A 91,652-nucleotide genomic window follows, 5' to 3' on the forward strand; every position below is an offset into this window, starting at 1 on the left:
TTATGCAGAGCGCGAGGTCGGCTGTGCATGGTCCATGCGAGCGAATGGGGGCGGGCAATCAAGCTATTCAACGCTGCCATGGGCTGTCGGCAGCTATCGGCACAGCGGCATAAGCTATTCGGCGCCCTTGCAGGAACCTGACTAGCCTATGTGCGGCCAAGGGTCCGGGCCCGACAGTTCGAAAAGATATTCTGCGCGGTACGGCTATCCTATGTCGAGATCATCGGGGGAACGGATATGCGCGCCAGCCTGCGGGCCATGCTCCTGGGAGCCTGCCTGACCGCGATCAGCGTCGGCGGAACCGCCGTCGCGAGCGCCGAGCCGGCGGCCGCGAGCGCCGCGCGCGCGCCGGTCGTGGCCGTGACCAAGCACGCCGGGACCTTCAACGGCCAGAAGGTCGCCTACAAGGCCATCGTCGCCGAGACCATCCTGACCGACGCGGCCGGCGCGCCGACCGGATCGCTGGTCACCACCGCCTATGTGCGCGAGGGCGTCGCGCCCGCCGAACGGCCGGTGCTGTTCCTGTTCAACGGCGGGCCGGGGGCCTCGACCACGCCGCTGCACTTCGGGGCGTTCGGGCCCAAGAAGCGGACCGAGGACGGTCCGAACCAGCTGATGGTCGACAACCCCGACAGCATCCTCGACGCGGTCGACCTGGTGTTCATCGATCCGATCGGCACCGGCTACAGCCGACCGCTGCCCGGCGTCGACGGCAAGCAGTTCTGGAGCCGCGACGGCGACGCCGCCTCGGTCAAGACGGTGATGGCCCAGTGGCTGAAGGCCAACGGCCGCGAGGCCTCGCCGCGCTACATGCTCGGCCAGAGCTATGGCACCACGCGGGCGGCGCTGGTCGCAGGCATCGGGGCCGACCTGAAGCTCGACGGGGTGCTGCTGTTCGCGCTGGTCGGCTATCCGCCCGGGCGCGAGATGCCGTTCGTGACCACCCTGCCGACCTTCGCGACCACGGCCTGGTATCACCAGAAGGTCGACCGGGCCGGGCGCAGCGTGCAGCAGGTGCACGACGAGGCGGTCGAGTTCGCCCGCACGACCTATGTCACCGCCCTGATCAAGGGCGCGAGCCTGCCGGCCGCCGAGAAGCGGGCGGTCGCCGAGAAGATGTCGGCGCTGATCGGGCTCCCGGCCGAATTCATCCTCGCCAAGGACCTGCGGCTGAGCCGCGAGGACTTCATGTTCAACCTGCTCAAGGACCAGGGCCTGCGCACCGGCCAGCTGGACGGCCGGGCGACCGCGCGGCTGGACGCCCCGGCCAAGCGGCCGCCCTATGACGATCCGGGCATGAACTACGCCGCGCCGCGGCCGCCGGGCCCGGCGCCGACCGGGGCGCTGAAGGTCGCCAAGGGCATGACCGCGCTGGAGTCCTACTACAAGGACACCCTGAAGTTCCGCACGAGCGAGACCTACAACTCGCTGAACCTCGACGTGAATTCGGCCTGGGACCACCAGGGCATGGCCGACGTCAACGGCCTGCTCGGCAAGGCCATGCAGGCCAGCCCGAAGATGCGGCTGTTCTGGGCGGCGGGCTACTTCGACGTCACCACGCCGCCGTACGGCGCGCGCTACGCCCTCGACCAGGCCGGTGTGCCGGGCGAGCGGTTGACCGCGGCCTATTTCGACGGCGGCCACTCGGTGTTCACCGACCCCGGCAACCACGCGGCGCTGAGCGCGGCGGTGCGCAAGTTCGTCGCGCCGTGACGACCGCAGCGTTCGACCGCGCGGCCTAGACCCCTCATCCGTCAGGCTTCGCCTGCCACCTTCTCCCGCAAGGGGAGAAGGACGAATTCAAGGACAGTTCAGTTGATGTCTTCAGCTCGCGTCTCGTTTCTCGCCCTGGCGCTGGCCGCCGGTCTCGCCGGCCCGGCCGCTGCGCAGGTGCAGAACTTCGTGGTCATCGCCAACGGCGAGAAGGTCGGCCACCTGACCGCCGACGTGCAGGGCCGCAAGGTCAGCGTCGACTATGCGGTCAGCAACAACGGCCGCGGCCCCAAGGCCAAGGAGGCGATCGAGCTGGACGCTTCGGGCGTGCCGGTGAGTTGGTCGATCGACGGCTCGTCGCTGTTCGGCAGCCCGGTGCAGGAGCGCTTCGCCTGGACGCCGGGCAAGGCCGAATGGACCAGCCAGGCCGATAAGGGCCAGGTCGCCGCCGCCAAGCCGATCCTCTACGCCGCCAACGACGCCAGCCCGTGGATGCTGGGCGTCTATGTGAAGGCGCTGCTGAAGGCGCCGAACAACACCCTGCCGCTGGCGCCGTCGGGCGAGATGCGGCTGAAGGAAGTGCGCAAGCTGACCCTCGGCGAGGGCAAGGCGGCGGTTCCGGTCACGGTCTACGAGCTGTCGGGCATCGACCTGTCGCCGAGCTATGTGCTGATCGACAAGAAGGGCGAGCTGTTCGGGACGCTGGACGGCGGGCTGATCCGCGAGGGCGCGGAGGCGAACATTCCGCAGCTGCAGAAGGTGAGCCGCGAGGTCGACCTGCAGGAAGCGGTCGAGGCGCAGGCCAAGCTGGCCCACCGATTCGACACGCCGGTGCGGATCCGCAACGTCAAGGTGTTCGATCCCAAGACCATGACCGTCGGCGGCCTGTCGACCGTCACGATCTACAAGGACCAGATCACCAGCGTCGAGCCGGAGGACGCCGGCCGTCCGGTCCCCAAGGGCGAGACGGTGATCGACGGGCAGGGCGGCACGCTGGTGCCCGGCCTGCACGACATGCACTCGCACACCACGCTGCAGTCGAACCTGTTCAACCTGGCGGCCGGGGTCACGGCGGTGCGCGACCAGGGCAACTACAACGAAGAACTGCTGGGCTGGATCGACGGGCTGGAGACCGGCAAGCTGGCCGGGCCGCGCATCGTCCGCAACGGCTTCCTCGAAGGGCGCAGCCCCTATTCGGCCCGCCACGGCTTCATCGCCGACAGCCTGGAAGGGGCGCTGAAGGACGTGCGCTGGTACGCTGACCACGGCTACTGGCAGATCAAGATCTACAACTCGATGAACCCCGACTGGGTGGCGCCGATCGCCGCCGAGGCGCACCGCCTGGGCATGGGCGTGACCGGCCACGTGCCGGCGTTCTCGAGCCCCGACCGGGTGATCAAGGACGGCTACAACGACATCGCCCACATCAACCAGCTGATGCTGGGCTGGATTCTCGATCCCAAGGAAGACACCCGCACGCCGCTGCGGCTGACCGGCATGGCGCGGGCCAAGGACCTGGACCTGAACGCGCCGAACGTGCAGGCGACGATCGCCCTGATGAAGGAGAAGGGCGTGGCGCTGGACACCACGGCGATGATCCTCGAGCGGCTGATGCTGTCGCGGTCGGGCCAGGTGCAGGCGGGCGACGCGCCCTATATCGACCATGTGCCGGTCGGCTATCAGCGCTACCGCAAGCGCAACTTCGTGACCATCGCCAGCCCGCAGCAGGACGCCGACTACCACGCCGGCTACGCCAAGGTGCTGGAGACCCTGAAGCTGCTCGACGACCGCGGCATCCAGCTGCTGCCGGGCACCGACGACGGCACCGGCTTCTCGCTGCTGCGCGAGCTGGAGATCTACGTGCAGGCCGGCATCTCGCCGGGCAAGACGCTGCGGCTGGCGACGCTGGATAGCGAAAAGTACTTCGGGCGCGACCACCAGCTGGGCTCGATCGAGCGCGGCAAGCTGGCCGACTTCTTCCTGATCGAAGGCGACCCGACCGCCGACATCAGCAACGTGCGCAAGATCCGCATGACCATGCGCGGCGGCGTCGCCTACTACCCGGCCGAGATCTACGAGCACCTGAACGTCAAGCCGTTCAGCGCCCCGCCGCCGGTCAGCGTGGCGAAGTAGGGCTGCGAGATGCTCCCCCAGAGGGGGAGCATCTGGACGGGCGCGCCTGAGCCGCCCAGCTGGGACCGCTAGCGGACCTCCTCCGTCTCCTTCGGCGCGGACACCTTGCGGGTCTTGGCCTGGGCTTTCGGCTTGGGGAGCAGGCGGAAGCGGGTCTGGCACCAGGCGTAGTCGACGCCGACGTCGAGCAGGGCGTCGGAGCGGCCGCAGGGGCAGGCGAACTCCATCACCCCGAGCACGCGGTAGGTCTCGCCCGCCTGGAGCGGCACGGGGCGTCCGGTGACATGGTTGGGGGCGGCGTTGACGCAGAGAACGAGATCGCCAGGGCCGACAGCGTCACTCATGGCTTCTTTTCCTAGGCTGACGGCAAGTCTAGACCCGCAGCCACGAGGCGCAAAGACGCGTTTCCCTGCGACATGAGCGAGGGCGAGCCGTGGCGATCCATAAGAGCACCGAGGGCTATACGGGCGGGGCCAAGGACTATGTGGCCGGGCGGCCGGGCTATCCGCCGGAAGCGGCCGCGTGGCTGGTCGAGGTTCTGAAGGTCGGGCCGGGGCGCCGGGCGCTGGAGGTGGGCGCGGGCACGGGGAAGTTCCTGCCGCTGCTGGCCAGCTGCGGCGGCGAGATCGTGGCGCTGGAGCCGGTGGCGGCGATGCGCGAGCAGCTGACGGCGGCGTTTCCGCACGTCGAGGCGCTGGCCGGGACGGCCGAGGCGATCCCGCTGCCGGACGGCGCGGTCGATGCGGTGGTCTGCGCCCAGGCTTTCCATTGGTTCGCGACGCCGGCGGCGGTGGCGGAGATGCGCCGGGTGCTGAAGCCGGGCGGCGTGCTGGGGCTGATCTGGAACGTCCGCGACGAAAGCGTTCCCTGGGTCGCCGAGCTCACGACGATCACCGACCCGTGGGAGGGCGACACGCCGCGATACCGCACTGGCGCCTGGCGCGAGGTCTTTCCGGCGCCGGGCTTCGAGTTCGTCGGCGAGCGGCACGCGCGCAACGACCACGTGGGAGCCGCCGAGCAGGTGGTGGTCAAGCGGACCCTGTCGGTCAGCTTCATCGCCGCCCTGCCGCCGGCGCAGCGCGAAGCGGTGGAGCAGCAGGTCCGCGACCTGATCGCCCGCACGCCGGAGCTGGCGGGCGAGCGGGCGGCGTTTCCGTACGAGACGGCGATGTTCGCCTATCGGAAGGTTTAGCCCCCCGCCGCCTGGACCAGGCGGCGGACGCCCGGGGTGACCATGATCAGCAGGTCGGCGGGCGGGCGCTTGCCGAAGAACGAGAAGATCGGCCGGGCCGAGGCGGCCTCGAAGCCGTCGGCGCGGTCGAGGACGGCCTTGGCGCGGGCGGCGACGTCGGGGGCCAGCGGCCTGCCGGCTTCCAGGGCGTCGAGGGCCGCGGTTCCGACGGCGGCCATCTCGGCGATGTCGGCCGAGATCGGGACGGCCTCGCGGACGGCGGGGTGATCTGCGGCGACGGCGACGAGGCGTCCGTGGTTGGCGCTCCAGACCGCGAAGTCGGCGCGCACGGCGGCGCGGGCCGCAGCATCGCCGGCGGCGGCGCGCTCGGCCCGGGCGACGAAGGCGCGGGCGACGAGGCTGTCAACGGGGGCCGCGTCGGCCATGGCGGTCAGGTGCTGGACGATCTTCTTGCCGGCGATGGCGGCGGGGACGCGCTTGTCGTGGGCCATGTGCCGAACCGGGCCGACCAGGTCGAGGAAGACCATCAGCGGTTCCGACGCGCCGGACGCCAGGCGCGAGGCCATGCGGGCGCGGGCGGCCTGGTCCTGCAGGCCGGTGCGGCGCAGGCGGTCCTGCTGGACGGCGAGGCGGGCGTACATGTCCGGGACGTCGCGCGCCTCGCGCGGGGACCAGAAGCGCTCGGCCAGCACGGCGGCGCGCGGCCAGAGGCGGTTGTCGAGCATCTCGTCGCTGATCAGCTCGGCCCAGATCGGGGCTTCGCCGCCGATCACCAGGGCTTCCTGCTGCGGCGTCAGCGGGGCCATCGGCTGGACGATGACGCCGTCGGTGACGAAGCGTCCGACCAGCGGGTGCAGCTTGCGGGCGGCCTCGGCGTCGGCCGGGCTCATGCCGGCGGCGGACGTGTCGAGCGGGTCGAAGCCGTAGTGGAACTCACCGGTGTTCAGGAGGTCGAGATAGTAGCCGGCCGAGACGATGGTCCTGTGTCCAAGGGCGGTGGCGCGGCTGGTGGCGTTTGAGGTGCGCCAGGCCTGGACGACGATGTCGCGCGGCAGGGTCCCGGTATCGATGATCTCCTCCCAGCCGACGACGATCTTGCCGCGGCGGGTCAGGGCCTGGTGGATGCGGCGGTGGAAATGAGCCTCGACCTCGGCTTTGGTCTTGAGCCCCTCGGCGGTCTTCAGCGCCTCGACGCCAGGATCGCCGCCCCAGGCCTCGTCCGGAACCTCGTCGCCGCCGATGTGGAAGTAGGCGTCGGGGAAGAGGCCGGCCATCTCGTCGAACAGCCGCTCGACGAAGCGGTAGGTCTCCGGCTTGGCCGGGTTCAGCACCTGGAGACCGGCGGCGGGCGCGCCGGCCGGATTGGAGGCGAGTTCGGGATAGGCCAGCGTCATGGCCCGCGCGTGGCCGGGCACGTCGAACTCGGGCACCACGCGCACGCCGCGGTCGGCGGCGTAGGCGATCAGGTCGCGGATCTCAGCCTGGGTGTAGAACTGGCCGTGGCCGGCGACCTCGTGCAAGCGCGGATAGCGGCGGCTCTCGACGCGGAAAGCCTCGTTGTCGCTGAGGTGCAGGTGCAGGACGTTGAGCTTGACCTGCTCCATGGCGTCGATCTGGCGCTTGATCGTCTCGACGCTCATGAAGTGGCGGGCGGTGTCGATCATCACCCCGCGCCAGGCGAATCGCGGCTTGTCGTCGATGGCGACCAGGGGCAGGGAGGCCGCGCCGTCGGCGTCGGTCTCGAGCAGCTGGCGCAGGGTGGCCAGACCCCGCAGCACGCCGACCGGACCGTCGGCCTGCAACGCCACGCCGCGCGGCGCGACCTGCAGGCGGTAGCCTTCGCGGGCCTGCAGGGTGAGGGCGCCGGGATCGGACGCGGCGCAGCTGATCTCGAGGGCGGGGCCGGCGGCGGCGAAGGTCTCGACGCCGGTGAGGCGGCCGAGGTCGCGCTGGAAGCGCTCGACGGCGCGTTCGAGCATCGGCTCGCGGCAGCCGGTCCAGGTGACGGCGAAGCGGCCGGCGACCGGCAGGGCGCCTTCGTGTTCGGTCACCGACTGCGGCAGCGGGGTCAGCGAGACGGCGGCGGCGGGCCCGGCGGCCAGCAGGGCGAGCCCGCAGGCGGCGGCGAGGGCGGCGGGACGGATCGGCATGGCGGCCTCCGATGAAAGCATCCTGGCGGCGGCGCAGGGAGCAGCCGCCGCCAGGCGGTCCGGGACAGATCCGGACCAAGGACGACGAGGCGGGGGGAAGCCCGCCGCGCCGCGTTCTGGGACTTTTGAGTGGAGCGCATTCCGATCGCAAAACCGGATCCACTTTTGCGGAACGCGCCCTAGTAGTTGGCGGTGAAGCGGACCCCGAAGTAGCGGGTGTTGTCGCGGCTGATGCCGGTGCGGGTGCGGATCACCGTGCCGGCCGGCGGCAGGAAGATCCCCAGCGTGGTGCCGTAGGTCTCGGCGCTTTCCTCGAAGATGTTGTTGGCCAGCAGGTCGAGCTTGTAGGTCCCGTTGGTGAAGCTGACCCCGGCGTCGACGAAGGTGGTGGCGGCGAGGTTCTTGGCCGGGTCGCCCAGCAGGTCGGTGTTGGACTTGCTCTGGGCGCGGACCGTGCCGTTCAGCACGATGTCGTAGTCGCCGAGCACCTCGCGGAACGTGTACGAGCCGCTGACCGTGCCTCGCCATTCCGGGGCGCTGGCCAGCTGGCTGCCGGCCAGGTCGCGCTGGACCGGACGCGCCACGGTCTCGCCCGGCACCACGATGGTTTCGCAGCCCTGGGCGGCGGTCTGGTTCGTGTAGCAGGGGGCGTAGGGGAAGGATTCGATCTTGGCGTCCGTGTAGGAGACCGCCGCGTTGAGGCGGAAGTCGTCGGTGACGACGGCGGCGGCCGAGAGCTCGACCCCGTGGGTGCGGACCTCGCCCACCGAGGCGAGCTTGAGCACCGGGATCGTGTTGGCCTGGGTGGCGTCGTAGAGGATCGTCTGCAGCTGGTAGTTCTCGTAGCGGCTGTCGAAGTAGTTGACGTTCAGCGTCATGCGCCGGTCGAACCACTCGGTCTTCAGGCCCGCCTCGACCGCCTTCACCTTTTCCGGATCGAGGGTCTTGAGCGTGCCGACCATGGCCACGGTGTTGTCCTCGGCGTCGTAGACCGGGCCCTGCGAGGCCTTGCCGTAGGTGATGTAGGCCATGACGTTGTCGGTCAGGTGATACTGGACCGAGGCGTCGTAGTTCACGTAGTCGCCGCTGTCGTCGCCCTTGGAGACGACCAGGTCGTTGATCTTCGGGAACGGGATGGTGATGCCGTTCTCCAGCCGCCGGCTGGTCGCCTCGATCGGGTTGAACACCCAGGTGTAGTCGACCTTGTCCTTCTCGTAGCGCAGGCCGCCCATGACGGTGAGCTTGTCGGTGATGTCGTAGGAGGCGTGGCCGAACACCGCGAAGGCCTCCTGGCCGAACACCCGATGCCAGTCCACCGGCAGCAGGAAGCGGGTGTAGTCGTAGGTGTTCTCGGTGTTCGAGTAGAACGCGCCGGCCACGTACTGCAGCGGGCCCTCGCCGCTGGAGGTCAGGCGCACCTCCTGGGTCACGTACTTGGTCTTGTTGTAGATGTGCGCGAAGCCGTCGAAGTCAGGCCGCATGGCCATGTTGACCAGGGTCGAGGCGGTCAGGTCGGTGGTGGCCGGATTGGTCTCGCGCAGGAACGAGGTGATCGAGGTCAGGGTCGCGGGGCCGAGGTCGTAGTCGAGGCGCAGCACGCCGCCGTCGTCCATGGTGCGGCTCTTGGAGTCGCGCGGCGAGACGAAGCCGTCGAGGTCGAAGGAGAGCGGGGCGGGGCGCAGCTCCGAGTAGGGCCGCTTGGGGAAGTTGAAGTCGTAGGGCGTGAAGATCTGCGAGGTCGGGACCGACGCGTAGCCGAGGATCAGCGCGCCCAGGCCCTGTTCCACCGCGTTGCGCTGCTGGTGAAAGCCGGTGATCGTGACGGTGAGGTCCTCGGTCGGGGTCAGCTCCAGCTTGCCGCGGAGGCCGTTCACTTCCGAATAGGTGTCGGTGCCGGTGGTGAGGTTGGTCAGCACGCCCTTGGTGTGGCGCGAATAGGCCGAGAGGCTGAAGGCCGCCCAGTCGTTGATCGGCCCGGAGACGAAGGCGCCGAACTGGCGCTCGCCGTCGTCGGTGACCATGGCCGTGCCGAAGCCGGTCCAGGTGCTGGACGGGGAGCGGGTGACCAGGTTGATCAGGCCGCCGGTCGCGTTGCGCCCCGACAGCGTGCCCTGCGGGCCGGGCAGCACCTCGACCCGCTCGATGTCGATAAGGTTGTTGGCCAGGGTGGCGCGCGAGGGCTGGGGCACGTCGTCGAGGGTGACGCCGACCTTGTTCTCGGCCCCGATGTTGGAGGCCGAGGTGGCGACGCCGCGGATCGACAGGCCGGTGCCGGAGATCGAGGGGACCAGCTTCTTGAGGTCGGCGATCTCGGTGACGTTGTTCTGGGCCAGCTCGCCGGCGCCGACCACCTGGACCGGCTTGGGGATGTCCTGGACGTTCTCGGCCCGCTTCTGGGCGGTGACGACGAGTTCGGCCAGCAGGCCGTCGTTGGATTGCGCCGCGGCCGGCGAGGCCATCAGGGCGAGCGCAGAGGACGCCATCAGGGCGCGGCGTGCAGTGATGAACATGTTTTCTCCCCGTATTCGTTCTTGTCGGCGGCCGAGCCGGCCGTCCGGTGTTCTTCTGTAATCGTTATCATCGCTGGCCGAACGCAGGCGCGCAGGGACGGCGACGACGTCGCTGTACTGGGACGTGCGGCCGCGCAGGCGGCGCTGTCTTGGAAAACCCGACCCGATGCCCCGGAGCCGGCGCAAACCTAAGCTGCGAACTTACATCCGGTCAATACTGCATGTAAGTGAGCCCCGAAGCCTTGCCGAGGGAGGGGCCGTGCGCGGATAGTGCGGCCGAGCCTCCCAGAATCACGAGACCCGATGAGCGAACGTCCACGCCGCATGACCCAGGCCGAGCGCACCGCGCGGACGCGGAGCAAGGTGCTGGCGACGGCGGTCGACTGCCTGCACACCGTCGGCTACGCGGCGACCACGACCTCGCTGGTGGCCCAGCGGTCGGGCAGCCGCGGGGCGATGCTGCACCAGTTCCCGACCCGCGCCGACCTGATGCTGGCGGTGGTGGAGGCGGCGTTCGAGGAGGAGATGGACCTCTACGACGCCCGGTTCGGGGCCATCGCCGACCCGAAGGAGCGGGTGCTGGCCATCCCCGAAGCGGTCTGGGAGACGCTGAGCCGGCCGGCCGGGGTGGCGGTGCTGGAGATCCTGCAGGGCTCGCGCAGCGATCCGGCGATGAGCGCCCGTCTGGCGCCGGTGCTGGCGCGGATCTCCAAGGAGTCGCGGCGGCGGCTGATCAAGTGGTTCGACGCCGACTACCTGGCCCCGCCGGCGGAGATGCGCCTGATCGTCTGGGCGGTGCGCGGGCTGTCGATCTCGCAGGTGCTGGAGCCCGACGTCGGCGACGTGCGCGAGTCGATCCTGCTGCTGCGGCGGCTGATGGAAACGCTGCATGGGGGGAAGTCATGAGAGGCCTGATCGTCGCGCTCGGCCTGCTGGCCGCCGGGGCCGCGCAGGCCGCGCCGGTCGGCATGGTCGCCGATCCGTGCCCGCCGCCGGCCGCGCCCGACGCGCTGGGCAAGGAGATGTCCGAGGCGCTGGTCGCCGACGCGCCGTTCCCGCCGGCGCTGCTGGCCAAGCTGATGGACCCGGCCCGCGGGGCGGCGTCCGAGAAGGCCAAGGCCGAGCAGGCGGCCCGCGACTGGGCCGACCTCTGCCGCTATCGGGCCGACAACGCGGCGGCCGGGAAGGGCGTCGAGGCGGTGTTCATGGGCGACTCGATCACCGAACTCTGGATGGTCGCCGATCCGGGCTTCTTCAGCGCCGCGCGGCTGGACCGCGGGATCAGCGGCCAGACCAGCGCCCAGATGCTGCTGCGGTTCAACGCCGACGTCGTCGCGCTGAAGCCCAAGGTCGTGCACATCCTGGCCGGCACCAACGACGTGGCGGGCAATCTGGGGCCCAATCGTCCCGAGGATTTCAAGAACAATATCAGAGCGATGGCCGACATTGCTGATGCGAACGGCATCGCCGTGGTCATCGGCGCGATCCCGCCAGCCGACCGCTTCCTGTGGCGCGGCGAGCTGAAGCCGGCGGCGCAGATCGCCGAGCTGAACGGTTGGCTGAAGGCGTTCGCGGCGGAGCGCGGCTACGCGTTCGCCGACTACCACGCCGCGATGGCGACCGAGACGGGGGCGATGCGCCCAGCCTTCAGCAAGGACTTCGTGCACCCCAACCGCGCCGGCTACGGCGTGATGGCCCCGATCGCGCAGGCGGCGCTGGACGAGGCGCGGCGGCGCGGTCCAAGAAAGACCGGGCTGGGAGGACGCTAGCCATGAAGATAAGGTTCGCGGCGCTGACCGCGCTGGCCGCGCTGTCGGTGGGGACAGCCTGCGGAGCGCAATTGTTGCCCAAGGACACCGAAGTCTGGACGCCTGTACCGCCGGTGGTCGCGCCGGGCGCGCAACCGGGCGCGGCGCCGGCCGACGCGCTGGTGCTGTTCGACGGCAAGGACCTGTCGCACTGGGTGGCGACCAAGGACAAGTCGCCGGCCGGCTGGACGGTGGAAGGCGGCGTGCTGACCGTGAACAAGGCGGCCGGCAACATCGAGACCAAGCAGAGCTTCGGCGACTATCAGCTGCATATCGAGTGGCGGGTCCCGGCGAATATCACCGGCGAGGGCCAGGCGCGCGGCAACGGCGGCCTCTTCCTGGCGTCCACCGGCGGCGGCGACGCCGGCTACGAGATACAGATTCTCGATTCCTACCAGAACCCGACCTACGTCAACGGCCAGGCCGGCAGCATCTACAAACAGCGTCCGCCGCTGGCCAACGCCATGCGCAAGCCGGGCGAGTGGCAGACCTACGACGTCATCTGGCGCGCGCCGGTGTTCGGCGCCGACGGGGCGCTGGTGAAGCCGGCGCGGGTCACGCTGCTGCACAACGGCGTGCTGGTGCAGGACAATGTCGAGCTGACCGGCGAGACGGTGTTCATCGGCCAGCCCAAGTACAAGGCCCACGGCAAGTCGCCGATCAAGCTGCAGGCCCACCGCGATCCCAGCGAGCCGATCAGCTTCCGCAACATCTGGGTGCGGGAACTGGCGCCCGCGGGGTGAAGATCGCCGCCGCCCAGACGCCGGAGTTCATCGACGATGTCCCGGCGGCGTTCGCCTATCTGCTGGAGGTCGTGGAGCAGGCGCGCGCCCAGGGGGCGGCGCTGCTGTGTTTCCCGGAGGGCTTTCTCCAGGGCTACCTGACCGATCCCGACGGGGCCCGGCGGGCGGCGTTGGACCTGACCGGGCCGCGGTTCGCGCAGCTGCTGGCGGCGCTGCCGGAGGAGGGGCCGATGATCGTCGTCGGCCTGATCGAGGCCGAGGGCGAGGACCTCTACAACACCGCGGCCGTGATCCATCGCCGGGCGCTGGTCGGGCGCTATCGCAAGCGCCACCTGCTGGGGCGCGAGCGCTGCTTCCGACCCGGCGAGGGCGCCGCGACCTTCGAGGTCGAGGGCCTGCGCTTCGGGATCAACATCTGCTTCGACACCAACTTCGCGCAGGCGGCGGCGGACGTGGCGGCCCAGGGCGCCGCGCTGCTGCTGTGCCCGGCCAACAACATGCTGCCGAGGCCGGCGGCGGTCGAATGGCGCGACAGGCACAATGCGGTGCGCGGCGAGCGCTGCCGGGAGACCGGCCTGTGGCTCATGTCGGCCGACGTGACCGGCGAGCGGGACGGGCGCGTCGGCTGGGGCCCGACCGCGGTGCTGGGGCCGGACGGCGAGGCGGCCGCGCAGCTGCCGCTGGACGCGCCGGGGCTGCTGGTCTTCGACCTGCCGACGACGCCGGGAGGGAGAGGGGCATGAGAAGCTGGCTGATCATCGCAGCGTTCGCCTTGGCCGGGCCGGCCTTGGCGGTTCCGCCGATACCGCCGTCGCTGGAGGCGCTGAAGGTCAGCAAGGCGTTCATCCAGGCGACGGCGGACAACGACCTGGCCGCCTATGGCGCGTTGCTGGCGGCGGACGCGCAGATCGTGACTGGTGCGGGCGTGGTCCTCGACAAGCCGCAGTGGCTGAGCGGCGTGGCGCGGGAGTTCCATGCCGGGCGCAGCACCGAAGTCCTGCAGGTCGTCGGCTCGCCCGAGCCCGGGTCGCGGTCGGCCAAGGTGTTGGTGATGCTGAAGGTCCGCAACTGCACGCCGATGGCGATGGAGTGCTTCCCGTCCTATCGCACCGAAGCGATCGTCATTCGGGGCGGCGCGATCGTCAGGCTCGAGCGCTCGCCGGACTACTCGACCAAGCTGACCTTGAACGGCGCGATTGAAGCCACGGAGAGCTGGTAGCCGTCGACATCCCCTCGCTCGCGCCGGGCGATGAGGGGATGCCGACAAGCGCGCTAAGCCGTCGCCGTGAGCCCCCGCGCGCGGCGCAGGCCGACGCCGGCGCCGAGGAAGCCGACGATCATCAGCGCCCAGCTGGAGGGTTCGGGGACGCCGGAGGCGAGGCCTGTGACCTGCTCCAGCCGCACGTCGTCGAGCAGTACGTCCCAGGCGTTGCCGTTTCCGGTTCCGTTGAGCCGCAGGGTGTAGGCGCCCGGCGCGAGCGAGGCGCTCCAGGTCTTCTGCGACCAGGTGCGATTGCCGCCTTCGTGGGTGAAGAGGCCCGACTGGGCGACCACGTTCTGACCGGCGTCGAGGATCTGGACCTGCAGGATCGAGCCGTCGAAGCCCGACTCCACGCCCATGGCGATCGCGAAGTCGAAGCCGGTGGCGCCGGCGCCGAGCACGAAGTCCTGGGAGATCGAGTTGAACAGGGTGACGCCGCCCAGCGGCGACCAGTTCAGCGACAGGAACTGCGAGCCCTCGGCGGCCGAGGCCGGGACCAGCGAGTAGACGACCGGGGCCCGATAGAGGTCGGAGACGGTCGGATCGCCGAGCACCCAGCCGGGCACGTACTGGGCGGCGACGGCCGGGGCGGGGTAATGCTGGATATGCCCGCCGGGCGCGTAGCTGTCATAGTAGAACGGCTGGGTCGGGGTTTCTTCGAACCCGCCGTTGACGAGAAGGTTGGCGGCGAGAGCAGGTCCCGCCGGGACCAATGCCGCGGCGATGGCGGCCAGATACTTGAAGGACAAGGTGATTTGCTCCTGAACGGTTCGTCCGGTTGAGCTTGTTCTAGGAGCGAGCGTCGCGAGCACTTTGTAGAAATTCGCCAATCGGCGCAGGCGGCGTTGAATGGGGATCAATCGGCGCCTAAGCTCCGCCATGACCAGTCGGGCGGACCTCATGGAAGAACCCCAGTCATCCGCGCCGCAGGTCCGGTTCTATCCGCCGGCCGCGAGCCTGCGCGGCCTGATCACCGCCTATTACTTTGTCGACGTGCCGCCGGGCGCGCACCTTGATCACCTGCATCCCGAATGGGCGAACGTGCGCTTCGTCATCGCCGGCGACTGGACCTGGCGGCTGAGCGAGGACGCACCGTGGTTTTCGGCCCCGGCCGGGCTATGGGGCCCGACCGACCGCACCGGGACCATCCGCACGGACGGCGGGCTGGTGATCGGCTTCGGGCTGACGCCGCTGGGCTGGAGCCGGCTGATCGGCGAGAGCGCCGAGCCCTACGCCAACGCCGCGGTGGACTTCGGCGAGCTGTGGGGCGAGGCGGCAGGGCAGATGCTGGCCGACCTGCTCGCCCATGCCGACGACGCGGCGCGGGTCGCGGCGTTGGACGCGCGGCTGGAGGCCCGCGCGGCGGCCGCGCCCATCGTCGATCCGGCGGTGCAGCGGGCGGCCAATGCGCTGTTCACCGGCGACATCGGCAGCACCGCGCTGTTCGCCGGTCAGGCCGGGGTCTCGACCCGGACGCTCGACCGGCTGTGCCGCCGGGTGTTCGGCTTTGCGCCCAAGCGGCTGCTGCGCCGTCAACGGTTCCTGCGCACCCTGGAGCAGATCGGCGGTCAGTTGGACCGCCCGCTGAACACCCTGCTCGACGAGGGCTATGTCGATCAGGCGCACTTCACCCGCGAGTTCCGCGCCTTCATGGGGATGACGCCGAGCGCCTACTACAACCTGCCGCGCGAGGTGCTGCGCCGCGCCGCCGAGAGCCGCCGCGCGGTGATCGGCCAGCCGTTGCAGGGCCTGCACGGGCAGGCCTGAGGCGGTCAGGCGCGGCCGAAGTCGGCGGCGCGCTGCTGACGTTCTTCGATATAGGCCGGGTTCGGCCAGGGTTGGGTGTCGGCCCAGGGGACGGTGAGCGCGCACTTGGGGCAGTGGTAGTCCAGGTCGAGCTCGGTGTTGCAGGCGCGGTGGAACATGCGCACGGCGAGGCCTTCGTCCGGGGTCTTGCACCACTTCTCGCCCCAGGCGCGCAGCGCCAGGACCACGGGCATCAGGTCGCGGCCCATCTCGGTCAGCCGGTACTCGTAGCGCAGCGGCCGCTGGGAATAGGCCTGGCGCTCGACCAGGCCGTCGGCCTGCAGGCGCTTGAGGCGGGCGGTCAGCAGCTGCGGCGTCGCGCCGGTCTGGGCCTGGAGATCGTGGAAGCGCGACAGGCCCATGAACAGCTCGCGGATGACCAGCAGCGACCAGCGATCGCCCATCAGATCGGTCGAGCGGGCGATCGGGCAGAGGGTGTGGTGTTGCAGCGCGCGCACTCCTGTCTCGTTCCCACTCTAGTCACGTCGCTATGAAGATCATAGGCGATTGACACTATGATTATCATACTAACAGATGGCGCCCGAGGAATCGCCGAGGCGCCAGCAAGCGCGCCCGGCAGAACGAGGGAGCGGAACCGTGGGCCAGTCGTCGGGAATCCTGATCGAGGCGGAGGACTTCGCCGACCACGGCGGCTGGGTGCTGGACTCCCAGTTCGAGGCGCAGATGGGCTCGCCCTATCTGCTGGCCCACGGGCTGGGCAAGCCGGTTGGCGACGCGACGACCAGCATCGACGTAGGGAAGGCCGGCGAGTACGAGGTGTGGGTGCGCACGCGCGACTGGGCGGCGCCGCACGGGCCCGGGCGCTTCGCGCTGTCGATCGACGGGGCGCGGCTGGAGACCGAGTTCGGGGCCGATGGCGAGGCCTGGGCCTGGCGGTCGGCCGGCAAGGTGGCGCTGGCCAAGGGCGAGGCGAAGCTGGCGCTGCATGACCTGACCGGCTTCGACGGGCGCTGCGATGCGATCTTCCTCGGCCGCGACGGGGCGATCCCGCCCAACGAGGCGGGCGCGGCGGGCCGGGCCTGGCGCAAGGCGATGCGCGGGCTGCCGGCCGATCCCGCCGACGGCGGCGCGTATGACGTGGTGGTGGTCGGCGGCGGGGTGGCCGGCTGCGCGGCGGCGCTGACCGCGGCGCGGCTGGGGCAGAAGGTGGCGCTGATCCACGACCGTCCGGTGCTGGGCGGCAACGCCAGCAAGGAGATCGGGCTGATGCCGCGCGGCACGCAGGGCAAGCTGCTGCTGGAGCTGGCGCAGCGCACGCCCGACGGCGACCTGGCGGCGCTGTCGCTTCTGCAGGCCGAGCCGACCGCCAGCGTGTTCCTGGAGCACCGGATCATCGCCGCCGAGCGGGTCGGCGACCAGATCGCCTCGGTCGACGCCGTGCAGGCCAAGGGCGGGGCGGAGACCCGCTTCCGGGGCAAGATGTTCATCGACGCCAGCGGGGTGGCGATGCTGGGCGTGCTGGCCGGGGCGCACACCCTGTTCGGCCGCGAAGCGCGCTCGGAATACGACGAGGCCTATGCGCCGGAAGTCGCCGACGACATGCACCACGGCAACACGCTGTTCTTCCGCACGAAGATGGCCGACCAGCCGGTTCCGTTCCCGGACGTGCCGTGGGCGACCGAGATCTCGAAGGACTACGCCAATCTGAGCGGCCAGCTGACCCAGCCGGGCCAGGAGAACGGAGCCGGGCCGAACGCCAATCCCGACAACGCGACCTTCCAGTTCAGCGCCGATCCGAGCCAGGCCTGGATGATGCAGTTCCCGGCCACCCACTATTGGGAGTACGGCCAGTGGCTGGACCCCTACACCTCGGGCGAGTTGGTGCGCGACTACCTGATGCGGGCGCTCTACGGGACGTTCTCGAACGTCAAGAACGCCGATCCCGAGCAGTACGCCAACCTGGAGTTCGACTGGATGGCGTTCGTCGCCGCCCAGGGCGAGTTCCGGCGCTATCGCGGCGACCACGTGCTGACCGAGAACGATATCCGCGACCACACCCGCTACAACGACATGCTGGTCTCGAACGACGGGTTCTTCTGCATCCACTGCGCGTGGAAGCCGGGGGAGGGGAAGTACGACTTCCGCCTGAAGGACTGGATCATGGATGTGCGCGACCAGCAGCCCTACGGCATCCCGTTCCGCTGCCTGTACTCGGCGAACATCGAGAACCTGCTGATGGCCGGCAAGCAAATCAGCGTCACCCATGTGGCCGGCTCGTCGGTGAAGCTGATGGGCAACGGGGCGCAGCACGGGGTGGCCGTCGCAGCGGCGGCGTTCCTCTGCAACGAACACGGGACCACGCCGCGCGGGCTCTATGACGACCGCCTGGACGAGCTGATCGGGCTGGTCGACCGGCTGAACGGCCACGAGCATGCGCCCGGCGGGCGGTTCGTGGCCGTGCCGGGGTAGGGCCCGCCCAACACCGCTCATTCCGGCCTTCGTCGGGATGAGCGGAGGATCAACGCGCCTCGACGGTGAGGTGCGCCAGCTCGTGGACGGGGGCCAGGCGGCGGCGGATCTCGCCGGCGTCGAGGCCGCCGACCACGCTGACGATGGCCGCGTGCGCCTGGGGCCCGACGCGCCAGACGTGGAGGTCACAGATGCGCGCGTCGCCGGGGCCTTCCAGCAGCTCGCGGACCTCGGCGGCGACGTGCGTGTCGGTGGCGTCGAGCAGCACCCCGGCAGTGTCGCGCATCAGGGTCCAGGACCAGCGGCCGATCACCAGCGCGCCGACGATCCCCATGACCGGATCGAGCCACACCCAGCCGAGCAGCCGCCCGGCCAGCAGCGCCACGATCGCCAGCACCGAGGTCAGGGCGTCGGCCAGTACGTGCATGTAGGCCGAGCGCAGGTTGTTGTCGCCGCTGTGGTGGACGCTGTGGTGGCTATGGTGGCTGTGGTCGTGGTGATGGTCATGGCCATGGTGATCGTGCCCGTGGTGGTCATGTCCGTGGTGGCCGTGGTGATAGTGGCCGGCCCCCAGCAGCAGGGCGCTGACCAGGTTCACGGCCAGGCCGACAGCGGCGACGATGGTCGCCTCGCCGAAGGCGACGGTGGTCGGCTCGAGCAGCCGCTTGACGGACTCGACCCCAATGCCGACGGCGACCATGCCCAGCACCAGCGCCGAGGCGAAGCCGGCCAGGTCGCCGACCTTGCCGGTGCCGAAGCTGAACCTGTCGCTGCGGGCGTGCTTGCGGGCGTAAGCGTAGGCCGCGGCGGCGACGCCGAGCGCGCCGGCGTGGGTGGCCATGTGGAAGCCGTCGGCCAGCAACGCCATCGAGCCGGTCCAGTAGCCGGCGACGATCTCGGCGACCATCATCACGGCAGTCAGGCCGACCACCCAGAGCGTGCGCCGGGCGTGGTCGTCATGCGCCGCCCCGAGGAACACGTGCTCGTGGGCGAGGTCTTCGAGGTCGGCGGCGGTGGTCATGGGGCGGCTCACTTCGAATAGCGGCGGATGGCTTGGATGACTTCCTCGGCGCCCTGGGCGCGGGCCGCGTCGTCGAGGCCGAGCGCGGCGACGTGCTCGCGCAGGTGGGCTTCGACCACCTCGTCGAGCAGGCCGTTGATCGCGCCGCGAGTGGCGGCGACCAGGTGCAGGGTGTCGGCGCAGGCGGCGTGGCCGGCGATCGAACGCTCGATCGCGTCGACCTGACCGGCGATGCGGCGGACGCGCTTGAGCAGCGCTTCGTTCTGGGAGGAGAGGTGAGCCATAGGATACCCCCCTATGGTATGAGGGCCGTCCTGACAAGCGGCTGCGGGAGCGGGGTCAGACCGCTTCGCAGGCCCGGCTCATGGCGGCGATATGGCGATGATCCGTGCCGCAGCAGCCGCCCAGCACCTTGATCTGGGGCAGGGCTCGCAGGATCTCAGCGTGCTCGGCGCCCAGTTCGGCGGGATCGCCGTCGTCGAGGTCGGGGGCGGCGTCGAGATCCTGGTGGCTGCGTCGGGATGCGTTGGCGCGCAGGCCGCGCACGCGCTGCAGCCAGGGCGCGCCGGCCTCGAAGGCCTGGGCGAAGTGGGTCGGGTGCGCGCAGTTGACCATGTAGTAGGCCGGCCAGGCGTCGGTGGCGGCGTCGACCTCGGCCACCGCCTGGCCCAGCGCCTGGCCGGTGGGGAGCTTGCCGTCGGTTTCCACGGTGAACGAGATCGCCACCGGCGCGCCCTGGTCGCGGGCGGCGCGCGCCAGACCGATCGCCTCTGGAACATTGGTCATGGTGATCGCCGCGATCATGTCGGCGCCGGCCGCCACGAGCGCCGCGATCTGGTCGGCGTGGTAGGCCTGCGCCGCCTCAGCGGTCATGAGCTTGCCGGGGTCATAGCCGTCGCCGCGCGGGCCGACGCAGCCCGACACCACCAGCGGCGAGACCCGCTCGGCGTACTCGTCCTTGAGGCCCTGCATCAGCCGGATGGCCGCGCCGTTGAGCTGCGCCAACTCGGCGTGCGAGACGCCCAGTCGGTCCGCCCAGTCCGCGCTCGCCCGCCAGGTCGGGCTCTCCAGGATGAACCCCCGCCCGTCCTGCTGGGCGATCTGCAGATAGGGCTCGTAATATCGCCGCAGGATCGCGCGGCCCTCGTCGCCGCGCAGCAGCATGAAGGCCGCGAAGTGCGGAAGCTCGACCCCGTCATGGAAGATCAGGCTGGTCTCCAGGCCTCCGTCGGTCAGCACAAGGCCGCCATGCAGATGCGGCAGATCGGAGGTCATGCTCGAATTCCCTTTCGAGTACGGGAGCCCGCCTGTTCCACTAAATCCGCAGGCTCACAGAGGCCGCGCCAGTTCTTCGCGTGAGCTTACCCCATTGCCGGAGGCGTTGCGCGGTTTGCGGCCGACGTCGGCAGCGACGACTAACTCGCCACCGCCTCATGCCGCATCGCCTCGGCGCCGAGAGTCACGTGCTCTGGGATGCGTCCATCGGCTTTGCGTTCGCTGTAGCGATCGACGAGGTAGTCGGCGCGGTCGCGGGTGAGCAACGTGAACTTCACCAACTCCTCCATCACATCGACGATCCGTTCGTAGTAGCTCGACGGCTTCATGCGGTCGTTCTCGTCGAACTCGCGGTAGGCCATCGCGACGGAAGACTGGTTCGGGATGGTGATCATCCGCATCCAACGCCCGAGCAGGCGGAGCGCATTCACCGCGTTGAAGGACTGCGATCCGCCGCTGACCTGCATCACCGCCAGCGTCTTGCCCTGGGTTGGCCGCACGCTGCCGATCGAGAGCGGTATCCAATCGATCTGCGACTTCATCACGCCGGTGATGGCCCCGTGGCGCTCCGGGCTGCACCACACCTGTCCCTCCGACCATTCGGAGAGCGCACGCAGTTCCTGAACCTTGGGATGGTCCGGCGTCGTCTCGTCCGGCAGCGGCAAACCGTGCGGATCGAACACCCGCGTCTCGCAGCCGAGGCGCTGGAGAATCCGCTCTGCCTCCAGAATTGACAGCCGGCTGAACGAGCGCTCGCGCAGCGATCCATAGAGCAGCAGGATGCGCGGCGGGTGGGTCTTCCGGCTGACAGGTTCAAGCTGAGCCATATTGGTCGGCGCAAGAAACTCGGACGCAAGCGCTGGGAACGAAGCGGTCATTTCTATAATCCTCGAAATGTTCTTCGCCTTGTCACATATTTCGACTATCTTGGAAATATGGAAATCAAATCCGCTGTCGCGAGCCTGTCGGCCCTCGGCCACGAGGGCCGTCTCACCATCTATCGCTTGCTGGTCCAGGCCGGACCTGAAGGTCTCGCGGCGGGAGAGGTTGCGCGTCGCCTCGACATGCTGCCGAACACCCTTTCGGCCAATTTTGGCGTCTTGAGCGGCGCTGGCCTGGTCAGCTCCCGGCGGGACGGGCGCTCGATCATCTACACGGCGAACTATGCAGCGATGAGCACGCTGCTCGGCTTCCTGATGGAAGATTGCTGCGGTGGCGCGCCGGAAATTTGTGCGCCGCTGACGGAAATCGTTGGGCGTGCGGCTGCGTGTGACGGCGTCTGCAAATGACCGCGGCAACTAAGCCCGCAATGTCGGTCTTCGAGCGCTACCTGACGCTTTGGGTTGCGCTGTGCATCGTGGCCGGCATCGCCCTGGGAAACGTCTTCGCGCAGGCCTTCAAGGCCGTTAGCGCCGCGGAGATCGCCAACGTCAACATACCGGTCGCCGCGCTGATCTGGCTGATGATCATACCCATGCTGATCAAGGTCGACTTCGCGGCCCTCGGTCAGGTCGGCCGTCACTGGCGCGGCATCGGCGTCACGCTGTTCATCAATTGGATCGTCAAGCCGTTCGGCATGGCCGCGCTGGGCTGGCTGTTCATCGGTTGGTTGTTCCGGCCATATCTGCCTGCCGAGCAGATCGAGAGCTACATCGCCGGGCTCATCATCCTCGCCGCCGCACCCTGCACTGCCATGGTGTTCGTCTGGAGCAACCTCACGCGCGGCGAGCCGCACTTCACGCTCAGCCAGGTCGCGCTGAACGATACGATCATGGTGTTCGCCTTCGCGCCCGTAGTTGCGTTGTTGCTGGGATTGTCGGCGATCACCGTCCCCTGGACGACGCTTGCGCTGTCGGTCGGCCTCTACATCGTCGTGCCCGTCGTCGCGGCGCAGGTCCTCCGGCGCATTCTCCTTGCGGGGGGACAGTCGCGCCTAGACCGCTTCCTTGCGGTCATGCAGCCGGCTTCAATCCTGGCGCTGCTGGCGACACTGATCCTGTTGTTCGGCTTTCAGGGAGAACAGATCATCCGGCAGCCGCTGGTGATCGCCATGCTCGCCGTGCCGATCCTCATTCAGGTCTATCTGAACTCCGGCCTCGCCTACCTTCTGAACCGGGCGACGGGGGAAGCGCATTGCATAGCCGGTCCGTCCGCGCTGATCGGCGCCAGCAACTTCTTCGAACTCGCCGTCGCCGCCGCCATCAGCCTGTTCGGCTTCGAGTCAGGCGCGGCGCTCGCCACCGTCGTCGGCGTCCTGATCGAAGTGCCGGTAATGCTGTCCATCGTCGCCATCGTGAACCGAAGCCGCGCTTGGTACGAGCGGGGCGCAGCCGTTCGGCGCGTGGCGCACGCCCTAAGCCCGAGCGAACCCACCCATGACCGACTTCCCCGTGACCATCTTCCACAATCCGGCCTGCGGCACCTCGCGAAACACGGTCGCGATGGTCGAGGCCGCCGGTTACACGCCGAAAGTCATCGAGTACCTTGAGGCAGGTTGGACCCATGACCAGCTACGAGAGCTGACCGACAAGGCGGGCGTGACGTTTCGCCAGCTCCTGCGGGAGAAGGATACGCCCGCCGGCGACCTGGGGCTGCTGAGCCATGGGCTTAGCGAGGATCAGATCCTCGACGCCATGGTCGAGCACCCCATTCTGGTCAATCGACCCATCGTCGTGACGCCGATCGGCGTGAGACTGTGCCGGCCTTCCGAGACGGTGTTTGGCCTGCTCCAACGCAAACCCGACAGCTTCACCAAGGAAGACGGCGAGGTGATCAAGCCGTAGCTCAGCAGCTCACGGATCCTTGCCGCTGTCGGCGTGGGGTGAAACTGTCCGAGCTGCACCACAGGAGGGGCCTATGGGCGGAAGCATCAGACCGGCGCGTGCAGCGGACGCGGCGGCGGTAGCGGCGATCTACGCGCCGTATGTCCGCGAAACCGTCATCTCATTCGAGGAAGACCCGCCGACGCTCGCCGAGATGGCCAGGCGCATTGCTTCAACTCAGGCCGTTCATCCCTTCATCGTATTTGAGGATCAGGACCAGGTGATCGGCTACGCCTATGCGGGGCCGCACCGAGCAAGGCCGGCCTATCGATGGTCGGTCGACGTGACGGTGTATGTCGCCAAGCACGCTCATCGCGGCGGCGTCGGACGCGCCCTGTATCGCGACCTGCTAGCCCAATTGGCCCACCAGGGCTTTCACGCCGCATTCGCCGGCATCGCTCTTCCCAATGACAAGAGCGTCGGGCTTCACGAGGCCATGGGGTTTGAGCACCTCGGGACCTACAGAGAAGTAGGCTTCAAATTTGGCGGTTGGCACGATGTCGGCTGGTGGCGGCTCCGCCTCAGCGACGGACTGCCAGCACGAGAGCCGACGCCGTTCGCCGCCGTGAACGCGCTTTCGTCCGAAAGCTGAGCGTCCGCAGTCGGCGCGGTCGCCCCGTCCGCCGCCTAGCTCAGCGGTTCGCCGCGCTGGAAGGCGGCGACGCGGGGGGCGTGGTAGGCGCTGACCACGTCGTGGCGCGGGGTGGCCTGGACGTAGACGTCGATCTCGGCGAGCAGGGCGTCCCAGGCCTCGCCGAGTTGCGGCGTGAAGGCCGGACCGAGGACTTCGCGCACCGCGTCGCGGACGACCGAGAAGAAGGTCGCGAACACCTCGCGCGGGACGTCATAGCCCTCGTGCGTGATGATCTCGGTCTCGATCATGTGGTCGGCGTAGCGGCGATCGCCGATGAAATCGAGGATCGCGGCGAAGGTTCGGGCGAGCATCTCGCCCTTGATGGCGTGGGTGGTGTCGCGCCAGAAGTAGGGCTCCATATGCGGCTGGAGCTCGAACAGGCGCTTGTAGACGATCGGGGTCGGGTCTTCGCAGAACTCGGCCAGCTGTTCCAGGCTGGCCTCGATTTCCGCGGCGCGCGCAAAGGCGGGGGCTATCGACATCTGCATTCTCCCGTCGGCCTTGGGGACCTTGGACGGAGCCTAGACCGGCGGGCGGGCGCTCGAAACGGCCGATCTTGGAATTCGCGACATAACCAGGTGTTATGCCGAGCATGGCTGAACATGCGAAATCGAAGGGCGCCAGCGCGGCGCGGGGCCAGATCGCCCAGACGCTGCGCCAGACCAATCTCGACCTGCTGCCAATCCTGTTGTCGCTGCTCCGCAGCCGCAGCGTGACGGCCAGCGCCCGTGAACTGGGGATCAGCCAGCCGGCGGTCAGCAAGGCGCTGCGCCAGCTGCGCGAGGCGTTCGCCGACGACCTGATCGTCTCGCGCGGGCGGGAGGCCAAGCTGACCCAGCGCGGGCAGGCGATCCTGGGGCCGCTGGGGGCGATCCTCTGGGACCTCGAGCTGCTGTACGAGCCGCCGCAGGCGTTCGAGCCGAGGCGCGAGGCGCTGCGCATCGTGATCCGCACCGCCGACTACGTGACCGTGCTGCTGGCCCCGCAGCTGGCCAAGCTGTGCGCCCAGGAGGCGCCGCGGGTGGAACTGCGGTTCCTCGAGCAGACGCCGGGCGAGACCGAGGACCGCGACCAGATCGACTTCTTCATCGTGCCGCGGCCGGTGGGGCGGACCTTCGGCAAGCGGATGGAGCGGATGGCGCTGTGGCCCGACGAGATGGTCTGCATCGCCGCGCGCAGCGACGCGCGGTGGGGCGAGACGATCACGGCGGCGGAGTTCCGGGCCGCGCGGCAGGTCGTCTACCAGGTCGGCGAGCGCAGCGCCCTGGCGCGGGCGGGGCTGATCCAGCCGACCTCGGTGCTGGAGGTCGCGCCGGTCTGCGAGGTGCCCAACTTCCTGGTCATGGGGGCGATCGTCGAGGAGGCGCAGGGCCTGGCGCTGGTCCCGCGCAAGCTGGCCCAGGAACTGGCGCGGTCACGCGACATCCGGCTGCTGGAGATCGACTTTCCCGAGCGGCGGCTGGACATCGACGCGTTCTGGAGCCAGGCGGCGGGGGCGCGGCGCGGTCACGCCTGGTTCCAGGGGCTGCTGGCCCGCGCCGCCGCGCAACTGCCGGCCTAGACCCGAAGGTCTAGAGCTTGCGGCCGAGATACTTCTCGACCTGACGGCGTTCCCACGCGCCGCCGAGGAATGGAACGAAGTTGAACACGCTGGCGCCGTGGGCCAGGAGGCCGAGCCCCCAGCCGAGCGCCGGCCAGACGAACCACAGGTACTGCGGATAGCCCATCAGGTTGATGACGGCGAGGATCGGAATGACGATCAGGTACTGGGTGAGGTGCACGTAGAACGCCTTGACCTTGCGCACGTGGGCGAGGGCGAGGGCCTCGTCGGGCCTGACGTTGTCGTGCCTGACGTTGTCGGGGCGGGTGGTGTCCATGGACGGTTCCTTCAAGCGGTCGAGGTCTGTTTCAAGGACCGCCGCGAGGGCGTTCATCGTCTCGAGGCTGCCGGGCTGGCCGCGCTCTAGACGTTGAATGGTGCGGACGCTGAGGCCCGATACTTCTGCGAGCTGTTCCTGGGACCAGCCTCTTTGCAGTCGCAGCTTCTGGATCAGCATGTCCAAAGTCCTCGTCGGAGATCGCCCCGACCGTGAAGGATGAGGCCTGTCGGCTCCACGTCAGCAACCCGCCAGCCGCCCGCCAGCAAGACGACGGCAGGGCGACAGCGCCCCGACAGACTAGGGCGCTCGGGCGCCCGCGCCAACTGCGGCAGCCCTGGACAAGGCCGCGGCGTCGGGCCAGACCTTGGGTCGCAGGCGCGGGCCTTCGTCCGCCGCGGCGGCGCCTAAATTGGGGGCCAGAACCGCCTGGTATCGGTGCGCGTGAGGTGAGTTTGAAGACGTTGGCGGTCATCGCCCTGAAGGGGGGCTCGGGCAAGACCACGGTGGCGACGCACCTGGCGCTGGCGGCGCATCTGCGCGGGCGGCAGGCGCTGCTGGTCGACACCGACCCGCAGAACTCGGCGCGCGACATCCTGGAGACGCGCGAAGGCGGGGGGCCGGAGGTGGTGAGCGCGGCGGCGCGCAACGTGCTGGCCGCGCAGTTCGGGGCGCTGTCGCAGGGCAAGGACCTGCTGATCATCGACACCGCCGCCGGCGCGGTGGAGTCGGTCGGCGAGGCGGTGGTGCTGGCTGATTTCGCGCTGCTGGTGGCGCGCCCGACGCTGATCGACCTGTCGGGGTTGGCGCGGACCCTGAGCTTGGTGCGCAAGATCGGCAAGCCGTCGGTGGTGGTGATGAACCAGGCTCCGGTGGCGCGCGGCAATATCGAGGCGCCGCTGGTCAAGCGGGCGATGAAGGGGCTCGACTACATGCGAGCCGAGGTCGCTCCGGCGATCCTGCGCTCGCGCTCGATCTACCAGACGGCGCTGGAGCGGGGCCGCTCGGCCGAGGAGTCGCCCGACCGCGCCGCGGCCGGCGAGATCGCCGCGCTGTGGGACTTCGTCGACGCACGGCTGCGCGCCCTGCCGGCGCCGCAGTCCCGGGATGGGCTCAGCGCCTGACTGCGCGCAGCAGGAAGCGCGAGTAGTTGAAGCGAAGCGGCGCGCCGGCTTCGACCTGACGATGCAACGCCAGCAGCGTCTCGGCGTGGGCCTCGACGTCGAAACCTTCGATCACCCAGGGAATGGCGGTCAGGAAGTAGGCGAGCGCCCCGACGTCGGCGAAGGTCACCGGGCCGCGCCAGTCCCCCGCCAGTTCGATCTCGCAGCCGAGCGCGGCGAAGGCTTCGACCGTGCGCTGCAGGGTGTTGTCGGGATAGGCCAGCTTCGCGCCGAACGCGGCGGTCAGGTCGTCCAGATTGTCGCCGCCGACCTGCTGGGTCAGGAACACGCCGCCGGGCTTCAGCACCCGGTGCATCTCGGCTGGGCGAAAGCCGCCGTGCCGGTTGAGGATGAGGTCGAACGCGGCGTCCCCGAACGGCATGCCCGAAGCGGTGTTGGCCTGGTGGACCTGAACGCCCAGCGGTTCCAGCCGCGCGCGGGCGACCGGCAGGTTGGGCGCGTAGCCCTCGACCGCCGTCGCGCGGCCGGGAAACGGGGCGAAGGACGAGAACAGCTCGCCGCCGCCGGTGGCGATGTCGAGGACGTCGCGCGAGCTGGCGACCGCGGCGCGGGCGAGGTCGGGGTAGGACCAGGGCGGCTCGTCCTCGGCCATGCGGCCTTCGAGATAGGCGAAGTCCCAGCCGGCGAATGGCGCGGCGGCTTCGCGCTTCCAGGCTTCGAGCAGGGCGTCTGAGGTCATGGGCGCAGAGTGCTGGCGGCAGGCGTCGGGAGCAATGGCGCAGCTCGTGGCTCCGGCCCTCACATCGGAGGGGGTCAGGTCGGCGGCGCGGCGGTGCTGGCGCGGACGACGAGGCGGTGGGGGAGAGTGACCTGCTGCAGGGTCGTGGCGCGACCCTTGAGGATGTCGAGCAGCAGGCGCACGACCTCGTGGCCGATGGCGTCCATCGGCTGGCTGACCGTGGTCAGCTGCGGGGCCAGATACTCGGCGAAGCGGATGTCGTCGAAGCCGACCAGCGAGACGTCGCGCGGGCAGGAGAGGCCGGCGCGGCGGATCGATTCCAGCGCGCCCATGGCCATCTCGTCGCTGAAGCAGAAGATCGCGGTCGGGCGGTTCTCGCCCTCCAGCAGGGCGGCGGCCTGGTGCAGGCCCGACTCGATGGTGAAGTCGCCGGTGATGATCTGCAGGTCGGCTGTCCGGCCGTGGCGCTCGGCGGCGGCGCGCACGCCGGCCAGGCGGTCGGCGCTGAGCGGGCTGGCCAGCGGGCCGGTGATCACGCCGACGCGGACGTGGCCGAGGCCATAGAGGTGATCCATCACCTCCTGCGCGGCGGCGGTGTTGTCGATGTGGGCGCTGGCGACGCCGAGGTCGGGCGCGAACTCGCAGCCGTTGACGATCGGCGTGCGCGGGCCCATCGCCGCGACCATGTCGGCGAGGGTGTCGGGCAGGCGATGGCCAAGGAAGATCAGGCCGTCGGCCTCCTTGCGGCGGAGCATGGTGGCGTACTGCTCCTCGCGTTCCTCCTGGTGGCGGGTGTCGCCGAGCAGCACCGAGTAGCCGGCGGCGTGAGCCGCCTCCTCGACCCCGCGGATGACCCGCGAGAAGAACGGGTTGGAGATGTCCGGCACCGTGACCAGGATCTTCTCGGTGCGCAGGGTGCGCAGGCTCTTGGCCGCGAAGTTCGGCTCGTAGCCGAGGCGGTTCACCGCCTCCATGACCTTCTGCCGGGTGCCTTCCAATACGAGGTCGGGGGCGCTGAACACCCGTGAAACCGTCGCGGTGGAGACCCCCGCGTCGCGCGCGACATCTTGAATGGTAGGCATCGGCGCGACACTGGCGAGAAGCGCCCGTCATTACAAGGCGCAGGTTCGCCGGGGCGCAGCCGCACAATGCAGTTGCCGCGCGATAGGGCGGCTGTTACGGATGATTTCGATTACATCAGCGCGAGCGCGGGCCGATTCAGGGCCGTAAACGCCGCCGCGAAAGCCGGTCGGGGAGGGCCAGGAAGATGACGACGAACGTTCGGCTATTCCTGATGATGGTGCTGCAGCTGGCCATCTGGGGCGCCTGGGCGCCCAAGCTGTTCCCGTACATGACCATGCTGGGCTTCGAGCCCTGGCAGCAGTCGCTGGTCGGCAGCTCGTGGGGCGTGGCCGCGCTGGTCGGCATCTTCTTCTCGAACCAGTTCGCCGACCGCAACTTTTCGGCCGAGCGGTTCCTGGCCGCCAGCCACCTGATCGGCGGCCTGGCGCTGGTGGGCGTGGCGTTCTCGACGAGCTTCTGGCCGTTCTTCGCCTGCTACCTGATCTACAGCCTGCTCTATGTGCCGACCCTGTCGGTGTCGAACTCGATCGCCTTCGCCAACCTGCGCGACCCGGCGGCCGACTTCGGTACGGTGCGGATGGGCGGCACGGTCGGCTGGGTGATGGTCAGCTGGCCGTTCGTGTTCCTGCTGGGCGCGCACGCCACGGCCGAGCAGGTGCGCTGGATCTTCCTGGTCGCGGCGCTGATCTCGTTCGCCGCCGCCGGCTATTCGCTGACCCTGCCGCATACCCCGCCGCGCAAGGAAGCGGCCGGCATCGACAAGCTGGCCTGGCGCCGGGCGCTGACCCTGCTGGGGACGCCGTTCGTGCTGGTGCTGTTCATCGTCACCTTCATCGATTCCGTGATCCACAACGGCTACTTCGTGGTCTCGGACGCCTTCCTGACCGACCGCGTCGGCATCGCCGGCAACCTCAGCATGGTCGTGCTGAGCCTGGGGCAGGTGGCCGAGATCCTGACCATGTTCCTGCTGGGCCGGGTGCTGATCCGGCTGGGCTGGAAGACGACGATGATCGTCGGCATCCTGGGCCACGCGGCGCGGTTCGCGGTGTTCGCCTTCTTCGCCGACAGCATCCCGGTGATCGTGGCCGTGCAACTGCTGCACGGGATCTGCTACGCCTTCTTCTTCGCCACCGTGTACATCTTCGTCGACGCGGTGTTCCCCAAGGACGTGCGCTCGAGCGCCCAGGGGCTGTTCAACCTGCTGATCCTCGGGGTCGGCAATGTGGTGGCGAGCTTCCTGTTCCCGGCGCTGATGGGCCGCCTGACGACCAGCGTCACCGGCGCCGACGGCGTGGCGCGCAACGTCGTCGACTATCCGGCCCTGTTCATGGTCCCGACCGGCCTAGCGCTGGCGGCGGTCGTGCTGCTGGCCCTGTTCTTCCGTCCGCCGACCCGCGGACCGGTCGCGGCCGACGAACCGGCCGGCGATCAGCCCCTGACCACCAGCGTCGCCGCGCCGCACTGACGGCTGCGCGAGGAGGAGACCCGAGATGACACGAGAATTTCAGCGGCGCAGTGTGCTGGCGGGATTGGCAGGAATGGGAGCGGCCATGACGGGATTTGCGACGAACGCCAATGCGGCGGGCAGTAAGCTGTTCTTCCAGCGGCGCAGCCTGCCGATCGGGCTGCAGCTCTATACGCTGGGCTCCGACGCGGCCAAGGACCTGGACGGCACGCTCGCCCAGGTCGCCAAGATCGGCTACCGCAACATCGAGCTGGCCGGCCTGCTGGGCAAGACGGCCGCGGAGATGAAGGCGGCGATGGACCGCGCGGGCCTGACCTGCACCAGCGCCCACATCCAGGGCCGGGCGATGGGGTCGCAAAGCTTCAGCGGCGACCTCGGCAAGCTGGCCGAGGACCTGAACGTGCTGGGCGTGAAGTCGGCGGTGATGCCGCTGTTCTACATTCCCGATCGTTTCGAGCTGAAGCCGAACCAGGGCGAGGACGGCCCGGCGTTCCTGAGCCGGATGGCCTCGCAGATGACGCTCGACGACTGGAAGTGGAACGCCGACTTCCTGAACCAGAAGGGCCAGGCGCTGAAGAGCGCCGGCATCGCCGTCGGCTATCACAACCACAACAACGAGTTCGCGCCGATCGACGGCACGACGGGGATGGACGTCCTGCTGAAGGAGACCGACCCGTCGCTGGTGACCTTCGAGATGGACGCCGGCTGGGTGACCGCGGCCGGCCGCGACCCGTTCGCGCTGCTCAAGGAACACAAGGGCCGCTTCACCCTGATGCACGTGAAGGACATCAAGGCGACCACCAAGCCGAACTTCACGCTCCGCCAGGACCCGACCGAGGTCGGGGCCGGCATGATCGACTGGAAGAAGCTGCTGCCGGCGGCCTACGAGTCCGGCGTGCGCCAGTTCTTCGTCGAGCAGGAGCCGCCGTTCGCGCATCCGCGCATCGAGGCCACGAAGATCAGCCACGACTACCTGGCGAGCGTGGCCGCCTGATGACGCGTGGAGTTCCCCTGCGGCTGGCCATGGTCGGCGGCGGACCCGGCTCGTTCATCGGGCCGGTGCATCGGATGGCGGCGGAGTTGGACGGCGCCATCGAGCTGGTCGCGGGAGCTTTCAGCCGCGACGGCCAGAAGAACGCCCAGGCCGCCCAGGCCTGGGGCGTCGCGGCCGACCGGGCCTATGGCGACTATCGCCAGATGCTGGCGGCCGAAGCGGCGCGGCCCGACGGCGCGCAGCTGGTGGCGGTGGTGACGCCCAACCACCTGCACTTCGAGGTCGCGGCCGCGGCGCTGAAGGCCGGGATGCACGTGATCAGCGACAAGCCCGCGACCCTGAACCTGGCGCAGGCGCAGGAGCTGGCCGGCGTGGTCGCGGAAACCGGCAAGCTCTATGGCTTGACCTTCGTCTACACCGGCTATCCGATGGTCCGCGAGGCGCGCGAGATCATAGCCCGCGGCGACCTGGGCGCGGTGCGCAAGGTGATCGTCGAGTACTCTCAAGGCTGGCTGTCGCGGCCGATCGAGCGCGACGGCGACAAGCAGGCCGGCTGGCGGGCCGACCCCGCCCAGGCCGGGATCGGCGGGGCCATCGGCGACATCGGCGTGCACGCCTTCAACATCGCCGAGTTCGTGAGCGGCGTGCGGGTCGAGCGGCTGTGCGCGGACCTCGCCGCCGTGGTGCCGGGCCGGACGCTGGACGACGACTGCAACGTGCTGCTGCGCTTCGCCGGCGGGGCGCGCGGGGTGCTGATCGCCTCGCAGATCTCGGCCGGGGCCCGCAACGGCCTGACCATCAAGGTCTATGGCGAGAAGGGCGGCCTGACCTGGTCGCACGAGCGCCATACCGAGCTCGTCGTCGACTGGCTGGACGGGCCGACCCAGATCCTGCACGCGGCCTCGGGCTATCTGAGCCCGGTCGCGCGGGCCGGGTCGCGCATTCCGACCGGCCACCCCGAAGGCTTCATCGAGGCCTTCGCCAACATCTACCGAGACTTCGCCGAGGCGGCGGCCGCGGGCCGCGCCGATGCGGGCCTGGCGCCCGACATCGCCGAGGGCGTGCGCAGCATGGCCTTCGTCGAGCGCGCGGTCAGCGCCAGCGCCGCGGGCGAGGGTTGGGTCGCGCTGTCAGGAGACGCCGCATGAAGACGCTCAAAGGCCCGGGGATCTTCCTGGCCCAGTTCATCGGCGCCGAGCCGCCGTTCGACAAGCTGGACACCATGGCCAAATGGGTCGCGTCGATGGGCTATGTCGGCGTGCAGATGCCGACCGGCGGGGCGGACTCGTTCTTCGACCTGGCGCGGGCGGCCGAGAGCCAGACCTATTGCGACGAGGTCGCCGGGGTGCTGGGCGAGCACGGGCTGGTGATCACCGAGCTGTCGACGCACCTGCAGGGCCAGCTGGTCGCCGTGCACCCGGCCTATGACGAGCTGTTCGACGGCTTTGCGCCGCCGGAGCTGCGCGGCAAGCCGGCCGAGCGCCAGGCGTGGGCGGTCGAGCAGGTGAAGGCCGGCGCGGTCGCCAGCCGGCGGCTGGGGCTGACGGCGCACGCGACGTTCTCTGGCGCGCTGGCCTGGCCGTACTTCTATCCGTGGCCGCAGCGGCCGGCGGGCCTGGTGGACGAAGCCTTCGCCGAGCTGGGCCGGCGCTGGCGGCCGATCCTCGACGCCTTCGAGGAGCAGGGCGTCGACGTCTGCTACGAGATCCATCCGGGCGAGGACCTGCACGACGGGGCGACCTTCGAGCGGTTCCTGGACGAGGTCGGCGGGCATGCGCGCGCCAACATCCTCTACGACCCCAGCCACCTGCTGCTGCAGCAGCTGGACTACCTCGGCTACATCGACCGCTATCACGAGCGTATCCGCGCCTTCCACGTGAAGGACGCCGAGTTCCGGCCGGACGCGCGCTCGGGCGTCTATGGCGGCTATCAGGGCTGGGTCGAACGGCCGGGCCGCTTCCGCTCGCTGGGCGACGGCCAGGTCGACTTCAAGGCGATCTTCTCGAAGATGGCGCAGTACGACTACGACGGATGGGCGGTGCTGGAGTGGGAGTGCGCTCTCAAGCATCCTGAGGACGGCGCGCGCGAGGGCGCCCAGTTCATCCGCGATCACATCATCCGCGTCACCGAGCACGCCTTCGACGACTTCGTCGGCAGCGCGCCGGACGCCGGCCGCAACCGGCGGCTGCTCGGCCTGTAAGCCTGGAGTAAATCAGCATGAAGTTCGCGATCATCCTGGCCGCGAGCCTGGCGGCGGCCGGCTCGGCCGTGGCCGCGCCCTCGGGCGAGGCGGTGTTCAAGCAGCGCTGCGCGGTCTGCCATTCGATCGCGCCGGCACCGGGCAAGATGGGGCCGCCGCTGGCGGGCGTGGCCGGGCGCAAGGCCGGGACGTTGCCGGGCTATGCCTACAGCAGTGCGATGAAGGGCTCCAAGCTGGTCTGGGATGCCGCCACCCTCGACACCTACCTGAAGGCGCCGGCCAAGAGCGTGCCCGGCACCAAGATGCTGGTCGGCGCGCCCGACGCCGAGCAGCGCGCGGCGCTGGTGCAGTACCTGGGGACGATGAAGAAGTAGGTGGCGCGACCCCCGCTCATCCCGGCCAAAGCCGGGACCCAAGCGGGACTTGGGCTAGGCTGGAGCGCCGCCGGCTTGTTTGCGATTCAGCTTGGGTCCCGGCTTTGGCCGGGACGAGCGGCATGTCCTACCGCAGCTCCTGCACCTCGATGTCCTTGAACTCGATGGGGTGGCCCTCGCTCTGCAGGGCGATGTAGCCCTCGGTGGCCGTGTGGGTTTCGAAGTAGGGCCTGGCGACGGCGGCGAAGCTGTCGGTCGGGTCGAGGGCGACGTCGGCGTAGCGGTGGACCACTGCGCCGTTGATCTTCTGGGTGATCTGGCCGTCGGGCAGGACCTCGAGCTCCAGGCTGGTCCAGGTTCCGTTGGCGATGGTGGGGGCGGTGGTCGAGGGGACGCAGTGCTCCTTGGCCTTCACCCCGTCGAAGGTGATGCTGGTCCCCGGCGTGCAGACCGCGCCGGTGGGGCGGGGGCCTTCGCCGTCGCGGCCGAGGATCTGGAACTCCACCGACATCGGGAACGGCTGGCGCAGGCTCATGCTCTGCGGGCTCTGGCTGGCGAACATCACGCCGCTGTTGCTGCGCGCCCATGCCGGGGTGTCGGGCAGGGCCGGGTCGAGCACGCGGTAGTTCAGGCGCAGGCGGTAGGCCTTGAACGGGGTCTTGTAGAACAGGTGGCCGAACTTGCCGCCGAACTTGCCGTCGTAGCCGGCGTAGGAGACGACGATCGCGCCATCCCTGACGACGAAGGTGTCGGCGAAATTCTCGCCGGCCGGATAGCCGGCGATCTTGGGCGTCCAGCCGTCGAGCGTGCGCCCGTCGAAGATCGGCCGCCACTTGCCGGCCTTGACCGCATCGGCATGGGCGGGGGCGGCGAGCAGGGCGAGCGCAGCCAGCGGCGCGAGCGTTTGCGCCAGACGAAATGACGGCATGTGGATCCCTCCCAATGTGTGGACGCGCGTTCCGGCGTTCCCTTGTGTGCTTGCAATGTAACCCATTTCATGAAACCTGGGAGCCGCAAAGCGCAGGTCGGCGCGAAGGCGGATTCGCGTCCGCCGCCGACCCGTGGAAAGAAGCAGGCGGATCGCGCCGCCGTACCGAGACCGGGGGGATAGATGGCCAATCTGAACGGCCGTTCGCGCCAGGAAAACACCTATGACGCCATCGTCGTCGGTAGCGGGATCAGCGGGGGCTGGGCCGCCAAGGAGCTGACGCAGAAGGGCCTGAAGACCCTGGTGCTGGAGCGCGGGCCGATGGTCCGCCACCTGGAAGACTATCCGACCGCGATGACCGATCCGTGGGACACCAAGTACCCGCAGGGCAAGCTGCCGGCCGACCAGCTGAAGGCGCAGTATCCGGTGCAGTCGCGCACCGGATACACGGTCACCGAATACACCAAGCACTTCTTCGTCCGGGACGACGAGAACCCCTACACCGAGGAAGAGCGCTTCGACTGGATCCGCAGCTATCAGGTGGGCGGGCGCTCGCTGACCTGGGGCCGCCAGAGCTATCGCCACAGCCCGATGGACTTCGAGGCCAACGCCCGCGAGGGGATCGCGGTCGACTGGCCGATCCGCTACGCCGACCTGGCGCCCTGGTACGACTATGTGGAGCGCTTCATCGGGGTCTCGGGCCAGAACGAGGGCCTGCCGCATCTGCCGGACGGCCAGTTCCAGCCGCCGATGGAGATGAACTGCGTCGAGAAGGCCTTCAAGTCGCGGGTCGAGGGCAAGTTCGGCGAGCGCCGGATCACCATGGGCCGGGCCGCGCACCTGACCGAGCCGACCGAGGAGCAGCTGAGCCTGGGGCGCAGCAAGTGCCAGCACCGCAACATGTGCATGCGCGGCTGCCCGTTCGGCGGCTATTTCAGCTCGAACTCGGCGACGCTGGTGGCGGCCGAACGGACCGGCAACCTGAACCTGCGGCCCAACGCCATCGTCACCTCGCTGATCTATGACGCAAAGGCCGGCAAGGCGAGCGGCGTGCGGATCCTCGATTCCGAGACGATGCAGGAAGAGGAATACTACGCCGAGGTGATCTTCCTCTGCGCCTCGGCCCTCAACTCGACCTGGATCCTGCTGAACTCGACCAGCTCGCGGTTCGAGAACGGCTTCGGCAACGGCAGCGACCAACTGGGCCGCAACGTGATGGACCACCACTTCCGCGTCGGGGCCAAGGCCGACGTCACCGAGTTCGCCGACAAGTACTATTCCGGCCGCCGGCCGAACGGCATCTACATCCCGCGCTTCCGCAACCTGGGCGACGCGGCGACCAAGAAGGACTTCCTGCGCGGCTACGGCTACCAGGGCGGGGCCTCGCGCCCCGGCTGGGACCGCGACCTGGCCGGCGAGGGCTTCGGCGCCGAGCGCAAGAGCGCGCTGACCCAGCCGGGCCCGTGGACGATGCAGCTGGGCGCGTTCGGCGAGATCCTGCCCTACGAGGACAACCGCGTGACCCTGAACCACGCGGCCAAGGACAAGTTCGGCCTGCCGACCCTGTCGGCCAAGGTGACGATCCGCGAGAACGAAAAGGCCATGCGCAAGGACATGCAGGCCGCGGCCGTGGAGATGCTGGAGGCCGCGGGCTTCAAGAACGTGGTGGCGGCGGACATGGGCTATTCGCCCGGTCTCGGCATCCACGAGATGGGCACGGCGCGGATGGGCCGTGACCCGAAGACCTCGGTGCTGAACGCGCACAACCAGGTGCACGAGTGCACGAACGTCTACGTCACCGACGGCGCGGCCATGACCTCGGCCTCGTGCGTGAACCCGTCGCTGACCTACATGGCGCTGACCGCCCGGGCCGTCGACCATGCGGTGCAGGCCAAGCGCAAGGGGGACCTGTGATGTTGAACCGTCGCGACGCGTTCCGGGGCCTGGCCCTGACCATGGGCATGGTGTCGGTCGGCTTCGCCGGCCCGGTCGCCGCCGCCCTCCCGCCGCTCGCCTGGACGCCCAGCGCGCTCGACGCCGAGCAGGCCCGCGCCCTGGACGCGGCCGCCGAGCTGATCGTGCCGACGACCGACACGCCCGGCGCCCGCGAGGCCAAGGTCCCGCAGTTCATCGACCGCACGATCGCCACCTATCTGCAGCCGCCGCAGGCCGAGCTGCTGAAGACCGGTCTGACGCAGATGAACGCCGACGCGCGGGCCGCGCACGGCAAGGCCTTCGCAGACCTGACCGGCGCCCAACAGGCGGCGTTGCTGACCCGCTACGACCAGGAGGCCGCGGAAGCCCGCAAGGCCTGGAAGCCGCGGCACTTCTTCTCGCTGCTGAAGGAGTACGTGACCATCGGCTATTTCACGTCGGAGCCCGGCGCGACCCTGGCGCTGCGCTACGAGCCCGTGCCCGGCGAGTACCACGGTTGCATCCCGCTGGCCGAAGTCGGCCGGGCCTGGGCGCTCTAGCTAGCGGCGCTGAGCGACCGGGTTTTCCGGGATCGGCGACATGGCCTTCAGTTCGGCCATGGCGTCGAGGCTGATCTTCGCCCAGCGCTGGAACAGCATGGTGAAGTCCGAACGGTTCGTGACGCTGTTGCGCATGTAGGGGCCGGTGTCGCCGGCTTCGCGCGTGTCGATGGCCCGGCCGAGCAGGGCGCCGGTCTCGGAGTCGCGGGCCTCGATCACCACGGTGGCCGATCCGGCGTCGTCGCTGAAGGTGCGCGAGCGGCCGGCGGTCGGGCGGTCGGGGGCTGTGACGTAGAGGTTGGCGACGCCGGTGCGCAGGCGCAGGACGTCAGGGCCTGGGGTGGTCACCACCTGGTATCCGGCCTGGTTGTAGGCCTTGGTGAACACCTCCTCGAAGCCGGTGCTGACGGCGGTGAGCATCTTCTGGGCGTCTTCCTTGGAGATGCGTTGCGAGAGGTCCATCGCCTCGTTGTTGTAGTCACGCAGCCAGTTCTTGCGGAACGCCACGTCGGTGGGATCGAGCATCACCTTGGTGTAGCCGCGGAAGTCGGCGCCCGGCAGCACGTAGGCGGCGTCGAAGCGCTTGGATTTCACGTTGGTGAGGCCGTCCCAGGTGGCGGGCGGCTGCGCCGCCAGGGCCTGCGGAGCGACGCTCCCGAGCAGGCAGACGGCGGCGATCGCAGTGACGACGGCGCGGCGGGTCATGGTCGAAGCTCCCTGACGGATGGTCAGCGTCACCTTGCGCCCCTCGCCCGGAGGCAGAAATCCGGGGAAACCCGCAGTGGCGGGCCAGGGAACCGCGAGGCGGTCAGGCCGGCTTGGCGGCGGGATGGCGGCGCTTGAACCAGACCTGGTAGAGCGCGCCCATGATCATGCTGACCAGAAGGTAGAGCAGCACCGCGGCGGTGACACGCTTGTCGCCGAAGGTGGTGTTGGCGATCAGCATGGCGATGCCGGGATGGCGCACCGAGCTGGCGACGGCGAGGGTGGCGCGATCGTAGTCGGCGGGGCCGCCGAGCAGGTGGCCGCCGATCAGGGTGACCAGCGTCAGCCCCGCCATCGCCGCCACCGCGCCGTCGCCGATCAGGCTGCGGATCGCCGGCCAGATGGTCGCCAGGATCGGGAAGAACACCAGCAACACCAGCAGCATGCTGAGCCGGTAGACCCAGGGCACGATGCGCTCGGCGAAGTCGGGCGCGATGCGGCGGATGAGCATGCCCAGGCCGAGCGGCACCAGCACGCCGGTGGCCACGGTCGCGGCGATGGTGTGGAAGGGCAGGGTGCGCTGGTGGCCGAACAGCCGCGCGGCGAGGTCGAAGACCAGCGGCACCGCGACGATGGTCAGCAGCGCCATGGCGACATAGACGCCGTAGGCGTACTCCTTGCGCGCGCCGATCTTGAGCTGCTTGCCGGGGACCAGCGGCGGCACCGGCGAGATCGCCATCAGCATGATCCCCGCCTTCACCGCCGGCTCCAGCGGCAGCAGCCAGACCATGGCGGCGGCGGCGATCGGCGGGATGATCTCGACGGCCAGGATCGCCTTGATCAGCAGACCCGGCCGCCGCAGGACGTAGAGCAGGTCGCCGTGCCCGGCCTTCAGGCCGACCGTCATGACGAGGCCGGCCAGGCTGAGAGTCAGCAGGAGCGGCAGGAGCTGTTTGAGGGCTTCCATGTTCCGGCCGCCTCCGCGGCGAGGCGCTAGGGGTCAGGGCAGGGATTTGACCATGTCGGCGAAGATGGCGTTCACGCCTGCCTGGTCGGCGTCGCTCTGGTCGAGGCGCTTCTGGGAGGTGGCGCGCCAGGCGAGCCTGCCGCTGGCCCGATCGACGAGATCGAGCATCACGGTGCCCTCGACGTAGTTGATGTTGCGGACGTCGACGTCCATCGGCGGGCCGTACATGCCCCAGCCGAAGCCGCCGATGCAGCCGCGGATGCCGCAAGCGGCGGGACCGCCCATCGGACCGCCGAAGGTGTCGACCCGGGTCTCGGTCCGGTTCTGCAGGCCGATGTGGTACTGCACGAGCAGGGCGGCCGAGGACGGGTCGGAGACTTGCCGATAGCCCTTGCCGGCCAGGGCGCCTTCGATGGCGGCCTTGATCCGGCCCTGGATGATGTCGTTGTCGATGCGCTTGTCGCCCGAGCCGGGCTGCGCGCCCGGCGCCCAGGCCCAGGTCGAGCCGGGCGCAACCGTGACCGTGCTGCTCTTGAGCACCGAGACGTTGCCGCCGGGGGTTCCGCAGGCGGTCAGGCCGAGGGTGGCCGTGCTCAGGCCCGCCGCCAGGGCCAGGGATTTCAGAACGCCGCTGCGCATGGTGACTTTCCCATCTTGGTTGCAAGCCGCTCGCCGCGGCTGTGCTGCGAAATGTCCGGCCACTTCCCGAGGCCAGCAATCGGGTCAAACCCTGGACCGCCGCTGAGGTGCGGCTGACGCCAAGTCGCCGGGGCTACTACTTCTCGGGTTCGGGGGCGCCGAGCGGGCGGCTGAAGGCCTCCAGGTCCCGTTCGAGGAAGTAGTTCAGCGCGGTGCGGATCACCGCGATGGCGGCCAGCTGGCCGATGTCGTCCCAGGTGGGGGCGATGGCGGTGCGGGCGATGTCGGCGGCAAGGGCGAACTCCAGCGCCAGGATGATCCAGCGCGCGAAGCGGGTCCAAACCTGGCGGCGGGTGAGCGCCGTCGGTCCCGAAGACATGACCATGTAACGGCCGGCCAGATAGACGCCTTCGATGACGCCGATGGCGATGCAGAGCACGCAGATCATCTCGGCGATCAGCGCGACGTAGGTGGCCAGTTCTTGGAGGGCGGCTTCCATCGGGGCTGTCCGGGCTAATTGACCTTCTTGGCCGCGGCCTTCTCGAGCTGGGCCGCCTCGCCGCGGGTGATGACGCCGTCGCCGTTGGGGTCGTGGGCCTTGAACCGCGCGGCGGTGTAGGTGTTGATCTCGGCCGGGGTCACGGCGTTGTCCTTGTTGGCGTCCATGGCCTGGAACCAGCCGCCCTTGCCGACCAGGCCGGCGCGGTCGACGCCGCGTTCTTCAAGGTCCATGCGGGTGCTGGCCGCGGCGCGGTCCCACTCCTGGGGCGTGATCTTGCCGTCCTTGTTGGCGTCGGCGAGCATCGCCTGGGCCGCGGCGCCGGAGGCGAGCAGCGAGAAGGCGGCGGCGGCGAGGACGATACGGTGCATGGGCGTAGCCTTTCGTCGGGACGGATGTCGCGACGATGCTCCCGCTTCCCGACCCGCCGAACCATTGGGCGTCCACCTGAGACGGGATGGGCGATGGGCCTGATGCGCTATTCCCGCATTGGGCGTCAGGGTTGCACCCGATAGGCGGGCCGCGGGGCCGGTGAAACCGTCGGGTCTTCACGGCGAGGAACGCGCGATGCCGCATGCAACTGACGCCATAGCCAGGCCAGCCCTGGCGGGAGCGCTGCTGGCGCTCTGCCTGAGTTCGGGCGCGCTGGCCCAGGCCAAGCCCGATCCCGCCGCCTTGCAGGCGGCCGAGAAAATGGGCGCCTATCTGCACGCACTGAAGACCTTCGAGGTGACGTCGGACGTCACCATGGGCGCGCTGGACGACGGCCAGCCGCGGCAGCTGAAGGCCAGCGTGAACTACAAGGTCCGGCGGCCGGACGGCTTCGTCATCGAGAGCGCCGGCGAGAAGAAGGCCCGTAAATTCATCTATGACGGCAAGGCCTTCACGGTCTTCGCGCCGAAGGTCGGCTATTACGCCTCGGTCTCGGCGCCGCCGACGATCAAGCAGACGCTGGAGGTGGTCTACGACACCTATGGCGTCGCGCTGCCGCTGGCGGACCTGTTCTATTGGGGCGAGGGCGCCTCGCCGACCGCCGGGGTGATCTCGGCCAGCAAGGTGGGGCAGGAGACGATCGGCGGGACTCCGACCGACCACTACCGTTATCGCAGCGCCGACCTGGAATGGGATCTGTGGATCGAGCGCGGCGCCCAGCCGCTGCCGCGCAAGATCGCAATCAACACCCTCGATGACCCGGCCAAGCCGACCTATTCGGCCGAGCTGACCTGGAACGTCAGTCCGAACTTCCCGGCCGGGACCTTCGCCTTCAACCCCGCCAAGGACGCCAAGCCGATCGCGCTGGCGAAGGTGAACCCATGAGCAGGCTCCCCACCTTGATCGGCCGCGGCATGGTCGCGGCCGCCGCCCTGGCGCTGGCGGCCGGCCCGGTCGAGGCGCGGCCTCGGCTGGGCGGCCCGGGAATGGGCGGCGGCTTCAGCCACATGGGCGCGGCCAGCAGCATCCACGCGCCGGGCGGCGGCGCCTTCGCCGGAGGCGGCCGGCTGGGCGGCGGCGGCGCAGGCGAGCAATGGCACGCCGGCGGGGGCGGCGGCATCAGCCGGCCCGGCCAGGGCGGCGGCGGCGAGCAATGGCATCCGCCTGGACCCGGCCCTGGACCCGGACCTGGACCCGGACCCGGCCCTGGACCCGGACCCGGACCCGGACCCGGACCTGGGCCCGGGCCTGGACCGCGTCCGCCCCCTCCGCCGCCTCCTGCATGGGGGCCGTGGTGGGGATGGGACGACGATCCGTTCTGGAACTATCCGGTCGCGACGGCGGCCGCGGTCGGGGTCGTGGCCGGAACGGCCGCAGCGGTGACGTCGGCGGCGCTGGGCAGCACGGCCTACGCGCTGCCGGGCAACTGCGTGACCGTGTTCCGCGGCGACCTGACCTACTTCCAGTGCGGATCGGTCTGGTACCAGCCGCAGTACCTGGGCAGCGGCGTGACCTATGTGGTGGTGGCCCCGCCGCCTTAGGGCCGGGCGTTAGCAGAAGGCGCTAAGGTATGAAATTTGTTGCGGTAATTGGCGCCGCGGCTCTGGCGGCTGCGCCGGTCTTGGCGAGCGCTCAGGAGTCGGACGTCGAACTGGCCAAGAAACTCGCCAACCCGGTCTCGGACCTGGTCAGCCTGCCGTTCCAGTTCAACTACGACTGCTGCTACGGCCCCTCGGACGGCGAGCGGGTGACGCTGAACATCCAGCCGGTGGTGCCGCTGCACCTGGGCGAGGACTGGAACCTGATCATCCGCACCATCGTGCCGGTGATCTCGCAGAGCGAGACCGCGCCCGGCGTCGGCGATCAGATGGGGTTCGGCGACACGCTGCAGACCTTCTTCTTCTCGCCGAAGACCGAAGGGTTCGTGCTGGGCTTCGGGCCGGCGATCTCGTACCCGACCGGCACCGACGGGTTCAGCGCCCACCAGTGGGCTGCGGGGCCCGCGGGCCTGGTGCTGAAGCAGGACGGGCACATGACCTACGGCATGCTGGCGACCCAGCTCTGGGCCGTGAACAGCAACCAGCCGGTGGACATCAACACCACGCTGCTGCAGCCGTTCTTCAACTACACCTTCCCGAACACGACGGGCATCGTGGTCAACCTCGAGAGCACCTACGACTGGAGCCGCGAGCAGTGGACCGTGCCGATGAACGTCGGCGTGACGCACATGTACAAGTTCGGGGCGAACCAGAAGGTGCAGGCCGGCGTGTTCGGCCGCTACTACTTCGACGGTCCCGACGGCGGCCCCGATTGGGGCGTGCGCTTCGTGCTGACCTACCTGATCCCGTCTTAGGCCCGCACGACCACGCGGAAGCCGACGTGGCTGGTCGAGGTGTCGACCGGCTGGGCATGGCGCGCGGCCGGCCGGTAGCGGCGGCAGTACGACGGGGCGCAGAGATGCGAGCCGCCCTTGAGGACCTTGCGCGGGATGCGGATCTCCGGCTGGTTCGGGTCGTAGCTGGCCTCCATCGCCGCCTGGGCGCGACTGGCGGCGCAGCAGCCCTTGAAGGGTTCGGCCGAGGCGGTGGACCACCAGTCGGCGGTCCATTCCCAGGTGTTGCCGATCATGTCGGAGAGGCCGTAGCCGTTCGCCGGATAGGAGCCGATCGGCGAGGTGCGCGGCCAGCCGGTCTTGTCGAGGTTCTCGAACGGGAAGCGGCCGTGCCAGGTCTTGGCCATCGGCTTGCCGCCGGGCTCGAAGGCGTCGCCCCAGGCGTAGATCGCGCCGTCCAGCCCGCCGCGCGCGGCGTACTCCCACTCGGCCTCGGTCGGCAGCTCGCCCCCGGCCCAGGCGGCGTAGGCCTCGACGTCGGCCCAGGAGACGTGGACCACCGGGTGGTCCTCTATCCCTTCGAGCGAGCTGTCGGGGCCGTAGGGATGGCGCCAGTCGGCGCCGGCGACGTAGTGCCACCAGGCCCGGATGTCGTTCAGCGGCACCGGCCCGGAGGTCGGCATGAAGACCAGGGACGAGGGGGCGAGCATCGCCGGATCGGCGCCCGGATAGTCGGCCGGATCGGCCGGCTTCTCGGCGGTGGTCACCCAGCCGGTGGCCTCGACGAAGGCGGCGAAGTCGCGGTTGCTGACCGGGCGGGCGTCGATCCAGAAGCCTTCGACCTCGACCGGGCGCATCGGCGCCTCTTCCGGATAGTGGACGTCGGAGCCCATGCGAAAGCCGCCGCTTGGAATCCACACCATGCCGGGGCGTTGGTCGGGCGCGCGAAGCTGTCGCTGCATGTTGGGCATCCGATGTGTCCTCGATCCGCGTTGGTTGTAGGCGATCTGACCACCTGCGGGAACGCTTGGCGATCCGGCGAAACCCGGAGCGCGCGCCGCGCATGGTTAGACCCCGCGCCCTCGAGAGTGACGCGGGGCCTGTCCAGGAGGTCGGGCCCGATGCCCGACTGACGGAGCGGTCCCCGGGGGGAGGGGAAGGAGCGTTCCGACGGGTCCATCACAGCACCGGCGGTTAAGCGCCGTGATCCGGTGGGCGCCTCAGGCGGGGCGGGGATTACCCCGAGTTCGGCGCTGGCGCTCCCTAGCCCGGCCGGTCGACGACCACGTAGACGACGGTGTCGCCTTCGTACTGGGGCGCGTAGTAGGCGCCGCCGCACGAGTAGTAGGTGAGGCCGGAATAGGGGTAGGGCGAGCAGGCCGGCGGCAGCGAGTAATAGCGCGAGCCGAGGGCGGCCGAGGTCACGGCGGCGGCGGTGCCGAAGGCCACGCCGGCGGCGACCGGATGATAGTCGCGGTCGTTCCAGCCCCAGCCGTTGTCGTGGTCGACATTGACGTTGACGTTGTTGCCGACGTTGACGTTGCCGGTGTTGACCCGGTTGCCGCCGCGATTGACGTTGGCTTGCCGGTTGGAGACGTTGGTACGGGCGTTCGGATGGTTGGCCGCCACGGTTTGACGGTTCACGTTCTGGCGGTTCACGTTCGGATGCGCCGCCGGCGCGCGGGCCGCCGCCGGGCGGGCCCCCTGGACGCTCGAGCGCGCGCCGCCGCGGACCTGATGGCCGCCGCCTCCACCGCCGGGACGGGCCTCGGCCAGAACCGGGAACAGCGCGGCCGACAGGGCGGCTGCGGTCAGCGACAGGCTATGAAACTTCCACATGGCGGTGTCTCCTACTTGCCGAGCGCGGTCAGGCGGATGGGCATGGCCCCGGTGGGGGCCTTGAAGGCGAAGGTCTGGGCGTCGAAGGTCGGCCGGAAGTTCCACGACAGAGTGGCCGTGTACTGCGGCGAGCTGGGGTCGCTGCGGTCGGTGATGACGATCTTGCGCGGGGTCGGGGCGTCGCCCTGGGCGATCCAGATCTGCCAGTCGACGTCGGCCTCGCGGAACGCGTAGTGGTCGGTCATGGTCCCGTCGATCTTGGCCGGACCGACATAGAGCGCTTCCTTGATGTTGTCGGCGCGGCCGCCGCCCGGTTCGCTCCAGCGGAAGAGATCGGTCAGCGGCAGCTCGATGCCGTAGCGGTCGCTGGCGAGCGCCAGGGTCTCGCGGATGGTCGGCGGGGCGTCGACCTGGGCGTAGTACGAGGTGCGCGGCGACGACACGGTCAGCTGCTTGCCGTCGTAGGTGAAGCGGCGGTCCTTGTAGTCGCCGACCCGTTCGATGACGAAGCCGTTGGGCCGGCGCACCTTGAAGGTGGCGTTGTCGCCGAACTGCAGCCGCTGGCCGTCGTCGAGCACCAGGTCGAAGGCGCCGTCGGTCTTCAGCTCGAAGCTGGTCTGGGTCCCGAGATAGGCGCTCATGCGCTTCAGCGCCTCGATGGCGTCGGGATCGATGTCGCTGTCGGCGGCGTCGGCGCCGGCCGGAGCCGCCGGCGGCGGGGCGGGCTGGGCGAGCGCGGCGGTCGCCAGCAGGGCGGCGACGGCGGCGGCCGAGAGCCAGGGCACAGTTCTCATAACGGGGACTCCCGGTTTTCAGGTTGGACGGTGGACGATCGGCGCGAACCGCCGATGCGTTCGGGGGCGGGCGGCCGCCAGCCGCCGCCGAGGGCGGGAGCCTTGGGCCAGTAGAGCTTGAGGCGCAGGCGCAAGCGTCCGGGCGGCGCGGGCAACCAGTTGGGGGTGTCGGCCGGCTGGTGGTCGATACGCACGGTCAGCGCCCCGTCGGGGTCGAAGGCCAGGGCGTCGCGGCTGTCGAGGCGTCGAGCGCCCTCTCGCAGCGCGCCGCTGGGCGCGCGCGCTGCCAGTCCGAGCGTCCAGAAGCCGTCTACCGGCGGTCCCGCGCCCGGCGCGAAGCGAACGAGGTACGGCTCCGAGCCGATCAGCGGGCGCCCGTCGGCGTCGCTGTCGCAGATCCACTGCTGCATGTCCTCGGGGGCGGCCGCGCCCAGGCCGGCCAGCAACGCCGATGCGGAGTTGTCCGCCCCGCCGGCCGACACCGGACGCCAGGCCGCGCCGTCGGCCGGGTCCTGGTCGTGGATCACCCGCGCGATGCCGTCGGAGGTCCCGAGGGTCAGGGCGTCGCGCAGCGCGGCCTCGTCGGGCAGGTGAAACGCCTTGCCCGGCGCCAGGCCGATGCCGGCCAGGCCGGTGAGGTCGAGGTCCTCGACGGGGTAGCGCGCGAGCAGCCGGGCCAGGTGATGAAACAGGCGATGCGGCGAGAGGGTGGTGACGGCGTCCAGGGCCGACTGCAGCGGCGGGTCGACCTGACCGGCGAGCGGCCGCAGACGGGCGCCGGGCGGCTCGGCAGGGCCCAGCGCAAGTTTCCCGGCGAGGCCCCGGACGGCGTCCAGGTCGTCCGGCGAGCGGGCGGCGATCCTCACGACGGCCCAGACCAGGTTGGTCGGGGCGCGCCGGGCGACGGCGTCCTTGGGCGCTTCGCCGCGCCAGCCGGGACCGGCCAGCATCAGGTCGAGGCCGCGTGGATGCGTGCGTGGATCGACCCGGCCGATGCGCCGGCCCCAGGCGTCGAACAGCGACACGGCCCAATAACGGCCGCCGAGGTTGGGGAGGGCGAGGAGCATCGGCCCCTCGCTGAGATCGATCCAGGCGCTGGCGCGCACGATCAGGTCGTCGTCGTCGGTCAGGCCGGGGGCGATGACGCTGCAGTCGCCCGGCAGCGCCAGCATCTGGTTCATGCCGACCGGGTGCGTGCGGCGGACGGCGTCGACCAGCAGCAAGGGGAACCCGAGAACGACTCCGTCAGCGGCAGCGCGCCGGAGCTCGAACGGATTCGTCTGTAGTTGCGACGCCATGGGCGTAGACGCCTCCTTGTTGAGAGGAAGCGTCCCAGCGCACGCCTACCGCCGCCATCGGGTCAAACCCGATATCGGGGGCCGTCGGTAAGGGACTTAAGGCTGGATAAGATTGTGCTTTATGCCAAAACGAACGAACTCGGCGGCGGTTCGCACCCCTGCCTTGCGCATCGCTGCGGCACGATGGCTTTCGACCGTTTTGACGCTGATCTGCAGCTGCCGGGCGATCTGCTTGTTGGAGTTGCCCTCAGCGATCAGCTGGGCGACCTCTAGCTCGCGCATGGTGAAGCTCTCCAGCCGTGAGCGCTTGCGTTCGCTGACCGCCGCCTCCAGCAGGAGTTCCGACACCGACGAGGAGAAGTAGGGGCGGTTCGCCCCTAGGGCCGAGATGGCCGCCTCCAGGTGCTGCTCGCTCTCGCTCTTCAGCAGGTAGCCGCGGGCCCCCGCCGCCAAGCCGCCGCTCACCGTCTCATCGTCGTCGTGCATGGTGAACAGCAGGACGTTGGTCTGCGGCGAGTCCTGGCGCAACCGCCGGGTGACCGCCAGACCGTTCATGAGCGGCAATGAAACGTCGATGACAGCGACGTCAGGCTGCTGGACCGCAGCCAGTTCGACCGCGGCTTGGCCGTCTGAAGCCTCGCCGCACACCTCCCACCCAGGATGGCTTTCGACTATGTCCCTTATGCCCCGCCGAACGATTTCGTGATCGTCGGCGATCAGAATCCTTAGCATTCAACACCCCAGGTATGAATGCCTAGGTAATACACCCATCGGATTAGTTCGTGCATTAGTAAGATCACCCATATACGTTTGATCCTGGGCATGTATTTTGGACGGGTGTTTCTTCCGTCGGGGGAACGGGCGCCGCTGTTTGGGACTTCCTGAGGTCGTTCGACCTGGGAAGCGGGAGACGGACGATGGCGTTAGTCCACACCGACGCAAGCGCGGCGGAGCCGCGGTGCGTAACGGGCCGCGACCTGGAACGCGACCACCCTGGCGCGGCGACGTCGCTGGTCGAACAGCGCGCGGGACAGATCAAATTCATATCGGCGAGCCCGGCTTTCGCGGCTCGTCTCGGCGCGTCTGAAGACCTGACCGGCCGGCGGCTGGACGAGGTCTGCAGCCCCGCAGACGCGCAGAGGCTGGCCGCGCTCGTCGATCAATGCGCGCAAGGACGACGGCCCGGGCGCATCGACCGGGCGCTGCACTCCGATGCGTTTCCATTGGGCGGCCGGGTCTGGGCCTTTCCCGTCGAATGGGGCGCAGAAGGGGCCGAGCAGGTCATCCTGGCGATCCCGCCGGCGGCGCGCACCCATCACCTGACCGCGCGCAACGAGACCCTGTTCGACCATCTGGGTCCGATCAGCTCGGGGATGCTCTACGTCTACGACGTGATCCAGCGGCGGACCCGCTACATCCATCCGCAGTTGGCCGAGAGCCTGGGCTTGTCGCCGACCGGCGCGGGCTTGGGCGAGGTGCAGGATCGCCTGCATCCTCGCGACCGCACGGTTCTGCAGGGTCACCTGGAGGCGATGGCGGCGCTGCGCGACCACGAGGTCTGTGAGACGCAGCTGCGGCTGCGCGGTGCGGAGGGCGACTGGCGGATCGTGCAGTCGCGGGCGCGGGTGTTCTCGCGCACGCCGGAGGGCGCAGTGCGCCGGGTGATCGGGGTCGCGTCCGACGTCACGGTCGCGGTCGACCAGGCTCAGGCCCTGGCGCGGGCGCAGGAGGACTTGGCGCGCGCCGAAGTGGACGAGCGGCGGCGGATCGGCCGCGAGCTGCACGACTCCACGGCGCAGCACCTGGTGGCCATCGGGCTGTCGCTGGCCGCGCTCGAGCGGCGGGTGGTGTTCGACGACAGCCACCAGACGATCCTGCGCGACATCCGCAACTCGATCTCGGCGGCGCACCGGGAGATCCGCACGTTCTCATTCATGCTGCATCCGCCGCAGGCGAGCGGGCGCGACCTGGTCGAGCGGCTGCGCATCTTCGCCGACGGCTTCGGCCGCCGCGCCTCGCTGCGGATTACGGTCGAGGTGGCCGGGCGTCCCCGTGCGACCTCCAGCGCGCAGGACGGGACGCTGTTCCGGATCTTCCAGGAAGCCTTGATGAACGTGCACCGGCACACGGCGGCGCGCACGGTCCGGGCGGTGCTCAACTATGTCGGCGCGGAGGTCTCGCTGCTGATCGAGGACGACGGCGGGCGGCCGGTCAGCGGCCGCATCCCGGCGGTCGACGACGAGACCGGGGTCGGCATCAGCAGCATGCGGGGCCGGCTCATCGAGCTGGGCGGGCGGCTGGAGCTGGAGTCGGGCGACGGCGGTCTGCGGCTCAAGGCGCAACTGCCGTTGCCGATGCGGCCCAACGAGGCGCGGCGTCGCGAGACGCCGGCGAGCGAGGAGCGTTCGTTCGCGCCGCGCCGGCTGCAGCTGGACGCCGGAGGTCCCCCGCCGGGACTGGCGTGACCTAGCGGGCGGTCAGCACGACCCCGAGCAGCACGGCGGCCCAGTGGACGCCGGCGCCGACCACGACGTGGCCGTGCCAGATCGCCCGCGCGTAGCGCAGCTGCTTGTTGAGATAGAAGGCCACGCCGCTCGAATAGAGCAGGCCGCCGATCGCCAGCAGCAGCATCGTCAGGCTGGTGGCGTTGGCGAGCAGAGGCTTGAGCGCCACCAGGACGATCCAGCCGAGCAGCAGGTAGGCCGCGACCCAGACCCGGCGTCCGACGCCGGGCAGCAGCACCTTGCCGAGGGCGCCGAAGGCGGCGACCGACCACACGGCCGCGGTCATCCCCCAGGCCCATGCGCCGGTCAGGGTCTGGGTCGTGAACGGTGTGTAGGAGCCGGCGATCATCAGGAAGATCCCGGCGTGATCGAGCCGCCGCAGCGCCGGCCGGAAGCGCGGCTTGGCGAAATTGTAGGCGGTCGAAAACCCCAGCATGGCCAGCAGTCCCAGGGCGTAGATGCCGACCGCGAACGCCATGCTGAGCGACTGCGCGCGCACCGCCAGGGTGAGCAGTACGATCCCGCCGACCAGGGCGAGGGTCAGGCCGACGACGTGCACGACGAGGTCGGCGCACTTGGCGCTGGCGGTCGGGTAGTGGCGGGGCGGAACCGCGGGCGGGCTCATGGGGGAGGCTCCTGATCCTGGCGTCGGCGGACGATATCAGGTTCCAGGCCGGGCGCGAGCGGCGCCACAGCGCCTGTTTGGCGAAAGGGCTTATTCGATCTGCATTTATGTGCTTACGATCATTGAAGTAATCGAAGGGTGATGCTTCCAGCCGCAACAGTGCAGGGATGTGTTCATGCCCGTCGGGGGCCAGGATGTCGGGCAGACGCGTCCCTCAGGTGGGCGCCTGATCGGCCATGAGGGCGCGGCATACCTCGCGGCGTTCCTTCTGGTCCTGGTCGGGGCCGCCGTCATCGACCTGGCGCTGATCAACGACTTCCGTCTTGAACGCCTGAGCGCGGTGCTGCTGGCCGGGGTGCTGGTGGTCGCCGCCGCCCTGGGGCTGGCCTACGGGCTGGCGGCGGGCGCGGCGGCGTTGGCGGGACTGCATCTGCTGGCCCAGACCCCGCTGCCGCGGGGATGGCTGTCGCAGGACGGCCTGCTGTTCGGGCTCCTGTGCGCGGCGGTGGTCGCCGCGGGGCTCTATGCCGACGTCGCGCGGCGTCGCGAGAGCGCCGCGCGGGCGCTCATCGCGGCCGGCGGGCGACTGTCGGCGCACGTGTCGGACACCGCGCTCGGCCAATTCATGCGCAGCGTCGGAGGCGAGCGCCTCTCGGCCGCCGAAGTGCTGGAGAACATCGCGCGCACTGGCGTCTGCGTCCTGATCGTCGGGGCCGGCTGGGCGCTGGCCCGGGTGACGGGCGACGCCCTGGGCGCGGGCGCGACCCAGCTCATCCTGACCGGCGCGGTGCTGCTTGCCGGCGCGTCGCTGGGCGCGAGCCTCGGCCTGGCCGGCGGGGTGCTGACGGTGCTGGCGGCGCTGGCGTTTCCGCCGTCGCCGGCGGGTCACGCCGGCGGGGCGATGGTCGCGTTCGACCTGCTGATGTTCGCGGCCTTCGGATGGGGCGCGGGACATCTGGCCGATCGTCTGCAGCGCGAGCGGCGGGCGCTCGACGGCCTGACCGCCGCGAGCCGCGAGTTCGCAGCCGGCGCCGATGAGGCGAGCGTGCGCCAGATCCTGCTGGAGAGCCTGGTCAAGGTCACAGGGGGCGGTGCGGTCGAACTGGTCGACGAGGCCGGCGGCGCGGCGCTCGGCACGCCCGAGGACGGCAGGCGGACGCCGCCGGTCGCGACCGGGCGCTGGCGTGAGCGGACGCTGACCTCGGACGGCCGGGTGGTGGGCGCGGCGCGCTGGCTGCCGGGGGCCCGCGAAGGCCGCAACGGCGAGTTCGATGAGGTCGCCGCCGCGGTGGTCGATCTCGGCGCCTCGGCGATCGTGCGGGCGCGGCTGGGGGTCGAGAAGTCCGAGATGGAGTTCCGCGCCCGCACCGAGCAGCTGCGCACGATCCTGCTCGATGCGGTCTCGCACCACTTCCGCTCGCCGCTGGCGGGCATCCTCGGCTCGGCGACCAGCATCCTGAACCTGCCCGAGCAGCACGACCGCGAGGCGCGGCGCGAACTGCTGCTGATCATCAAGGAGCAGGCCAACCGGCTGAACCGCTATGTCGAGAACTTCCTCAGCGTGGCGCGGCTGGAGTCCGGCGCGATCGACGTCAATCCGACCGAGGTGGCGCTGGAGCCGCTGCTCTACGACGTCTGGGAGACCTTCGGCGAAGCCGGCGGCGCGCGGCGCTTCCTGCACGTCGAGGTCGGCGAGGCGAGCGTCACGGCCGATCCTGCGCTGCTGGCCCAGGTGATCGGCAACATTCTCGAGAACGCGATCAAGTTCAGCGCCGAAGGATCGATGGTCGGCGTGCGGGCGCGGCGCGCAGGCGAGGCGGCGATCCTCGAATTCACGGACCAAGGGTGCGGCGTGGCGCCCGGCGCGGAGGACCGGATCTTCGGCCGGTTCTTCCGGGGCCAGGGGACGGCGGCGCCGGGCCTTGGGCTGGGGCTCTACATCACGCGCAGCCTGGTCGAGATGCTGGGCGGTTCGGTCCGGGCGCAGAACCGGTCGGACGGGGAGGGCGGGCTGGTGATCAGCGTCAGCCTGCCGGCGACAAAAGGGGGAGGACCATGAGCGCAGCAAGCATTCTGATCGTCGAGGACGAGGAGCAGTTGCAAAGGATGCTCCGCTCGACGCTGACCCAGGCCGGCTACATGGTGACCACGGCCAAGTCCGGACTCGAGGCGCTGGAACACCTGGTGCGCAACGAGTTCGGGGTGGTGCTGCTGGACCTCGGCCTGCCGGACATGGACGGCAAGGAGGTGATCGCCCAGGCGCGCTCGATCACCCGGGCCCCATTTTTGGTGGTGTCGGCCCGCGGTTCGGAGCGCGAGAAGATCGCGGCGCTGGACCTGGGCGCCAACGACTATGTGGCCAAGCCGTTCGACATGGGCGAGCTCATGGCCCGCATCCGCGTGGCGTTGCGCATCCCGCAGCCGGCGCCGGCCAGCAAGCCGACGGAGAAGGGCCTGCACGTCGATGTCGCGGTGCGGCGGGCGACCGTCGACGGCGCCTCGGTGCGGCTGTCGCGCAAGGAGACCGAGCTGCTGGCGCTGCTGATGGAGGCGCGCGGCGAGGTGGTGACGCACGATGCGATCATCGAGGCGATCTGGGGGCGCGGGACCGACGCCGACTACATGAACGTGCGGGTGCTGGCCTGGCAGGTGCGGCGCAAGATCGAGCCGGACGGGGCCGCGCCGCGGTTCCTGATCGCCGAGGCGGGTCTGGGATACCGGTTGAGCCTGGATTGAAGCGTTCGCCAAGTCTATGGGAGTAATCGGCGGTTGCGCAATGGGTGTTAAGATTTGTGTTAAGAAATTGAGTGGCGATGTCTGCTTGAGAATTGATGTCGAGTTCGCCTGTCGGGTGTTCGACTATTGAATTGATCTGCAAGTTGGACTTCTATTGAGCTCCGGCGTCGCGCTCGGAGCGACGCCCAGCAGGTGGGCTGTCTGTCATGGGCGGAGTCTGCAAGCCATTACAGGGTGTGTCGCGGAGGCTGCTGACGCGGCTGTTCGCCTTCGGATCGGAGCGGCGCGGCAGCGTCAGTCCGATGCTGACCCTGATGATCATTCCGCTGGTCGGCATGCTGGGCATGGCCACCGAGGCGTCCAGCTGGTTCTTTGCGCAGCGCTCGATGCAGGCCGCGGCCGACGCCGCCGCCATGGCCGCGGCGACCAATGGCTGCGATGCGACGCAAGCGACCTGTGTCGCCGCCAAGACCCCCTACTACAACATCGAGGCGCGGTCGGTGGCGAGCCGGTTCGGCTACGTCAACGGGACAGCCGACACCACGGTGACGGCGGTCAACAATGCGGCCTGTCCGGCGCCGCTGACCGGTTCGAACTGCTATCGGGTCACGATCACTAAGCTGATGCCGGTCAACCTGACCCGGATCGTCGGTTTCGACGGCGATGCGACCACGGCCGCCGGACCGGCGCAGACGGTGGTCGCCTCGGCGGTGGCTTCGCCCAAGACCAAGGCCACCTATTGCCTGCTGGCCCTGGCCGGAGGCAGCGCGACCACCCAGGGCATCCGCTGCAACGGCTGCTCGATGGTGGACCTGTCGGGATGCCGGATCGGCACCAACGGCACCGCGCGCTGCAACGGCCACGACCTGAACGCTGACATAGCCGACGCGGCAGGGAGCTCGAACAACTGCGGCGTGATCAACAATACGGGCGTGCCGAAGATCGACGATCCCTATGCCGGGCTGGCGTCCAACATCCCTAGCAGCAATCCCTGTACGCCGGTCAACAACAAGAACAGCTACCCGCAGACGACCAGCAGCAACCCGCTGACGGGAAGCATCACGCTGCCCGCCGTTCAGCAGTACTGCGGGAACGTCAATCTGACCGGAAACACCACGATCACCACACCCGCAGGCGGTTCGGTCATTGTAGTCCGCAACGGCAGCCTGAACGTCGGCAACCGCACTTTTAAGACCGCGGCCGGGTCGTCCCTGACCATCGTGTTCACCGGGCCGACGGGCGTTTCAGGGCTGAGCCCCAGCTACATCACCACCGGCGGCGGCACCTTGGACTTCGCGGCGCCGACGTCCGGGGACTGGTCTGGGGTCGCGATGTATCAGGATCCGGCCCTGACATCGGGCGTCAACTGGTCGGCGGCGGGCAATTCGCCCACTTGGAACATCACCGGCCTCGTCTATCTGCCCAAGGCCGACGTGACGGTCAGCGGCATCGTCAACAAGTCGAGCGTCGGCGGGCGCAGTTGCTTCGCCTTGGTGGTCAACACGTTCTCGTCCAACGGCACCACGAAGTTCCTGGAGCAGAGCGAGTGTCCGCAAGCGGGTCTGAAGCCGCCGACCGCGTCGGAATACGCGTCCAGAACGGCGCTGGTCCAATGAGCGAGCGCGGGCGGAGAGCCGGTGGATTCTGGCGCGACGAGGCCGGGGCGGCGGCGGCCGAGTTCGTGCTGTGGCTGTCGCTGCTGATCCTGCCGCTGATCAACGCCGTCGACCTGGGCGTCTATGTCTTCAAGAAGATGCAGGTGGAAACGGCCGCCCAGGCCGGCACCCACGCGGTCTGGCGCTCGTGCGACAGGAGCGCGAAGCTGCCGGCGGTGAGCAACTGCACGGGTCTGGCCGCGACCATCCAGACTGCGGTGCGGTCGACCAGCCTGGGAGCGACGGTGACGGTGGCGGCCGGGAGCCCGGCGGAGGGCTACTACTGCGTCAACAGCGCCGGCGCGCTGACCCTGGTCGGCACGGCAGGCACGCTGGGATCGGCCCCGGCCAAGCCCAATCCATTCACCTGCGCTGGGCAGTTCAGCGGATCGACGACCGTGCCGGGCGACTATGTGCGGGTCACGGTGACCTATCCCTACGAGCCGATCTTCGCCCAGGCCTCGATCGCCAGCCTGCTGACCACGCCGATCACCAAGACCGCCTGGATGAGGCTGAACTGATGGCGGCGGCGCGCAGCCTAATAGGCAGATTTCGGCGCGACGATCGGGGGGCTTCGGCCGTCGAGTTCGTGCTGGTCCTGATCCCGATGGTCATGCTGACGCTGGGGGCGATCAACATCAGCCTGATGGTCTACACGGTGGCGACCCTGAACTACGCAGCCGAGGACGCGGCGCGGTGCCTGACGGTCAAGAAGACGATCTGCACCAACTCCGGGACGATGAACACCTATGCCCGGGGGCGCTACTCAGGGCCGGGGACGGCGACGTTCACGGGGACCAGCGCCGCCTGTGGCAATCGCGTGGTCGGCACCGTCAACTACGTGTTCTCGACGGGGCTCACCTCATCGACCATCCCGCTGTCCTCCCAGGCCTGTTATCCGCTGACCTGAAGCTGATCGGTTCAGACCAGGTTGAGGCCGAGCTTGGCGGTGAGGCTGGGCAGCAGCAGCGTGTATTGGACCAGGGCGATCGCGTAGAGCGATCCGAGCACAGGCCTGCCTTCGCGGAAATTGATCACCACGCCGGCCAGCAGCGGCCCGCTGATCGGGCCGACGAGGAAGTACGGCGCCAGTCGCTTGAAACGGGACACCTTCGACCCTCCAAGGACGCTGTAGTCGTCGCGCGAGCATGGCCGCAGTCAGCAGCGTTAGCAAAAGATTAATCGCGACGGGCGAGCCTGCGTCTCATGCAGACTGGGGCCGCCGCCTTGAGCGTCGATGCGCTCGCCAAGCGTTTCGCGGGCGGGGGGGGGGTCGTCGACGTCTCCATGCGGCTGGCGGCCGGCAGCATCACCGGCTTCATCGGCGTCAACGGGGCCGGCAAAAGCACCACGCTTCGCTGCATCCTGGGGCTGCTCGAGCCCGACGCGGGCCGGATCCAGATGTTCGGCGGACCGGCCGACCGCGCCGCGCGTCGGCGGGTCGGCTTCCTGCCCGAGGAACGCGGTCTGTTTCCCCGCGAGCGGGCGCGCGACGTCATCGCCTTTCATGCGCGGCTGAAGGGGCTGGAGAAGGCGGCCGCCTTCCACGCCGCCGATCGGTTGCTGGAGCGCATCGGCCTGGCCGACCGCCGGCGGGCACGGGTCGGCGAGCTGTCGAAGGGCAACGCCCAGCGGGTGCAGCTGCTCTGCGCGCTGGCGCACGGGCCGGACCTGCTGATCCTTGACGAGCCGTTCTCGGGACTCGATCCCATCGCCCAAAGCGAGGTGCACTCGCTGTTCTCGGAGTTCCGGGCCGGCGGCGGGGCGATCCTGTTCTCGACCCACGCCATGAACGCGGCCGAAAGCCTGTGCGACCGGGTGGTGATCCTGGCCGGCGGCCGCACGGTGTTCGAAGGTGCGGTCGCCGAGGCCGCCGCGGCTTCGCCGCACGGGGCCGTGGTGGTGACGCCCGACGACGGCGGATTGGCGCGGGCGGTTGCGGCGGTGGGCGGAAGCCTCGTGCCGATGGCCTCGCGGATGGGGGAGGCGGCGCGCTGGCGCGTGACCCTGCCGGCCGAGGTGACGCACCCGGCGCTGATGCGCGCCCTGGCCGACCAGGCCGTGCCGATCTTCGCATTCGAGCCGATCAAGTCGGACCTGGAAGGCGCCTTCTGGCGGCTGGCCTCCGAGGCCCGGCCGCGCGAGGAGCGGAAGGTCGCATGAACCATCCGATCTGGCTCATCGCCGGGCGCGAGTTCCGAGCCTATGTGACGACGGCGAGTTTCTGGGTGGCGCTGGCCATCGGCCCGCTGCTGACCGGCGGGGCGCTGCTGGCGGCGCGGACGCCGTCGCCGGTTCAGGAGCAGTTGGTGGTCACGGCCAAGGCCGGCGGCTGGGAGGCCAGGTTCAGCGACAACTTCCCGCTGTCGCCGGCGGCGCGCGCGCAGGTGCTCGAGATCCTGCGCGGCGAGGGGCATGCGGTCTCGGCCGCTGCGCCGGAGCCGCGGCGCGAGGCCGCCGACTTCTCGCGCTTTGCGCTGGTGATGCTGCTGTGGGTGACGCTGGTCGGCTCGCTGGGGATGCTGCTGCAGGCGGTGGTCCGCGAGCGGGCCAATCGCGCGCTGGAGATCCTGATGTCGGCGGCGCGGCCGCTCGACGTGGTGCTGGGCAAGGTGCTCGGGGTCGGGGCGGTGTCGGTCCTGGTGATCGGCGTCTGGCTGTCCGCGCCGGCCGCTGCGGCGCTGTTGCATCCGGGGCAGGCGACGGCGGCGATGGCGGCGTTCGCCGATCCGCTGCTCCTGGCGCGGGCCGCGGTGATCTATCTGCTGGCGTTCGGGTTCTACGGTTTCCTGACCGTCGCCGCCGGGGTGATGGCGCGCGACAGCGCCGACGCCCAGAACCTGGCGCGGCCGATGTTCGCGGTGCTGCTGGTGGCGTTCTTCACGACGATGGCGGCCGCGGCGGGCGCGGGGGAGAAGACGGCGTGGCTGACGTTCGTGCCGCCGTTCACGCCGTTCATGCTGCTGGTGCGTCCAGCGGGACCCGTCGTGGAGGTCGTGGCGCTCGCCGAGCTGCTGGTGGCGACGGTGTTGGCGGGGTGGTGCGCCAGTGAAGTGCTGCGTAGAGGCGTGTCTCCGATCCGTCTTCGCTCACTTTTTTCGGGTCGATCGAAGACGCTTGCGCGCGATTACTGAATTTACAGACCTCTCTCTAGGTTGAGCCGGAAGCGGTTCTCAAAAACATCGCTGAGTTGAGGTGTTCGCGCGCCAGGGCGCGCCGCCCGGGAGCCGTTGCACGCCAGTGGGGAAAAGGCAGACCGTCGCGGCGTTAGTCACTGGCCAAACTCTCAAATCTTAACATTCAATAACATTAGAAAGCGGATCGAGGGTTGTACGTTTCCCGCACGAATAAAGTAATGAGTTCTTAAAAATCGCGCCTGTTAACCATGTATTTAGGTTTACAGTTGGTTAAGGCTGTGGATTAGTTTTCCACAGGTGGAAGCGCAGGGGGTCCCCAAACTTCACCGATCCCTGCCGCAGCCATGGTGGCGCGGCCTGTCGTCCAATGAGTGGGAGGCTACACATGTCCAAGTTTGTTGCGTTCCTCAAAGACGAGTCCGGCGCCTCGGCTGCCGAGTATGTTCTGATCCTGGCGATCATCGGCAGCGCCATCGCTGGCGCCGCCGTCGCCTTCGGCGGCTCCATCGCGACCGCGCTCGGCAACGCCGGCGACGTGATCGAAGCGACCGACTTCACCCCGTAAATCTAGCGGCCAAGCGTGTGCGCCGCCTCCTCGTGACAGGGGCGGCGCACGCATCCTCCCAAGACACTGTCGCGGCGCTCGCTGAGCCCGCACTTCGGATAGAGCAGCTATCTACGGAAGGCCGCCTATGTCTTTGCGTACGCTCGCTTCATTCGCGCTGGCCATCCTGCTTGGCCTGATCGCAGTCCTGCTGGTGCGGGGAGTGATGACCTCCCAGAAGCCGGCGGCCGCCCAGATGGCGGCGATGACACCGGTGGTGGTGGCGATGGTCCCGATCGAGCGCGGGGTCGAGCTGAAGCCGGCCATGCTCAAGACCGTCAATTACCCGAGCAATGCGGTGCCGGCCGGATCCTTCAAGTCGGCGGAGCTGCTGATTGGCAAGGATGCGCCCAAGCGCACGGCCGTCCGCTCGATGATCGCCAACGAGCCGGTGCTGGCCGCGAAGCTGAGCGGCAGCGAAGGCAAGACCAATCTGTCGGGTGCGCTGACGCCCGGAATGCGCGCGGTGAGCGTGCGCTCGAGCGACGTCACCGGGGTGGGCGGCTTCGTCCTGCCCGGCGACCATGTCGACGTCCTGCTGACCCGCACGGTCGGCAAGGGCGAGAACGAGACCTCGATCACCCAGGTGCTGGCCGAAAACAGCCTGGTGCTGGGGGTCGACCAGATGAGCGATCAGGACGCGGACAAGCCGCAGGTGGCCAAGGCGGTGACCGTCGAGGTCACCCCCGACCAGGCGCAGACGATCTCGCTCGGCCAATCGGTCGGCGAGGTGAGCCTGTCGCTGCGCCAGTCGGCGGACATCGCGGCGCTGACCAAGAAGGTGACCAGCGTCGGCGACCTGGCCGGACCGGGCGTGCGCAAGGCCGCGCCGGTCAAGCGGGCCGCAGTCCGCAGGAGCGACGCCGGCATGACCGAGGTGCGCGTGACGCGCGGGGTCGAGACGGCCGGATATTCGGTCAGGGCCTTCTGAGGGCCGGTTTCGGAATTCCCAGCCGCAGGGGCGGCGTGAGGGGGGATGAAGATGAGAACCAATGCAAGAGGACTGGCTGCGGCGCTGATGGCCGCGAGCATGGCTCTGGCGATCGCGCCGACGGCGTGGGCGCAGAGCGCCTTCGACCCGGCGGGCGCCGTCGAGGTCGAGGTGCCGGCCGGCAAGTCGCAGGTGATCGAGCTGCCCGGAACCTATGTCGACGTCATGGTCGCCAATCCGGAGATCGCCGACGTGCTGCCGCTCAGCAACCGGTCGATCTATGTGGTGGGCAAGAAGGCGGGGGCCACGGGCCTGACCGTCTACGGCCCCGGCAAGCGGCTGATCTCGGCCGCTAACATCGTGGTGTCGGCCGACATCGATGGCCTCAAGCGGCGGCTGCACGAGCTGTTGCCAGACGAGCGTGACATCGCCGTCCGGCCGGCCAACCAGTCGGTGGTGCTGTCAGGCACGGTGAGCAGTCCGGCGGCGCTGGGCCAGGTGGTGGCCCTGGCCGAGACCTACGCCCCGACCAAGGTGGTCAACATGCTGGGCGTCGAGGGCACCCAGCAGATCATGCTGTCGGTGCGCTTCGTCGAAATGAACCGCGCCACGGCCAAGGGCCTGAAGGTCAACGTCAACCGCAGCGACTGGGACCCGGCCGACGGCCCGCCCAGCGGCGCCAGCCGCTCGGGCGACGATCCGTTCATGGCGGTGTTCACCGGCGACACCATCGTCAAGAACGGCGGCAGGTTGATCGACAGCTTCGGCGCCGTCGCCGCGCTCTACAATGGCAATCTCGAGATTCTGCTCGACGCCCTGGAGACCCGCGGCCTGACCAAAACCCTGGCCGAGCCCAACCTGGTGGCGATGTCGGGCGACACGGCCAGCTTCCTGGCCGGGGGCGAGTTTCCGATCCCGGTCGCGCAATCGGCCGCCGGCGACATCGCCCCCAGCATCACGGTCGAGTTCAAGCAGTTCGGCGTGTCGCTGGCCTTCACCCCAACCCTGCTCAAGGACGGGCTGATCAACCTGGTGGTCAATCCGGAGGTGTCCAGTATCGACCCGACGGTCTCGGTCGAGCTGGGCCTGATCAAGGTCCCCGGCATCAAGGTGCGCCGCGCCAAGACCACGGTCGAACTGCGCGACGGCGAGTCCTTCATGGTCGCGGGCCTGCTCAAGGAAGACTACGAGAACCAGCTGCGGCAGTTCCCGTTCGTCGGCGACATGCCGGTGCTGGGCGCGCTGTTCCGGTCGAACGGCTACAAGCGCGAGGAGACCGAGCTGGTCATCGTCGTGACGCCCCACCTGGTCACGCCCCGCAAGGGCCGCATCGCCGCGCCCGGCGACACCTTCGTCCCGCCCTCCGACTTCGAGCTCTTCCTGTTCGGCGCCTCGCAGGCGGCGGGGCCGTGGATGCGGCCTGAAGACCGCGCCCTGATGAGCGCCGATCCGGCCCGCGGCGGGATCGAGGGACCGCATGGCCATGTCCTTTACTAGGAGCGCCCCGATGCGCGCATGTCAGACCTTCGTTCTCGTCGTCCTCGCCGCCGGACTGGCCGGCTGCGTCCAGACCCAACCCCACCTGAGCGGCGACTTCGGCTATGCGATCCGCGCCGCCGCGGTGGCCCAGATCGCCAACCCGGGCGCCGTTTACACCGGCGATCCGGCGCCAGGATCGAACGGATCGCGGGTTGCGTCCGCGCAGGAGCGCTATCGCACCGGCAAGGTCATCGAGCCGGTCGCTACCGCGTCGTCGATCAGCACCGGCGCATCGGTCGGCATGGAGGCCAAGTAGCCCACGCCGCAGGGCGGGGGCGAAGGACAGGTCTGAGCCAGATGGTTGATATGCCAAAGATCTTGCGAGGTTTCGGTGCGGGCGCCGACGTAGCGACAGAGGTCCGCGGACGGCGCGTCGGGGTGGCCGACGGCGCGATCGGCGGACCCGAGCGCTTCGCATCGATCGCCGCGCAATTCCCGCATGTGGTGTTCGAGCCGCTGCCTGGCGGCTGGCCCGAGCCGCCCGCCGGCCTGGACGTGTTCGTGGTCAGCCTGGAAGGCGGCTCCATGGAGGCGGTCGAAGCCGGGATGCGCCGGCTGTCGGCGAGCGCGCCGCAGACCAGCGTGGTGATCGCGCTGCACGACGCCGACGTGACCACGACCCGGCGGCTGGTGCGGGCCGGGGCCGCCGACGTCCTGCCTCATCCGATCAGCGAGCCGGCGCTGGCGCTCAGCCTGGAGCGCCTGCTGGCGCCGCGCGAGACGTCCGCGTCCCAGCGCCGGCCCAAGGGCGAGGTCGTCGCCTTCCTGAAGGCCGGGGGCGGGGTCGGGGCAAGCGCGCTGGCCGTGCAGACGGCCGCGGCCGTCGCCGCGCGCGGCTCGGTCGAGGTGTGCCTGGCGGACCTGGATCTGCAGTTCGGAGCGGCCGCGCTCTATCTCGACCTGCCTGAAGCGATCACCCTGGCCGACTGCATGAGTTCGGGCGCGAACCTGGCGGAGACGCCGTTCGCCACCGCTTTGGCTCGGCACCGCTCGGGCGTCCGGGTCCTGGCCGCGCCGCGTGAGATCGTCGCCCTGGAGATGCTGAGCCCCGAGCACGTCGAGGCGTTGCTGAGCGGGCTGCGCCGCGACTTCGGACTGGTGATGGTCGACCTGCCGTCGGTGTGGACCGCGTGGACCAACCAGGTGCTGCACCAGGCCGACCGTATCGTGCTGGTCACCCAGATGAGCGTGCCGCACGTCCAGCTGGTCAAGCGCCAGCTGCGGGTGCTGAGCGCCCAGGGGTTGGAAGGGCGGCCCTTGACCCTGGTCTGCAACGGTCTGACCGCCGACCAGACCGCGCTGGTGTCGGTGAAGGCCGCCGAGCGCGCGATCGGGCGCGAGTTCGACGTGGTCATCCCCGACGACGGCAAGACGATGACCGCGGCGATCAACGAGGGCGTGGAACTGTCCTCGGTGCGCAAGGGCACCAAGCTGGAAAAGGCCGTCGGCGAGCTGGCCGGCAAGCTGGCCGCTTTGGCGCCGCCCGTCGCGGGCGGCTGGCTGAGAGGGTGATCGGATGCTCTGGAAACCTGCCGCCGCGACCGAAGCCGCCACCGCCATCGGGGCCCAGCAGCCGACTCCGATCGAAGGCGCGACCGCGCTCAAGGTCCGGATCCACCAGCGGCTGCTGGAGCTGCTCAATCTCAGCCTGCTCGACAAGACGCCGCGCGAGAGCCTGCGCCTGGAGATCCGCGGCGCGGTCAGTTCCCTGCTCGCCGACGAGAAGCGCATCCTCAATCTGAGCCAGACCGACCAGCTGATCGAAGACGTGCTGGACGAATTGCTCGGGTTGGGCCCGCTGGAGCCGTTGCTGAAGGACGAGACCGTCAGCGACATCCTGATCAACACCCACAGCACGGTCTATGTGGAGCGCTTCGGGCGGCTGGAACCGACCGACGTGCGGTTCCAGGACACGCGCCACCTGGTGCGGATCATCAACAAGATCGTCGCCGCGGTCGGTCGGCGGGTCGATGAATCCCAGCCGATGGTGGACGCCCGCCTGGCTGACGGCAGCCGGGTCAATGCGATCATCCCGCCGCTGGCGGTCGACGGGCCGCTGGTGTCGATCCGCAAGTTCGCCAAGAGCCCGATCCACATCGACCGGCTGATCGAGCTGGGCAGCGTCTCGGGCGACATGGCCGCGCTGCTGCGGTCGGTCGTCCAGTCGCACCGCAACGTGCTGATCTCCGGCGGCACCGGCTCGGGCAAGACCACGCTGCTCAACGCGCTGTCGGCGTTCATCGCCCACGACGAACGGATCGTCACCATCGAGGACTCGGCCGAACTGCAGTTGCAGCAGCCGCACGTCGGTCGCCTGGAGACCCGCCCGGCCAACATCGAGGGCAGGGGCGAGATCACCCAGCGCGAACTGGTCCGCAACGCTCTGCGGATGCGGCCAGACCGCATCATCGTCGGCGAAGTGCGCGCCGGCGAGGCCTTCGACATGCTGCAGGCGATGAACACCGGCCACGACGGGTCGATGACAACGGTCCACGCCAACAGCCCGCGCGATGCGCTGTCGCGCGTCGAGCAGATGATCGGCATGGCCGGGCTGGAGATCTCGCCGCGCTCGATCCGTCAGCAGATCGCCTCGGCCATCAATGTCGTGATCCAGGCCGAGCGCATGGACGACGGCCGCCGCCGGGTGGTGTCGATCAGCGAGGTGGTCGGCATGGAGGAGGACGTCATCTCGCTACAGGAGATCTTCCGCTTCCGCCGGCAGGGCCGCGGCGCCGCGGGCGGAGTCGCCGGCGAGTTCGAGACCACCGGGGTTCGCCCGCGCTTCATCGACGTGCTGATCGCGCGCGGGGTCGAGTTGCCGTCCATCGAGTTCTCGGCGGGGAGGAGGTCGGTCTAGTGACCAATCCGATCATTTACGTCCTGGCGTTCGTCGCCGTCGTCGTGCTGGTGCAGGCGATCGCGCGGGTGGTGTTCTCGGCCGGCGACCGCAACAAGCGGGTCAACCGCCGGCTGACGATGTTGGAATCCGGCATGAGCCGGGAGGAGATCTTCAGCGCGCTGGTCCGCAAGCCGCCGGGCGCGCGCAGCGCAGGCCGGATCGCGGAATTCTACGACTGGACCGAACGCTACCTTCGCCAGGCGGGGCTGTTGATGTCGCCGGCGCGGCTGGCGGCGATCACCGCCGGGATCGCCGCGGCGCTGTGGCTTGTGGGCCTGAGCGTGGCGAGCTCGGGCGCCGGTCCAAGCGTGCTGGTCAGCGGCGCGATCTCGATGGCGGGCGCCTGCGTGCTGGCCGTGCTGGCCGTGTCGCTATGGGTCCGGCGCCTGCGCGCGGCGCGGATCAAGAAGATCGAGGAGCAGCTGCCCTCGGCGCTCGATGTCGTCAACCGGGCGGTGCGCGCCGGGCACCCGGTGATCTCGGCCGTCCAGCTGGCTTCCGACGAGATGGGCGATCCGGTCGGGTCGGAGTTCGGGCTGATCGTCGACGAGACGACCTACGGGGTGGATTTCAAGGAGGCGCTGGCCAATTTCGCGCGCCGCACCGGCTCGCCGGCCAGCCACTTCTTCGCCGTGAGCGTCGCCATCCAGTCCGAGACCGGCGGCAACCTGGCCGAAATCCTCGAGGGCCTGGCCTCGGTGATGCGCGGGCGTCACTCGCTGGGCAAGCGGGTGCGGGCGCTGGCGAGCGAGGGGCGAGCCTCGGCGGTGCTGCTCAGCGTGCTGCCCGTGCTGCTGATCGGCGTGCAGCTGGTGTTCCGGCCGACGGTCTATTCCGAAAAGTTTTCCGACCCGATCTTCTGGCCTGTCGTGCTGCTGACGGCGGTCATCTACCTGATCGGCTGGGCGATGGTGCATCGCATCATCAACTTCAAATACTGAGGCGACGACGATGGCCCAGTGGTTCGATCTGGCGATCCAAGGTTTCACCTTCCTGGCGGTGTTCGCGGTGGTCAACATGGCCCAGCGCGCGCTCGTGTCCCAGCTGACCGTGCGCCGGCGACTGGGGCGCGACGAGGTCAGCGGACCGCAGCTGGCCGAAGGCTCGGTGCTGCGCGATGAGAAGGTCCGCAACCCGTTCCTGCTCTGGGTGCAGTCGGCGACCGCCGGTGGTCAGGCCAAGGACACCCAGAAGCTGCGCAAGGACCTGTCGCTGGCGGGCTTCGACCAGCCTTCGGCGCCGATCTGGTACGTGATCGCGCGGTTCACGCTGGCGATCGGCGCGCCGATCCTGCTGATCGGCGGGCTGGCCGCGGCCGGGCGGCCGCTGACCGGTCTCGGGGCCTTCATCTTTCCGCTGGTGATCTGCGGCCTGGGGCTGATCGCGCCGAAGGCCGTGCTCGACAACCGCGCCAATGCGCGCCGCGAGCAACTCGAGCATGAGTTTCCCGACGCTCTCGACCTGATGGTGGTCTGCGTCGAGGCCGGCCTTGGCCTGGAGGCCGCCTTCGTGCGGGTCGCCGCCGAGGTGAAGGAGTCGCATCCGCGCATCTCCGAGGAATTCGGCCGCCTGTCGGACGAGCTGAGCGCCGGGCGCGGGCGTTCGGAGGCCCTGCGCGCTTTGGCCGAGCGGCTCAATGTCGACAGCATCCGCTCGTTCGTGGCGCTGCTGATCCAGACCGACCTGCTGGGCGTCAGCATCGGCCAGAGCCTGCGGACCTATTCGGCCGAGATGCGCGAGACCCGGTTCATGAAGGCCGAGGAGAAGGCCATGCGCATCCCGGTGCTGATGACCATGCCGATCGTCGCCTGCTTCATGCCGGTGATCATCGTGGCGCTGCTGCTGCCGCCGGCGATCGACGTGGTGCGCACGCTGATGCCGGCCCTGGGCGCGGACTAAAGCGAGATGAGGACGCCGATGATCACGCTCCGAACCTTCGCGGTCCTGGCCCTGGTTCCCGGGCTGGCCGGCTGCGCCCTGTTTCCCCGCGCCGTCGCCTGGGTGGACTTCAAGTCGGTGCAGACCAGCGAGGTCCAGCGCTTCTCGCGGGAGGACGGCTACTACACCAGCGCCGCCGCGGCGATCGAGCGGCGCGACTACGCCACCGCCCTCGACCTGTTGCAGGGCGCGAGGGCGGCCAAGCCGGACGATGTGCGGGTGCTGAACGCGTTCGCCGTGGTCTACGACAAGCTGGGTCGCTTCGATCTGAGCGCCCGCTACTACGAGCAGGCCGAGCGGCTGGACCCCGGCTCGCCGGTGCTCGCCCGCAACATCGCCTATTCGGCCAGCCTGCAGACCCGGCTGGCGGCGCCGCCAAGCTATGCGCTGGCGCACGCCGAACCGCCGCGGGCCGCACGCGTCGAGCCCGTTCTGGCGCCGCGTCCGGCGGTGGTGCGGCTGGCGATGGTCGCGCCGACCCAGGTCGCGCTGCTGGCCCCCGGGCAGGTGGGACGTCCCGTGGAGCTGGCCGACGCCTCCGGGCGGGCCGGCGGCGCGGCGAGTGCGCGGTCGGCGCTGCGCCGGCTCGGCTGGTCGGTGGACGAGGTCGCTGCGGCCGGCCCCCGGCAGACCGTCACGACCATCACCTATGGCGACCGCAACGCCCTGGTCGCCCAGGCCCTGCAACGCACGCTGCCGGGACCGGCCAGCCTGGTCCGGTGCCAAGATGACTGCCAGGGCATCCGGCTGGCGATCGGCGCCGACGCGGCCAACTGGTCGTGGAATGCGCGCAGCGACCAAGCCCTGAAAGGAGATTGAAGTGCGGACGATCGCGATCCTCCTATTCGCCGCCGCCGTCATGGCGACACCGGCGCAAGCCGGCATCTTCGGACGCGACGCCAAGGCCGCGCCCCAGGTCAGCGACGCCGCCGTGGCCGAGATCCAGCGGGCCCTGGACGAGCAGCGCCTGGTCGACGCCGGACGAATGCTCGACAGCGCGCAGGTCGCCGGAGCCCGCGACGCGCGGCTTCAGGTTCTGGGCGGCGATCTCAACCTCCGCCGCGGCCGGCTGAACGCGGCGCTCGCCAGCTACAGCGCCGCCGAGGCCGATGTGGCGACGCGGGCGAGGGCGTTGCAGGGGCAGGGGATCACCCTGTCGCTGCAGGGGCGGTCCGACGAGGCGGTGGCCGTGCTGCAGCGGGCGGTGGAAGCCGATCCGAACGCCTGGCGCGCCTGGAACGCGCTGGGCCGCGAGTACGACAACCGCACCCAATGGACCAAGGCCGATAGCGCCTACGCCGAGGCGATGAGCGCGTCGGACGGCGACGCCCTGGTGCTCAACAATCGGGGCTATTCACGGCTGTTGCAGCACCGCCGCGACGAGGCTGTGGCCGATTTCGTGGCCGCGCTCGGCAAGCGGCCGTCGCTGACCGAGGCGCGGACCAACCTGCGCCTGGCGCTGGCGATGCGCGGCGACTACGAGCGCGCGCTGGCCGGCGGCGCGCCGGACGATCAGGCGGCCATGCTCAACAACGCCGGGTTCGCGGCCGGGATGCGAGGGGACTATGCCAAGGCCGAAGCCCTGCTGGGCCAGGCGCTGGAGGTGAAGAGCGAATACTACGGGCGCGCCTCGGAGAACCTGAAGGTGGTGCGGGCGCTGGCGGCGCAGAGCGGACCGAACCCGAATGTGGTCCGCTGACAGCGCGCACATGGTCCTGGCGGCGCTGCTGTCGGGCATCCTGATCTGCGTGGCGATCAGCGACATCGTCGCCCGGCGCATTCCCAACGCCGCGGTGGCCGCCGTGGTGGCGCTATTCGCGCTATGGGCGCTGGCCGACCGGGGCGCGAGCCTGGGCACCGGGCTGGCGGCCGCGGGGATCGGCTTCGCGGTTGGGTTCGCGCTCTATCTGCTGCGGGTGATGGGCGCCGGCGACGTGAAGCTGTTCGCGGCCGTCGCCCTGTTCACGGGGCTCGGTTATCTGCACCTCTTCGCGCTGGCGACCGTGCTGGCCGGCGGGGCGATGGCCGTCGTCACCCTGGCCACGCGGCCGCGTCGGGCATTGGTGATGTTCACGCTGAAGGGGCGAGGCGACTATGGCCGCGGCATTCCCTACGGCGTCGCGATCGCGGTGGGCGGCCTGATCGCGATCTGGGGCGCGCTGACCGGCGCCCTGCCGATGGATGTGCTGAACCGCATCTAGCGGCTGCGCCGAGAACTATTCATCGACTGGAGAATTATAGGAGAGCCGGCGGCCTCGACGTCGCTGCGCTGGAGTGGAAGCGCCTCGGTCAAACACGAGGTTCAGATGGTCTGGCGATCGATGGAGAGCGCGCCGCGAGACGGGCGCGAGATACTGGCCCTGGATGAGGGCCGTCTGCCGATGGTGGTGTTCTGGTCCGACTGGCTGGAAGGCCACTGGCAGCCGCTGGGACAATCCTGGCGCGAGGCGGCCCCGGAGCTCTGGGCCCCGTTGCCGCCTCCGCCGATATGATCAGTCGCGCAGGCTGGCGGGAACGACGCCGCCGTTCTTGGCCAGGGCGTCCCAGACCGCCTTTTGCAGGGCGATGTTCTGCTCGGCGCTGCCGTGCGGGCCGGCGTTGACGCCAAGCTCGCTCGCCAGCTCCTTGCGGGCGTCGAGGCTGGAGTCGAGGTCGAGCAGCTTCAGCAGGTCGACGATCGAGGTGCGCCAGTTGCCGCCGCCGCCCTTGAGTTCGGCGATCTGCACGAGCACGGCCTCGACATTGACCGGCTCAGGCGGGGGAGGCGGGGCCGCAGCGGCGGGCGCTGCGGCCGGAGCCGGGGCAGGGGCGGCCGGAGCGGCCTCGGGTTTCTTGCGGTGAAAAACCTTGTCCATGATCGAGCTGAAAATGCCCATGCGCCGTCTCCCTGTTGGATCGCCCCCTATTAAAGCTCGGCCATGACAGGAGTTCCCGTCAGAACCCCTTGGTGATCGAGATGCCGTAGAGCCGCGGATCGAGCAGGAACACGCTGCGCGTGGCGCCCAGGTTTTCGTCGGCGATGTCGAAGCCGACGATGGTGTCGTCGTCGAGCAGGTTCTTCACGAAGAGCTGGACGCTCAGATCGATGTCGGGATTGGCGACGATCAGGCTGGCGTTGACGTTCTCCCACGCCTCGATGTTGTCGAAGAAGGCGTTGTTGTAGCGCATGTAGCTCTCGGACTGGCGGTAGTAGTCGCCGCGCAGGGTGGCGTTCCAGCCGTTGGGCAGCTCCCAACGGTACTGGGCGCCGAGCGAGACGGTCCACTCCGGGGCGTTCGGCAGGTCGTTGCCCGACAGGTCCTGGATCACCCCTTCGCCGGCGCCGTTGGCGAACCGCGAGACGCCCGGGCCGTAATTGTAGACGCCGTTGGTGAGCGCATCGGCCGTGGCGGTCGGCACGCCGGCGGCCAGGAGACGCCCGCGGATGGTCGAGGTTCCGGACCCGGTGCCGCCGCACGCGAAGTTCGCCAGCAGCGTCGAGCCGCCCGGGACCTGCAGCAGGTTGGCCACGCCCTGGGCGTTGAGAATGCAGCCCCCGTTGGTGGAGTTGGCGTAGATGTAGGCCGAGTTGCCCTGGGTGCGATTGAAGGTGTCGACGACCTGGCCCTGCTCGATCTCGGTGTTCAGGTAGCCGATGTTGGCGTTGAGCCGCAGGTTGTCGATCGGCTCCCAGATCGACTCCATTTCCACGCCCCAGATCTTGGCGTCGATGTTCTCGTTGTAGACGGAGCGGTTCACGCTGCGGCCGATCTGGTAGCCCTGATAGTCGTAATAGAAGGCGGTCAGGTTCAGCAGCAGTCGGCCGTCGGCCAGGGTGTTCTTGGCCCCGACCTCGAAGGCGTTGACGAATTCGGGCTCGTAGCTGGGGTTGAGGCCCAGGGCCACGACGCCCGGCGGGTTGAAGCCGCCGCCCTTGTAGCCCTTCGAATAGGACGCATAGAGCAGGGTGTCGTCGGTGAACGACAGGTCCGGGGACCAGTCGACGTTCAGGCGGCCGGTGGTCTCCTTGAACTGGACGCTCTGGTCGGCGGTGAAGCTGGGGCCGCGTCCAGGCGTGAACAGGGTCGAGCCGCTGCCGCGCGTCCACTTCTTGTCGTCGGTGTAGCGCAGGCCGAGCGTGACCTTGAAGTCGTCGGTCGCCTGCCAGTAGAGCTCGCCGAAGGCGGCCTTAGACTTCAGCTCATACTCGCTGAGGCTGATGTAATAGTTGTGGCCGGTGAAGTCGGGATCGCGCAACGGGTCGACATAGGCCAGCGGCTGGACCACGCGCACGGCGGCGGTGGCCGCGTTGGTGGCGACGTAGGTGATGCTGGTCGCCTTGTAGTCGAGGTAGATGCCGCCGACGTTGAAGTTCAGCGGACCGTCGAAGTTCGACTGCAGGCGAAGTTCCTGGGTCCACTGCTCGTTGTGGCTGGTCCCGCCGGACTCGCTCATTAGCCGGTCGGTGACGCCGAACTGCGGATCGTTGAGCACGCCGGTCGGGGTGAAGGCCGTGACCCCGAACGGGACCGAGGAGTAGCCACCGGTGGAGTCGCCGCGGGTGTAGTTCTCGTTCTCGTTATAGCTGGTCAGCGAGGTGGCGGTGAGCTGCGGGGTGACGTCCCATTCCAGGTTCAGCTCGTAGAGGTCGGTGCGCGGCCGGTAGGTCGGGCGGCCATAGACCTCGATCTCGCGCAGGTCGCGCGAGATGGTCTTGCCGGCGAAGGCGTCGGTGGTCTGCAAGCCGATCTGGCGCGCGATGATGCCGGTGAAGGTCGAGAGCTGGTTGGTCGTGCCGTAGACGTTGTCGCCATAGACCGAGGCCGGCAGACAGCCCTGGGTGAACGCCGCCTGGGCCGCGCCGGTGGGCACGCCGAGCACGTTGGTCAGCCCGAGATCCTTCTGGCAGAGCTGCTTGCGGGCCCCGCGGGTGTCGTCCTCGGAGAAGTTGTCCCACAGGATGTAGCCGCGGAAGTTGTCAGTCGGGGTGAAGGCGAGGGTGACGCGCGCGGCCCAGATCTCGCGGTCGTCGATGTCCTGACCGTTCAGGGTGTTGTCCGTGTAGCCGTCGCGCTGCAGAGCGAAGCCGGCGGCGCGCAGCTGGAACATGTCGCCGAGCGGCACATTCACGAAGCCCTGCAGCTTGATGCTGTTGAAGTTGCCGATCTCCGCGGTGACCGAGGCGTCGAACTCGTCGGACGGCTTGTTGGTGATGACGTTGACGACGCCGCCGGTGGCGTTGCGGCCGAACAGGGTGCCCTGAGGCCCGCGCAGCACCTCGACCCGCTCGACGTCGTAGAACTCGGCGTCGGCCAGGCGGTTGGAGGTCAGCGGCACGTTGTTGTGGTGGACGCCGACCCCGTCGTCGCCGCCGGTCGAGACCAGCTGGGCGCCGACGCCGCGGATCTGGAAGTTCGTTCGCAGCGCGCGGCGGGTGAAGGTGAGGTTCGGGACCGACTGGACCAGGTTGCCGGCCGTGTCGATGCCCTGGGCCCTCAGCGCCTGTTCGCTGAAGGCGGAGACCGCAATGGGAACATCCTGGACGGACTCTTCCCGTTTCTGGGCGGTGACGATCAGCTCTTCGATGACGTTGCCGCCCGAGGACTGGGCCCAGACGGGCGTGGACCAGACAAGCGCGAGCGCAGACGCAGAAGCCAGCAAGGCTTTGCTCATTCTTCCCTCCCTAAGCCCCCAGTTGATGGCGGGGATCTTCTTGTCGACGGCCATCGTCGAGCGTGGCCGTTCAGAACTGGGAGCTAAGGCCGTAAATAACGCAGCGTCAAACGACTTGTGATTACAGTTCGCCCGGAAGGGTTGTGATACGAATGCTCAAGCTTCGCCGAAGGGCTTCTCTAGGCTGGGTTGCGGCGCTGTGAACCAGGCCGCGCCGTCGGCCGTGACATGGAAGTGATCCTCCAGCCGGACGCCGAACGAATCCGGGATCACGATCATCGGCTCGTTGGAGAAGCACATGCCAGGCGCGAGCGGGGTCTTGTCGCCGCGGACCAGATACGGGGCCTCGTGGATGGACAGGCCGATGCCGTGTCCGGTGCGATGCGGCAGGCCTGGCAACTCGTAGTCGGGGCTGAGCCCGGCGGCGGCCAGCACACGGCGGGCGACGGCGTCGATCTCTTCGCAGGGGACGCCCGGCTTCACGGCGGCGAAGGCCGCGGCCTGGGCCCGCTTCTCCAGCTCCCAGACCCGGCGCTGCTCGGGCGAGGCCTCGCCGAACACGTAGGTGCGGGTGATGTCGGAGTGGTAGCCCTGGACCTGGCAGCCGGTGTCGATCAGCACGATCTGGCCGTCCTCCAGCGCCTGCTCGCCGGGCAGGCCGTGCGGATAGGCGCTGGCCTGGCCGAACTGCACTGCGCAGAAGTAGGAGCCGTTGTCGGCGCCGAAGGCCCGGTGGGCCTGGTCGATGAAGCGGCGGACCTCGCCGGTGGTGACGCCGGGCGCCAGGATGCGCGCGGCGCGGCGGTGGACCTCCAGCGTCATGGCCTTGGCCTGAGACATCAGGGCCAGCTCGGCCGGCGACTTGATCATCCGGCAGCCGTCGACGACCGGCGCGCCGTCGAGCAGCTTCACCTGCGGCGCTGCCCTGGCGATTCCATTGAAGACGAAGAAGGGCAGGGCCGGGTCGATGGCCAGCGACGTCGCGCCGTTCAGGGCGCGGGCGGTGAGTTCGTAGGGGCTCTCGTGCTCTTCCCAGAGCAGCAGTTCGGCGTCGACGCCGAGGGCCGCCTCGAGCGAGCCGAGCTCGAAGCGCGGGCAGATCATGCGCAGCTCGCCCTCGCGCGGAAGGATCATCGCCACCAGCCGCTCGGTCGCGCCCCAGGCGACGCCGGTGAAGTAGCGCAGGCTGGGGCCGGCGCCGATGATCAGCGCCTCGGCGCCGATCTCGACCATCAGCTCGCGGGCGCGGGCGATGCGGGCCAGCCGCTCCTGGCGGGTGATGGCCGGCGCCGGGTTGGGCCACGGCGAGAGGCTTGCGAGTTCGGCTTGCGCCGTCGAACCGCCGATGCCGTTGGTCATGTCACGCTCCGGTACAGATGGGCGCCGCGCGCTGGCGGCGAAGCAGGCGCGCCCGTATATACGCGGCCATGGCCGAAGCCTTCAACGAACTCACCCTGCCGGCCGAGAAGGCCGAGCGCTATGCCGCCCTTGCCGAGGAGGTCGCCGCGGTGCTCGACGGCGAGCCGAACCGAACCGCCCGCATGGCGACGGTCGCCTCGATGCTCGCGGCCACCTTCGACACGTTCTTCTGGACCGGCTTCTACGTGGTCGATCCGGACAAGGAACGCGAGCTGGTGGTCGGTCCCTACCAGGGCACGCTCGGCTGCCTGCGCATCGCCTTCGGGCGCGGCGTCTGCGGCGCGGCGGCAGCCAGCGGCCAGACCCAGCTGGTGCCGGACGTTCACGCCTTTCCCGGGCACATCGCCTGCGACGGCCGCTCGCAGAGCGAGGTGGTCGTCCCGGTGTTCGACGACGCCGGCGCGCTGATCGCGGTGCTGGACGTCGACTCCGACCAGCCCGCCGCGTTCGACGAGATCGACGCTCTCTGGCTCGAGAAAATCCTGCGGGACACTTTCGCGGCCTAGAGCGGCCCAGGTCTTGCAGCCACGGATGCACCATTCCCTAACCGGGAGACGCTACCGTGTTCGAGATGCTGCGCCTGGAAGTTCTTCGCCCGTCTGAGCTGTCGGACGCCGACATCGGCGCCTGGCGCGCCCTGTGCGCCGGTCGGCCGCAGTTCAGCAATCCGCTGCTGGGCCCTGATTTCGCCATCGCCGTCGGCGCGGTCCGCGAGGATGCGCGCGTCGCGATCTGGCGCGAAGGCGACAAGGCGATCGGCTTCCTGGCCTACCACCACCGGCCCGGCGGCATGGCCCGCCCGATCGGCGCGCCGATGTCCGACTATCATGGCCTGGTCGCCGACCGCCCGCTGGACGTTCGTCAGGACCTCGCCGAGTTCGGCCTCTCGGCCTTCCGCTTCACCGGGCTGGTCGATCCGGACGGCGACTTCGCCGCGGCGGTCGCCGGCACCAGCGAGGCCTATGTGATCGAGCTGGACCGCTCGGCAGAGGCCTATCTGGAGACCCTGCGCGCGGCGAGCGCCAAGCGCTTCAAGAATTACCGCCGGCTGGACGGCAAGCTGGACCGCGAGGTCGGCGCCCTGACCCTGCGCGCGCCGGACCACGACCGCGCCGCCTTCGACCAACTGCTCGCCTGGAAGCGCGAGCAGCTGCTGCGCACCGGCGCCCACGACTTCCTGGCGCCCGACTGGACGCGCGAGCTGCTGGCCTCGTTCCTCGACATGCGCGAGGGCCACTTCCAGGGGCTGATGATCAACCTCTACTGCGGCGACAAGCTGCTGGCCGGGCACATCGGCGTGCGGGTGGGAGGCGTCTATCACCCGTGGATCGCGTCGACCGATCCGGAGATGGGGGCCTGGTCACCGGGCCAGCTGTTCCTGCTGAGGGCCATCGCCGCAATGCCCGGCCTGGGGCTGAAGACCTACGACCTCGGTCCGGGACACGACCACTACAAGCGACCCTATGCGCTGAAGACCAAGCTGATCGGCGAGGGGCTGCTGGCCGCCGCCGGACCGCGCGGCCGGGCGGCGGACGCCTCTGAGCGGGCCTGGACGCTGGCCGGCGCGCACGGCGCCGGACCGGTCGGACGTCTGCGCCGCCGGCTGGACATGATCGCCACCACCGAGCTGTCGTTCTCGGGCCGCGCCAGGGGCCTGGCCGGCGCCATCGCCGCGCGGGCCCTGCGTCCGGGCGCGTCCTCGGCGGAGGCGGCCTGAACCGATGGCCGCGCCGCGCGTCAGCCTGGTGATCCCGACCCAGCGCCGTCTCGACGGCCTGGGCGTCGCCGCGCGCTCGACCTTCCGCCAGCAAGGCGTTGATTTTACGAGGCTTGAGCTGGTCGTCGTCGATAACGACCAGGCGCCGTCGGCGCGGCCGCTGACCGCGGCCCTGGCCGCCGAGGCGCCGTTCCCGGTGATCTATGTTCACGAGCCGGAACCCGGCGTCGCCAACGCCCGCAACGCGGCGCTGGAGCAGGCGAGCGGCGAATTCATCGCCTTCCTCGACGACGACGAAGAGGCGCCCGAGGGCTGGCTGGCGGCGCTGCTGGCCGCTCAAGCGCGGCTGGGCGCGGACGTCGTGTTCGGCCCCGTGCGCGGTCGCGCGCCCGAGGGCGTGACGCGTCATCGCAGCTACCTCGAACGCTTCTTCTCCCGCGAGGGGCCGGAGACGGCCGGGGTGCTCGACCATTACTACGGCTGCGGCGACAGCCTGATCCGCCGTGCGGCGCTGCCGGACCCGAAGCGTCCGTTCTCGCCGATCCGCAATCACATTGGCGGCGAGGACGACCTGCTGTTTGGACAGATGCAGGCGGCCGGCGCCGTATTCGCCTGGGAGCCGGCGGCCTGGGTCTGGGAAGATCCGGTCCCCTCGCGTCTGACGCTGCGCTACACGATCCCGCGCGCCTTCGCCTACGGCCAGGGGCCGTCGGCCGCGTGCGCCGCCGCCAGCCCGCCCGACCGCGCGGGCCTTGCCAAATGGATGGCGCAAGGACTGGTGCAGGCAGGGGTGTTCGGGTTGCTGGCCGGCTGCAAGTGGCTGGTCCGGGCGCCGGATTTCGCATTCACGCTGGACCGCGCCGCGCGCGGGCTGGGCAAGACCCTCTGGTGGGGGCCGTTCAAGATCCAGTTCTACGGGTTGAGGGCAGGGGCATGAGCATCATTCGCGACTGGACGCCCGACAAGGCGCGCCGCTTCACCAAAGAGAATCTGGTCTTCCAGCATGGCCTGCACGAGCGGCCGATGTTCGACGACGCGGGGCTAGAGGAACTGCTCGACCGCTATCCGCGCGAGAAGCTCGGCGTCTTCACCATGGGCGAAGATCCCGTGGCCTGGACCACCTGGCGCAAGGGCTCGGCCGGGACGTTGAGCGGCTCGAAGCTGCTGGAGGCCGCGCAGGCCGGCCGCATCTGGCTGAACCTGCGGGCGACCAACGATCACCTGCCGGAGTACGCGGCGCTGGGCGACGAGATCTTCGCCGAGAAGCAGGCCCAGACCGGCGTGCGGACCATGAAGCGCGACCTGGGGATGCTGATCTCCTCGGCCAATGCGCAGGTGTTCTACCATCTCGACGTGCCGCTGGTGTCGCTGTGGCAGCTGCGCGGGCAGAAGAAGGTTTGGGTCTATCCCGTCGCCGACCCCTATGTCGGCCAGGAGGTGCTGGAGCGCATCGTCCTGAAGGAGACCGCCGAGCAATTCACCTTCGACCCCGATTGGGACAAGGGCGCGCAGGCCTACGACCTGACGCCCGGCGCCATGGTCACCTGGGCCCAGAACGCGCCGCACCGGATCGAGAACGGCCCGATGCTGAACGTCTCGCTGTCGATCGAATTCATGACCCCGCAGGCGCTGATGCGCGCCAATGTGATCTACGCCAACGGCGTCATGCGCCGCCGTCTGGGCGCGCGGCCGCGGGTGCAGGACGGCTTCACGCCGGTCGGCCTGGGCAAGGTCGCCGTGGCGCGCGCCGCCAAGGCGATGAAGCTGCAGACCCCGCACGAGCGGGTCCTGCCGGTGACCTTCAAGCTGGACGGCGGCCGGCCGGGAACGCTGCTGCCGGCCTGATCGGCTGCATGTAATCTCGATAGTTACGATATAGGCTCCGCGGGTCGAACGCCCCCGAGGAGCGCCCATGTCCTTTTCCGATCCCGAAGCCGTCGCGCGTTACGCCGAAGGCCCGCCGCGCTTGGCGCCGGGCTTCCTCGACCTGCAGCGCATGGCCGCGCTGCTGCTGGCCGAGCGAGCGCCCGCCGACGCCCATATCCTGGTGCTGGGAGCCGGCGGCGGGCTGGAGCTCAAGGCGTTTTCCGAACTCTATCCCGGCTGGACCTTCGACGGCGTCGATCCGTCGGCGGAGATGCTGAAGCTGGCCGAGCGGACGCTGGGGCCGCTCGTGTCGCGGACACGGCTGATCGAGGGCTACATCCACGATGCGCCGCCTGGGCCGTTCGACGGGGCGGCCTGCTTGCTGACTTTGCATTTCATCGCGCACGACGAGCGGCGGCGGACGCTTTCGCAGGTGCATCGGCGGCTGGCGCCGGGCGCGCGTTTTGTGGCGGCGCATCACAGCTTTCCGCAGGGCGCAGCCAAGGCGAAGTGGCTCAAGCGTTACGCCGCCTTCGCGGTCTCGTCCGGCGTGCCGGCCGCGGACGCCGAGCGGGCGATCTCGGCGATCGACGAGCGGCTGCCGACGCTGTCGCCCGATCGCGACGCGGCGCTGATGGAGGAGGCGGGCTTCAAGGACGTCGAGTTGTTCTACGCCGGCTTCAGCTTCCGCGGCTGGGTCGCAACGGCCTGATGGGCGGCTGACGGGACGTCAGTCTGGACACAGAGCGTCGGGCGGGCGCGTACTTGCGCGCAAGAACGTGGGTACGGGAGCGCCCCGACATGCAGTCTTACGATCTCATCGTCGTCGGCGGCGGCATCGGCGGGTCGGCGCTGGCGACCGTCATGGCCCAGGCGGGCCGTTCGGTGCTGCTGCTGGAGCAGACCGAGGTCTACGAGGACAAGGTCCGCGGCGAGTGGATCGCGCCATGGGGCGTGGCCGAGGTCCACCGGCTGGGGCTCTACGACCTGCTGGTCGCCGCGGGCGGTCACCACATCACCCGCCACGTCACGTTCGACGAGTCGATCGACCCCGGCGCCGCCGAGGCCACGGCCCTGCCGCTGAGCATCTTCCGGGAAGGGGTGCCGGGGCCGCTTTGCCTGCGCCATCCGCTGCACTGCCAGACGCTGTTCGATGCGGCCAAGGCGGCGGGCGCCGTCGCGCTGCGCGGGGTGATCGTGGGCTCGGCGGAGGCGGGGCCCAGGCCGCGCGTCGTCTACGAACATGACGGCCAGGCGCATGAGGCGACGTCCCGGCTGCTGGTCGGCGCCGACGGGCGCGCCTCGCAGGTGCGCGAGGCGGCCGGGATCGCGCTGCACCAGGACAAGCCGCATCACTGGTTCGGCGGGCTGCTGGTCAGGGACGTGGTCGGCTGGGACCCGCAACTGCAGGCCATCGGGACCGAGGGCGACTTCGCCTTCCTGGCCTTTCCGCAGGGCGAGGGGATGGTGCGGGTCTATGGCGGCTATGCGCTCGACCAGGCGCAGCGGTTCAAGGGCCCCGACGGCGCGCGCCGGTTCCTCGACGCCTTCGACCTCGGCTGCAGCCCGGCCAATCGCTGCCTGACCGCCGGCGCGCCGGCCGGGCCGCTGTTTTCCTACGTCAACGCCGACAGCTGGACCGACGAGCCCTATCGCCAGGGCGTGGTGCTGGTCGGCGACGCGGCCGGCTGGAACGATCCGATCATCGGCCTGGGCCTCTCGATCACCTATCGCGACGTGCGGATCGTCTCGGAGCTGCTGAAATCGACCGACGATTGGGAGCAGCTCGATTTCGCGCCCTACGGCGAGGAGCGGGCCGAGCGCATGCGCCGCCTGCGCTTCGCCGCCAAGCTGCAGGCGGCCATCGACATGGAGTTCGGCGAGGCCGCCCGCGCGCGCCGCCGCCGCCACTTCGAACGCGCCGCCGCCGATCCCAGCTTGAAGATGCACAGCCTGGCGGTGATGGCCGGGCCCGAGGCCGCGCCCGCCGAGATTTTCACCGAGGCGCACCGCGCCCGCGTGCTGGAGGACTGAGTGGACATCGCCGACTACAACGCCCGCTGGTTGGCGGCCTGGACCGCCAAGGACGTCGACGCCCTGTGCGGGTTCTACAGCGACGACGTCGTCTACAAGGACCCGCAGACCGCCAGCGGACTGACCGGCCAGGCGGCGCTGCGGGCCTATCTGACCGGACTGTTCGCGGCGACCCCGGCGATGACCTACACGCCCGACGAGATCTGGCCGATCCCTGGCGGGTTTTGCGGCCGCTGGTACTGCGACATCGCCGGCGGCGGCCGGATGCGCGGCTTCGACCTGGTGATCCTCGACGGCGACAAGATCGCGCTGAACGAGGTCTATGTGCACCAGTTGCCGGCATGAGCGCTCGTCCCGACATCCGCGAGCCGGGCGAGATCGACGCGGCTTGGCTCTCGGCGGTGCTGGCGGCCGGCGGCGTCGACGCCTCGGTCCGCAGCTTCGAGGCGAGGCCGGTCGGCACCGGCCAGATCGGCGACAGCGTCCGCTTCGCGCTGACCTATGACCGCGGCGGCGACGATGCGCCCGCCGCCCTGGTCGGCAAGTTCCCCGCGGCCGGCGCCGAGAGCCGTGCGACCGGGATCATGCTGGGCAACTACCTGCGCGAGGTGCGCTTCTACCAGCAGCTGGCGCCGACGGCCCTGGTGCAGACGCCGCGCTGCTACTTCACCGACGTCGACGAGGCGACCAGCAACTTCGTGCTGATGATGGAGGACTTGGCCCCGGCGGTGCAGGGCGACCAGCTGACCGGAGTCAGCCTGGAGCAGGCGCGGCTGGTGGTCGAGCAGGCGGCGCGGCTGCACGCCTCGCACTGGGGCGACGCGGGGCTGGACGAGCTGCCCTGGGTCTCGGGCTCCAAGGCCGCGCCTGCCAGCGCCGCCAACGAGGAGATGGTCGCCGCGCTCTGGGCCGGCTTCAAGATGCGCTACGGCGCGCGCATGACGCCGGAGTGGACTCGGGTCGGCGACTGGCTGGCCCCGCGCTTTGCGCAGTTCGCGCGCACCGAGGACGGCCCGCGCTGCCTGACTCACAACGACTTCCGGCCCGACAACATGATGTTCGGCACGCCGGCCGGCGGATATCCGGTGGCGGTGCTGGATTGGCAATCCTACGCCTATGGGTGCGGGCCGACCGATCTGGCCTATTTCCTGGCTGGGGCGCTCGTGCCCGACGTCCGCCGCGCCAACGAGCCGGCGCTGCTGCAACTCTATCTTGACACCCTGGCGGCCAACGGCGTGCAGGGGTTCGGCATGGCGGACCTGAAGCCGCTCTACGGCCGCGGCGCCTACCTGCTGTTCGCCACCGCCTTCTTCGCGGCGATGATCGTCACCCAGACCGACCGCGGCGACGAGATGTTCCTGCAGATGATCGGCAGCGCCAGCGACCACCTGTGCGATCATGGAGTCGTGATCGGATAGGCGGGGGAGGCGTTCGTGCTGAAGGGCAGCTGCCATTGCGGGGCGGCGGGTTGGACGCTGACCGGCGATCCTGGGCGGGTGACGGCGTGCAACTGCACTCTCTGCCGCCGTTATGGGACGCTGTGGGCCTACGACTTCGAGAACGAACGGATCACGCTCGCCGGGCCGACGTCGTCGTACACCCGCGCCGGCAAGGACGAACCCTCGCTGGAGGTCCTGTTCTGCCCGACCTGCGCGGGCGTGCTGGCCTGGCGCGGCATGCGGGCGAATCCGGACGGACGGCGGCGGATGGCGGTCAACCTGCGGCTGGCAGAGCCGGCGGAGGTGGCCGAGCTGCCCATCGACCACTTCGACGGCCTCGACACATTCGACGACCTGCCGGCCGACGGCCGCTGCGTGCGCGATCTCTGGTCTTGAGCCTCAGACCCGGCGCGCCGGGACTACGTCGCTGAAGATCGAGAAGCTCTTCCAAGCCGGTTCGACGGGGGCGGCGTCCGCCTGGGGCACGTAGGGCGAGGGGGCCTTCTGCTCCAGCTCAGGAATGTAGCGCGGGCAGTTGGGGAAGATGTCGCCGGGCGTGACCTCGACCAGCAGCTGGGCACCGGGCCATTCGGCCATCTGCGGATCCTCGCGCAGCACCCGGGCCGTTCCGTTCACCCGCAGCCGCGCGGGCTTGGCGCCGACGCCCAGGAACAGCAGGCCGACATGCGGATTGACCTCGACGTTGCCGAGGCTGCGGAACATGCCGTTGCCGTCGTAGTCAGGAAACACCAGCCGGTCGGGCGCGAGGATGCGGACGAAGCCGGGATCGCCGCCCTTGTAGGAGCAGTCGGGACGTCCCTCCGCGTCGGCCGTGGCCAGGAAGAAGAACGGCAGGCCCTCGATGAGGGCCTTGTCGGCGTCGGTGAAGCGGTCGTGGCGCAGCCGCTCGTAGAGGCGGTCGGCCAGGGCCTGGCTCTCGAACTCGGCCTGCAGCCCGCGTTGCCCCGAATGATACATGCGGCCTCCCTTTTCGCGGGAGGCTAGCACGAAAACGCCGCCGGCCTCGCGGCCGACGGCGCTCGATCTGATCGGATCAGGTGGTCGCTCAGGCGGCGGCGAACGCAGCCTTGCGGCCGTGGCTGCGCAGGGCAGCGCCGGCCAGGCCGAAGCCCATGATCATCATCGCCCAGGTGGCCGGCTCCGGCACCGCCGAGGGCACGTCGAGAACGGCGCGGCCGCCGGTCACCGTGCGCGGGCCGCCGGCCGACTGGAACTCGTAGGACGAGGACAGCAGGTTGGCGCCGCCGTCGGTCAGCGGGAAGAAGTCGAGGCGCAGCTGCTGGGCGTAGCCGGCGGTCGAGATCCGGAAGCCCTGGCTGGGCAGCGAGACCCAGTCGGCGAGGCTGGCGTTGTTGTAGGTGAATTGCGAGAAATTGCCCGCGGCCGAGGCGGTGATGTCGACGGCCAGCAGCGAGGTCAGGGCGTCGTTGGTCGTGAAGCTGCCGGTCAGCGTGCCGCCGCCCTGCAGGGTCACGTTGTCCAGCGTGAACACCTTGGCGGCCCAGGCCGGCGCGGCGGTGGCGATGGCGGCGATGGCGGCGGTGATGGCGATCAGGCGCTTCATGTCGGTTCCAAATCGGGAAAGCTGAGCTGTGTTGCACACGTCTAAGCAACAATGGGGCCAGCACTGCAAGTTAATGGAGCGATGTTCGCCGAACGGGCGATGGGGCGCGGTCCGCGCCGCTTCACGTGCGCGTAAACCCCATTGGCTTACGTGACGTCGCGCTCTTACATGACTCGCCGACGCGCGACGGACGCGCATTTATCGGGAGCGGAACAATGGGCGAAGCCTATATCGTCGCAGCGACGCGGACGGCCGGCGGACGCAAGGGCGGCAAGCTGAAGGATTGGCATCCGGTCGATCTGGGCGCGGTGGTCCTCAACGATATCGTCGAACGCACCGGCGCCGATCCGGCGCTGATCGAGGACGTGGTCATGGGCTGCGTCGGCCAGGTCGGCGAACAGGCGATCAACGTCGCGCGCAACGCGGTGCTGGCCTCGAAGCTGCCGGAGAGCGTGCCGGCGACCAGCGTCGACCGCCAGTGCGGCTCGTCGCAACAAGCCCTGCAGTTCGCCGCCCAGGCGGTGATGAGCGGCACCATGGACGTGGTGATCGCCGCGGGCGTCGAAAGCATGACCCGCGTGCCGATGGGCCTGTCGGCGGCGCTGCCGGCCCAGAACGGCTTCGGCAACTACATGAGCCCGCGGATGAAGGAGCGCTATCCGAACATCCAGTTCAGCCAGTTCATGGGCGCCGAAATGGTCGCCAAGAAGTACGGGCTGACCAAGGACGAGATCGACCAGTACAGCTACGAGTCGCACCAGCGCGCGATCGCCGCCACCCAGGCCGGCAGCTTCAAGAACGAGATCGTCGCGATCGAAGTGGTCGACGCCGAGGGCAACAAGACCCTGCACACCGTCGATGAAGGCATCCGCTTCGACGCCAGCCTGGACGGCATTCGCGGCGTGAAGCTGCTGGCCGAAGGCGGCGCGCTGACCGCCGCCTCGTCCAGCCAGATCTGCGACGGCGCCTCGGCGGTGATGGTCGTGTCGGAGAAGGGCCTGAAGGAACTGGGCGTGAAGCCGCTGGCCCGCATCCACCACCTGTCGCTGCTGGGCCACGACCCGGTGATCATGCTGGAAGCCCCGCTCCCGGCCTCGGAACGCGCCCTGAAGCGTGCGGGCATGAGCGTCGACGACATCGACCTGTTCGAAGTCAACGAGGCGTTCGGCTCGGTGCCGGTGGCGTACATGAAGCAACTGGGCGTTGCGCGCGACAAGATCAACGTCAACGGCGGCGCGATCGCTCTGGGCCACCCGCTCGGCGCCTCGGGCACCAAGCTGATGGCGACCCTGCTGAACGCCCTCGAGCAGCGCGGCGGCCGCTACGGCCTGCAGACGATGTGCGAAGGCGGTGGTATGGCGAACGTCACCATCGTCGAGCGACTCTAAGGTTCCGTTCCGGCTCCGGACGGAGCCGGGTCGCAGCCTAGAGGAGCTACCCCATGACCGGACGCGTCTATGCAATCACGGGCGCGTTCGGCGTGCTGGGCTCGGCCGTGGCGCGCGCCGCCGCGGCCAAGGGCGCCCGCGTCGCCCTGATCGATTTCGCGAAGATCCCGCCCGAGGGCCTGGGGGACGACTGCGGTCCCGAGGGCCTGATCCTGGGCGGGGTCGACCTCACCGACGCCGTGGCCGCGGGCGCGGCGATCGATGCGGTGGACCGGCACTTCGGCCGGCTGGACGCGCTGATCAACGTCGCCGGCGGCTTCCGCTGGGAGACGCTGGAAGAGGGCTCCTGGGAGACCTGGCACCAGCTGTTCCGGATGAACGTCCTGACCGCCACCAACGCCAGCCGGGCGGCCATCCCGCATCTGAAGCGCAGCGCCAGCGGCCGCATCGTCAATGTCGGCGCGAACGGCGCGGTGAAGGCCTCGCTGGGCATGGGCGCCTACGCCGCCTCCAAGGCCGGGGTCCACAAGCTGACCGAAGCCCTGGCCGAGGAGCTGAAGGCCGACGGGGTGACCGTCAACGCCGTGTTGCCGTCGATCATCGACACCCCGACCAACCGCGCCGACATGCCGAACGCCGACTTCAGCGCCTGGGTGACGCCGGCCGACCTGGCCGCGGCGATCCTGTTCCTGGCCTCGGAAGAGGCGAGGGCGGTGACCGGCGCGCTGCTGCCGGTCACCGGGCGGGTCTGACCTTTCAGTTGCTCCCCGCTCGGAGGGGATCTGAGGTCGTTTCACACCCACGTCATGGATGTCCCCTGCCCGGCGAGGTAGCGCGCCGCTCCCCGGCGTGGCCGGGCCGCCGCGGATGTGGGGGCGGCCTTACTTGGAAGTTCCAGCAGGGGAAGTTCCAGCAGGGGACGTCCCGGTAGGGGCGATCCGCCAGATCGTCTTGCCGACGTCGTCGGCGACCAGCAGGGCCCCGGTCTTGTCGACGGCGACGCCGACAGGTCGGCCCTGCGCCTCGTCCTTCTTGTTGAGGAAGCCGGTCAGGAACGCCTCCGGCGGGCCGCTCGGCTTGCCGTGCGCGAACGGCACGAACACCACGCGGTAGCCGCTGGGCGGCTTGCGGTTCCACGAACCGTGCTGGCCGATGAACACCCCGCCCTTGTAGCGGGCGGGGAAGGCGTCGGCATTGTAGAAGGCCAGCCCGAGCGAAGCGGTGTGCGAGCCCAGGGCGTAGTCGGGGACGATGGCCTTGGCGACCAGATCCGGGCGCTGGGGCTTGACCCGCGCGTCCACATGCTGGCCGAAGTAGCTGTAGGGCCAGCCATAGAAGCCGCCGTCCTGCAGGCTGGTCATGTAGTCCGGGACGAGGTCGTCGCCGAGCATGTCGCGCTCGTTCACCGCCGTCCAAGCAACGCCGGTGGTCGGCTCGAAGTCCAGGCCGTTCGGATTGCGCAGGCCCGAGGCGAACACCCGCGCCGGGCCGGCGGGCAGGGGATATACGATGACCGCGGCGCGGTTGGCCTCGTTCTCCATGCCGTTCTCGCCGATGTTCGAATTCGAACCGACGGTGGCGTAGAGCTTCGTGCCGTCCGGACTGGCGACGACGTTCTTGGTCCAGTGGTGATTGATCGGGCCGCCGGGCAGGTCGAAGACCTTCTCGCCGACGCCGATGATCTGGGTCTGGCCGTCCGAATAGGGGAAGGCGACGACGGCATCGTCGTTGGCGACGTAGAGCTTGCCGCCGGTCAGGGTCATGCCGAACGGGCGCTTCAGTCCCTCGGCGAAGGTGGAGCGAACCTCGGCGACGCCGTCGCCGTCGCCGTCGCGCAGCAGGACGATGCGATTGGGGCTGGCCATGGTCGCGCCGGCCTTGTCCTGCAGGCGGTTGGCGATCATCGCGGTGATGCCTTTGGCCTTGGTCGGCTCCGACGATGCTTCGGAAACCAGCACATCGCCGTTGGGCAGCACCAGGAGCCAGCGAGGATGGGCGAGGTCGCCGGCATAGCGTGTGACGGTGAAGCCGGCCGGGGCGACCGGCGCGGCGCCCGCCGGCCAGCCGACCGCCTGGCGAGCGTTCAGCGTCGGGATCAGGCTCGACTTCGGCGGCGGCAGCTGCGGGTCGGCTCCGAAGCCGGCGAAGGGCTCGTTCGAGCCCTGGCCGCAGGCGGCGAGGACCAAGGCGGCCAGCGGCGGGCCCATGCGGGTCAGGGCGGATTTCAGCGGAATCATGACGCAGGCCTTTGAAGGAACGGGGATATTTGATCACCTGGCGGAGGCTCGCGCCAGCGCCGCAGCTCGAATGTTTGACAACGTTATCGGGCGCGCGGAGCATGTTCGACAAACGCGGCCGTGCAGCGGCCAGGGGAGGGACGGCATGGTCGGCAAGGCGGGTGCGCTGGGCGCAGCCATGGCTCTGGGGATCGCAGGCGCGGCCCAGGCGCACGGCGAGATCGTCAAGATCGAGAGCGGCCGTCTTCAGGGCGTCGTGCAGGACGGGGTGGTCGCCTTCAAGGGCGTGCCGTTCGCCGCCCCGCCGGTCGGCGACCTGCGCTGGCGGCCGCCGCAGCCGGCCGCGAAATGGACCGGGATCCGCAGCGCCGCCGCCTATGGCCACGACTGCGCCCAGAAGCCGTTCCCCAGCGATGCTGCCCCGCTCGGAACCGAGCCGGCCGAGGACTGCCTGGTGCTGAACGTCTGGCGACCGGCTGGCGCGCCGGCGAACGCCAGGCTTCCGGTGATGGTCTGGATCTATGGCGGCGGCTTCGTGAACGGCGGCTCCTCGCCGGAGGTCTATTCCGGCCATCAGTTCGCCAAGCAGGGCGTGGTGCTGGTCAGCTTCAACCATCGCGTCGGGCGGTTCGGGTTCTTCGCCCATCCGGCGCTGAGCAAGGAGAGCCCGGACGGGCCGCTCGGCAACTACGGCTTCATGGACCAGATCGCGGCGCTGAAGTGGGTGCAACGGAACATCGGCGCCTTCGGCGGCGACCCCGGCAACGTGACCATCGTCGGGGAATCGGCGGGCGGCTTTTCGATCCACGCCCTGATGACCACGCCGCTGACCAAGGGCTTGTTTCACAAGGCGATCGTGCAGTCGGGCGGCGGCCGCGGCAACATCAATGCTGGGCGTCAGATCAGCGGCCAGGCGCCTGGCGGTCCGCCGTCCGGCGAGCAGGTCGGCCTGGCCTTCGCCAAGAGCGTCGGGATCGAGGGCGAGGACGCCGCGGCCCTGGCGGCGCTGCGCCAGTTGCCGGCCGACAAGGTCGTCGCCGGCCTGAACATGATGACCATGTTCACCCCGACCTATGCCGGGCCGATGGTCGACGGCCAGATCGTGACGGGCGAGCCGGGACGGATCTATGCGGCCGGGGGCGGCGCCGACGTGCCGTTGATCGTCGGGGCCAACAGTATGGACATCGGCTTCTCCATGGCCAAGACGATGGACGAGGTGTTCGCGCCGTTCGGAGCCGAACGCCGCGCGGGCGCGGAGACGGCGTACGATCCGGGCAAGAGCGGCGACGTCCGCAAGGTCGGGACGGCGGTCGCCAGCGACACCATGATGGTCGAGCCGGCGCGGTTCGTGGCCAAGGCCTGGGCCAAGGCCGGGCGGCCGGTCTACGCCTATCGCTTCAGCTATGTCGCCGATGCCATGCGAAAGGAGTGGCCGGGCGCGCCGCACGCCACGGAGATCCCCTATGTCTTCGACACCGTGAAGGCCAAGTACGGCGAGGCGCTGACGCCGGCCGACGTGGCGATGGCGCAGCTGGCCAGCGCCTATTGGGTGGCCTTCGCCACGACCGGCGATCCGAACGGCGGAGAGCGTCCGACCTGGCCCCGTTACGAGCCGGCGGGCGACCAGATCCTCGACTTCGCCAACGACGGCGCCGCGGCGCAGGCCGATCCGTGGAAGGCGCGGCTCGACCTCGTCGAGCAGGTCGCCGACGCGAAGATGCGCTGAGGCGGCCGGGGCGCGAGAATCCGCGTTATATCTGCGCGGATGAAGGGCGACGCAGCGTGACGACGACGATCAAGGACGTGGCGGCGCGGGCTGGGCTTTCAGTGATGACGGTCTCGCGCGTGCTCAACGGCGAGCGTCACGTCAGCGCCCAGGCCCGCGAGAAAGTGCAGGCGGCGATCGAGGCGCTGGGCTATCGGCGCAACGTCTTCGCCCGCGGTCTGCCGGGCGCGCGTTCGTTCCTGATCTGCATGCCGGTCCCGGAGATGATCTCCGACTACCTCGCCGAGGTTCAGCAGGGGGCGGTCGAGCGTTGCCGCGCCGAGGGCTATCATCTGGTCGTCCAGCCTTATGACGAGGGCGACGAGCTGACCGAGGAGCCGGTGCGCTCGGCGCTCGCGGCGCTGCGGCCGGACGGCTTTCTGCTGGCGCCGCCGATGAGCGACAACCTGGCGGCGATGGACGCGTTGGAGCGGGCCCGAACGCCCTATGCGCGGCTGGCGCCGAGCCGTGGACCTGGGCGCGGCGCGTGCGTTGCGATCGACGAGGTGGAGGCGGCGCGGGCGATGACCGCGGCCCTTCTGGACCTCGGGCATCGCCGCATCGGGTTTGTCGGCGGACCGGCCGGTCATGGAGCGTCGGCCTGGCGGCTGACCGGCTATCGGCGGGCGCTGGCCGAGCGCGGCGTCGCCGGCGATCCCGACCTGGAGGCCGACGGTGATTTCATGTTCGAGAGCGGCGAGGCGGCGGGCGAGCGCCTGCTGCGGCTCGCCGAGCCGCCGAGCGCGATCTTCGCCGGCAATGACGACATGGCGCTTGGGGTGATGACCGCGGCCCAACGGCTGGGACTGTCGGCCCCTAACGACCTCTCGGTCGCCGGCTTCGACGGGGGGGAGATCGCCGAGCTGGCCTGGCCGCAGCTGTCGACGGTACGTCAGCCGGTGAGGGCGATGGGGGCGGCGGCGGCCGCCGCGATCATCGCCATGGTCGAGCGCGGCGAGCCGAGCGCCAGTTCACAGCAGCTGGATTTCACTCTGCTGATGCGGGCCTCGACGGCGGCTGTCTAGGCGGCCGGCGCCGCGCTGGAGGCGCGGACCTCGATCTCGAACGGCAATTGCAACGCGAGTTGGTCGAGCGCCTCACCGTCGGCGAGCGTGATCAGCATCTCGGCGGCCGCGGCGCACATGAGGTCGACCGGCTGGTGGGCGGTGGTCAGCTGCGGTGAGCTGAGGCGTGAGACACGGTTGTCGTCGAAGCCGGCGAGGGCGAGATCGGCGGGCGCCGACAGCCCGAGCTCGCGGGCCGCGGCCAGCACGCCTAGCGCCATCTTGTCGTTGGCCGCAAAGACCGCCGTCGGGCGATCGGCAGGAGCGAGCAGGGCGCGGCCCGCGGCCATACCGGACTCGAAAGTGAAGTAGCCCTGGGCGATCCGGTGCGGAGGGGCGGCGAGCCGGGCCTCATCCATCGCCCGCTCGAAGCCCGCCTGGCGCTGTTGCGAGGCGCCGTGGTCAGGGTGGCCCTGGACGAAGCCGATCGCCCGGTGCCCGAGTTCGATCAGGTGGCGGGTGAGGGCGTAGGCGGCGGCTTCGTCGTCGATGAAGACGCAAGGGGCGGACTCGCGCGCTGCGCTGGGGGCGATACGGACGTGGGCGACGCCGAGCTTGTCCAGCGCCGCCATGGCGGCGGGATCGTCGCTGATCGGCGGGGTCAGGATGACGCCGTCGAGCCGCAGGCTGGAGATGATCTGCTCGATCTGCTGGGCGACGTCGGCCCGCGAGTCGATCGGCTCCACGACCAGATGGTAGCCCGCCTCGCGGCAGCGGAGCAGGGCGCCGGCCTCGCCCTGGGTGACGTAGCTGTAGTTCGGGTTGTCGTAGAGAAAGCCGATCAGTCGGGAGCGGCCGCCGATCAGGCCGCGGGCGGCGTTGTTGGGGCGGTAGTCGAGGGCGGCGGCGGCGGCCAGTACGCGCTCGCGGACTTCCTTGCGGACGTGGGGCTCGCCGTTCAACACCCGCGAGACGGTCTTGAAGGACACCTCGGCCTTGGTGGCGACGTCTTTGATCGTCGGTTGCCGGGACAAGCCAATCTCCAGCCGTGCGGGAGGAAAGCTCTCGCGCGCTTTGCGTGCGACGACAACCCGGCGTCGGCCGCCGGCAAGCTTCAGGTTGTGATTGACAACGTTATCAGAACGGTGTGTCTACGCGTCGCGCCAACCCGCGCAAAAAACTGGCGGGTCCCGGATGCCCCCGGGACCCGCCGCACTTTGTCAGGCGATGTCGGCGTCGGCGCCGACTAGGCCATGCCCATGACATCGGCTTCGAACAGGTCCACGCGCTGGCGCGGCTCGCCCATGGTCATCGGCCGCAGGCCGAGGTCGGCCATGAGCGCGGCGTCGGTGTCCTTGTCGGGATTGGCGGTGGTCAGCAGCTTGCCGCCGATGAACATCGAGTTGGCGCCGGAGAGGAAGCACAGCGCCTGCAGTTCGCGGCTCATGTGCTCGCGGCCGGCCGAGAGCCGGACCACGGTCTTGGGGCAGACGATGCGGGCGACCGCGATCATCCGCACGAACTCCAGCGGATCGACCGCCTCGGAGTCGCCCAGCGGGGTGCCGGGGATCGGCATCAGGTCGTTGATCGGCAGCGAGTTCGGATGCTCGGGCAGGGTGGCCAGGGCGTGCAGCAGGCCGGCGCGGTCGGTGCGGGTCTCGCCCATGCCGACGATGCCGCCGCAGCAGGTGTTCATGCCCACGCTGCGCACGGCCTCCAGGGTGTCGAGCCGGTCCTGATAGGTGCGGGTGGTGACCACCTGGTCGTAGTAGTCCGGCCCGGTGTCGAGGTTGTGGTTGTAGTAGTCGAGGCCGGCGTCCTTCAGCGACTGGGCCTGGTCGCGGGTCAGCATGCCGAGCGTGGCGCAGGTCTCCAGGCCCAGCGCCTTCACGCCCGAGATCATCGCCGCCACCTTCGGCACGTCGCGGTCCTTCAGGTCGCGCCAGGCCGCACCCATGCAGAAGCGCTGCGCGCCGCCGGCCTTGGCGTCCATCGCCGCAGCGATGACGCTGGTCGCGTCCATCAGCTTGCCGGCCTTCACGCCGGTCTCGAAGTGCTGGCTCTGGCTGCAGTAGCCGCAGTTCTCGGCGCAGCCGCCGGTCTTGACGCTGAGCAACTGCGAGAGCTGCACCTCGCTGGGATCGAACCAGGCCCGGTGCACCGCCGCGGCCTGGAACACCAGCTCCATGAACGGCAGCTCGAACAGACCCTCGACCTCCGCCAGCGTCCAGTCGTGACGCGGCTCTGCGGGATCGAACTTCATGCGCGCATCTCCACCGGCCAGGGGGCCGTCTGGCGATGCCCGAGCAGGGCGCTGAGCGCGGCCTCGGCCTCCCGGCGCTCTTGCTCCAGCACCTTCAGGCGTTCCGAAAGCCGCGAGACGGCGTAGTCGATGTGGGCGCTGCGGTCGCCGCCGGCGTCCTGGCGGCTGAGGATGGCGGCGATGTCGTCGAGCGAGAGGCCCGCGCGCCGGAACTCGGCGATGGCGCCGAGCCGCGAGAGCGCGTCCTCGTCGTAGCGGCGGCGGTTGAGCTGGTCACGGCCGGCGCGGACCAGGCCGAGCTCCTCATAGTAGCGGATCGCCCGGGCCGTCAGGTCGAGGCGGCGCATCACTTCGCCGAGCGGGATGCTCTGGGTGGGGGATGTCATCTGCATCATGCGAACTCCACGAGGACTTCGTCGGCGGCGACGGAGTCGCCGGCCTTGGGACCGACCGTCTTGACCACGCCCTCGCGCTCGGCCCGGATGATGTTCTGCATCTTCATGGCTTCGACGACGGCGACGGCCTGACCGGCCTGGACAGTCTGACCCGGTTCGACATCGAGGCTGACGACGAGGCCGGGCATAGGCGAGAGGATCATCTTGGACGTGTCGGCCGCCTGCTTGGGCGGCAGCTTCTGGTGCAGCTCGGCCGAGCGCGGGGTCAGCACCAGCACGTGGACGAGGGCGGCGCGATGGCGGACCATGAAGCCCTCGGCCGCCGGCTTGACGCTGGCGGTGAACGGTCGGCCGTCGAGCTTCGCCTTGAACAGGGGCAGGCCGGGACGCCAGTTGATCTCGGTGAGCTGGACCGTCCGGCCGTCCTCGAAGGCGACGGTGACGTGGTCGCCGCCGTTGGTGACGCGGACCTTGCGATGGTCGGGGCCGGCGACCACGACCCACTCCTCGCGCACCAGCTGCGGCGCCGAGCGCGCGGTGAGGCGGCGGTGCATGGCGCAGGCCGTCGCGGCCATCAGGTCGCGCTGGGCGGGCGTCGGCTCGACGCCGTGGAAGCCTTCGGGGAATTCGTCCTTGATGTAGTTGGTCGAGAGCTCTCCAGAGACGAAGCGCTCCTGGTCCATGACCGCGGCCAGGAACGGGATGTTCTGGCCCAGGCCCTCGATATGGAAGTCCTCGAGCGCGCGGCCCATGGCGGCGATGGCGCCTTTGCGGTCGGGGCCCCAGGTCGAGAGCTTGGAGATCATCGGGTCGTAGAACATCGAGATCTCGTCGCCTTCGCGCACGCCCGCGTCGTTGCGGACCTTGGCGGCGCCGGCGTCGCCCTCAAGCGGCGGCGAGTAGCGAACCAGGCGGCCGATCGACGGCAGGAAGCCGCGATAGGGGTCTTCGGCGTAGATGCGGCTCTCGATCGCCCAGCCGTTGATCGACAGGTGGGACTGCTGGAAGGCCAGCTTCTCGCCGTAGGCGACGCGGATCATCTGTTCGACCAGGTCGACGCCGGTGATCAGTTCGGTGACCGGATGCTCGACCTGCAAGCGGGTGTTCATCTCCAGGAAGAAGAAGCTCTTGTCCTGGCCGGCGACGAACTCGACGGTGCCGGCGCTGTCGTAGTTCACGGCCTGAGCCAGGGCGACGGCCTGCGCGCCCATCGCCGCGCGGGTGGCCTCGTCGAGCAGCGGGGAGGGGGCCTCCTCGATGACCTTCTGATTGCGGCGCTGGATCGAGCATTCGCGCTCGAACAGGTGGACGACATTGCCGTGCTTGTCGCCGAGCACCTGGATCTCGATGTGGCGCGGGCTTTCGATGAACTTCTCGATGAAGATCCGGTCGTCGCCGAAGCTGGCCTTGGCCTCGGCGCGGACGGCCGGGAAGCCCTCCTCGACGTCCTGCTCGTTCCAGGCGACGCGGATGCCCTTGCCGCCGCCGCCGGCGCTGGCCTTGATCATCACCGGATAGCCGATCTCGGCGGCGATCTTCAGGGCGTGGGCGACGTCGTCGATCTCGCCGACATGGCCGGGAACGGTGGAGACGCCTGCCTTGGCGGCGAACTTCTTGCTCTCGATCTTGTCGCCCATGGCCTCGATGGCCTTGGGGTTGGGACCGATGAAGACGATGCCCTCGTCGGCCAGGCGCTTGGCGAAGCCGGCGTTCTCGGAGAGGAAGCCGAAGCCCGGGTGCACGGCCTGGGCGCCGGTGGCGCGGCAGGCGGCGACGATCTTGTCGGCGACCAGGTAGCTCTCGGCGGCGGGCGAGCCGCCGATGAAGACGCTCTCGTCGGCCATCTCGACGGCCATCGAGTCGGCGTCGGCCTCGGAGTAGACGACGACCGTGGCGATGCCCATCCGGCGGCAGGTCTTGATGATGCGAACCGCAATCTCGCCGCGGTTGGCGATCAGGATTTTCGTGAACATAAATCGCGACCTACAGCGGGATGTTGTCGTGTTTCTTCCAGGGATTGGCGAGTTGCTTTCCCTGGAGGTTCTTCAAGGCGTTGGCG

At 69.5% G+C, this 91,652-nt stretch carries 94 protein-coding genes and 1 pseudogene; 59 read left to right on the forward strand and 36 right to left on the reverse strand.

What is annotated here, in order from left to right; genetic code table 11:
* The first annotated feature begins 237 nt into the window (after positions 1-237).
* Together AC1Q87_RS19655 and AC1Q87_RS19660 are read left to right on the forward strand one after the other, a co-directional pair.
* Positions 238-1,713: a S10 family peptidase gene (locus AC1Q87_RS19655; protein WP_492610520.1), complete on the forward strand. Its 1,476-nt coding sequence runs from the start codon at positions 238-240 to the stop codon at positions 1,711-1,713.
* A gap of 105 nt (positions 1,714-1,818) precedes the next feature.
* Positions 1,819-3,846 carry an amidohydrolase family protein gene (locus tag AC1Q87_RS19660; protein WP_492610521.1) on the forward strand — a complete coding sequence of 676 codons (2,028 nt, stop codon included), beginning with the start codon at positions 1,819-1,821 and terminating at the stop codon, positions 3,844-3,846.
* A gap of 68 nt (positions 3,847-3,914) precedes the next feature.
* On the opposite strand, the gene AC1Q87_RS19665 is transcribed toward AC1Q87_RS19660, so the two are convergent.
* The gene (locus AC1Q87_RS19665) at positions 3,915-4,190 is read right to left on the reverse strand and encodes a hypothetical protein (protein ID WP_492610522.1); all 276 of its coding nucleotides are present in this window, start codon (positions 4,188-4,190) and stop codon (positions 3,915-3,917) included.
* Between the two features lie 89 nt (positions 4,191-4,279).
* Here AC1Q87_RS19665 and AC1Q87_RS19670 point away from each other — a divergent pair, with 89 nt between their 5' ends.
* Positions 4,280-5,038, forward strand: coding sequence for a class I SAM-dependent methyltransferase (locus AC1Q87_RS19670; protein WP_492610523.1), 759 nt, complete (start codon positions 4,280-4,282; stop codon positions 5,036-5,038).
* Here AC1Q87_RS19670 and AC1Q87_RS19675 read toward each other — a convergent pair.
* Entirely contained in the window at positions 5,035-7,188 is a 2,154-nt protein-coding gene (locus AC1Q87_RS19675) for a beta-N-acetylhexosaminidase (protein WP_492610524.1), read from the reverse strand. The genes AC1Q87_RS19670 and AC1Q87_RS19675 overlap by 4 nt on opposite strands.
* Positions 7,189-7,367: 179 nt before the next feature.
* A complete protein-coding gene (locus AC1Q87_RS19680; RefSeq protein ID WP_492610525.1) occupies positions 7,368-9,698 on the reverse strand; it encodes a TonB-dependent receptor in 2,331 nt (776 codons plus the stop codon).
* A 303-nt stretch (positions 9,699-10,001) separates the two neighbouring features.
* On the opposite strand from AC1Q87_RS19680, the gene AC1Q87_RS19685 reads away from it, so the two are divergent.
* From AC1Q87_RS19685 to AC1Q87_RS19705, 5 genes are read left to right on the forward strand one after another with little or no spacing between them, the layout of a single operon-like run.
* Positions 10,002-10,604 carry a TetR/AcrR family transcriptional regulator gene (locus AC1Q87_RS19685; RefSeq protein ID WP_492610526.1) on the forward strand — a complete coding sequence of 201 codons (603 nt, stop codon included), beginning with the start codon at positions 10,002-10,004 and terminating at the stop codon, positions 10,602-10,604.
* On the forward strand, positions 10,601-11,467 hold the full coding sequence (locus AC1Q87_RS19690; protein WP_492610527.1) for a GDSL-type esterase/lipase family protein: 867 nt from the start codon (positions 10,601-10,603) through the stop codon (positions 11,465-11,467). The genes AC1Q87_RS19685 and AC1Q87_RS19690 overlap by 4 nt, the downstream gene beginning before the upstream one ends.
* Before the next feature lie 2 nt (positions 11,468-11,469).
* On the forward strand, positions 11,470-12,249 hold the full coding sequence (locus tag AC1Q87_RS19695) for a 3-keto-disaccharide hydrolase (RefSeq protein WP_492610528.1): 780 nt from the start codon (positions 11,470-11,472) through the stop codon (positions 12,247-12,249).
* The gene (locus tag AC1Q87_RS19700; protein ID WP_492610529.1) at positions 12,246-12,992 is read left to right on the forward strand and encodes a carbon-nitrogen hydrolase family protein; all 747 of its coding nucleotides are present in this window, start codon (positions 12,246-12,248) and stop codon (positions 12,990-12,992) included. The genes AC1Q87_RS19695 and AC1Q87_RS19700 overlap by 4 nt, the downstream gene beginning before the upstream one ends.
* Positions 12,989-13,468 (forward strand): DUF4440 domain-containing protein, encoded by a 480-nt coding sequence (locus AC1Q87_RS19705; RefSeq protein WP_492610530.1) that lies wholly within the window; start codon positions 12,989-12,991, stop codon positions 13,466-13,468. Before AC1Q87_RS19700 ends, AC1Q87_RS19705 begins: the two co-directional genes overlap by 4 nt.
* Before the next feature lie 53 nt (positions 13,469-13,521).
* Here the strand turns inward: AC1Q87_RS19705 and AC1Q87_RS19710 are convergent, their stop codons facing one another.
* Complete coding sequence (locus tag AC1Q87_RS19710; RefSeq protein WP_492610531.1) at positions 13,522-14,259, reverse strand: PEP-CTERM sorting domain-containing protein; 738 nt, start codon at positions 14,257-14,259, stop codon at positions 13,522-13,524.
* Between the two features lie 151 nt (positions 14,260-14,410).
* Here AC1Q87_RS19710 and AC1Q87_RS19715 point away from each other — a divergent pair, with 151 nt between their 5' ends.
* Complete coding sequence (locus tag AC1Q87_RS19715) at positions 14,411-15,277, forward strand: AraC family transcriptional regulator (protein WP_492610532.1); 867 nt, start codon at positions 14,411-14,413, stop codon at positions 15,275-15,277.
* Positions 15,278-15,282: 5 nt separating this feature from the next.
* Here AC1Q87_RS19715 and AC1Q87_RS19720 read toward each other — a convergent pair whose 3' ends face one another.
* Entirely contained in the window at positions 15,283-15,774 is a 492-nt protein-coding gene (locus tag AC1Q87_RS19720) for a winged helix-turn-helix transcriptional regulator (RefSeq protein ID WP_492610533.1), read from the reverse strand.
* Positions 15,775-15,913: 139 nt separating this feature from the next.
* Here AC1Q87_RS19720 and AC1Q87_RS19725 point away from each other — a divergent pair, with 139 nt between their 5' ends.
* Positions 15,914-17,746, forward strand: a complete 1,833-nt coding sequence (locus AC1Q87_RS19725) for an FAD-dependent oxidoreductase (RefSeq protein ID WP_492610534.1) — start codon at positions 15,914-15,916, stop codon at positions 17,744-17,746.
* A 49-nt stretch (positions 17,747-17,795) separates the two neighbouring features.
* On the opposite strand, the gene dmeF is transcribed toward AC1Q87_RS19725, so the two are convergent.
* The 4 genes from dmeF to arsH all read right to left on the reverse strand — a co-directional run bounded on the left by dmeF (position 17,796) and on the right by arsH (position 20,920).
* The gene (gene dmeF, locus AC1Q87_RS19730) at positions 17,796-18,767 is read right to left on the reverse strand and encodes a CDF family Co(II)/Ni(II) efflux transporter DmeF (protein WP_492610535.1); all 972 of its coding nucleotides are present in this window, start codon (positions 18,765-18,767) and stop codon (positions 17,796-17,798) included.
* A gap of 8 nt (positions 18,768-18,775) precedes the next feature.
* Complete coding sequence (locus tag AC1Q87_RS19735) at positions 18,776-19,051, reverse strand: metal/formaldehyde-sensitive transcriptional repressor (RefSeq protein WP_492610536.1); 276 nt, start codon at positions 19,049-19,051, stop codon at positions 18,776-18,778.
* A gap of 55 nt (positions 19,052-19,106) precedes the next feature.
* Positions 19,107-20,042: a homocysteine S-methyltransferase family protein gene (locus AC1Q87_RS19740; protein ID WP_492610537.1), complete on the reverse strand. Its 936-nt coding sequence runs from the start codon at positions 20,040-20,042 to the stop codon at positions 19,107-19,109.
* 140 nt (positions 20,043-20,182) lie between these two features.
* Entirely contained in the window at positions 20,183-20,920 is a 738-nt protein-coding gene (gene arsH, locus AC1Q87_RS19745) for an arsenical resistance protein ArsH (RefSeq protein ID WP_492610538.1), read from the reverse strand.
* Between the two features lie 57 nt (positions 20,921-20,977).
* Here arsH and AC1Q87_RS19750 point away from each other — a divergent pair, with 57 nt between their 5' ends.
* The 4 genes from AC1Q87_RS19750 (at position 20,978) to AC1Q87_RS19765 (ending at position 23,456) form a co-directional block, all read left to right on the forward strand.
* A complete protein-coding gene (locus AC1Q87_RS19750; RefSeq protein ID WP_492610539.1) occupies positions 20,978-21,331 on the forward strand; it encodes an ArsR/SmtB family transcription factor in 354 nt (117 codons plus the stop codon).
* A 20-nt stretch (positions 21,332-21,351) separates the two neighbouring features.
* On the forward strand, positions 21,352-22,530 hold the full coding sequence (arsB, locus tag AC1Q87_RS19755; RefSeq protein ID WP_492610540.1) for an ACR3 family arsenite efflux transporter: 1,179 nt from the start codon (positions 21,352-21,354) through the stop codon (positions 22,528-22,530).
* Positions 22,418-22,825 carry an arsenate reductase (glutaredoxin) gene (gene arsC, locus AC1Q87_RS19760; protein ID WP_492610541.1) on the forward strand — a complete coding sequence of 136 codons (408 nt, stop codon included), beginning with the start codon at positions 22,418-22,420 and terminating at the stop codon, positions 22,823-22,825. The genes arsB and arsC overlap by 113 nt, the downstream gene beginning before the upstream one ends.
* 73 nt (positions 22,826-22,898) lie before the next feature.
* Positions 22,899-23,456, forward strand: coding sequence for an arsinothricin resistance N-acetyltransferase ArsN1 family B (locus tag AC1Q87_RS19765; RefSeq protein WP_492610542.1), 558 nt, complete (start codon positions 22,899-22,901; stop codon positions 23,454-23,456).
* 35 nt (positions 23,457-23,491) lie between these two features.
* On the opposite strand, the gene AC1Q87_RS19770 is transcribed toward AC1Q87_RS19765, so the two are convergent.
* Entirely contained in the window at positions 23,492-23,980 is a 489-nt protein-coding gene (locus tag AC1Q87_RS19770; RefSeq protein ID WP_492610543.1) for a globin domain-containing protein, read from the reverse strand.
* 110 nt (positions 23,981-24,090) lie between these two features.
* Here AC1Q87_RS19770 and AC1Q87_RS19775 point away from each other — a divergent pair, with 110 nt between their 5' ends.
* Positions 24,091-25,059 (forward strand): LysR family transcriptional regulator, encoded by a 969-nt coding sequence (locus AC1Q87_RS19775; protein ID WP_492610544.1) that lies wholly within the window; start codon positions 24,091-24,093, stop codon positions 25,057-25,059.
* 10 nt (positions 25,060-25,069) lie between these two features.
* Here the strand turns inward: AC1Q87_RS19775 and AC1Q87_RS19780 are convergent, their stop codons facing one another.
* Positions 25,070-25,555 carry a 2TM domain-containing protein gene (locus tag AC1Q87_RS19780; RefSeq protein WP_492610545.1) on the reverse strand — a complete coding sequence of 162 codons (486 nt, stop codon included), beginning with the start codon at positions 25,553-25,555 and terminating at the stop codon, positions 25,070-25,072.
* Between the two features lie 275 nt (positions 25,556-25,830).
* Between AC1Q87_RS19780 and AC1Q87_RS19785 the strand changes: the two genes are divergently transcribed.
* Positions 25,831-26,499: a nucleotide-binding protein gene (locus tag AC1Q87_RS19785; RefSeq protein WP_492610546.1), complete on the forward strand. Its 669-nt coding sequence runs from the start codon at positions 25,831-25,833 to the stop codon at positions 26,497-26,499.
* On the opposite strand, the gene AC1Q87_RS19790 is transcribed toward AC1Q87_RS19785, so the two are convergent.
* Both AC1Q87_RS19790 and AC1Q87_RS19795 read right to left on the reverse strand, forming a co-directional pair.
* The gene (locus AC1Q87_RS19790; RefSeq protein ID WP_492610547.1) at positions 26,489-27,238 is read right to left on the reverse strand and encodes a class I SAM-dependent methyltransferase; all 750 of its coding nucleotides are present in this window, start codon (positions 27,236-27,238) and stop codon (positions 26,489-26,491) included. The two genes, AC1Q87_RS19785 and AC1Q87_RS19790, sit on opposite strands and share 11 nt — an antisense overlap.
* Before the next feature lie 74 nt (positions 27,239-27,312).
* A complete protein-coding gene (locus AC1Q87_RS19795; RefSeq protein ID WP_492610548.1) occupies positions 27,313-28,320 on the reverse strand; it encodes a LacI family DNA-binding transcriptional regulator in 1,008 nt (335 codons plus the stop codon).
* 185 nt (positions 28,321-28,505) lie between these two features.
* Between AC1Q87_RS19795 and AC1Q87_RS19800 the strand changes: the two genes are divergently transcribed.
* The 5 genes from AC1Q87_RS19800 (at position 28,506) to AC1Q87_RS19820 (ending at position 33,354) form a co-directional block, all read left to right on the forward strand.
* Complete coding sequence (locus tag AC1Q87_RS19800; protein ID WP_492610549.1) at positions 28,506-29,786, forward strand: MFS transporter; 1,281 nt, start codon at positions 28,506-28,508, stop codon at positions 29,784-29,786.
* Between the two features lie 85 nt (positions 29,787-29,871).
* Positions 29,872-30,780: a sugar phosphate isomerase/epimerase family protein gene (locus AC1Q87_RS19805; protein WP_492610550.1), complete on the forward strand. Its 909-nt coding sequence runs from the start codon at positions 29,872-29,874 to the stop codon at positions 30,778-30,780.
* Positions 30,780-31,928: a Gfo/Idh/MocA family protein gene (locus tag AC1Q87_RS19810; RefSeq protein WP_492610551.1), complete on the forward strand. Its 1,149-nt coding sequence runs from the start codon at positions 30,780-30,782 to the stop codon at positions 31,926-31,928. Before AC1Q87_RS19805 ends, AC1Q87_RS19810 begins: the two co-directional genes overlap by 1 nt.
* A complete protein-coding gene (locus AC1Q87_RS19815) occupies positions 31,925-32,980 on the forward strand; it encodes a sugar phosphate isomerase/epimerase family protein (protein WP_492610552.1) in 1,056 nt (351 codons plus the stop codon). The genes AC1Q87_RS19810 and AC1Q87_RS19815 overlap by 4 nt, the downstream gene beginning before the upstream one ends.
* A gap of 17 nt (positions 32,981-32,997) precedes the next feature.
* A complete protein-coding gene (locus AC1Q87_RS19820) occupies positions 32,998-33,354 on the forward strand; it encodes a c-type cytochrome (protein WP_492610553.1) in 357 nt (118 codons plus the stop codon).
* A 127-nt stretch (positions 33,355-33,481) separates the two neighbouring features.
* Here the strand turns inward: AC1Q87_RS19820 and AC1Q87_RS19825 are convergent, their stop codons facing one another.
* Positions 33,482-34,282, reverse strand: a complete 801-nt coding sequence (locus tag AC1Q87_RS19825) for a 3-keto-disaccharide hydrolase (RefSeq protein ID WP_492610554.1) — start codon at positions 34,280-34,282, stop codon at positions 33,482-33,484.
* A 183-nt stretch (positions 34,283-34,465) separates the two neighbouring features.
* Here AC1Q87_RS19825 and AC1Q87_RS19830 point away from each other — a divergent pair, with 183 nt between their 5' ends.
* Both AC1Q87_RS19830 and AC1Q87_RS19835 read left to right on the forward strand, forming a co-directional pair.
* Entirely contained in the window at positions 34,466-36,196 is a 1,731-nt protein-coding gene (locus tag AC1Q87_RS19830; protein ID WP_492610555.1) for a GMC oxidoreductase, read from the forward strand.
* A complete protein-coding gene (locus AC1Q87_RS19835) occupies positions 36,196-36,756 on the forward strand; it encodes a gluconate 2-dehydrogenase subunit 3 family protein (protein WP_492610556.1) in 561 nt (186 codons plus the stop codon). Before AC1Q87_RS19830 ends, AC1Q87_RS19835 begins: the two co-directional genes overlap by 1 nt.
* Here AC1Q87_RS19835 and AC1Q87_RS19840 read toward each other — a convergent pair whose 3' ends face one another.
* From AC1Q87_RS19840 to AC1Q87_RS19860, 5 genes are all read right to left on the reverse strand, one after another.
* Positions 36,757-37,461, reverse strand: a complete 705-nt coding sequence (locus AC1Q87_RS19840; protein WP_492610557.1) for a DUF3313 family protein — start codon at positions 37,459-37,461, stop codon at positions 36,757-36,759. It lies immediately after the preceding gene.
* A gap of 103 nt (positions 37,462-37,564) precedes the next feature.
* Positions 37,565-38,428 (reverse strand): bile acid:sodium symporter family protein, encoded by an 864-nt coding sequence (locus tag AC1Q87_RS19845; RefSeq protein ID WP_492610558.1) that lies wholly within the window; start codon positions 38,426-38,428, stop codon positions 37,565-37,567.
* Between the two features lie 33 nt (positions 38,429-38,461).
* A complete protein-coding gene (locus AC1Q87_RS19850) occupies positions 38,462-39,067 on the reverse strand; it encodes a DUF4136 domain-containing protein (protein WP_492610559.1) in 606 nt (201 codons plus the stop codon).
* Between the two features lie 136 nt (positions 39,068-39,203).
* A complete protein-coding gene (locus tag AC1Q87_RS19855) occupies positions 39,204-39,566 on the reverse strand; it encodes a DUF1622 domain-containing protein (protein ID WP_492610560.1) in 363 nt (120 codons plus the stop codon).
* A 14-nt stretch (positions 39,567-39,580) separates the two neighbouring features.
* Complete coding sequence (locus tag AC1Q87_RS19860) at positions 39,581-39,937, reverse strand: EF-hand domain-containing protein (protein ID WP_492610561.1); 357 nt, start codon at positions 39,935-39,937, stop codon at positions 39,581-39,583.
* A gap of 196 nt (positions 39,938-40,133) precedes the next feature.
* Here AC1Q87_RS19860 and AC1Q87_RS19865 point away from each other — a divergent pair, with 196 nt between their 5' ends.
* The 3 genes from AC1Q87_RS19865 to AC1Q87_RS19875 are packed head-to-tail and all read left to right on the forward strand — an operon-like array spanning position 40,134 to position 42,351.
* On the forward strand, positions 40,134-40,883 hold the full coding sequence (locus AC1Q87_RS19865; RefSeq protein ID WP_492610562.1) for a DUF2092 domain-containing protein: 750 nt from the start codon (positions 40,134-40,136) through the stop codon (positions 40,881-40,883).
* Complete coding sequence (locus AC1Q87_RS19870; RefSeq protein WP_492610563.1) at positions 40,880-41,539, forward strand: hypothetical protein; 660 nt, start codon at positions 40,880-40,882, stop codon at positions 41,537-41,539. Before AC1Q87_RS19865 ends, AC1Q87_RS19870 begins: the two co-directional genes overlap by 4 nt.
* Positions 41,540-41,568: 29 nt before the next feature.
* Positions 41,569-42,351: a hypothetical protein gene (locus AC1Q87_RS19875; protein ID WP_492610564.1), complete on the forward strand. Its 783-nt coding sequence runs from the start codon at positions 41,569-41,571 to the stop codon at positions 42,349-42,351.
* Here the strand turns inward: AC1Q87_RS19875 and AC1Q87_RS19880 are convergent.
* The 5 genes from AC1Q87_RS19880 to AC1Q87_RS19900 all read right to left on the reverse strand — a co-directional run bounded on the left by AC1Q87_RS19880 (position 42,348) and on the right by AC1Q87_RS19900 (position 46,993).
* Positions 42,348-43,292, reverse strand: coding sequence for a formylglycine-generating enzyme family protein (locus tag AC1Q87_RS19880; protein ID WP_492610565.1), 945 nt, complete (start codon positions 43,290-43,292; stop codon positions 42,348-42,350). The two genes, AC1Q87_RS19875 and AC1Q87_RS19880, sit on opposite strands and share 4 nt — an antisense overlap.
* A gap of 301 nt (positions 43,293-43,593) precedes the next feature.
* Positions 43,594-44,169, reverse strand: a complete 576-nt coding sequence (locus tag AC1Q87_RS19885; protein WP_492610566.1) for a hypothetical protein — start codon at positions 44,167-44,169, stop codon at positions 43,594-43,596.
* An 11-nt stretch (positions 44,170-44,180) separates the two neighbouring features.
* Positions 44,181-44,963: a DUF2092 domain-containing protein gene (locus tag AC1Q87_RS19890; RefSeq protein ID WP_492610567.1), complete on the reverse strand. Its 783-nt coding sequence runs from the start codon at positions 44,961-44,963 to the stop codon at positions 44,181-44,183.
* Positions 44,960-46,186, reverse strand: a complete 1,227-nt coding sequence (locus AC1Q87_RS19895; RefSeq protein WP_492610568.1) for a DUF1254 domain-containing protein — start codon at positions 46,184-46,186, stop codon at positions 44,960-44,962. Before AC1Q87_RS19895 ends, AC1Q87_RS19890 begins: the two co-directional genes overlap by 4 nt.
* Positions 46,187-46,357: 171 nt before the next feature.
* On the reverse strand, positions 46,358-46,993 hold the full coding sequence (locus tag AC1Q87_RS19900) for a response regulator (RefSeq protein WP_492610569.1): 636 nt from the start codon (positions 46,991-46,993) through the stop codon (positions 46,358-46,360).
* Between the two features lie 185 nt (positions 46,994-47,178).
* Between AC1Q87_RS19900 and AC1Q87_RS19905 the strand changes: the two genes are divergently transcribed.
* Positions 47,179-48,726: a PAS domain-containing sensor histidine kinase gene (locus AC1Q87_RS19905; protein WP_492610570.1), complete on the forward strand. Its 1,548-nt coding sequence runs from the start codon at positions 47,179-47,181 to the stop codon at positions 48,724-48,726.
* A 1-nt stretch (position 48,727) separates the two neighbouring features.
* Here AC1Q87_RS19905 and trhA read toward each other — a convergent pair whose 3' ends face one another.
* The gene (gene trhA / locus AC1Q87_RS19910; RefSeq protein ID WP_492610571.1) at positions 48,728-49,390 is read right to left on the reverse strand and encodes a PAQR family membrane homeostasis protein TrhA; all 663 of its coding nucleotides are present in this window, start codon (positions 49,388-49,390) and stop codon (positions 48,728-48,730) included.
* 175 nt (positions 49,391-49,565) lie between these two features.
* Between trhA and AC1Q87_RS19915 the strand changes: the two genes are divergently transcribed.
* The 5 genes from AC1Q87_RS19915 (at position 49,566) to AC1Q87_RS19935 (ending at position 54,691) form a co-directional block, all read left to right on the forward strand.
* Positions 49,566-51,449: a sensor histidine kinase gene (locus tag AC1Q87_RS19915; RefSeq protein ID WP_492610572.1), complete on the forward strand. Its 1,884-nt coding sequence runs from the start codon at positions 49,566-49,568 to the stop codon at positions 51,447-51,449.
* Positions 51,446-52,126, forward strand: coding sequence for a response regulator transcription factor (locus AC1Q87_RS19920; RefSeq protein WP_492610573.1), 681 nt, complete (start codon positions 51,446-51,448; stop codon positions 52,124-52,126). Before AC1Q87_RS19915 ends, AC1Q87_RS19920 begins: the two co-directional genes overlap by 4 nt.
* A 236-nt stretch (positions 52,127-52,362) precedes the next feature.
* Positions 52,363-53,742 carry a pilus assembly protein TadG-related protein gene (locus AC1Q87_RS19925; RefSeq protein WP_492610574.1) on the forward strand — a complete coding sequence of 460 codons (1,380 nt, stop codon included), beginning with the start codon at positions 52,363-52,365 and terminating at the stop codon, positions 53,740-53,742.
* The gene (locus tag AC1Q87_RS19930) at positions 53,739-54,302 is read left to right on the forward strand and encodes a TadE/TadG family type IV pilus assembly protein (RefSeq protein WP_492610575.1); all 564 of its coding nucleotides are present in this window, start codon (positions 53,739-53,741) and stop codon (positions 54,300-54,302) included. Before AC1Q87_RS19925 ends, AC1Q87_RS19930 begins: the two co-directional genes overlap by 4 nt.
* Positions 54,302-54,691, forward strand: a complete 390-nt coding sequence (locus AC1Q87_RS19935; protein WP_492610576.1) for a TadE/TadG family type IV pilus assembly protein — start codon at positions 54,302-54,304, stop codon at positions 54,689-54,691. Before AC1Q87_RS19930 ends, AC1Q87_RS19935 begins: the two co-directional genes overlap by 1 nt.
* 11 nt (positions 54,692-54,702) lie before the next feature.
* Here AC1Q87_RS19935 and AC1Q87_RS19940 read toward each other — a convergent pair whose 3' ends face one another.
* Positions 54,703-54,891, reverse strand: a complete 189-nt coding sequence (locus AC1Q87_RS19940) for a hypothetical protein (protein ID WP_492610577.1) — start codon at positions 54,889-54,891, stop codon at positions 54,703-54,705.
* 96 nt (positions 54,892-54,987) lie between these two features.
* Here AC1Q87_RS19940 and AC1Q87_RS19945 point away from each other — a divergent pair, with 96 nt between their 5' ends.
* The 14 genes from AC1Q87_RS19945 (at position 54,988) to AC1Q87_RS20010 (ending at position 67,321) form a co-directional block, all read left to right on the forward strand.
* A complete protein-coding gene (locus AC1Q87_RS19945) occupies positions 54,988-55,944 on the forward strand; it encodes an ABC transporter ATP-binding protein (RefSeq protein ID WP_492610578.1) in 957 nt (318 codons plus the stop codon).
* Entirely contained in the window at positions 55,941-56,915 is a 975-nt protein-coding gene (locus AC1Q87_RS19950) for an ABC transporter permease (RefSeq protein ID WP_492610579.1), read from the forward strand. Before AC1Q87_RS19945 ends, AC1Q87_RS19950 begins: the two co-directional genes overlap by 4 nt.
* Before the next feature lie 388 nt (positions 56,916-57,303).
* The gene (locus AC1Q87_RS19955; RefSeq protein WP_492610580.1) at positions 57,304-57,483 is read left to right on the forward strand and encodes a Flp family type IVb pilin; all 180 of its coding nucleotides are present in this window, start codon (positions 57,304-57,306) and stop codon (positions 57,481-57,483) included.
* A 127-nt stretch (positions 57,484-57,610) separates the two neighbouring features.
* Positions 57,611-58,453 carry a Flp pilus assembly protein CpaB gene (cpaB, locus tag AC1Q87_RS19960; protein WP_492610581.1) on the forward strand — a complete coding sequence of 281 codons (843 nt, stop codon included), beginning with the start codon at positions 57,611-57,613 and terminating at the stop codon, positions 58,451-58,453.
* 45 nt (positions 58,454-58,498) lie between these two features.
* Complete coding sequence (locus AC1Q87_RS19965; RefSeq protein WP_492610582.1) at positions 58,499-59,950, forward strand: type II and III secretion system protein family protein; 1,452 nt, start codon at positions 58,499-58,501, stop codon at positions 59,948-59,950.
* A 10-nt stretch (positions 59,951-59,960) separates the two neighbouring features.
* Complete coding sequence (locus tag AC1Q87_RS19970) at positions 59,961-60,248, forward strand: hypothetical protein (protein ID WP_492610583.1); 288 nt, start codon at positions 59,961-59,963, stop codon at positions 60,246-60,248.
* Between the two features lie 62 nt (positions 60,249-60,310).
* The gene (locus AC1Q87_RS19975) at positions 60,311-61,504 is read left to right on the forward strand and encodes a CpaE/TadZ family protein (protein WP_492610584.1); all 1,194 of its coding nucleotides are present in this window, start codon (positions 60,311-60,313) and stop codon (positions 61,502-61,504) included.
* A gap of 4 nt (positions 61,505-61,508) precedes the next feature.
* Positions 61,509-62,849 carry a TadA family conjugal transfer-associated ATPase gene (locus AC1Q87_RS19980; RefSeq protein WP_492610585.1) on the forward strand — a complete coding sequence of 447 codons (1,341 nt, stop codon included), beginning with the start codon at positions 61,509-61,511 and terminating at the stop codon, positions 62,847-62,849.
* Entirely contained in the window at positions 62,849-63,832 is a 984-nt protein-coding gene (locus AC1Q87_RS19985) for a type II secretion system F family protein (protein ID WP_492610586.1), read from the forward strand. Before AC1Q87_RS19980 ends, AC1Q87_RS19985 begins: the two co-directional genes overlap by 1 nt.
* A gap of 10 nt (positions 63,833-63,842) precedes the next feature.
* Positions 63,843-64,790, forward strand: a complete 948-nt coding sequence (locus AC1Q87_RS19990; RefSeq protein WP_492610587.1) for a type II secretion system F family protein — start codon at positions 63,843-63,845, stop codon at positions 64,788-64,790.
* Between the two features lie 18 nt (positions 64,791-64,808).
* The gene (locus AC1Q87_RS19995; RefSeq protein WP_492610588.1) at positions 64,809-65,648 is read left to right on the forward strand and encodes a LytR C-terminal domain-containing protein; all 840 of its coding nucleotides are present in this window, start codon (positions 64,809-64,811) and stop codon (positions 65,646-65,648) included.
* A gap of 1 nt (position 65,649) precedes the next feature.
* Positions 65,650-66,528 carry a tetratricopeptide repeat protein gene (locus AC1Q87_RS20000; protein ID WP_492610589.1) on the forward strand — a complete coding sequence of 293 codons (879 nt, stop codon included), beginning with the start codon at positions 65,650-65,652 and terminating at the stop codon, positions 66,526-66,528.
* Positions 66,515-67,030: an A24 family peptidase gene (locus AC1Q87_RS20005; protein ID WP_492610590.1), complete on the forward strand. Its 516-nt coding sequence runs from the start codon at positions 66,515-66,517 to the stop codon at positions 67,028-67,030. The genes AC1Q87_RS20000 and AC1Q87_RS20005 overlap by 14 nt, the downstream gene beginning before the upstream one ends.
* Before the next feature lie 105 nt (positions 67,031-67,135).
* Complete coding sequence (locus AC1Q87_RS20010) at positions 67,136-67,321, forward strand: hypothetical protein (RefSeq protein WP_492610591.1); 186 nt, start codon at positions 67,136-67,138, stop codon at positions 67,319-67,321.
* Here AC1Q87_RS20010 and AC1Q87_RS20015 read toward each other — a convergent pair whose 3' ends face one another.
* From AC1Q87_RS20015 to AC1Q87_RS20025, 3 genes are all read right to left on the reverse strand, one after another.
* Positions 67,322-67,705: a DUF3597 family protein gene (locus tag AC1Q87_RS20015; RefSeq protein ID WP_492610592.1), complete on the reverse strand. Its 384-nt coding sequence runs from the start codon at positions 67,703-67,705 to the stop codon at positions 67,322-67,324.
* Between the two features lie 58 nt (positions 67,706-67,763).
* A complete protein-coding gene (locus AC1Q87_RS20020) occupies positions 67,764-70,481 on the reverse strand; it encodes a TonB-dependent receptor (RefSeq protein WP_492610593.1) in 2,718 nt (905 codons plus the stop codon).
* 156 nt (positions 70,482-70,637) lie between these two features.
* Positions 70,638-71,840, reverse strand: a complete 1,203-nt coding sequence (locus tag AC1Q87_RS20025) for a M24 family metallopeptidase (protein ID WP_492610594.1) — start codon at positions 71,838-71,840, stop codon at positions 70,638-70,640.
* Positions 71,841-71,908: 68 nt separating this feature from the next.
* Between AC1Q87_RS20025 and AC1Q87_RS20030 the strand changes: the two genes are divergently transcribed.
* The 9 genes from AC1Q87_RS20030 to AC1Q87_RS20070 all read left to right on the forward strand — a co-directional run bounded on the left by AC1Q87_RS20030 (position 71,909) and on the right by AC1Q87_RS20070 (position 79,352).
* Positions 71,909-72,406: a GAF domain-containing protein gene (locus tag AC1Q87_RS20030; RefSeq protein ID WP_492610595.1), complete on the forward strand. Its 498-nt coding sequence runs from the start codon at positions 71,909-71,911 to the stop codon at positions 72,404-72,406.
* Between the two features lie 65 nt (positions 72,407-72,471).
* A complete protein-coding gene (locus AC1Q87_RS20035; protein ID WP_492610620.1) occupies positions 72,472-73,617 on the forward strand; it encodes a GNAT family N-acetyltransferase in 1,146 nt (381 codons plus the stop codon).
* Between the two features lie 4 nt (positions 73,618-73,621).
* Positions 73,622-74,554, forward strand: coding sequence for a glycosyltransferase family 2 protein (locus AC1Q87_RS20040; protein WP_492610596.1), 933 nt, complete (start codon positions 73,622-73,624; stop codon positions 74,552-74,554).
* Positions 74,551-75,462: a hypothetical protein gene (locus tag AC1Q87_RS20045; RefSeq protein WP_492610597.1), complete on the forward strand. Its 912-nt coding sequence runs from the start codon at positions 74,551-74,553 to the stop codon at positions 75,460-75,462. Before AC1Q87_RS20040 ends, AC1Q87_RS20045 begins: the two co-directional genes overlap by 4 nt.
* A gap of 67 nt (positions 75,463-75,529) precedes the next feature.
* Positions 75,530-76,195 carry a class I SAM-dependent methyltransferase gene (locus AC1Q87_RS20050; RefSeq protein ID WP_492610598.1) on the forward strand — a complete coding sequence of 222 codons (666 nt, stop codon included), beginning with the start codon at positions 75,530-75,532 and terminating at the stop codon, positions 76,193-76,195.
* Between the two features lie 89 nt (positions 76,196-76,284).
* Complete coding sequence (locus AC1Q87_RS20055) at positions 76,285-77,517, forward strand: FAD-dependent oxidoreductase (RefSeq protein ID WP_492610599.1); 1,233 nt, start codon at positions 76,285-76,287, stop codon at positions 77,515-77,517.
* Positions 77,518-77,862, forward strand: coding sequence for a nuclear transport factor 2 family protein (locus tag AC1Q87_RS20060; protein ID WP_492610600.1), 345 nt, complete (start codon positions 77,518-77,520; stop codon positions 77,860-77,862).
* Positions 77,859-78,935 (forward strand): phosphotransferase, encoded by a 1,077-nt coding sequence (locus AC1Q87_RS20065; RefSeq protein WP_492610601.1) that lies wholly within the window; start codon positions 77,859-77,861, stop codon positions 78,933-78,935. The genes AC1Q87_RS20060 and AC1Q87_RS20065 overlap by 4 nt, the downstream gene beginning before the upstream one ends.
* Positions 78,936-78,950: 15 nt before the next feature.
* Complete coding sequence (locus AC1Q87_RS20070; RefSeq protein ID WP_492610602.1) at positions 78,951-79,352, forward strand: GFA family protein; 402 nt, start codon at positions 78,951-78,953, stop codon at positions 79,350-79,352.
* Positions 79,353-79,355: 3 nt separating this feature from the next.
* Here AC1Q87_RS20070 and AC1Q87_RS20075 read toward each other — a convergent pair whose 3' ends face one another.
* Both AC1Q87_RS20075 and AC1Q87_RS20080 read right to left on the reverse strand, forming a co-directional pair.
* Complete coding sequence (locus tag AC1Q87_RS20075) at positions 79,356-79,934, reverse strand: pyridoxamine 5'-phosphate oxidase family protein (RefSeq protein ID WP_492610603.1); 579 nt, start codon at positions 79,932-79,934, stop codon at positions 79,356-79,358.
* A gap of 88 nt (positions 79,935-80,022) precedes the next feature.
* A pseudogene (locus AC1Q87_RS20080) lies at positions 80,023-80,136 on the reverse strand (PEPxxWA-CTERM sorting domain-containing protein); the annotation flags it as partial.
* A 620-nt stretch (positions 80,137-80,756) separates the two neighbouring features.
* Between AC1Q87_RS20080 and AC1Q87_RS20085 the strand changes: the two are divergent.
* On the forward strand, positions 80,757-81,929 hold the full coding sequence (locus tag AC1Q87_RS20085) for an acetyl-CoA C-acetyltransferase (RefSeq protein WP_492610604.1): 1,173 nt from the start codon (positions 80,757-80,759) through the stop codon (positions 81,927-81,929).
* A gap of 53 nt (positions 81,930-81,982) precedes the next feature.
* A complete protein-coding gene (locus AC1Q87_RS20090) occupies positions 81,983-82,681 on the forward strand; it encodes an SDR family NAD(P)-dependent oxidoreductase (RefSeq protein ID WP_492610605.1) in 699 nt (232 codons plus the stop codon).
* Positions 82,682-82,810: 129 nt separating this feature from the next.
* Here AC1Q87_RS20090 and AC1Q87_RS20095 read toward each other — a convergent pair whose 3' ends face one another.
* Positions 82,811-84,166: a PQQ-dependent sugar dehydrogenase gene (locus tag AC1Q87_RS20095; protein WP_492610606.1), complete on the reverse strand. Its 1,356-nt coding sequence runs from the start codon at positions 84,164-84,166 to the stop codon at positions 82,811-82,813.
* Between the two features lie 145 nt (positions 84,167-84,311).
* On the opposite strand from AC1Q87_RS20095, the gene AC1Q87_RS20100 reads away from it, so the two are divergent.
* On the forward strand, positions 84,312-85,892 hold the full coding sequence (locus AC1Q87_RS20100) for a carboxylesterase/lipase family protein (protein ID WP_492610607.1): 1,581 nt from the start codon (positions 84,312-84,314) through the stop codon (positions 85,890-85,892).
* A 56-nt stretch (positions 85,893-85,948) separates the two neighbouring features.
* Entirely contained in the window at positions 85,949-86,956 is a 1,008-nt protein-coding gene (locus AC1Q87_RS20105) for a LacI family DNA-binding transcriptional regulator (RefSeq protein WP_492610608.1), read from the forward strand.
* Here AC1Q87_RS20105 and AC1Q87_RS20110 read toward each other — a convergent pair.
* The 4 genes from AC1Q87_RS20110 to AC1Q87_RS20125 form a co-directional block, all read right to left on the reverse strand.
* Positions 86,953-87,969 carry a LacI family DNA-binding transcriptional regulator gene (locus AC1Q87_RS20110; protein WP_492610609.1) on the reverse strand — a complete coding sequence of 339 codons (1,017 nt, stop codon included), beginning with the start codon at positions 87,967-87,969 and terminating at the stop codon, positions 86,953-86,955. The genes AC1Q87_RS20105 and AC1Q87_RS20110 overlap by 4 nt on opposite strands.
* 212 nt (positions 87,970-88,181) lie before the next feature.
* Positions 88,182-89,198 carry a biotin synthase BioB gene (gene bioB, locus AC1Q87_RS20115; RefSeq protein WP_492610610.1) on the reverse strand — a complete coding sequence of 339 codons (1,017 nt, stop codon included), beginning with the start codon at positions 89,196-89,198 and terminating at the stop codon, positions 88,182-88,184.
* On the reverse strand, positions 89,195-89,590 hold the full coding sequence (locus tag AC1Q87_RS20120) for a MerR family transcriptional regulator (protein ID WP_492610611.1): 396 nt from the start codon (positions 89,588-89,590) through the stop codon (positions 89,195-89,197). Before AC1Q87_RS20120 ends, bioB begins: the two co-directional genes overlap by 4 nt.
* Entirely contained in the window at positions 89,590-91,566 is a 1,977-nt protein-coding gene (locus AC1Q87_RS20125) for an acetyl-CoA carboxylase biotin carboxylase subunit (RefSeq protein ID WP_492610612.1), read from the reverse strand. Before AC1Q87_RS20125 ends, AC1Q87_RS20120 begins: the two co-directional genes overlap by 1 nt.
* Positions 91,567-91,652: the final 86 nt, after the last annotated feature.

It is taken from the genome of Phenylobacterium sp. GW823-FHT02A09, from assembly GCF_058797775.1.

What these genes read in the sequence shown, in the direction of transcription:
- AC1Q87_RS19655 (WP_492610520.1), top strand. Translation starts at nt 238, where the DNA reads ATGCGCGCCAGCCTGCGGGCCATGCTCCTGGGAGCCTGCCTGACCGCG.
- AC1Q87_RS19660 (WP_492610521.1), top strand. Translation starts at nt 1,819, where the DNA reads ATGTCTTCAGCTCGCGTCTCGTTTCTCGCCCTGGCGCTGGCCGCCGGT.
- AC1Q87_RS19665 (WP_492610522.1), bottom strand. Translation starts at nt 4,190, where the DNA reads ATGAGTGACGCTGTCGGCCCTGGCGATCTCGTTCTCTGCGTCAACGCC.
- AC1Q87_RS19675 (WP_492610524.1), bottom strand. Translation starts at nt 7,188, where the DNA reads ATGCCGATCCGTCCCGCCGCCCTCGCCGCCGCCTGCGGGCTCGCCCTG.
- AC1Q87_RS19680 (WP_492610525.1), bottom strand. Translation starts at nt 9,698, where the DNA reads ATGTTCATCACTGCACGCCGCGCCCTGATGGCGTCCTCTGCGCTCGCC.
- AC1Q87_RS19685 (WP_492610526.1), top strand. Translation starts at nt 10,002, where the DNA reads ATGAGCGAACGTCCACGCCGCATGACCCAGGCCGAGCGCACCGCGCGG.
- AC1Q87_RS19690 (WP_492610527.1), top strand. Translation starts at nt 10,601, where the DNA reads ATGAGAGGCCTGATCGTCGCGCTCGGCCTGCTGGCCGCCGGGGCCGCG.
- AC1Q87_RS19695 (WP_492610528.1), top strand. Translation starts at nt 11,470, where the DNA reads ATGAAGATAAGGTTCGCGGCGCTGACCGCGCTGGCCGCGCTGTCGGTG.
- AC1Q87_RS19705 (WP_492610530.1), top strand. Translation starts at nt 12,989, where the DNA reads ATGAGAAGCTGGCTGATCATCGCAGCGTTCGCCTTGGCCGGGCCGGCC.
- AC1Q87_RS19715 (WP_492610532.1), top strand. Translation starts at nt 14,411, where the DNA reads ATGGAAGAACCCCAGTCATCCGCGCCGCAGGTCCGGTTCTATCCGCCG.
- dmeF (WP_492610535.1), bottom strand. Translation starts at nt 18,767, where the DNA reads ATGACCACCGCCGCCGACCTCGAAGACCTCGCCCACGAGCACGTGTTC.
- AC1Q87_RS19735 (WP_492610536.1), bottom strand. Translation starts at nt 19,051, where the DNA reads ATGGCTCACCTCTCCTCCCAGAACGAAGCGCTGCTCAAGCGCGTCCGC.
- AC1Q87_RS19740 (WP_492610537.1), bottom strand. Translation starts at nt 20,042, where the DNA reads ATGACCTCCGATCTGCCGCATCTGCATGGCGGCCTTGTGCTGACCGAC.
- arsH (WP_492610538.1), bottom strand. Translation starts at nt 20,920, where the DNA reads ATGACCGCTTCGTTCCCAGCGCTTGCGTCCGAGTTTCTTGCGCCGACC.
- AC1Q87_RS19750 (WP_492610539.1), top strand. Translation starts at nt 20,978, where the DNA reads ATGGAAATCAAATCCGCTGTCGCGAGCCTGTCGGCCCTCGGCCACGAG.
- arsB (WP_492610540.1), top strand. Translation starts at nt 21,352, where the DNA reads ATGTCGGTCTTCGAGCGCTACCTGACGCTTTGGGTTGCGCTGTGCATC.
- arsC (WP_492610541.1), top strand. Translation starts at nt 22,418, where the DNA reads ATGACCGACTTCCCCGTGACCATCTTCCACAATCCGGCCTGCGGCACC.
- AC1Q87_RS19765 (WP_492610542.1), top strand. Translation starts at nt 22,899, where the DNA reads ATGGGCGGAAGCATCAGACCGGCGCGTGCAGCGGACGCGGCGGCGGTA.
- AC1Q87_RS19770 (WP_492610543.1), bottom strand. Translation starts at nt 23,980, where the DNA reads ATGTCGATAGCCCCCGCCTTTGCGCGCGCCGCGGAAATCGAGGCCAGC.
- AC1Q87_RS19775 (WP_492610544.1), top strand. Translation starts at nt 24,091, where the DNA reads ATGGCTGAACATGCGAAATCGAAGGGCGCCAGCGCGGCGCGGGGCCAG.
- AC1Q87_RS19780 (WP_492610545.1), bottom strand. Translation starts at nt 25,555, where the DNA reads ATGCTGATCCAGAAGCTGCGACTGCAAAGAGGCTGGTCCCAGGAACAG.
- AC1Q87_RS19790 (WP_492610547.1), bottom strand. Translation starts at nt 27,238, where the DNA reads ATGACCTCAGACGCCCTGCTCGAAGCCTGGAAGCGCGAAGCCGCCGCG.
- AC1Q87_RS19795 (WP_492610548.1), bottom strand. Translation starts at nt 28,320, where the DNA reads ATGCCTACCATTCAAGATGTCGCGCGCGACGCGGGGGTCTCCACCGCG.
- AC1Q87_RS19800 (WP_492610549.1), top strand. Translation starts at nt 28,506, where the DNA reads ATGACGACGAACGTTCGGCTATTCCTGATGATGGTGCTGCAGCTGGCC.
- AC1Q87_RS19805 (WP_492610550.1), top strand. Translation starts at nt 29,872, where the DNA reads ATGACGGGATTTGCGACGAACGCCAATGCGGCGGGCAGTAAGCTGTTC.
- AC1Q87_RS19810 (WP_492610551.1), top strand. Translation starts at nt 30,780, where the DNA reads ATGACGCGTGGAGTTCCCCTGCGGCTGGCCATGGTCGGCGGCGGACCC.
- AC1Q87_RS19815 (WP_492610552.1), top strand. Translation starts at nt 31,925, where the DNA reads ATGAAGACGCTCAAAGGCCCGGGGATCTTCCTGGCCCAGTTCATCGGC.
- AC1Q87_RS19820 (WP_492610553.1), top strand. Translation starts at nt 32,998, where the DNA reads ATGAAGTTCGCGATCATCCTGGCCGCGAGCCTGGCGGCGGCCGGCTCG.
- AC1Q87_RS19825 (WP_492610554.1), bottom strand. Translation starts at nt 34,282, where the DNA reads ATGCCGTCATTTCGTCTGGCGCAAACGCTCGCGCCGCTGGCTGCGCTC.
- AC1Q87_RS19830 (WP_492610555.1), top strand. Translation starts at nt 34,466, where the DNA reads ATGGCCAATCTGAACGGCCGTTCGCGCCAGGAAAACACCTATGACGCC.
- AC1Q87_RS19835 (WP_492610556.1), top strand. Translation starts at nt 36,196, where the DNA reads ATGTTGAACCGTCGCGACGCGTTCCGGGGCCTGGCCCTGACCATGGGC.
- AC1Q87_RS19840 (WP_492610557.1), bottom strand. Translation starts at nt 37,461, where the DNA reads ATGACCCGCCGCGCCGTCGTCACTGCGATCGCCGCCGTCTGCCTGCTC.
- AC1Q87_RS19845 (WP_492610558.1), bottom strand. Translation starts at nt 38,428, where the DNA reads ATGGAAGCCCTCAAACAGCTCCTGCCGCTCCTGCTGACTCTCAGCCTG.
- AC1Q87_RS19850 (WP_492610559.1), bottom strand. Translation starts at nt 39,067, where the DNA reads ATGCGCAGCGGCGTTCTGAAATCCCTGGCCCTGGCGGCGGGCCTGAGC.
- AC1Q87_RS19855 (WP_492610560.1), bottom strand. Translation starts at nt 39,566, where the DNA reads ATGGAAGCCGCCCTCCAAGAACTGGCCACCTACGTCGCGCTGATCGCC.
- AC1Q87_RS19860 (WP_492610561.1), bottom strand. Translation starts at nt 39,937, where the DNA reads ATGCACCGTATCGTCCTCGCCGCCGCCGCCTTCTCGCTGCTCGCCTCC.
- AC1Q87_RS19865 (WP_492610562.1), top strand. Translation starts at nt 40,134, where the DNA reads ATGCCGCATGCAACTGACGCCATAGCCAGGCCAGCCCTGGCGGGAGCG.
- AC1Q87_RS19870 (WP_492610563.1), top strand. Translation starts at nt 40,880, where the DNA reads ATGAGCAGGCTCCCCACCTTGATCGGCCGCGGCATGGTCGCGGCCGCC.
- AC1Q87_RS19875 (WP_492610564.1), top strand. Translation starts at nt 41,569, where the DNA reads ATGAAATTTGTTGCGGTAATTGGCGCCGCGGCTCTGGCGGCTGCGCCG.
- AC1Q87_RS19880 (WP_492610565.1), bottom strand. Translation starts at nt 43,292, where the DNA reads ATGCAGCGACAGCTTCGCGCGCCCGACCAACGCCCCGGCATGGTGTGG.
- AC1Q87_RS19885 (WP_492610566.1), bottom strand. Translation starts at nt 44,169, where the DNA reads ATGTGGAAGTTTCATAGCCTGTCGCTGACCGCAGCCGCCCTGTCGGCC.
- AC1Q87_RS19890 (WP_492610567.1), bottom strand. Translation starts at nt 44,963, where the DNA reads ATGAGAACTGTGCCCTGGCTCTCGGCCGCCGCCGTCGCCGCCCTGCTG.
- AC1Q87_RS19900 (WP_492610569.1), bottom strand. Translation starts at nt 46,993, where the DNA reads ATGCTAAGGATTCTGATCGCCGACGATCACGAAATCGTTCGGCGGGGC.
- AC1Q87_RS19905 (WP_492610570.1), top strand. Translation starts at nt 47,179, where the DNA reads ATGGCGTTAGTCCACACCGACGCAAGCGCGGCGGAGCCGCGGTGCGTA.
- trhA (WP_492610571.1), bottom strand. Translation starts at nt 49,390, where the DNA reads ATGAGCCCGCCCGCGGTTCCGCCCCGCCACTACCCGACCGCCAGCGCC.
- AC1Q87_RS19915 (WP_492610572.1), top strand. Translation starts at nt 49,566, where the DNA reads ATGCCCGTCGGGGGCCAGGATGTCGGGCAGACGCGTCCCTCAGGTGGG.
- AC1Q87_RS19920 (WP_492610573.1), top strand. Translation starts at nt 51,446, where the DNA reads ATGAGCGCAGCAAGCATTCTGATCGTCGAGGACGAGGAGCAGTTGCAA.
- AC1Q87_RS19930 (WP_492610575.1), top strand. Translation starts at nt 53,739, where the DNA reads ATGAGCGAGCGCGGGCGGAGAGCCGGTGGATTCTGGCGCGACGAGGCC.
- AC1Q87_RS19935 (WP_492610576.1), top strand. Translation starts at nt 54,302, where the DNA reads ATGGCGGCGGCGCGCAGCCTAATAGGCAGATTTCGGCGCGACGATCGG.
- AC1Q87_RS19945 (WP_492610578.1), top strand. Translation starts at nt 54,988, where the DNA reads ATGCAGACTGGGGCCGCCGCCTTGAGCGTCGATGCGCTCGCCAAGCGT.
- AC1Q87_RS19950 (WP_492610579.1), top strand. Translation starts at nt 55,941, where the DNA reads ATGAACCATCCGATCTGGCTCATCGCCGGGCGCGAGTTCCGAGCCTAT.
- AC1Q87_RS19955 (WP_492610580.1), top strand. Translation starts at nt 57,304, where the DNA reads ATGTCCAAGTTTGTTGCGTTCCTCAAAGACGAGTCCGGCGCCTCGGCT.
- cpaB (WP_492610581.1), top strand. Translation starts at nt 57,611, where the DNA reads ATGTCTTTGCGTACGCTCGCTTCATTCGCGCTGGCCATCCTGCTTGGC.
- AC1Q87_RS19965 (WP_492610582.1), top strand. Translation starts at nt 58,499, where the DNA reads ATGAAGATGAGAACCAATGCAAGAGGACTGGCTGCGGCGCTGATGGCC.
- AC1Q87_RS19970 (WP_492610583.1), top strand. Translation starts at nt 59,961, where the DNA reads ATGCGCGCATGTCAGACCTTCGTTCTCGTCGTCCTCGCCGCCGGACTG.
- AC1Q87_RS19980 (WP_492610585.1), top strand. Translation starts at nt 61,509, where the DNA reads ATGCTCTGGAAACCTGCCGCCGCGACCGAAGCCGCCACCGCCATCGGG.
- AC1Q87_RS19990 (WP_492610587.1), top strand. Translation starts at nt 63,843, where the DNA reads ATGGCCCAGTGGTTCGATCTGGCGATCCAAGGTTTCACCTTCCTGGCG.
- AC1Q87_RS19995 (WP_492610588.1), top strand. Translation starts at nt 64,809, where the DNA reads ATGATCACGCTCCGAACCTTCGCGGTCCTGGCCCTGGTTCCCGGGCTG.
- AC1Q87_RS20005 (WP_492610590.1), top strand. Translation starts at nt 66,515, where the DNA reads ATGTGGTCCGCTGACAGCGCGCACATGGTCCTGGCGGCGCTGCTGTCG.
- AC1Q87_RS20010 (WP_492610591.1), top strand. Translation starts at nt 67,136, where the DNA reads ATGGTCTGGCGATCGATGGAGAGCGCGCCGCGAGACGGGCGCGAGATA.
- AC1Q87_RS20015 (WP_492610592.1), bottom strand. Translation starts at nt 67,705, where the DNA reads ATGGGCATTTTCAGCTCGATCATGGACAAGGTTTTTCACCGCAAGAAA.
- AC1Q87_RS20020 (WP_492610593.1), bottom strand. Translation starts at nt 70,481, where the DNA reads ATGAGCAAAGCCTTGCTGGCTTCTGCGTCTGCGCTCGCGCTTGTCTGG.
- AC1Q87_RS20025 (WP_492610594.1), bottom strand. Translation starts at nt 71,840, where the DNA reads ATGACCAACGGCATCGGCGGTTCGACGGCGCAAGCCGAACTCGCAAGC.
- AC1Q87_RS20030 (WP_492610595.1), top strand. Translation starts at nt 71,909, where the DNA reads ATGGCCGAAGCCTTCAACGAACTCACCCTGCCGGCCGAGAAGGCCGAG.
- AC1Q87_RS20035 (WP_492610620.1), top strand. Translation starts at nt 72,472, where the DNA reads ATGCTGCGCCTGGAAGTTCTTCGCCCGTCTGAGCTGTCGGACGCCGAC.
- AC1Q87_RS20040 (WP_492610596.1), top strand. Translation starts at nt 73,622, where the DNA reads ATGGCCGCGCCGCGCGTCAGCCTGGTGATCCCGACCCAGCGCCGTCTC.
- AC1Q87_RS20045 (WP_492610597.1), top strand. Translation starts at nt 74,551, where the DNA reads ATGAGCATCATTCGCGACTGGACGCCCGACAAGGCGCGCCGCTTCACC.
- AC1Q87_RS20050 (WP_492610598.1), top strand. Translation starts at nt 75,530, where the DNA reads ATGTCCTTTTCCGATCCCGAAGCCGTCGCGCGTTACGCCGAAGGCCCG.
- AC1Q87_RS20055 (WP_492610599.1), top strand. Translation starts at nt 76,285, where the DNA reads ATGCAGTCTTACGATCTCATCGTCGTCGGCGGCGGCATCGGCGGGTCG.
- AC1Q87_RS20065 (WP_492610601.1), top strand. Translation starts at nt 77,859, where the DNA reads ATGAGCGCTCGTCCCGACATCCGCGAGCCGGGCGAGATCGACGCGGCT.
- AC1Q87_RS20075 (WP_492610603.1), bottom strand. Translation starts at nt 79,934, where the DNA reads ATGTATCATTCGGGGCAACGCGGGCTGCAGGCCGAGTTCGAGAGCCAG.
- AC1Q87_RS20085 (WP_492610604.1), top strand. Translation starts at nt 80,757, where the DNA reads ATGGGCGAAGCCTATATCGTCGCAGCGACGCGGACGGCCGGCGGACGC.
- AC1Q87_RS20090 (WP_492610605.1), top strand. Translation starts at nt 81,983, where the DNA reads ATGACCGGACGCGTCTATGCAATCACGGGCGCGTTCGGCGTGCTGGGC.
- AC1Q87_RS20095 (WP_492610606.1), bottom strand. Translation starts at nt 84,166, where the DNA reads ATGATTCCGCTGAAATCCGCCCTGACCCGCATGGGCCCGCCGCTGGCC.
- AC1Q87_RS20100 (WP_492610607.1), top strand. Translation starts at nt 84,312, where the DNA reads ATGGTCGGCAAGGCGGGTGCGCTGGGCGCAGCCATGGCTCTGGGGATC.
- bioB (WP_492610610.1), bottom strand. Translation starts at nt 89,198, where the DNA reads ATGAAGTTCGATCCCGCAGAGCCGCGTCACGACTGGACGCTGGCGGAG.
- AC1Q87_RS20120 (WP_492610611.1), bottom strand. Translation starts at nt 89,590, where the DNA reads ATGCAGATGACATCCCCCACCCAGAGCATCCCGCTCGGCGAAGTGATG.
- AC1Q87_RS20125 (WP_492610612.1), bottom strand. Translation starts at nt 91,566, where the DNA reads ATGTTCACGAAAATCCTGATCGCCAACCGCGGCGAGATTGCGGTTCGC.